This window comes from Priestia sp. P1_B12_1 (genome assembly GCF_056406695.1).
On record NZ_JBFTZR010000002.1, the window covers coordinates 57,672 to 173,014 of the forward strand.

Annotated in this window: 113 protein-coding genes, 1 tRNA gene and 1 other annotated feature (2 of these 115 cut by a window edge); of the genes, 80 read left to right on the plus strand and 34 right to left on the minus strand. The window is 38.0% G+C overall.

The window, feature by feature from the left end; genetic code table 11:
* The 7 genes from AC1D0Y_RS05920 to AC1D0Y_RS05950 form a co-directional block, all read left to right on the plus strand.
* Positions 1-69 carry the 3' end of a carbamoyl phosphate synthase small subunit gene (locus AC1D0Y_RS05920; RefSeq protein ID WP_028407453.1) on the plus strand. The gene continues 1,005 nt to the left of window position 1, outside the view, so the window shows 69 of its 1,074 coding nt (coding positions 1,006-1,074); the start codon falls outside the window, past its left edge; the stop codon is at positions 67-69.
* The gene (locus tag AC1D0Y_RS05925) at positions 62-3,172 is read left to right on the plus strand and encodes a carbamoyl phosphate synthase large subunit (protein WP_477707376.1); all 3,111 of its coding nucleotides are present in this window, start codon (positions 62-64) and stop codon (positions 3,170-3,172) included. Before AC1D0Y_RS05920 ends, AC1D0Y_RS05925 begins: the two co-directional genes overlap by 8 nt.
* Positions 3,169-4,119, plus strand: coding sequence for an ornithine carbamoyltransferase (gene argF / locus AC1D0Y_RS05930; RefSeq protein ID WP_098332505.1), 951 nt, complete (start codon positions 3,169-3,171; stop codon positions 4,117-4,119). The genes AC1D0Y_RS05925 and argF overlap by 4 nt, the downstream gene beginning before the upstream one ends.
* A gap of 104 nt (positions 4,120-4,223) precedes the next feature.
* Entirely contained in the window at positions 4,224-4,868 is a 645-nt protein-coding gene (locus AC1D0Y_RS05935; RefSeq protein WP_477707377.1) for an SDR family oxidoreductase, read from the plus strand.
* A gap of 129 nt (positions 4,869-4,997) precedes the next feature.
* On the plus strand, positions 4,998-5,177 hold the full coding sequence (locus AC1D0Y_RS05940) for a YjzC family protein (RefSeq protein ID WP_013055394.1): 180 nt from the start codon (positions 4,998-5,000) through the stop codon (positions 5,175-5,177).
* A gap of 114 nt (positions 5,178-5,291) precedes the next feature.
* Complete coding sequence (gene clpB / locus AC1D0Y_RS05945; protein WP_028407457.1) at positions 5,292-7,895, plus strand: ATP-dependent chaperone ClpB; 2,604 nt, start codon at positions 5,292-5,294, stop codon at positions 7,893-7,895.
* A 189-nt stretch (positions 7,896-8,084) separates the two neighbouring features.
* Positions 8,085-8,336, plus strand: a complete 252-nt coding sequence (locus tag AC1D0Y_RS05950; RefSeq protein ID WP_014461601.1) for a hypothetical protein — start codon at positions 8,085-8,087, stop codon at positions 8,334-8,336.
* A 28-nt stretch (positions 8,337-8,364) separates the two neighbouring features.
* On the opposite strand, the gene AC1D0Y_RS05955 is transcribed toward AC1D0Y_RS05950, so the two are convergent.
* Complete coding sequence (locus tag AC1D0Y_RS05955; protein WP_028407458.1) at positions 8,365-9,258, minus strand: helix-turn-helix domain-containing protein; 894 nt, start codon at positions 9,256-9,258, stop codon at positions 8,365-8,367.
* A gap of 338 nt (positions 9,259-9,596) precedes the next feature.
* Between AC1D0Y_RS05955 and AC1D0Y_RS05960 the strand changes: the two genes are divergently transcribed.
* Complete coding sequence (locus tag AC1D0Y_RS05960) at positions 9,597-10,775, plus strand: galactokinase (protein ID WP_028407459.1); 1,179 nt, start codon at positions 9,597-9,599, stop codon at positions 10,773-10,775.
* A 30-nt stretch (positions 10,776-10,805) separates the two neighbouring features.
* Positions 10,806-12,329, plus strand: coding sequence for a UDP-glucose--hexose-1-phosphate uridylyltransferase (galT, locus tag AC1D0Y_RS05965; RefSeq protein WP_060746428.1), 1,524 nt, complete (start codon positions 10,806-10,808; stop codon positions 12,327-12,329).
* A 42-nt stretch (positions 12,330-12,371) separates the two neighbouring features.
* Here the strand turns inward: galT and AC1D0Y_RS05970 are convergent, their stop codons facing one another.
* Positions 12,372-13,256, minus strand: coding sequence for an NAD(P)-dependent oxidoreductase (locus AC1D0Y_RS05970; RefSeq protein WP_217598981.1), 885 nt, complete (start codon positions 13,254-13,256; stop codon positions 12,372-12,374).
* Positions 13,257-13,458: 202 nt separating this feature from the next.
* Positions 13,459-13,647 carry a YjzD family protein gene (locus AC1D0Y_RS05975; RefSeq protein WP_013055400.1) on the minus strand — a complete coding sequence of 63 codons (189 nt, stop codon included), beginning with the start codon at positions 13,645-13,647 and terminating at the stop codon, positions 13,459-13,461.
* Positions 13,648-13,856: 209 nt separating this feature from the next.
* Between AC1D0Y_RS05975 and AC1D0Y_RS05980 the strand changes: the two genes are divergently transcribed.
* The 3 genes from AC1D0Y_RS05980 (at position 13,857) to AC1D0Y_RS05990 (ending at position 15,935) form a co-directional block, all read left to right on the plus strand.
* Positions 13,857-14,597 carry a hypothetical protein gene (locus tag AC1D0Y_RS05980; RefSeq protein WP_043980490.1) on the plus strand — a complete coding sequence of 247 codons (741 nt, stop codon included), beginning with the start codon at positions 13,857-13,859 and terminating at the stop codon, positions 14,595-14,597.
* Between the two features lie 181 nt (positions 14,598-14,778).
* Complete coding sequence (locus AC1D0Y_RS05985; protein WP_060746426.1) at positions 14,779-15,663, plus strand: NAD-dependent epimerase/dehydratase family protein; 885 nt, start codon at positions 14,779-14,781, stop codon at positions 15,661-15,663.
* A gap of 77 nt (positions 15,664-15,740) precedes the next feature.
* On the plus strand, positions 15,741-15,935 hold the full coding sequence (locus AC1D0Y_RS05990) for a ComZ family protein (protein WP_013081746.1): 195 nt from the start codon (positions 15,741-15,743) through the stop codon (positions 15,933-15,935).
* 28 nt (positions 15,936-15,963) lie between these two features.
* Here the strand turns inward: AC1D0Y_RS05990 and AC1D0Y_RS05995 are convergent, their stop codons facing one another.
* Entirely contained in the window at positions 15,964-16,164 is a 201-nt protein-coding gene (locus AC1D0Y_RS05995; protein WP_016763038.1) for a hypothetical protein, read from the minus strand.
* Between the two features lie 256 nt (positions 16,165-16,420).
* Between AC1D0Y_RS05995 and AC1D0Y_RS06000 the strand changes: the two genes are divergently transcribed.
* The 9 genes from AC1D0Y_RS06000 (at position 16,421) to AC1D0Y_RS06040 (ending at position 26,504) form a co-directional block, all read left to right on the plus strand.
* Positions 16,421-17,359 carry a beta-ketoacyl-ACP synthase III gene (locus tag AC1D0Y_RS06000; protein WP_013081747.1) on the plus strand — a complete coding sequence of 313 codons (939 nt, stop codon included), beginning with the start codon at positions 16,421-16,423 and terminating at the stop codon, positions 17,357-17,359.
* Positions 17,360-17,398: 39 nt separating this feature from the next.
* Positions 17,399-18,640, plus strand: coding sequence for a beta-ketoacyl-ACP synthase II (gene fabF / locus AC1D0Y_RS06005; protein ID WP_013055405.1), 1,242 nt, complete (start codon positions 17,399-17,401; stop codon positions 18,638-18,640).
* Between the two features lie 105 nt (positions 18,641-18,745).
* Positions 18,746-19,519: a DUF2268 domain-containing putative Zn-dependent protease gene (locus AC1D0Y_RS06010; RefSeq protein WP_060746425.1), complete on the plus strand. Its 774-nt coding sequence runs from the start codon at positions 18,746-18,748 to the stop codon at positions 19,517-19,519.
* Positions 19,520-19,745: 226 nt separating this feature from the next.
* Positions 19,746-20,768: an ABC transporter ATP-binding protein gene (locus AC1D0Y_RS06015; RefSeq protein ID WP_028407466.1), complete on the plus strand. Its 1,023-nt coding sequence runs from the start codon at positions 19,746-19,748 to the stop codon at positions 20,766-20,768.
* Positions 20,768-21,751: an ABC transporter ATP-binding protein gene (locus AC1D0Y_RS06020; protein ID WP_016763042.1), complete on the plus strand. Its 984-nt coding sequence runs from the start codon at positions 20,768-20,770 to the stop codon at positions 21,749-21,751. The genes AC1D0Y_RS06015 and AC1D0Y_RS06020 overlap by 1 nt, the downstream gene beginning before the upstream one ends.
* Before the next feature lie 43 nt (positions 21,752-21,794).
* Positions 21,795-23,534: an oligopeptide ABC transporter substrate-binding protein gene (opp4A, locus tag AC1D0Y_RS06025; RefSeq protein ID WP_477707378.1), complete on the plus strand. Its 1,740-nt coding sequence runs from the start codon at positions 21,795-21,797 to the stop codon at positions 23,532-23,534.
* A gap of 28 nt (positions 23,535-23,562) precedes the next feature.
* Positions 23,563-24,528: an oligopeptide ABC transporter permease gene (gene opp4B, locus AC1D0Y_RS06030; protein ID WP_013055410.1), complete on the plus strand. Its 966-nt coding sequence runs from the start codon at positions 23,563-23,565 to the stop codon at positions 24,526-24,528.
* An 11-nt stretch (positions 24,529-24,539) separates the two neighbouring features.
* A complete protein-coding gene (gene opp4C / locus AC1D0Y_RS06035; protein WP_028407468.1) occupies positions 24,540-25,454 on the plus strand; it encodes an oligopeptide ABC transporter permease in 915 nt (304 codons plus the stop codon).
* A 300-nt stretch (positions 25,455-25,754) separates the two neighbouring features.
* Positions 25,755-26,504: a YjbA family protein gene (locus AC1D0Y_RS06040; RefSeq protein WP_014461589.1), complete on the plus strand. Its 750-nt coding sequence runs from the start codon at positions 25,755-25,757 to the stop codon at positions 26,502-26,504.
* 28 nt (positions 26,505-26,532) lie between these two features.
* Here AC1D0Y_RS06040 and trpS read toward each other — a convergent pair whose 3' ends face one another.
* Entirely contained in the window at positions 26,533-27,522 is a 990-nt protein-coding gene (gene trpS / locus AC1D0Y_RS06045) for a tryptophan--tRNA ligase (RefSeq protein ID WP_026106503.1), read from the minus strand.
* Between the two features lie 76 nt (positions 27,523-27,598).
* Positions 27,599-27,803, minus strand: a binding site (T-box leader).
* A gap of 666 nt (positions 27,804-28,469) precedes the next feature.
* Between trpS and AC1D0Y_RS06050 the strand changes: the two genes are divergently transcribed.
* From AC1D0Y_RS06050 to AC1D0Y_RS06070, 5 genes are all read left to right on the plus strand, one after another.
* Positions 28,470-30,116, plus strand: coding sequence for a peptide ABC transporter substrate-binding protein (locus AC1D0Y_RS06050; protein ID WP_013055414.1), 1,647 nt, complete (start codon positions 28,470-28,472; stop codon positions 30,114-30,116).
* A gap of 97 nt (positions 30,117-30,213) precedes the next feature.
* On the plus strand, positions 30,214-31,149 hold the full coding sequence (locus AC1D0Y_RS06055; protein WP_013055415.1) for an ABC transporter permease: 936 nt from the start codon (positions 30,214-30,216) through the stop codon (positions 31,147-31,149).
* A gap of 2 nt (positions 31,150-31,151) precedes the next feature.
* Positions 31,152-32,078, plus strand: a complete 927-nt coding sequence (locus AC1D0Y_RS06060) for an ABC transporter permease (RefSeq protein ID WP_013055416.1) — start codon at positions 31,152-31,154, stop codon at positions 32,076-32,078.
* 14 nt (positions 32,079-32,092) lie between these two features.
* A complete protein-coding gene (locus tag AC1D0Y_RS06065; RefSeq protein ID WP_477707379.1) occupies positions 32,093-33,163 on the plus strand; it encodes an ABC transporter ATP-binding protein in 1,071 nt (356 codons plus the stop codon).
* Position 33,164: 1 nt separating this feature from the next.
* Complete coding sequence (locus AC1D0Y_RS06070; protein ID WP_028407471.1) at positions 33,165-34,082, plus strand: ABC transporter ATP-binding protein; 918 nt, start codon at positions 33,165-33,167, stop codon at positions 34,080-34,082.
* A gap of 282 nt (positions 34,083-34,364) precedes the next feature.
* Here the strand turns inward: AC1D0Y_RS06070 and AC1D0Y_RS06075 are convergent, their stop codons facing one another.
* Positions 34,365-34,940 (minus strand): GNAT family N-acetyltransferase, encoded by a 576-nt coding sequence (locus AC1D0Y_RS06075; RefSeq protein ID WP_028407472.1) that lies wholly within the window; start codon positions 34,938-34,940, stop codon positions 34,365-34,367.
* Between the two features lie 451 nt (positions 34,941-35,391).
* Here AC1D0Y_RS06075 and AC1D0Y_RS06080 point away from each other — a divergent pair, with 451 nt between their 5' ends.
* The 6 genes from AC1D0Y_RS06080 to madM all read left to right on the plus strand — a co-directional run bounded on the left by AC1D0Y_RS06080 (position 35,392) and on the right by madM (position 41,969).
* Positions 35,392-36,756 (plus strand): amino acid permease, encoded by a 1,365-nt coding sequence (locus tag AC1D0Y_RS06080; protein ID WP_028407473.1) that lies wholly within the window; start codon positions 35,392-35,394, stop codon positions 36,754-36,756.
* Between the two features lie 523 nt (positions 36,757-37,279).
* Positions 37,280-38,686: an amino acid permease gene (locus tag AC1D0Y_RS06085; protein ID WP_028407474.1), complete on the plus strand. Its 1,407-nt coding sequence runs from the start codon at positions 37,280-37,282 to the stop codon at positions 38,684-38,686.
* A 418-nt stretch (positions 38,687-39,104) separates the two neighbouring features.
* On the plus strand, positions 39,105-39,503 hold the full coding sequence (spxA, locus tag AC1D0Y_RS06090) for a transcriptional regulator SpxA (protein WP_013055422.1): 399 nt from the start codon (positions 39,105-39,107) through the stop codon (positions 39,501-39,503).
* Positions 39,504-39,705: 202 nt separating this feature from the next.
* Entirely contained in the window at positions 39,706-40,602 is an 897-nt protein-coding gene (locus AC1D0Y_RS06095) for a LysR family transcriptional regulator (RefSeq protein ID WP_028407475.1), read from the plus strand.
* Between the two features lie 195 nt (positions 40,603-40,797).
* Positions 40,798-41,211, plus strand: a complete 414-nt coding sequence (madL, locus tag AC1D0Y_RS06100; RefSeq protein ID WP_028407476.1) for a malonate transporter subunit MadL — start codon at positions 40,798-40,800, stop codon at positions 41,209-41,211.
* A complete protein-coding gene (madM, locus tag AC1D0Y_RS06105; RefSeq protein WP_028407477.1) occupies positions 41,208-41,969 on the plus strand; it encodes a malonate transporter subunit MadM in 762 nt (253 codons plus the stop codon). Before madL ends, madM begins: the two co-directional genes overlap by 4 nt.
* A gap of 96 nt (positions 41,970-42,065) precedes the next feature.
* Here madM and AC1D0Y_RS06110 read toward each other — a convergent pair whose 3' ends face one another.
* Positions 42,066-42,731, minus strand: coding sequence for a TerC family protein (locus tag AC1D0Y_RS06110; RefSeq protein WP_060746421.1), 666 nt, complete (start codon positions 42,729-42,731; stop codon positions 42,066-42,068).
* A 360-nt stretch (positions 42,732-43,091) separates the two neighbouring features.
* On the opposite strand from AC1D0Y_RS06110, the gene mecA reads away from it, so the two are divergent.
* The 4 genes from mecA to pepF all read left to right on the plus strand — a co-directional run bounded on the left by mecA (position 43,092) and on the right by pepF (position 48,788).
* The gene (mecA, locus tag AC1D0Y_RS06115) at positions 43,092-43,772 is read left to right on the plus strand and encodes an adaptor protein MecA (RefSeq protein ID WP_013055427.1); all 681 of its coding nucleotides are present in this window, start codon (positions 43,092-43,094) and stop codon (positions 43,770-43,772) included.
* A 216-nt stretch (positions 43,773-43,988) separates the two neighbouring features.
* On the plus strand, positions 43,989-45,506 hold the full coding sequence (gene cls, locus AC1D0Y_RS06120) for a cardiolipin synthase (protein ID WP_060746420.1): 1,518 nt from the start codon (positions 43,989-43,991) through the stop codon (positions 45,504-45,506).
* Between the two features lie 119 nt (positions 45,507-45,625).
* Positions 45,626-46,807 carry a competence protein CoiA gene (locus AC1D0Y_RS06125; protein ID WP_060746419.1) on the plus strand — a complete coding sequence of 394 codons (1,182 nt, stop codon included), beginning with the start codon at positions 45,626-45,628 and terminating at the stop codon, positions 46,805-46,807.
* A gap of 163 nt (positions 46,808-46,970) precedes the next feature.
* Entirely contained in the window at positions 46,971-48,788 is a 1,818-nt protein-coding gene (gene pepF, locus AC1D0Y_RS06130; RefSeq protein WP_060746418.1) for an oligoendopeptidase F, read from the plus strand.
* A gap of 505 nt (positions 48,789-49,293) precedes the next feature.
* Here the strand turns inward: pepF and AC1D0Y_RS06135 are convergent.
* The 4 genes from AC1D0Y_RS06135 to AC1D0Y_RS06150 all read right to left on the minus strand — a co-directional run bounded on the left by AC1D0Y_RS06135 (position 49,294) and on the right by AC1D0Y_RS06150 (position 52,153).
* On the minus strand, positions 49,294-50,145 hold the full coding sequence (locus AC1D0Y_RS06135; protein WP_013055432.1) for a ClpXP adapter SpxH family protein: 852 nt from the start codon (positions 50,143-50,145) through the stop codon (positions 49,294-49,296).
* A 26-nt stretch (positions 50,146-50,171) separates the two neighbouring features.
* On the minus strand, positions 50,172-50,582 hold the full coding sequence (locus AC1D0Y_RS06140) for a globin domain-containing protein (RefSeq protein WP_013055433.1): 411 nt from the start codon (positions 50,580-50,582) through the stop codon (positions 50,172-50,174).
* 286 nt (positions 50,583-50,868) lie between these two features.
* Positions 50,869-51,558, minus strand: a complete 690-nt coding sequence (locus AC1D0Y_RS06145; protein WP_060746417.1) for a lytic transglycosylase domain-containing protein — start codon at positions 51,556-51,558, stop codon at positions 50,869-50,871.
* Positions 51,559-51,562: 4 nt separating this feature from the next.
* Positions 51,563-52,153 carry a CYTH domain-containing protein gene (locus AC1D0Y_RS06150; RefSeq protein WP_043980463.1) on the minus strand — a complete coding sequence of 197 codons (591 nt, stop codon included), beginning with the start codon at positions 52,151-52,153 and terminating at the stop codon, positions 51,563-51,565.
* Between the two features lie 216 nt (positions 52,154-52,369).
* Between AC1D0Y_RS06150 and AC1D0Y_RS06155 the strand changes: the two genes are divergently transcribed.
* From AC1D0Y_RS06155 to AC1D0Y_RS06170, 4 genes are all read left to right on the plus strand, one after another.
* Positions 52,370-52,756 (plus strand): UPF0738 family protein, encoded by a 387-nt coding sequence (locus AC1D0Y_RS06155; protein WP_028407485.1) that lies wholly within the window; start codon positions 52,370-52,372, stop codon positions 52,754-52,756.
* Positions 52,757-52,783: 27 nt separating this feature from the next.
* A complete protein-coding gene (gene yjbM / locus AC1D0Y_RS06160) occupies positions 52,784-53,419 on the plus strand; it encodes a GTP diphosphokinase (RefSeq protein ID WP_028407486.1) in 636 nt (211 codons plus the stop codon).
* Positions 53,420-53,480: 61 nt separating this feature from the next.
* Positions 53,481-54,278, plus strand: coding sequence for an NAD kinase (locus tag AC1D0Y_RS06165; protein ID WP_025749877.1), 798 nt, complete (start codon positions 53,481-53,483; stop codon positions 54,276-54,278).
* 14 nt (positions 54,279-54,292) lie between these two features.
* Positions 54,293-55,201: an RluA family pseudouridine synthase gene (locus AC1D0Y_RS06170; RefSeq protein WP_013081773.1), complete on the plus strand. Its 909-nt coding sequence runs from the start codon at positions 54,293-54,295 to the stop codon at positions 55,199-55,201.
* Positions 55,202-55,219: 18 nt separating this feature from the next.
* Here AC1D0Y_RS06170 and prpE read toward each other — a convergent pair whose 3' ends face one another.
* A complete protein-coding gene (gene prpE, locus AC1D0Y_RS06175; protein ID WP_025749875.1) occupies positions 55,220-55,960 on the minus strand; it encodes a bis(5'-nucleosyl)-tetraphosphatase PrpE in 741 nt (246 codons plus the stop codon).
* A 177-nt stretch (positions 55,961-56,137) separates the two neighbouring features.
* Between prpE and mgtE the strand changes: the two genes are divergently transcribed.
* The 5 genes from mgtE (at position 56,138) to AC1D0Y_RS06200 (ending at position 60,981) form a co-directional block, all read left to right on the plus strand.
* Complete coding sequence (gene mgtE / locus AC1D0Y_RS06180; RefSeq protein ID WP_477707380.1) at positions 56,138-57,514, plus strand: magnesium transporter; 1,377 nt, start codon at positions 56,138-56,140, stop codon at positions 57,512-57,514.
* Positions 57,515-57,672: 158 nt separating this feature from the next.
* Positions 57,673-59,532 (plus strand): monovalent cation:proton antiporter family protein, encoded by a 1,860-nt coding sequence (locus tag AC1D0Y_RS06185; RefSeq protein ID WP_028407487.1) that lies wholly within the window; start codon positions 57,673-57,675, stop codon positions 59,530-59,532.
* A gap of 171 nt (positions 59,533-59,703) precedes the next feature.
* On the plus strand, positions 59,704-59,838 hold the full coding sequence (locus AC1D0Y_RS06190; protein WP_268798642.1) for a hypothetical protein: 135 nt from the start codon (positions 59,704-59,706) through the stop codon (positions 59,836-59,838).
* A 217-nt stretch (positions 59,839-60,055) separates the two neighbouring features.
* Positions 60,056-60,568: a CotO family spore coat protein gene (locus AC1D0Y_RS06195; protein ID WP_060746416.1), complete on the plus strand. Its 513-nt coding sequence runs from the start codon at positions 60,056-60,058 to the stop codon at positions 60,566-60,568.
* A gap of 77 nt (positions 60,569-60,645) precedes the next feature.
* Positions 60,646-60,981, plus strand: a complete 336-nt coding sequence (locus AC1D0Y_RS06200; RefSeq protein ID WP_034267630.1) for a DUF1360 domain-containing protein — start codon at positions 60,646-60,648, stop codon at positions 60,979-60,981.
* 47 nt (positions 60,982-61,028) lie between these two features.
* Here AC1D0Y_RS06200 and AC1D0Y_RS06205 read toward each other — a convergent pair whose 3' ends face one another.
* Both AC1D0Y_RS06205 and AC1D0Y_RS06210 read right to left on the minus strand, forming a co-directional pair.
* Positions 61,029-61,862, minus strand: coding sequence for a hypothetical protein (locus tag AC1D0Y_RS06205; RefSeq protein WP_033578058.1), 834 nt, complete (start codon positions 61,860-61,862; stop codon positions 61,029-61,031).
* 139 nt (positions 61,863-62,001) lie between these two features.
* Positions 62,002-62,739, minus strand: coding sequence for a BMQ_0737 family morphogenetic spore coat protein (locus tag AC1D0Y_RS06210; protein WP_060746415.1), 738 nt, complete (start codon positions 62,737-62,739; stop codon positions 62,002-62,004).
* A 261-nt stretch (positions 62,740-63,000) separates the two neighbouring features.
* Between AC1D0Y_RS06210 and AC1D0Y_RS06215 the strand changes: the two genes are divergently transcribed.
* The 5 genes from AC1D0Y_RS06215 (at position 63,001) to spoVIF (ending at position 64,456) form a co-directional block, all read left to right on the plus strand.
* The gene (locus AC1D0Y_RS06215; RefSeq protein WP_477707381.1) at positions 63,001-63,387 is read left to right on the plus strand and encodes a hypothetical protein; all 387 of its coding nucleotides are present in this window, start codon (positions 63,001-63,003) and stop codon (positions 63,385-63,387) included.
* A 68-nt stretch (positions 63,388-63,455) separates the two neighbouring features.
* Positions 63,456-63,626, plus strand: a complete 171-nt coding sequence (locus tag AC1D0Y_RS06220; RefSeq protein ID WP_176524038.1) for a hypothetical protein — start codon at positions 63,456-63,458, stop codon at positions 63,624-63,626.
* 61 nt (positions 63,627-63,687) lie between these two features.
* On the plus strand, positions 63,688-63,867 hold the full coding sequence (locus AC1D0Y_RS06225) for a hypothetical protein (protein ID WP_041816498.1): 180 nt from the start codon (positions 63,688-63,690) through the stop codon (positions 63,865-63,867).
* 87 nt (positions 63,868-63,954) lie between these two features.
* The gene (locus AC1D0Y_RS06230) at positions 63,955-64,065 is read left to right on the plus strand and encodes a YjcZ family sporulation protein (RefSeq protein ID WP_462074061.1); all 111 of its coding nucleotides are present in this window, start codon (positions 63,955-63,957) and stop codon (positions 64,063-64,065) included.
* A 133-nt stretch (positions 64,066-64,198) separates the two neighbouring features.
* Positions 64,199-64,456 carry a sporulation-specific transcription regulator SpoVIF gene (gene spoVIF, locus AC1D0Y_RS06235; protein ID WP_013055449.1) on the plus strand — a complete coding sequence of 86 codons (258 nt, stop codon included), beginning with the start codon at positions 64,199-64,201 and terminating at the stop codon, positions 64,454-64,456.
* Between the two features lie 46 nt (positions 64,457-64,502).
* On the opposite strand, the gene AC1D0Y_RS06240 is transcribed toward spoVIF, so the two are convergent.
* Both AC1D0Y_RS06240 and AC1D0Y_RS06245 read right to left on the minus strand, forming a co-directional pair.
* On the minus strand, positions 64,503-65,291 hold the full coding sequence (locus AC1D0Y_RS06240; RefSeq protein ID WP_235593596.1) for a M48 family metallopeptidase: 789 nt from the start codon (positions 65,289-65,291) through the stop codon (positions 64,503-64,505).
* 398 nt (positions 65,292-65,689) lie between these two features.
* Positions 65,690-68,008 carry an ATP-dependent helicase gene (locus tag AC1D0Y_RS06245; protein ID WP_098332494.1) on the minus strand — a complete coding sequence of 773 codons (2,319 nt, stop codon included), beginning with the start codon at positions 68,006-68,008 and terminating at the stop codon, positions 65,690-65,692.
* A 378-nt stretch (positions 68,009-68,386) separates the two neighbouring features.
* Here AC1D0Y_RS06245 and AC1D0Y_RS06250 point away from each other — a divergent pair, with 378 nt between their 5' ends.
* Positions 68,387-68,638 carry a hypothetical protein gene (locus tag AC1D0Y_RS06250; protein WP_028407494.1) on the plus strand — a complete coding sequence of 84 codons (252 nt, stop codon included), beginning with the start codon at positions 68,387-68,389 and terminating at the stop codon, positions 68,636-68,638.
* A gap of 76 nt (positions 68,639-68,714) precedes the next feature.
* On the opposite strand, the gene AC1D0Y_RS06255 is transcribed toward AC1D0Y_RS06250, so the two are convergent.
* The 5 genes from AC1D0Y_RS06255 to AC1D0Y_RS06275 all read right to left on the minus strand — a co-directional run bounded on the left by AC1D0Y_RS06255 (position 68,715) and on the right by AC1D0Y_RS06275 (position 71,791).
* Positions 68,715-69,392: a DUF421 domain-containing protein gene (locus AC1D0Y_RS06255; protein ID WP_013081784.1), complete on the minus strand. Its 678-nt coding sequence runs from the start codon at positions 69,390-69,392 to the stop codon at positions 68,715-68,717.
* 89 nt (positions 69,393-69,481) lie between these two features.
* On the minus strand, positions 69,482-69,916 hold the full coding sequence (locus AC1D0Y_RS06260; protein WP_028407495.1) for a GNAT family N-acetyltransferase: 435 nt from the start codon (positions 69,914-69,916) through the stop codon (positions 69,482-69,484).
* A gap of 5 nt (positions 69,917-69,921) precedes the next feature.
* On the minus strand, positions 69,922-70,434 hold the full coding sequence (locus AC1D0Y_RS06265; protein WP_013055455.1) for a YjcG family protein: 513 nt from the start codon (positions 70,432-70,434) through the stop codon (positions 69,922-69,924).
* Between the two features lie 82 nt (positions 70,435-70,516).
* Positions 70,517-71,242, minus strand: coding sequence for an alpha/beta hydrolase (locus tag AC1D0Y_RS06270; RefSeq protein WP_028407496.1), 726 nt, complete (start codon positions 71,240-71,242; stop codon positions 70,517-70,519).
* Between the two features lie 162 nt (positions 71,243-71,404).
* Complete coding sequence (locus AC1D0Y_RS06275; RefSeq protein ID WP_477707382.1) at positions 71,405-71,791, minus strand: hypothetical protein; 387 nt, start codon at positions 71,789-71,791, stop codon at positions 71,405-71,407.
* 173 nt (positions 71,792-71,964) lie between these two features.
* Between AC1D0Y_RS06275 and AC1D0Y_RS06280 the strand changes: the two genes are divergently transcribed.
* Complete coding sequence (locus tag AC1D0Y_RS06280; RefSeq protein WP_013055458.1) at positions 71,965-72,501, plus strand: phosphatidylglycerophosphatase A family protein; 537 nt, start codon at positions 71,965-71,967, stop codon at positions 72,499-72,501.
* Positions 72,502-72,626: 125 nt separating this feature from the next.
* Here AC1D0Y_RS06280 and AC1D0Y_RS06285 read toward each other — a convergent pair whose 3' ends face one another.
* Positions 72,627-73,106, minus strand: coding sequence for a GNAT family N-acetyltransferase (locus tag AC1D0Y_RS06285; protein WP_025749861.1), 480 nt, complete (start codon positions 73,104-73,106; stop codon positions 72,627-72,629).
* A gap of 169 nt (positions 73,107-73,275) precedes the next feature.
* A complete protein-coding gene (locus AC1D0Y_RS06290; protein ID WP_013055460.1) occupies positions 73,276-74,121 on the minus strand; it encodes a MurR/RpiR family transcriptional regulator in 846 nt (281 codons plus the stop codon).
* A gap of 150 nt (positions 74,122-74,271) precedes the next feature.
* On the opposite strand from AC1D0Y_RS06290, the gene gnd reads away from it, so the two are divergent.
* The 5 genes from gnd to AC1D0Y_RS06315 all read left to right on the plus strand — a co-directional run bounded on the left by gnd (position 74,272) and on the right by AC1D0Y_RS06315 (position 80,907).
* Positions 74,272-75,171: a phosphogluconate dehydrogenase (NAD(+)-dependent, decarboxylating) gene (gene gnd, locus AC1D0Y_RS06295; protein WP_028407498.1), complete on the plus strand. Its 900-nt coding sequence runs from the start codon at positions 74,272-74,274 to the stop codon at positions 75,169-75,171.
* Between the two features lie 25 nt (positions 75,172-75,196).
* Positions 75,197-76,738, plus strand: a complete 1,542-nt coding sequence (gntK, locus tag AC1D0Y_RS06300) for a gluconokinase (protein WP_060746410.1) — start codon at positions 75,197-75,199, stop codon at positions 76,736-76,738.
* A 278-nt stretch (positions 76,739-77,016) separates the two neighbouring features.
* Positions 77,017-78,543, plus strand: a complete 1,527-nt coding sequence (locus tag AC1D0Y_RS06305; protein WP_028407500.1) for an NCS1 family nucleobase:cation symporter-1 — start codon at positions 77,017-77,019, stop codon at positions 78,541-78,543.
* A gap of 269 nt (positions 78,544-78,812) precedes the next feature.
* Positions 78,813-80,141 carry a GntT/GntP/DsdX family permease gene (locus AC1D0Y_RS06310; protein ID WP_028407501.1) on the plus strand — a complete coding sequence of 443 codons (1,329 nt, stop codon included), beginning with the start codon at positions 78,813-78,815 and terminating at the stop codon, positions 80,139-80,141.
* 154 nt (positions 80,142-80,295) lie between these two features.
* Positions 80,296-80,907 (plus strand): DUF1349 domain-containing protein, encoded by a 612-nt coding sequence (locus tag AC1D0Y_RS06315; protein ID WP_028407502.1) that lies wholly within the window; start codon positions 80,296-80,298, stop codon positions 80,905-80,907.
* Positions 80,908-80,945: 38 nt separating this feature from the next.
* Here the strand turns inward: AC1D0Y_RS06315 and AC1D0Y_RS06320 are convergent, their stop codons facing one another.
* Entirely contained in the window at positions 80,946-81,566 is a 621-nt protein-coding gene (locus tag AC1D0Y_RS06320; RefSeq protein WP_028407503.1) for a YitT family protein, read from the minus strand.
* Positions 81,567-81,738: 172 nt separating this feature from the next.
* On the opposite strand from AC1D0Y_RS06320, the gene AC1D0Y_RS06325 reads away from it, so the two are divergent.
* On the plus strand, positions 81,739-82,188 hold the full coding sequence (locus tag AC1D0Y_RS06325) for an Lrp/AsnC family transcriptional regulator (protein ID WP_013055467.1): 450 nt from the start codon (positions 81,739-81,741) through the stop codon (positions 82,186-82,188).
* A gap of 27 nt (positions 82,189-82,215) precedes the next feature.
* On the opposite strand, the gene AC1D0Y_RS06330 is transcribed toward AC1D0Y_RS06325, so the two are convergent.
* Positions 82,216-82,971 carry an arylamine N-acetyltransferase family protein gene (locus tag AC1D0Y_RS06330; protein ID WP_060744836.1) on the minus strand — a complete coding sequence of 252 codons (756 nt, stop codon included), beginning with the start codon at positions 82,969-82,971 and terminating at the stop codon, positions 82,216-82,218.
* A gap of 264 nt (positions 82,972-83,235) precedes the next feature.
* Between AC1D0Y_RS06330 and AC1D0Y_RS06335 the strand changes: the two genes are divergently transcribed.
* The 3 genes from AC1D0Y_RS06335 (at position 83,236) to AC1D0Y_RS06345 (ending at position 85,615) form a co-directional block, all read left to right on the plus strand.
* A tRNA-Val gene (locus AC1D0Y_RS06335) sits at positions 83,236-83,307 on the plus strand.
* Between the two features lie 168 nt (positions 83,308-83,475).
* Entirely contained in the window at positions 83,476-84,921 is a 1,446-nt protein-coding gene (locus AC1D0Y_RS06340) for a DEAD/DEAH box helicase (protein ID WP_060744837.1), read from the plus strand.
* A gap of 64 nt (positions 84,922-84,985) precedes the next feature.
* On the plus strand, positions 84,986-85,615 hold the full coding sequence (locus tag AC1D0Y_RS06345; RefSeq protein WP_060744838.1) for a copper homeostasis protein CutC: 630 nt from the start codon (positions 84,986-84,988) through the stop codon (positions 85,613-85,615).
* Positions 85,616-85,903: 288 nt separating this feature from the next.
* Here the strand turns inward: AC1D0Y_RS06345 and AC1D0Y_RS06350 are convergent, their stop codons facing one another.
* The gene (locus tag AC1D0Y_RS06350) at positions 85,904-87,295 is read right to left on the minus strand and encodes an amino acid permease (RefSeq protein WP_028407507.1); all 1,392 of its coding nucleotides are present in this window, start codon (positions 87,293-87,295) and stop codon (positions 85,904-85,906) included.
* 445 nt (positions 87,296-87,740) lie between these two features.
* On the opposite strand from AC1D0Y_RS06350, the gene AC1D0Y_RS06355 reads away from it, so the two are divergent.
* The 12 genes from AC1D0Y_RS06355 (at position 87,741) to lrgB (ending at position 99,293) form a co-directional block, all read left to right on the plus strand.
* Positions 87,741-88,079 (plus strand): YflT domain-containing protein, encoded by a 339-nt coding sequence (locus AC1D0Y_RS06355; protein WP_060744839.1) that lies wholly within the window; start codon positions 87,741-87,743, stop codon positions 88,077-88,079.
* 265 nt (positions 88,080-88,344) lie between these two features.
* Positions 88,345-89,067, plus strand: coding sequence for an MBL fold metallo-hydrolase (locus tag AC1D0Y_RS06360; RefSeq protein ID WP_060744840.1), 723 nt, complete (start codon positions 88,345-88,347; stop codon positions 89,065-89,067).
* A 4-nt stretch (positions 89,068-89,071) separates the two neighbouring features.
* Positions 89,072-89,650 (plus strand): TetR/AcrR family transcriptional regulator, encoded by a 579-nt coding sequence (locus AC1D0Y_RS06365; protein ID WP_060744841.1) that lies wholly within the window; start codon positions 89,072-89,074, stop codon positions 89,648-89,650.
* A gap of 260 nt (positions 89,651-89,910) precedes the next feature.
* Positions 89,911-91,860, plus strand: coding sequence for a BglG family transcription antiterminator (locus AC1D0Y_RS06370; RefSeq protein WP_477707383.1), 1,950 nt, complete (start codon positions 89,911-89,913; stop codon positions 91,858-91,860).
* 161 nt (positions 91,861-92,021) lie between these two features.
* Positions 92,022-92,327, plus strand: coding sequence for a PTS sugar transporter subunit IIB (locus AC1D0Y_RS06375; protein WP_013055477.1), 306 nt, complete (start codon positions 92,022-92,024; stop codon positions 92,325-92,327).
* Between the two features lie 13 nt (positions 92,328-92,340).
* Entirely contained in the window at positions 92,341-93,699 is a 1,359-nt protein-coding gene (gene celB / locus AC1D0Y_RS06380) for a PTS cellobiose transporter subunit IIC (RefSeq protein ID WP_028407511.1), read from the plus strand.
* Positions 93,700-93,712: 13 nt separating this feature from the next.
* Positions 93,713-94,042: a PTS lactose/cellobiose transporter subunit IIA gene (locus AC1D0Y_RS06385; RefSeq protein WP_477707384.1), complete on the plus strand. Its 330-nt coding sequence runs from the start codon at positions 93,713-93,715 to the stop codon at positions 94,040-94,042.
* Positions 94,039-95,367 (plus strand): 6-phospho-beta-glucosidase, encoded by a 1,329-nt coding sequence (locus AC1D0Y_RS06390; protein WP_028407513.1) that lies wholly within the window; start codon positions 94,039-94,041, stop codon positions 95,365-95,367. The genes AC1D0Y_RS06385 and AC1D0Y_RS06390 overlap by 4 nt, the downstream gene beginning before the upstream one ends.
* 121 nt (positions 95,368-95,488) lie before the next feature.
* A complete protein-coding gene (locus tag AC1D0Y_RS06395; RefSeq protein WP_028407514.1) occupies positions 95,489-97,240 on the plus strand; it encodes a sensor histidine kinase in 1,752 nt (583 codons plus the stop codon).
* Between the two features lies 1 nt (position 97,241).
* A complete protein-coding gene (locus tag AC1D0Y_RS06400) occupies positions 97,242-97,982 on the plus strand; it encodes a LytR/AlgR family response regulator transcription factor (protein ID WP_028407515.1) in 741 nt (246 codons plus the stop codon).
* A 162-nt stretch (positions 97,983-98,144) separates the two neighbouring features.
* On the plus strand, positions 98,145-98,579 hold the full coding sequence (lrgA, locus tag AC1D0Y_RS06405) for an antiholin-like murein hydrolase modulator LrgA (protein WP_028407516.1): 435 nt from the start codon (positions 98,145-98,147) through the stop codon (positions 98,577-98,579).
* Between the two features lie 33 nt (positions 98,580-98,612).
* Complete coding sequence (gene lrgB, locus AC1D0Y_RS06410) at positions 98,613-99,293, plus strand: antiholin-like protein LrgB (RefSeq protein WP_050689329.1); 681 nt, start codon at positions 98,613-98,615, stop codon at positions 99,291-99,293.
* A gap of 55 nt (positions 99,294-99,348) precedes the next feature.
* On the opposite strand, the gene AC1D0Y_RS06415 is transcribed toward lrgB, so the two are convergent.
* A complete protein-coding gene (locus AC1D0Y_RS06415; protein ID WP_060744843.1) occupies positions 99,349-99,783 on the minus strand; it encodes a hypothetical protein in 435 nt (144 codons plus the stop codon).
* A gap of 337 nt (positions 99,784-100,120) precedes the next feature.
* Between AC1D0Y_RS06415 and nirB the strand changes: the two genes are divergently transcribed.
* Positions 100,121-102,466 carry a nitrite reductase large subunit NirB gene (gene nirB, locus AC1D0Y_RS06420; RefSeq protein WP_477707385.1) on the plus strand — a complete coding sequence of 782 codons (2,346 nt, stop codon included), beginning with the start codon at positions 100,121-100,123 and terminating at the stop codon, positions 102,464-102,466.
* A 19-nt stretch (positions 102,467-102,485) separates the two neighbouring features.
* The gene (nasC, locus tag AC1D0Y_RS06425) at positions 102,486-104,636 is read left to right on the plus strand and encodes an assimilatory nitrate reductase catalytic subunit NasC (RefSeq protein ID WP_060744845.1); all 2,151 of its coding nucleotides are present in this window, start codon (positions 102,486-102,488) and stop codon (positions 104,634-104,636) included.
* Positions 104,637-104,685: 49 nt separating this feature from the next.
* Here nasC and AC1D0Y_RS06430 read toward each other — a convergent pair whose 3' ends face one another.
* The 7 genes from AC1D0Y_RS06430 to AC1D0Y_RS06460 form a co-directional block, all read right to left on the minus strand.
* Positions 104,686-105,867, minus strand: coding sequence for an MFS transporter (locus tag AC1D0Y_RS06430; RefSeq protein ID WP_060744846.1), 1,182 nt, complete (start codon positions 105,865-105,867; stop codon positions 104,686-104,688).
* Positions 105,868-106,103: 236 nt separating this feature from the next.
* A complete protein-coding gene (gene budA, locus AC1D0Y_RS06435; protein ID WP_477707386.1) occupies positions 106,104-106,817 on the minus strand; it encodes an acetolactate decarboxylase in 714 nt (237 codons plus the stop codon).
* A 16-nt stretch (positions 106,818-106,833) separates the two neighbouring features.
* Positions 106,834-108,513, minus strand: coding sequence for an acetolactate synthase AlsS (gene alsS / locus AC1D0Y_RS06440; protein WP_081085185.1), 1,680 nt, complete (start codon positions 108,511-108,513; stop codon positions 106,834-106,836).
* 226 nt (positions 108,514-108,739) lie between these two features.
* Entirely contained in the window at positions 108,740-108,904 is a 165-nt protein-coding gene (locus tag AC1D0Y_RS06445; protein ID WP_081085186.1) for an aspartyl-phosphate phosphatase Spo0E family protein, read from the minus strand.
* An 869-nt stretch (positions 108,905-109,773) separates the two neighbouring features.
* A complete protein-coding gene (locus AC1D0Y_RS06450) occupies positions 109,774-109,971 on the minus strand; it encodes a YwbE family protein (RefSeq protein ID WP_028407531.1) in 198 nt (65 codons plus the stop codon).
* Positions 109,971-110,150: a hypothetical protein gene (locus AC1D0Y_RS06455; RefSeq protein ID WP_060744848.1), complete on the minus strand. Its 180-nt coding sequence runs from the start codon at positions 110,148-110,150 to the stop codon at positions 109,971-109,973. Before AC1D0Y_RS06455 ends, AC1D0Y_RS06450 begins: the two co-directional genes overlap by 1 nt.
* An 82-nt stretch (positions 110,151-110,232) precedes the next feature.
* Positions 110,233-110,601, minus strand: a complete 369-nt coding sequence (locus AC1D0Y_RS06460) for a winged helix-turn-helix transcriptional regulator (RefSeq protein ID WP_013055500.1) — start codon at positions 110,599-110,601, stop codon at positions 110,233-110,235.
* A 329-nt stretch (positions 110,602-110,930) separates the two neighbouring features.
* Here AC1D0Y_RS06460 and AC1D0Y_RS06465 point away from each other — a divergent pair, with 329 nt between their 5' ends.
* The 5 genes from AC1D0Y_RS06465 to mdcA form a co-directional block, all read left to right on the plus strand.
* Positions 110,931-112,130, plus strand: coding sequence for an MFS transporter (locus tag AC1D0Y_RS06465; RefSeq protein WP_060744849.1), 1,200 nt, complete (start codon positions 110,931-110,933; stop codon positions 112,128-112,130).
* A gap of 57 nt (positions 112,131-112,187) precedes the next feature.
* Positions 112,188-113,144 (plus strand): LLM class oxidoreductase, encoded by a 957-nt coding sequence (locus AC1D0Y_RS06470; RefSeq protein WP_060744850.1) that lies wholly within the window; start codon positions 112,188-112,190, stop codon positions 113,142-113,144.
* Positions 113,145-113,264: 120 nt separating this feature from the next.
* Complete coding sequence (locus AC1D0Y_RS06475; RefSeq protein WP_217599003.1) at positions 113,265-113,498, plus strand: hypothetical protein; 234 nt, start codon at positions 113,265-113,267, stop codon at positions 113,496-113,498.
* A gap of 101 nt (positions 113,499-113,599) precedes the next feature.
* Entirely contained in the window at positions 113,600-114,526 is a 927-nt protein-coding gene (gene mdcH, locus AC1D0Y_RS06480; RefSeq protein WP_060744851.1) for a malonate decarboxylase subunit epsilon, read from the plus strand.
* Between the two features lie 37 nt (positions 114,527-114,563).
* On the plus strand, positions 114,564-115,343 hold the beginning of the coding sequence (gene mdcA / locus AC1D0Y_RS06485; RefSeq protein ID WP_050689313.1) for a malonate decarboxylase subunit alpha. It continues 873 nt past the right edge of the window; 780 of the gene's 1,653 nt are visible here — the first part of the coding sequence; it begins with the start codon at positions 114,564-114,566; its stop codon lies off the right edge, out of view.

Genomic DNA, 115,343 nt, shown 5'->3' on the forward strand with positions numbered 1-115,343 from the left:
AGCACGTATATCTTTGATGAATTTATGACGAAAGTACAGCAAGTAGGGAGCGGAAAAGTATATGCCTAAAGACCAAACGTTAAAAAAGATTTTAGTAATCGGATCAGGACCAATCGTAATTGGGCAAGCAGCAGAATTTGATTATTCAGGAACTCAGGCGTGCTTGTCATTAAAAGAAGAAGGTTATGAAGTTATCTTAATCAATAATAATCCAGCTACAATTATGACGGACACTCACGTAGCAGATCGAATCTATTTTGAACCATTAACAGTAGACTGCGTAGAGAAAATTATTGCAAAAGAAAAGCCCGATGGTTTGTTAGCCACATTAGGCGGACAGACGGGTTTAAACTTAGCCCTTGAGCTTCATGAACAAAACATTTTGCCAAAATACGATGTGAAACTTTTAGGAACACCGATTGAATCAATCAAAAAAGGTGAAAGCCGTGAAGAGTTCCGTGCATTGATGAATGAACTGAATGAACCGGTGCCGGAAAGTGAAGTTGTCACAAAAGTAGAAGAAGCGTTAGCTTTTGCCAAGAAAATTGGTTTTCCTGTTATTGTACGTCCTGCTTATACGTTAGGCGGAACGGGCGGAGGAATTGCTCATTCTATGGAAGAGCTTGAAAAGCTTTCAGCGTCAGGTTTGCGTGAAAGTGCTATTACTCAGTGCTTAATTGAAAAAAGCATTGCTGGATTTAAAGAAGTTGAGTATGAGGTTATGCGTGACGTAAACAATACGTGCATCACAATTTGTAATATGGAGAACATCGATCCCGTAGGCGTCCATACTGGAGATTCGGTGGTCGTTGCTCCTTCTCAGACACTAACAGACGTGGAATATCAAATGCTTCGCTCTGCTTCAGTTAAAATTATTTCATCGCTTGGCATTATTGGGGGGTGCAACATTCAGTTTGCGCTTGATCCAAAAAGCAAGCAGTACTATTTAATTGAAGTAAATCCGCGTGTGAGCCGTTCGTCTGCTCTTGCATCAAAAGCAACTGGCTATCCGATTGCTAAAATTGCTGCAAAGCTATCGGTAGGCTACACGCTTCATGAGTTATTAAATCCTGTGACAGGAGACACATATGCAAGCTTTGAACCTGCTCTTGACTATGTAGTAGTGAAATTTCCAAGGTGGCCGTTTGACAAGTTTTTCTACGCTGAAAGAACGCTTGGCACCCAAATGAAAGCAACTGGAGAAGTAATGGCTATTGACCGTAACTTTACACGTAGCTTCCAAAAGGCATTATCTTCTTTAGAAATTGACTTACAAGGATTAGAAGTAGAAGAACTGCAAGAACTTTCAACAGATGAATTAAAAAGCAAGCTGGGCGAACAAAGCGATGAGCGTATTTTTGTTATCCTTGAGCTTTTACGCCGCGGCACAACGCCTCAGTATATCCATGAAGTAACACAAATTGATTATTTCTATTTAACACACTTTGCACAGCTGATTAAAATGGAAGCCTCTTTAAAAGAAGTACGTTTTGATTCGATTACAGCTGAACACTTTAAACAAGTGAAGGAGCATGGTTTTACAGATGCGTATCTAGCAAACGTATGGAATGTGCCAGAACTTGACGTAAGAGCGAAACGTAAAGCACTACATATTACGCCAAGCTATAAAATGGTGGATACATGTGCAGCGGAATTTGAATCTTCAACGGCTTATTTCTACTCTAGTTACTACGGGGAAAGTGAGATTGAACCATCAACGAATAAAAAAGTTGCGATTATCGGTTCTGGACCTATTCGTATCGGGCAAGGAGTAGAGTTCGACTATAGCTCTGTACACGGTGTGCTAGCTCTTGAAAAAGAAGGATACGAAACGATTTTAATTAACAATAATCCAGAAACGGTAAGTACGGATTTTGAAGTAGCAGATCGCTTATATTTCGAACCTGTAACAGTAGAAGACGTATCAAATGTTCTTGATGCTGAAAATGTGACGGATGTAATTGTTCAATACGGAGGTCAAACGGCTATTTCGCTCGTTAAAGGTCTAGAAGAAGCTGGCGTTAATTTATTAGGTATTACAAATGATGTCATTGATGCACTTGAAGATCGTGACCTGTTTTATAAGCTCTTAGACGACTGCGATATTCCTCATATTCCAGGTGAAATGGCGAAAGACGCGAAAGAACTTGTACAAAAAGCAAAAGATATGGGATTCCCATTACTCATTCGTCCTTCTTACGTGATTGGCGGAAAAGGAATGCTGACAATTCAAAACGAAACGGAGCTTCAGGCTTGTTTACCGGCTATTAAAGCGTCTCATTTCCCAATGCTTATTGATGCTTACTTCCCTGGAAAAGAAACAGAAGTTGATGTGGTAGCAGACGGAAAAGATGTGTTGATTCCGACAATCGTTGAACATATTGAAAAAGCTGGCGTTCATTCAGGAGACAGCTATGCGCTTTTACCAGCAAAAACAGTAGAAGCAGCACATAAAGAAAAAATGGTAAGCTACGCTCAAAAAATTGTAAACAAACTTCAATATAAAGGGATTATGAATATCCAATATGTTATTTACAACGGTGAAGTCTACATGCTGGAAGTTAATCCGCGTGCCAGCCGTACAGTTCCTGTAGTAAGCAAAGTGTGCAACACGCCGCTTGTTTCGCTATCAACTCAAATATTGCTTGGGAAATCATTGTCGGAAATTAGTGAAAAGCTAGGTTTATTGCCGGATCCGGCTTATACAACTATCAAGTTTCCAGTGTTTTCGACAAGTAAATTATCAGGAGTTGATCCACTTGTTGGACCGGAAATGAAGTCAACTGGTGAAGGAATTGCGATTTCTTCAACGATTGAAGAAGCAGCAAAGAAAGTATTCCATCAGTATGTGTTAAGTAAAAAAGGTGCTGCAGAAGTGTATATCAACGGAGAAGCGCAGGGCCTTGAAGAACTTGCGCAAAGCGCGGGATTAACTCTTGTTAAAGATAAAGAAGTTAGTGAATGGGTGAAAACGAAAGAAGCTTTATTATATGTAAGTTTACAGCCCGAAGATAAAGAAAGCCGTATGTCAGCATTAAAACACGGTTTAATGGTTATGACGGAGGCAGAAACGGCTTCGCTATTTTTCCAATCGTTCCAAGTCGATGAATATCACGTTTCATCACTGCAAGAATGGTTTCAAAAAACTAAAAAGGAAGTGACAGTATCATGAGTACAGTATCGGTAAATACGAATTTAAAAGGAAAAGATTTGCTTACACTTAAAGATTTATCATCAGACGATATTATGTCACTTTTGGAAAGCGCCATTGAGCTGAAAGAAAAGCATAAAAATGGTGAAATCGTAACATCGTTAAAAGGAAAAACGCTGGGGCTCATTTTTGAAAAATCTTCAACAAGAACAAGAGTCTCATTTGAAGCGGGAATGATGCAGCTTGGAGGAAACGCCCTCTTTTTAAGCAGCCAGGATTTACAGATTGGACGCGGAGAAACGATTGCTGATACAGCACGCGTACTATCTGAATTCATCGATGCTATAATGATTCGTACGTTTGAACACAGCAAGATCGAAGAGCTTGCAGATTACGCATCCATTCCCGTTATTAATGGTTTGACAGATGATTATCATCCTTGTCAGGCTCTAGCTGATTTATTAACGATTTACGAGCACAAGAAATCATTTGAAGGGCTAAAAGTAGCTTATGTTGGAGACGGAAATAATGTAGCGCATTCGTTAATGATTGCCTGTGCAAAAATGGGAATAGATATTTCAATTGGATGCCCTGATGGATATGAGCCAAAAGACTTTGTCACAGCTTATGTTCATGAAATAGCTGCTACAACGGGCGCTAAAGTTACGATTACAAAAGATCCTGTAGAAGCTGTGAAAAATGCCGATGCTATTTATGCAGACGTATGGACAAGTATGGGACAGGAAGAAGAAGCACAGCAGCGTTTGAAAATATTTGCTCCTTATCAAGTAAATGCAGAACTAGCTGCCTATGCTAAGTCAGACTATTTATTTCTGCACTGTTTGCCTGCGCATCGTGAAGAAGAAGTAACAGCAAGCATTATTGACGGACCAAATTCTGTTGTCTTTCAGCAGGCTGGAAATCGTATGCATGTACAAAAAGCTTTGCTGCAAGCCATTTTATCTTAAGAGAAAAACCCTTTCTGAGAATATCAGAAGGGGTTTTTTTGTTTAAAGGGAATTAATTGAGGGAACACCAATTGTATACTAAACAGAACGAAAGGTGATTTATGATGAAAGTATTAGTTGTTGGAGCAAACGGAACAACGGGAAAACAAGTGGTAGAAAAAGTTGCAAACAGCAAGCAGCACGAAGCTTATGCGATGATTCGCGACGAAAAACAAGCAGACGCGTTAAAGAAGCTGGGTGCCAACGTTGTGCTTGGTGACTTGGAGCAAGATGTTTCAGATGCTTTAAGAGGTATGGACGCTGTCATATTTGCAGCAGGTTCTGGAGGAAATACGGGAGACGAAAAAACAATCGCTGTGGATCAAAACGGTGCTAAAAATATCATTGATGAAGCAAAAAATCAAGGTGTAAAGCGCTTTGTTATGTTAAGTTCAATGGGAACAGACGCACCTGAACAAGGACCAGAAGGCTTACAGCTTTACCTTCGTGCGAAGGCGATAGCGGATGAATACTTAAAGCAGTCTAATCTACAGTATACAATTGTACGACCAGGAACTTTATCGAATGATCAAGCTACTGGGAAAATTGACATCAATAATGATATTGAAGATAAATCTCAGACGATTCCCCGAGCAGATGTAGCAACCGTGCTTTTAGAATGTCTAAACGAAGAAGCTACGATAGGAAAAACGTTTGAAATGCTAGCTGGAGAAACTGAAATCGAACAAGCTATCAAATTTACTCATTAATACAAAAGGGCGGATCTGAAGGTCTGCTCTTTTTCTCTTCCTAATATGAAAACATCTCCATTATGAAACAGAAATCTTAAGGGAATAGTATAGGAGAACATTTCATTTCAGGAATGAGGAGGCAGGACAATGGGACAAAATCGTCATTTCACACCGGGTCAAAAAGCTCCTAATAACGGAGTTTATATTGAAATTGGTGAAACAGGAAGCAACGTAAATAATCCTCAAAAGGTTAAATTAAAAGCAGGAGAGCGTTTTCCAGAGACGGCCAACGATGATCGCCACTGGACGTACATGCGCAAGCCTTAAATAGTAAAAAATAAAGAAGCCATTCTAAATTGAATGGCTTTACTTGTTTTCCTATTGCTGGGTATAATGAAATAAAGGTCAATAAAGGTCAAATGTATCGAAGGAGGATGTTCAATGGATATAAATAAAATGACTCAAAAATTGCAAGAAGGCGTGATGGAAGCGCAGTCCGAAGCTATTAAACGAAATCAGCAGGAAGTGGATATTGCTCATTTGCTTTATACGCTCATCCATCAGCAAGATGGTATTGCTCCTCGCATATTAGATCATTTACATATCGATCATCAATCTTTTCAGCAGCAGGTAAATCAATTGCTTGCGAAAAAACCAGCCGTTACAGGAAGCGGTGCTGAAGCAGGGAAGGTTTATATTACAAATAAACTTCAGCAGCTGTTTGTTAAAGCTCAAGAAGAAGCATCTCGTCTGCAAGATGATTATGTTTCAGTTGAGCACATCTTTTTAGCGTTAGCACAGGAACCGTCTTCTAGTGAATATGGAAAGTTATTTTCAAGTCACGGTATAACAAAAAAAGCTCTGCAAGATGTGCTTACCAGCCTTCGAGGAAATCAGCGAATTACAAGTCAAAATCCGGAAGTCACATATGAAGCGTTAGCTAAATATGGAAGAGACTTAGTAGCAGAAGTACGAGCAGGGAACATTGATCCAGTCATTGGACGAGACGGAGAAATTCGCCGCGTTATCCGCATTTTATCGCGAAAAACAAAAAACAATCCAGTTTTGATAGGAGAACCTGGCGTTGGTAAAACAGCGATTGTTGAAGGTCTAGCACAGCGTATTGTTCGCCGAGATGTGCCTGAAGGATTAAAAGATAAAACCATCTTTTCATTAGATATGGGAGCTTTAGTAGCAGGAGCGAAATTCAGGGGAGAATTTGAAGAGCGTTTAAAAGCTGTTCTTCAAGAAGTTAAGAAAAGCAACGGTCAAATTCTTTTATTCATTGACGAGCTTCATACAATCGTTGGAGCAGGCCGTACGGATGGAGCGATGGATGCAGGGAATATTTTAAAACCAATGCTTGCTAGAGGAGAACTTCACTGTATAGGAGCTACAACTCTTGATGAGTACCGTCAGTATATTGAAAAAGATCCAGCGCTTGAAAGACGCTTTCAACAGGTGCTGGTTGAAGAACCTTCAGTAGAAGATACAATCTCTATTTTGCGTGGTTTAAAAGAACGATTTGAAATTCATCACGGTGTAAACATTCATGACCGAGCGATTGTTTCAGCAGCGGTTATGTCTGATCGTTATATCTCAGACCGCTTTTTACCTGATAAAGCAATTGATTTAATTGATGAAGCATGCGCAACCATTCGAACAGAAATTGATTCGATGCCCTCAGAATTAGATGAAGTAACACGACGTGTCATGCAGCTTGAAATTGAAGAAGCGGCATTAAGTAAAGAAACAGATCAAGCAAGCATCACAAGGTTAGAGGCAATTCGAAAAGAAGTCTCTGATTTAAAAGAGCGTGCAGATACAATGAAGCTGCAGTGGGAAAAAGAAAAGCAGTCGATTCAAACGGTGCAAGATGTCCGGGAGCAGCTTGAAAAAGCGAAGCGAGACCTAGAAGAAGCTGAAGGGAAATATGATTTAAATAAAGCAGCTGAACTTCGCCACGGACGCATTCCAGCTCTTGAAAAAGAACTAAAACAGCTGGAAGAAACAGCAGCTGAAAAAGCACAAGAAAACCGTTTGTTAAGAGAAGAAGTAACAGAAGAAGAAATTGCTGAAATTGTAGGAAGATGGACGGGAATTCCGGTATCAAAACTAGTTGAAGGAGAAAGAGAAAAGCTGTTGAAGCTTGAGTCAATTTTACAGCAGCGTGTGATTGGACAAGACGAAGCCGTATCCTTAGTGACGGATGCTGTGATTCGCGCACGGGCAGGCATTAAAGACCCGAACCGTCCGATTGGATCATTTATTTTCCTAGGACCTACCGGAGTAGGGAAAACGGAGCTAGCCAAAACGTTGGCACATTCTTTATTTGACAGTGAAGAACAAATGGTTCGTATTGATATGTCTGAGTACATGGAAAAGCATGCGGTCTCTAGGCTTATAGGAGCGCCTCCTGGCTACGTAGGATACGAAGAAGGCGGGCAGCTAACGGAAGCGGTAAGACGCAAGCCTTACTCAGTCGTTCTGTTAGATGAAATTGAAAAAGCCCATCCCGAAGTATTTAATGTGCTCCTTCAAATACTAGATGATGGAAGAGCAACAGATTCAAAAGGAAAAGTCATTGATTTTAAAAATACAGTTATTATTATGACGTCGAATATCGGTTCTCAATTTTTATTAGACGGTTTAACAAGTGAAGGCGAGATTACTGAAAAAGCCAGAGAGCAAGTGATGGCTCAATTAAGACAGCATTTTCGTCCAGAATTCTTAAATCGAGTAGACGACACGATTTTATTCAAACCGCTAACTGTTCATGAAGTAAAAGGGATTATTGATAAGCTATTGCTTCAGCTTGAAAAGCGTTTATCCGATCGTCATATTTCGTTAACGTTAACAGAGGAAGCAAAAAATTATATTGCAGCCTCCGGGTTTGATCCGGTATACGGAGCTCGCCCTTTAAAAAGGTTTATTCAAAAATATATTGAAACAAAAATTGCCCGAGAATTAATTGCAGGGCAAATTGAAGATTATAGTCAGGTGACAGTTGATGTAAAAGATGATGAGTTTGTTGTCAGCGTATAAGTTTTCTAAAAAGACCATTCATGATAAATTGAATGGTCTTTTTTTGCTATCAAAAGCAGTTCTCCTTTTAAAATAAATAAAAGAAAATACGTGAGAGCTAAGCGTAAAAACTTATTCAGTTTTAGGTTGTAGAATATATCTAATTCATTTATGATAATACAAAATGGGCAAAGGAGCATGAATGAGCACATGAAGGACCGTATAGAGCTTATATATGACGAAGCATACGATTTTATAGATCAGGCATTAACTAAAATAAGAGCGCTGGATAAAAATGATCTTCAAGCTGAAAATGAAGAAGTGCAGGAAAAGGCAGAACGGACAGAGTTTGCACTTCAAGCTGCACGAGATATTTTAGAAAATATGATTATCCCCGGTAAAAAATTGACTTTTATTTACGAAAAAGGTTCTGTGGTAGTAGAAATTCCCGATAAAAAATAAAAACGACTTCCTTTTATGGAAGTCGTTTTTATTTTGGCAATGCAAAGTGCTCATCAATGGATGCATCACTTTTTCGATACTGCCCGGGTGTCATATTGGTCGTTTTGCGAAATACTTTTGTTAAATAATTGGCATTTGCATAGCCGACGTTTTCAGCAATTTCTTCGATTGAGTACTTGGTTTGATGCAATAGCTCGGCCGCTTTTTGAATGCGAAGCTTCGTTAAATATTGAATCGGCGTAATCCCAGTCGTTTGTTTGAATAACCTGCTAAAATGATAGCGAGATAAATGAGCTGCATCTGCCATTTCATCCGGACCGATTTCTTCATGATAATGATTACGGGCAAATAAAATAGAGCTAATGATACTTTCAGGCCAATCTTCTGTAAAACTGTCCATGCTTTTAATATATTGGTACAGCTCCATTACAAAGCGGTAAGATAAGCTTGAGGCATGAAATGGGTCTGCTATATGTTTTTCACTTGCCCGTTTATATATTTGAGCAAGCAGCTGAACAGGTGCTGATTCAGGATGAAATCTAATTACAGGGGAGTGGTTTGACTGAATATAATCCCAGCATTTTTGTACTTCATCTCCGTATAATGTAAGAAAAATAAACTCCCAGTTTTCACTTTCCTTTGGTAAGTAATAGCGATAATTTCCAGGTATATTGACGATGAATGCTTTCCCAGCATCCACTTTATATTCTTGTCCATCTATTTCAATCATCCCGTACCCAGAAACCGTATATTGAAAAATATATTTCCCTACGTCTTTTCGCTGATTTCCGCTCCAGTTATAAAGGGGAGAGAAAACTTCATCCCACCCAACAGACCATAGCTGCGCAACTTCATTTGTGCGGGATTCTAAAAACCTGTATGCGTACGTTGAATATTCTTGAGCTTGGAAATGTGAGAGCAAATTTTCACCTTCTTTTTGAAATAAAGTAGTACTTAATTCTTACTTTAACGTAATCGCTTTCATTTTTCTATAATTTTTTGAAAATATCGTGATTATTTTTAGGGAATGTCTCTAAATCTATTATTTTCTTATAATTTGCAAGTCAAGGCTCACATAAAGATAACCCCTTTTTGGCGCAAGAGTAGTTCATCGTCAATTCAAAAGAATCATTTTTAAAGGGATAAGCAAAAAAGTACCGATTATCGATAGTAATTTTACCATTGAGGCAAGGAAAATTGGACTTTACAATGTACATATGAATCCGTTTCCAAAAAACTACTTAAAATAGGTGATAATAAATGCTGGGAAAATTAATCGAAGAGTTCAAACAAATATTTCATTCGTCAGAAGCTATTCGCTGCTTTTTTGCGCCAGGACGTGTCAATTTAATTGGAGAACATACTGATTATAATGGAGGGCATGTTTTTCCTTGTTCATTGAGTATAGGAACGTATGCGGTAGTACAAAAACGTCACGATCGAAAAATACGTATGTACTCTAAAAACTTCTCTGAAGCAGGCGTTATTGAATCCTCTTTAGAGCAATTAACGTACAAAATCGAAGATGATTGGGCTAATTATCCAAAAGGAGTAATGGATACCTTTAAAAAGCACGGATATGACCTTCCTTTTGGTTTTGATATCTTGTTTTTCGGCAACATTCCTAATGGAGCAGGGCTTTCATCATCGGCATCAATTGAGTTAGTCACATGCGTACTTTTAAATAAAATTCTTGAATTGAATATCGATATGATGGACCTTGTAAAAATGGCGCAGCAAGCTGAAAATGAATTTATCGGCGTAAGCTGCGGGATTATGGATCAGTTTGCAATTGGAATGGGAAAAGAAAATCAAGCCGTATTGTTAAACTGTCAAACTCTTGAATACCAGTATAGCCCGCTGCAGTTAACAGATGCTGTGCTCGTTATTTCTAACACAAATAAGCGAAGAGGGCTGGCAGATTCAAAATATAATGAGCGCCGTATGGAGTGTGAAAGAGCGCTGTCAGATTTACAAACGTCACTTTCCATTAATTCGCTTGGTGATTTAACCAAAGAACAATTTGAAAAGCATAAATCTTTGATACAAAACGAAGTAGATTGTAAGCGCGCTAAACATGCGGTATATGAAAATGAACGCACAAAAGAAGCGGTTGCTAAATTGCAAAACGGTGATTTAAAAGGGTTTGGTCAATTGATGAATGAGTCGCACCGTTCGCTGAGAGATGACTATGAAGTAAGCGGGAAAGAACTAGATGCTCTTGTAGAAGCAGCTTGGTTGCAAGAAGGCGTGATTGGATCACGCATGACAGGTGCAGGCTTTGGGGGCTGTACAATCAGCATCGTAAAAAAAGCACAGGTTGATAGGTTTATTGAGGAAGTAAAAGAAGCCTACTATAAGAAAACAAGTTTAGAAGCTGAATTTTACGTGGTTACCGTTGGAGAAGGAGCGCGCGAACTCACATTAGAAGCAGTATAAGAAAAAACAGATAGAGAAAGGAACGAGTGTATGTCAGTCAACATTCATGAAGAAATCACCCGACTTATTCAATATGGTCTGCAAAAGAATCTATTAACAAAATGGGATATAGATGTGGTGAGAAATAAACTGCTGGAAGTGTTAAAGCTCGATGAATACATCATGGTAGAAGTCAAACAAGAACGTCTGGAACATCCAGCTGCTATTTTAGACAACATGCTTGATTGGGCTGCTAAAAACAATCGAATTGCCGAGAATTCTATCACGTATAGAGATTTATTCGATACCAAAATAATGGGATGCTTTGCAAGCATGCCGTCAGAGGTTAATCGACTATTTTATGATTATTATCAACAAAGTCCTCAAAAAGCCACAAGCTACTATTATAAGCTGTCAAAAGACATTCACTACATTCGCCAAGATCGAATTGCTAAAAACGAAAGATGGGTAACAAACACTGATTTTGGAGAGCTTGAAATTACGATTAATTTGTCTAAGCCGGAAAAAGATCCAAAAGCAATAGCAGCAAGCAAATCATTGAAGGAAAGCAACTATCCACTGTGTCTTCTCTGTAAAGAAAATGCTGGTTATGCAGGTCGTATTAACCACCCAGCTCGTCAAAATCATCGGATTATTCCTGTGGAATTGCAAGAAGAGCTGTGGTACATGCAGTTTTCACCTTATGTTTATTATAATGAACATGCCATTATTTTTGCGAGTGAACATACACCCATGCATATTTCAAAGCAAACGTTTAAGCGGCTGCTTGCCTTCGTTGAACAATTTCCACATTATTTTTTAGGATCAAATGCAGATCTACCCATCGTAGGAGGATCTATTTTAACTCATGACCACTTTCAAGGCGGCTATCATGAGTTCCCTATGGCTAAAGCAAAAATGAATAAATTGTTCTCTCTCAAATCGCATGAAGAAGTGAAAGCCGGAATTGTTCATTGGCCGATGTCGGTCGTTCGTCTTCAAAGTCCGCACCTTGTACCATTAGTGGAAGCAGCAGATTTTATTTTGAAGAAATGGAAATCATATAGTGATCAAAGCGCTGGTATTCTAGCTTTTACAGATCAAACTCCTCACAATACAGTCACACCTATTGCTAGGAAAAGAGGAGATTTGTACGAATTAGATTTAGTACTGCGAAACAATCGAACAAACAGCAAACATCCAGATGGCATTTATCATCCGCATGCAGAAGTTCATCATATAAAAAAAGAAAATATAGGTTTAATTGAAGTAATGGGGCTTGCAGTTTTACCTGGTCGTTTAAAAGACGAAATGAGTCTAGTTGCCAAAGGGTTAGTTCAGAATAACCTGAGCGAGTTAGCCAGCAGGCATGACCACTTAAAAAAACACGTGGAGTGGGCTGAGCACATCAAGAAAAAGTATCCGCATATTGAAGAGAAAAATGTTCACGGGATTCTCCAACAAGAGCTTGGTTTAGTATTTGCGACTATTTTAGAACATGCAGGTGTGTTTAAACAAACTGCTGAAGGACAGCTTGCATTCAGTCGCTTTATGAATTCGTTAAATGAAGAGTAAATTATTAATAAAAACAGGCAGCTCATTATGAGCTGCCTGTTTTTATACAGTTAGGGCATGCTGTTTTAACAGGGTATATAGAGCCTGCGTTCCTTTATTGTCATCGCCTTGTTTTTCAAGCTGTTCATAAAGCGATTTTGCTAATTTTAATCCTGGTGTATACAGCTCCATTTCTTGGGCTGATTCAATGGCAATCTTCATATCTTTAATAAAGTGTTTAATATAAAAGCCCGGTTCGAAGTCTCCTTTAATCATGCGAGGGGCTAAATTGCTTAACGACCAGCTTCCCGCTGCACCTGTTTCAATACTTTTTAAAACGGTGTTCGGATCTAATCCTGCTTTTTCAGCATAAAGTATCGCTTCGCATACACCCATCATATTGGAGGCAATAGCAATTTGATTGCACATTTTTGTGTGTTGACCAGCTCCAGCGCTGCCTTGAAGAACGATATTTGTTCCCATTTTTTCAAGAATAGGCGTAACGGCAGAGAACGCTTCAGCATCGCCTCCTACCATAATCGCTAATGTTGCGTTTTGAGCTCCAATATCGCCTCCTGAAACAGGAGCGTCAAGCGCATGAATGTGCTTCTCTTTTGCTGCTTGATAAATCTCACGAGCAAGTATAGGGCTTGATGTCGTCATATCAATTGTATAGCAGCCTTTCTTTGCATTATGTATAATGCCTTCTTTACCTAAATAAATCTCTTTTACATCGTGAGGATAGCCTACCATGGTGATAATAACATCAGATTGTTCGGCCACTTCTTGAACGGTTTCTTTCCAGTTGGCCCCTTTTTCAAGTAGTGCTTGAGCACGAGTTTTTGTTCGCGTATAAACAAGGACTTCATATCCTGCGTCAATTAAATGCCCGGCCATGCTTTGACCCATAACGCCTGTTCCGATAAAACCAATTTTTTCTTTAGTCACAGCAGTATTCACTCCTAAAATTAATAGTTTGATTATTCTAAAATTATATAGTTAAAGGATGGGATAATCAATGATTATGAATGTATATAAATGTAAAAAACAGCTTCAGTCATTTGTTTTGAATACGAGTTAACGAAAGAAATTGCTGAGAAGAGCTTATGTCAAAAGATAAAAAAAGCGCTGGCTTTACAGCCAACACTTTTTAGTGATGATTATTTGCTGGTTTATTCGGTACACCCAGTTCTCCAATCAAAATTACAACTAGCGTGAAAACTACTCCAAGGATGGAAGCGGTTGCGAAACTGTAAGTACCGCCCGTCATTGCAGAGATTACGTACACTGCCATATTCATTAGTAAAAAGCCCCAAACAAAAGCCATTACGACACGCATTCTATTCACCTCGTTTACAGTACAGTTTGATTTCATTTTAGCATATAGCAGTCAAATAAGAAATTGAATTTTTTATGAATAAATAAGGGGCGTGTTCCCATGCAGAAACAAAAGAGCAATAAGTCAGAAATAGGCATTATTCTAGTGCGCTTTTTGATGGTTCTATCATACACTGTATGGAACAACTAGTAAGTTACGGAGGAAGAGCTATGATACATCGACGCTTTTTTAGCTTAGATACGCAATGGAATGTCGTACATGTCCCTGAACGACCGAATGGTTTCGGTGTGTTAGTATTGGGTGATAAAGATCATTTTGTTGAAAGTTCAACTAGCTTATGGATTCAGCATGGCGGAAGGTCACAGCTGTTGCAATGTTTACAAGATGAAGGATACACAGTATTTTATTCCAATTTATATGGGCGGCATTGGGGGTCTCCTGAAGCATATCACCTTGCAAAACAACTTTATCATTTAGTAATGAAACAAGAAATTTTAAATAAACGAATTCATATTTTAGCTGAAGGAATGGGGGCTCTGTTAGCGCTGCAGCTAATGGAAAATGACGGGAATACGTTCGTTCGATCAGCTGGTTTACTAAATCCATGTATTGATCTTCATACGCATGCAGAACATGAAAAAAACAATAAATTCTTTTATAAACAATTCACGAAGGACTTGACTCAAGCTTATAAAGTGGAGCGGAAGCAAGTATCAAAGTTAATTAAGGAGTACCCTTCTGTTACAGAATTAAAATCAGCGCTGCCCGTGAAGATATGGACGGCGCCTAATGCCTCTACTCATTATCCAATTGCACACAGTAAAAAATATGAACTACATCGTGAAGAACTTCACTCTCCGATTATGCTTTCACTTTATTTACCAGAAAAAAACTATTTGTTTGAACGGTCCCTTCTCCAATTTTATAAACAGCATGAAAAAGTGTTATAAGCAAAGCTTCTATGATTATACATATCATAGGGGCTTTTTGTATAAGAGATAAAATGAAAAAAGAGTTCATGATGCTTTTACAGATGAACCTCTTTGAAATAAGGAATGAGTGCCCTCTATAACTATAGGGATTTAAGCTTTTTGTTGAATAAATGATGAATGAAGAATTGGAGGAAGCGATATGGGAAATGTAGTAGTAATAGGGGCAAACCGCTTTATTGGTTTTCATTTATGTATGGCTTTTTTAGACGAAGGTACAGAAGTAAAAGGGTATACGCATTCTGCTCATAAAGAAGAAGATGATTTGCAGGAAGAGATGAAATTTTTCTTAGGGCGAAACGCTAATTATGCATCGACTGAAGTTGGAGAGTCATTAGATATGATTACCTCAGAAACGGATGTTGTCTACTTTACGTATTTCGATGGAGGAGATTTTTATCATCCTGATTTTTTAAGACAAGAAATGCAAAAAGCACAGCAAGTGCTCATTCAAGCGCTTAACAAATGCCGTCAATTCAACATTCGGTTTGTGTTTGTTTCTACCATGCGCGTATTTGGAGACCAGCAGCGAAAAATTGAAGAAACAACGATTCCAGAACCGGACAGTAGTGAAGGAAGGCTATACGTTCATTTTGAGCGAATGATAGAGAAATATAAAGATGATGGATGGCCCATTATAATTGTCAGAACGCCGACTCTTTACGGACCTTGGCAGCCTTTGTCAATGTGCTATTCCAAAAATATTGCCGGGTACGAAGAGGCTTTTGACATTATGGAAGGCACGGATTTTATTATTTATATTGAAGATGCCGTCAGTGCACTTAGACGCTGTAAAACTGCTGTATATTCATATGAAGTCGTTCATTTAGTTGAAGAAAAGTTACAGCCTTGGAGCGCAGGAGCAAACATTACTCATATGGAGGTGAAGGAAGAAGCGGCTCAAGAAAAATATGAAATCAGCAGGAAAGCGAAAGAACTGCTGCATTTTTCTTCAAAAGTAACGGCTAAAGAAGGCATTTATCTGCAAAAAAAACATATGAGAACATTCTTTTTACCTCTTCATTAAAAGGAGAAAGTTGTACTTATAGAATAGATTCGCTAATATAAGGAGGAATAAATGTTTTTAATAAAGGAGATTTCACTATGGAAGAGCAAAATATGCAATTCATGCAAATTGCAATGAAGTACTTGCCAGAAGCAAAACAGATCTTAGATGAAACAGGCGTTGAGTTATCAATGGAACACGTACAGCCGGTATTGACATTACTAACAAAAGTAATGAACGATGCCTATGAGCTTGGCAAGCAAGATGCATTAGCTGAAAATGAAAACAACTAAAGAAAACAGCTCGGTAGAATCCGAGCTGTTATTTTTGTTTGGAAAATAAATCGACTAAAGGGGCAAACTGTTTAAGAAGAGGAGCTAGTTCTTCGACGGCGAGTACAATTTCATCGATTTGTTTAAATAATCGTTCCCACTCCTCTCGCTCTCTTTCTTCTTTTGATTTTCTGCGCCCAGCTCCAAACATAAAATCAGAAAAACCTTCATTTCTTTGTCTTCTTGCCATGATACTCATTCCTTTCACTATTTTAATGGTGGGTAAGTTCTTACCTAATGTCCCATACTAGAGTAAGAGGGTCCCGTATCATTACTATATGTAGCATGATAGATACCTGAGTAGGACGAACACCTATATAGACAAAAAATAAAAAATGAAGTAAAATTAGTACCAACTCATAATAATTGATTATATAATCGATAAATGAAATGACGGATATAGGTTTTATAGGAATATAAGCCTTTTATTTAAAGGAGAGGTTGATATGAACGCTGGTGTTCTAGGAATTGGACGTTATGTACCAGAGAAAGTTGTAACAAATTTAGATCTTGAAAAAGTAATGGATACATCAGATGAGTGGATTCGTACGCGCACAGGTATTCAAGAGCGCCGAATTGCAGCCGATAACGAGGACACATCTGATTTAGCTTATAAAGCAGCAGTTGAAGCTTTACATAAAGCTAACGTCGAGGCAGAAGATATTGACATGATCATTGTTGCTACGGTAACGCCAGATCAACCGTTTCCTACAGTATCATGTATGCTACAAGAAAAATTGGGAGCAAAAAAAGCAGCTTCTTACGATGTGAGTGCCGCATGTGCAGGGTTTATGTACGGCATGATTACAGCTAAGCAATTTATTGAAACCAATGCTTACAAGCATATATTAGTGGTCGGTGTAGAAAAGCTTTCTAAGATTACAGATTGGGACGACCGTAACACGGCTGTTTTATTCGGAGATGGAGCAGGTGCAGTTGTAATGGGACCTGTATCAGAAGGACGAGGTATTTTATCCTTTGAACTAGGGTCCGACGGTACGGGAGGCAAGCACTTGTACCAAAACGAGCTTGATCATATTGTCATGAACGGACGTGAAGTATTTAAGTTTGCTGTTCGACAAATGGGGGAATCTGCTGTTAATGTAATTGAAAAAGCAGGTTTAACAAAAGAGGATGTTGATTTTCTCGTACCTCATCAAGCGAATATTCGTATTATGGAAGCTGCAAGACAGCGATTAGACTTGCCTGAAGAAAAAATGTCTAAAACAATCCAGTACTACGGCAATACATCAGCAGCATCGATTCCAATTTCAATTGTTCATGAGCTTGAAGCAGGGAAAATTCAAGATGATGATTTAATTGTAATGGTTGGCTTCGGAGGCGGCTTAACATGGGGAGCTATTGCTATTAGATGGGGAAAATAACACTACATTTTTAAAGCAACTGAAGGAGATGAATGTACGATGAATAAAAAACGTGTAGTTGTAACAGGACTTGGTGGGCTTACACCAATTGGAAATGACGTAGAAACAGCTTGGAAAAACGCAGTAGCAGGCGTGTCTGGCGTTGGTCCTTTAACAAGACTAGATGCAGATGAGTTCCCGGCTAAAGTAGCGGCTGAAGTAAAAGATTTTAACGTGGAAGATTTTATTGACCGCAAAGAGGCTCGTAAGATGGATCGCTTTACTCAATATGCAATGGTAGCTGCATTGGCGGCTGTTAAAGATGCGGATTTGACTATTACAGAAGAAATTGCTCCAAACGTCGGCGTTTGGATTGGTTCTGGAATTGGCGGTATGGAAACGTTTGAAAACCAATATTCAACGTTATTAGAAAAAGGTGCCCGCCGCGTAAGTCCATTCTTCATTCCGATGATGATTCCTGATATGGCAACAGGACAAGTTTCTATTGCTTTAGGGGCCAAAGGCGTGAACTCTTGTACGGTAACGGCATGTGCAACAGGTACAAACTCTATTGGTGATGCGTTTAAAGTCATTCAACGCGGAGATGCAGACGTGATGGTGACGGGCGGTACGGAAGCGCCAATCACGCGTTTATCTATTGCTGGTTTCTGTGCGAATAAAGCACTTTCTACAAATCCAGATCCTGCAACAGCATCTCGTCCGTTTGATAAAGACCGCGACGGCTTCGTTATGGGAGAAGGTGCGGGTGTTATTGTGCTTGAAGAGCTTGAACATGCACTAGCGCGCGGTGCACGTATTTATGCTGAAATTGTGGGTTATGGTTCAACAGGAGATGCTCACCATATCACAGCGCCAGCTCCAGGAGGAGAAGGCGGCGTTCGTGCAATGCGTCATGCCATTGAAGATGCAGGCCTACAGCCAAGTGATATTGATTACATCAATGCTCACGGTACAAGTACAGGATACAATGATAAATTTGAAACAATGGCCATTAAAGAAGTATTTGGCGACCACGCTCAAAAAGTAGCAATTAGTTCAACAAAGTCAATGACTGGACACTTGTTAGGAGCTGCTGGCGGAGTAGAAGCTATTTTTAGTGTGAAGGCAATTCAAGACGGTATTCTTCCTCCAACAATTAACTATCAAACACCTGATGAAGAGTGTGATTTAGACTACATTCCAAACAAAGCGCGTAAGCAAGAAGTAAAAGCGGTGCTAAGCAACTCACTTGGATTTGGCGGTCACAATGCAACAATCATCTTTAAAAAATACGAAGCATAATGAAAAATTCTAGGCTGATGCCTAGAGTTTTTTTATTTTTAATAACCAAAAGAGTAGCTGTGAACATATCATGAAACAAAAGGAAGAAGAAAGTGAGGGGAAAACATGCCGATTGTTTCAACTTCTACTTGGACGGAGCCGAAAGAAATAAGCCGTTATCTTGCGCGCTATTTTAAGAAATTAAAAGAAAAAGAATATATGGAATTACTTTTTAACTATGGAATGTGTCCGCCTTCTTTAATGTTTATAAAAGAATTAGAAGAAATGAAGAAAAGACAGGTTTGGAAGAAAGTTAAAGCACATTATGAGAAGCTTAAAAAAGCATGGAATGGGCCCGATGTAGCGGTGCTAGTGCTTCCAAGCAATCCTAGAAATCGAAAAATGCAGCGTGAATTTAATGGAAGAGCAGGTGTCGCTTTTACCGATAAATTATTTGTGTTTATGACAAGTCATACATCCGATGAAGAAATGTTAGCGGTGCTTACCCATGAATACCATCACGTTTGCAGGCTAAAAGCCATTAATAAATCTGATGAAACGATTACTTTGTTAGACGCTATGATGATGGAAGGGTTAGCTGAAAGAGCTGTAGAGGAGTATTGTGGTAAAAAATATTTAGCTCCGTGGACAAATTATTATACCATTGAAGAAGCTAAAAAAATGTGGGAAAAGCATGTTAAACCTTATTACAATCTCCGCGCCGACGAAAAGAAATATGATCAACTGTTATTCGGCCAAAATTGGTATCCAGAAATGATGGGCTACAATATTGGTTATCACCTTGTTACTTCATGTATGAAGCCTCACACTTTAACTACTACCGAGCTGCTTCCTCTTAGCACCAATACTATCTTAAAAAAATCTGCGTTCCAACTGTAAAAAAACAAGTTCTATATACCTAAAGTTAAAAATAGTAAATTTTATCCTATTTTCAACAAAAAATTAGGAGGTTTATGCGTTAAAGTGCCGAAGAGATATTCAGAAATCATTATTTTAAAAATAAAAAATATAATTAATTTTCAAAATATATTGATTTTGTAATGAAATTGTAATAATATCTTATTCAAATATAACAATTTTTAGAAAAATGAGGTGTGCATTATAAATGGATAAAAAGCCCGTCGAATCAACACCTTTACTAGAAGTGAAAAATTTACAAACTGCTTTTTCTATTAATGATTCCTGGCATAATGCTGTGGACGACGTGTCGTTTCAAGTCGGACGAAAGCGAATTATAGGGGTTGTAGGAGAATCTGGCTGTGGAAAAAGCGTATTGTCTTTATCCGTTATTGGGCTATTACCTAAAGTAAATAGTCAAATTAGAAGCGGAAGCGTTTTATTTAACGGAAAGAATCTTACGCACTTATCAGAAGATGAGATGAATGATGTTCGGGGGAAAGACATCTCAATGATTTTCCAAGAACCGATGACATCCCTTAATCCTGTGTTAACCATTGGGTATCAGCTGCAGGAAGTATTGTTTAACCATATGAATATATCGAAAGCGGAAGCGCGTGAAAAAAGCATTGCGCTTTTAAAAAGCGTTGGTATTTCGAGATCCGAAAAGCTCATCGATGAATATCCGCATCAGCTGTCAGGAGGAATGAGGCAGCGTGTCATGATTGCCATGGCGGTAGCTTGTCAGCCTAAACTTTTAATTGCTGATGAGCCGACAACGGCACTAGATGTTACGGTTCAAGCTCAAATTTTAGAATTGCTAAAAGAAATTCAAGAAAGCAATGATATGTCTATTATTATGATTACACATGATTTAGGAGTAGTTGCTGAGATGTGTGATGAAGTGATTGTCATGTATGGCGGGAAAATTGTGGAGCATACAGATGTTGATACGTTATTTTATGCGCCAAAACATCCGTACACGAAAGCGCTTCTTCACTCAATTCCACGCATGGAAGATGATGTAGAAGTATTAAATACGATCAAAGGAATTGTGCCTTCTCTTGTAAACATGCCGCGGACAGGCTGTCGTTTCGTTAACCGATGTCCTCATGCAATGGAAGACTGCAGTTCCGTTACGCCTGTTCTTCGCCAGGATTCACAGGGGCATGATGTCGCATGTCTGCTGTATAAAAATAGCTATCCGTCAAAAGGAGTGAAGACAAGCTAATGACTAAAGCAGTGAAAGATGTATTGCTAGAAGTTCAGCATTTAAAAACCTACTATCCTATTCACGGCGGATTTTTCCGAAAGAAAATTGGTGATGTAAAAGCAGTTGACGGTATTTCTTTTGCTATTCGAAAAGGAGAAACGCTCGGTCTAGTAGGAGAATCTGGCTGTGGAAAATCCACGGCAGGAAGAACAATTCTAAGACTGTTGGAACCAACTAGCGGAAAAATTATTTTCGATGGTAAAGATATCACAGAAGCAAAAGGAACTTCTCTCCGTAAAATTAGACAAGATTTTCAAATGGTTTTTCAAGATCCCTATGCTTCCCTCAATCCAATGCAAATGGTTGGAGATGTTATTTCTGAACCAATTCGGAATTTTACAGGAAAATCAACCAATCAATTAAAATCAGAAGTTATGAATCTACTTACAAAAGTAGGGTTACCGGAAGATGCATACTATAAATATCCTCACGAATTTTCCGGTGGACAGCGTCAGCGGATTGGAATTGCACGTGCACTTGCACTTCGTCCAAAACTTATTATTGCTGATGAACCGGTATCGGCACTCGACGTTTCTGTCCAATCACAAGTTTTAAACCTTCTAAAAGAACTTCAACAAGAATTCGACCTAACCTTTTTATTTATTGCCCATGATTTGAGTGTTGTTAAACATATGAGTGACCGTATCGGTGTTATGTACCTAGGCGGTTTAGTGGAAATTGCTGATAAGAAAAGTCTGTACGCAGAGCCATTGCACCCTTATACGCAAGCGCTTGTATCGGCTATACCTGAACCAGATCCGCGAAAGAAAAAACAGCGTATTATTTTACAGGGAGATGTGCCAAGTCCAATTGATCCGCCAAAAGGCTGTGCGTTTCATCCTCGCTGTATACATGCAATGGCGGAGTGCAGCCAAACGAAACCTGCCTTAAAGGAGGTGAGACCTGGCCATCAAGTAGCTTGCCATTTATATAACTCGTAAAAGCTACATACGAACAGATTATTAGTTAAATAGGGGGAACGTCATGATGAAAAAGAAATCGTTTTTATCACTTGTTTCCATTTTGCTTGTGCTATCGCTTTTTCTAGCGGCATGCAGCGGTGGAAGCAGTTCTTCATCTTCTAGTAATAAAGAAGGCGGAGAAACAAAAACTGAAGGTGCAAAAACAGACAAGCCAAAAGATGGCGGGACGATTACGTATGGGATTGACGGAGCGCCGGAAGGGCTTTTTGAGTACGCATTGTATGGTAGTGCATATGATAGCCAAATCTTAGAATTTATCAATGAAGGTCTCTTTACTTATGATAAGAAATTAAAGATTAAATCTGACTTAGCTACTTGGGATGTGAGTGGTGATAAACTAACTTACACGTTTAAATTAAAAAAGGGGATTAAGTGGCATAATGGAGATCCATTAACTGCAGATGATTTTAAATATACGTATGAAACGATTGCCGATAAAGACTATACAGGTCCACGCTATGTAAACGTTGAGCACATTAAAGGCGCTCAAGAATATCACGACGGCAAAGCGGATTCTATTTCCGGAGTTGAAGTAGTAGATCCACAAACATTTAAAGTAACGTTTAAAGAAGTTCGTGTAAATAACTTAGACAATCTGTGGCCATATCCAATGCCGAAAAAGTACTATGAAGGAATTGCTGTAAAAGATCTTGCAGAGTCCAAACAAGTTCGTAAAGAGCCTATTGGTGTTGGACCGTTTAAAGTGAAAAAAGTAGTAGCAAGTGAATATGTCCAAATGGAGCGCAATGATGATTATTGGAAAGGTAAACCCCATCTTGATGGTGTTGTTGTAAAAGTACTGGATCCATCTGTTTCCGCCGGAGCATTGAAAAAAGGCGATGTCGACATTATGGATGTTCGTCCAGCTGATTTAGGGCAAGTTGAAAAAGCGGAAAACTTAGACTTTTTGGAAGGGAAATCAACTAGTTATTCGTATATTGGTCTACGATTTGGACATCGTGATCAAAATGCTGGTAAAAACGTAGATGATTACGAAAAGTTCAAAGATCTAAAACTTCGTCAAGCATTGCTTTATGCAATAGATAGAAAAGCAATGGTAAAAGCATTTATGAACGACAAAGCGGTTGTTTCTAACACAGTTATTCCGTCTGTATTCTGGATTGCTGCTGACCAAAAAGATTTAACAAAGTACAAGTATAGTCCAGAAAAAGCTAAAAAATTATTAGCTGAAGCTGGTTATAAAGATAAGAATAATGACGGTTTTGTAGAAGATCCAAACGGAAAACCATTTACGATCTCATTCGGTCACTATGCTGGTCCAGCCAACTTCGAGGGTCGTGCGAAGGCTATTATGCAAGCATGGAATGATATTGGTATTAAAACAAAATTAGCAACGGGTTCACTTGTTGAATTTAACTTGTACAATGAAATGAAAGATAACGATGATAAGGCGTTAGAAGCGTTCTTTGGTTCTTGGGACACTGGTTCAGATCCAGATCCTACAGGATTATGGAGCTCTGATGCTGAATGGAACTATGGGCGTTGGGTAAATAAGGAATCTGATGAAATGCTTAAAGACGGTTTGAGCGAAAAATCATTTGATGATAAATACCGTAAAGATGTATATGTAAAATGGCAAAAATTCTTTAATGAGCAGTTGCCAGCACTTCCTTTATGGGAAAATATCAATATTTATGCTGTGAATAAGCGTGTGAAAAACGTAACTCCAGATCCATCAACGGTAGTTGTAGATCCGGAGAAATGGTCTGTAACGGAATAAGTATTTTACATGTAAAGGAGAGTCAACGATGCTGCAATACTCACTAAGACGTATTTTAGGGATGATTCCAATGTTGATTCTGATCTCCTTTGTTGTGTTTTCCCTGGCAAAAATGATGCCAGGGGACCCTTTTGGGGGAGAAATCAACCCTAGTAATACAGATCCAAAATACATTGAGGAAATGCGTGATAAGCTAGGATATAACGATCCTATCTACGTTCAATATTGGAACTGGGTAAAAGGAGTGGCACAAGGAGATTTAGGAAAGTCAACAACTCATAAGTTACCGACATTAGATATTATTTTAGAGCGTATGCCTAATACTATCTTTTTAGCTTTGACTTCGCTTTTGATTACGTATGTGTTTGCATTTATTTTAGGTATGTATGCAGGAAGAAAACCGTATACCTTAGCAGATAACTTTATTGCAGGATATAATTACTTTGCATTAGCGGTTCCATCGTTTATCGCAGGGATCGTAGGCATTTATTTATTTTCCTTTCAGTTAGGTTGGTTTCCATTTAGCGGTTCTGTTGAAGTAGGATTGAAAGAGGGATCATGGGAATTTATTCAAAGTAGAATTCATCACGTTATATTACCCGCGCTGATTCTTGGCTTGATGTCGACCGCTCAGTATACCCAGTTTTTGCGCAATGATATTATTGAAAACAGTCGCAAAGATTTTGTGCGCACTGCTAGAGCAAAAGGGACAAAAGAATCTAAAATTTATAATGTTCATATCTTACGCAACTCAATGATTCCGCTTATTACGTTTTTAGGGTTTGATCTTGTAACAATCATTAGCGGTTCTATCATTACAGAGACGATCTTTACGTATCCAGGAATCGGAAAATTGTTCGTTGACTCTGTAGCAACTCGTGACTACTCAGTTATGATGTCGCTTACAATGTTGTTTTCAATTTTAACACTGGTTGGGAATCTGGTTGCTGATTTGTTATACGGCGTAGCAGATCCGCGTATTCGTTTGGATTAGGAGGAGAAAGTATGGAAATTGTAACGAAAAAAGATGTACAGCCAGAAGTGAATATGAAAGCTCCTAAAAACCTTTCTCCATGGGCGATTGCGCGAAAGAAGTTTGTTAAAAATAAACTGGCCATGATAAGTTTAGCTTTTATGATTGTGATTACGCTTCTTGCCATTTTTGCACCGCTGCTTACAAAAGCAGATATTACACGTATCGACTATATGGCGATGAATGCAGCGCCTTCTAGTGAGCATTGGTTTGGAACGGATACAAATGGGCGAGACGTATTTGCACGTACATTGTATGGAGGAAGAACTTCGTTACTGATTGGAGTTGCTTGTACAACGCTCGTTATTTTAATCGGAACTTTTATTGGTTCGATTGCGGGTTATTACGGGGGCAAGGTGGATCAATTCTTAATGCGTTTTACAGACTTTGTATTAAACTTTCCGCTAATTGTTTTCGTTGTAGTGTTAAATACAATCCTAATTGGAAAGATCTCAGGCGTTTGGACGCTCATCCTAGTTGTTAGTTTCCTAAGCTGGGGAAGTACGGCCCGGCTGGTTCGAAGCAAAGTCTTGGCTGAAAAAGAAAATGAATATGTGCTTTCAGCTGTTTCCATTGGGTGCAGCCCGTTTAAAATCATCTTTAAACATTTGCTGCCAAATGTGTTTTCAACGATTGTGGTTCAAGCCAGTTTGCAGATGGCGATCCTTATTGTGTTTGAGTCAGCGATTAGCTTTATCGGTTTTGGCGTGCCGGCTGATACGCCAAGCTGGGGGAATATGCTGACAGAAGCAAGGGAATCAGATGTGCTGCAGAATAAGCCTTGGATGTGGGTTCCGCCAGGTTTAGCTATTACATTTACAATCCTAGCTATCAACTTCATTGGTGAAGGATTAAAAGATGCTTTGAATCCCAAATCTCTTCGTTAAAAATCTATCACAAAAGTGTGATAGATTTTTTTAGGTTTGTCAGACCTCCTGACAAACCTATTATTATAGAAGAAACTCGGATTTTTTTCTGCTTATAGGGGTCGATATAGCTCATGAAGCCTTTAGCAATCATTAGCACTGGCGTTATATCTGTGCTTCGAAATAAGTGCATTTGAACAATAGCCAACAACGAAGGTATTTTACAATTAATTTTTAGAAAAATAACATCATTTGGAATAAAAATTCCTTTCTCTGCCTATACTGATGGATAACAAACAGATAGTAAGTGAGGGGTAAATTATGCTATATCTTCATGATGTATGGGTTAATTGGTTTGAAGGCGAAGAAAACGGTTATAATGTGTGTCATTTCCATGAGTGGAGAAAAGACGATTGTGTAGAACTGCTCGATCAAGCACCGTTATTAAAAGTAAATCCGCTTTTATTTCATTACATTGAAAATGATCTTTCCGAGCTACCTCAACAACTACTACAAGATGTCTATCAGAAAGCATACATTCGGAAAAATCATGAACGCACGCAGGTTGAATATTGTTTTATCGTTACAGATGGAACGAATATTTTAGCAATTGATACGATGGGATATCATATTCCAATTCGAAAAAGCCGCTTAATTCCAAGACAGGAACAGTTAGTCTATGAGATGATTGCGGATCAAGAAGAGCTAGAATATAAGTTCAGTGAAGACGAGCTGAATAAAAAAGAGCATCATATTCTTTCACCGTCTCCTGAAACGATGAGAGGACTAACACGTAAAGAACGTCAGCTAAAACAGCTGTTATTTATGGCACTTGATCAGCTACATACAACAAAAAATACAGCTCAAATCCGCTACTGGTACACGGAGTGGAATCCAACGAAGTACGAAGACATTCAAGAGATGCCGTTTCAAGACGTGTGGAATCAGCTATACGATGAAACGAAGTCAGGGTGGTCACCGAAGCATAAATTATTATGCGAGCGCTTAGTAAAAGGACAACCTTTCTTTGAAAAACTTTGGGAAATTGAACAAGAGCCAAAAGTTAATTAAAAAAAACGACTGCATAGCAGTCGTTTTTTTAACGTTTACGGCCAATTCCCATTGCGTTTCGCATTTTGCGAAGCATTTTATTAGCCGTTGCATTTGCTTTATCGGCACCTTGATCTAAAATATCATCTAGCTCGCTAGAATCAACTAATTCATAATATCTTTTTTGAATTGGAGCAAGTGCTTCAGCTACCACTTTGGCTGTGTCAGCTTTAAAGTCACCATAACCTTTGCCTTCGTACATCGCTTCAATGTCTTCGATCGATTTATTGGCTAGGATTGAATAAATACTTAATAAGTTTGAAATACCTGGCTTATTTTCTTTATCGTAGCGAACAATACCTTCTGAATCCGTTACGGCACTTTTGATTTTCTTTTCAATTGTTTTAGCGTCATCCAAAAGCGTAATGAAAGCTTTTTGGTTTGGATCGGACTTGCTCATTTTTTTCGTAGGATCTTGAAGAGACATGACGCGTGCGCCCACTTTTGGAATACGTACTTCAGGAATAGTGAAGATATCATTGTATTTTTTGTTAAAGCGCTCAGCTAGGTCACGCGTTAATTCTAAATGCTGTTTTTGATCTTCACCAACTGGAACCAAATCGGTGTTGTATAAAAGAATATCAGCTGCCATTAATGGAGGATAAGTTAGTAATCCTGCTGATACTGCTTCTTTTCCAGCAGATTTATCTTTAAACTGAGTCATGCGTTCAAGTTCACCGATATACGCTACGCACTGTAACATCCATCCCGCTTCTGTGTGGGCAGGCACTTCGGATTGAATAAATAAAGTCGATTTTGCTGGATCAATTCCTACCGCTACATACAGAGCAGCAAGGCTGCGAATGTTTTTACGAAGTGCTAAACGATCTTGAGGCGTTGTAATTGCATGCTGATCTACAATACAAAAATGACAGTTATAGTCATGTTGAAGTTCAACAAATTGCTTCATCGCTCCAATGTAGTTACCTAAAGTGATTGTACCGCTTGGTTGAATACCTGAAAAAATTGTTTTCATCAAATCTTCCTTTCATCTGCACATATATGATGCTAATTTACGGATACAACATAAAAAGGCCCATCCGCTCCTAGCATAAGCTAGGGGCGAATGGACCGCGTTGCCACCCTAATTAGCACACATAATTGTGAACTATCTTTATTCATGTAACGTTGAGGTCAACGTTCAAGCTTTGCACTTGAAAGCTCCAAAGTCCATTCTGCAGGTTTCAATGTTTGTTCTCACCAGCCACAAACTCTCTAAAAATGAAAATTCTGCATACTACTCTTTTTCACAGCTTTAATTATATAGTTATTCGTTATTATAACGCGAAAAAGCAGGAATTTAAACATCTTATCGCTAAAAAGTTTTATAAGACAATTTACTGGAATTTTTCAGCGGCAAAAAAAGACAAGAACCTTTTAATTAAAGCATTTCTTGATGAAAATTTGGTGGAGGATTTGGTAAAAATCTTTTATTTAGTATTTCTAATAGCTTTGTAATACTATCGTAATACCTATACTACAAAAAAGATTTTAGAAGTCTGACAAGTAGGCACAATCCTTATAAGATAAGGTTTTTTCCCTCATGACAAAAAAATACCATTAAATAATAGTATTGCAATAAATTTTTAAAATATTTATAATAGGCGTAACAAACATATTTTTTACAAAGGTATTACAATTTCTTAATTTTTCAGAAAACACAAAATAGACAATGTTTTGTTTCAATTAGCGAATTTTGTAATGAATGAGTCTTCTACATATTAAGCGCATACATTGGATTTACAGCATGTAAACAATTGATGACAGTTTCATAGAGTAGAAGAATAATTTTGCAGTGAGGTCTTTAATGCTCTACTACGTGAAAAAATAACTGATTATTTTGTATTGAAAGAGGATTAAGAAATTAGTGCATATCAAAAAAATATGGTTGCCACACAAACAAAATTTAATAGGGGGTAACACGCAATGAAGAAAAGGTTGTCGATTCTTTTCAGTTTGCTGCTTGTAATGAGCTTGTTTTTAGCTGCATGTGGATTTAACAAAGAATCTGGTGGCAGTGAAAATGCTAGCAGTGATGGCGGCGACAAGAAAAAAGAGCAAGAGCTTCGCGTAAACATTAAAACTGAGCCTTTTTCACTAAACCCAGGCTTAGCTAATGATTCAACGTCATCAAACGTATTATTACAAACATTTGAAGGTTTAACTCGTATCGGTAAAGATGGAAAACCTGAAAATGCAATGGCGAAAGATGTGAAGGTCAGCGATGATCAAACTAAATATACGTTTACGATTCGCGACGATGCAAAATGGTCAAATGGTGACCCTGTCACAGCAAAAGATTTCGAATATGCATGGAAATGGGCGTTAGATCCTAAAAACGAATCTCAATATGCATATCAATTATACTATGTTAAAAATGCACAAGCTGCTAATGAAGGAAAAGGTTCATTAGATGATGTTGCGGTTAAAGCAACAGATGATAAAACGCTTGAAGTAACATTAGAAAATCCAACGCCATATTTCTTGGAATTAACAGCTTTCTATACGTACTTCCCAGTGAATACGAAAATTGCTGAATCAAATGAAAAATGGTACACAAATGCAGGCGAAAACTATACGTCAAACGGTCCTTTCAAGCTTAAAACTTGGAAACATAATGACAAAATCGAGTTAGTTCCTAATGAAAACTATTGGGATAAAGATGCTGTAAAACTTAAAAAAGTTGAAATGTACATGATCAATGATAACAACACTGAACTTTCAATGTTCAAAAACGGTGAATTAGACTGGGCGGGTATGCCTACTGGTCAATTACCAGCTGATGCACTTCCTGAATTAAAGAAAGACGGTTCATTAAACATTCAAGAGATTGCAGGTACTTACTGGTACAAGTTTAATACAGAACAAAAACCTTTAGATAACGTGAACATTCGTAAAGCATTAGCTTATGCAATTGATCGTAAAGGTATTACAGAACAAATTACAAAAGACGGTTCAGTTCCAGCGATGGCGGCTGTACCACCAACAATGTTTGAAGACAACAAAAAAGGTTACTTCAAAGACAATGATGTGAAAAAAGCAAAAGAATATTTAGAAAAAGGCTTGAAAGAAATGGGCCTTAAAGACGCTTCAGAACTACCAGCAATTAAGGTTTCATACAACACGGATGAAAAACATGCAAAAATTGCACAAGCTGTTCAAGATATGTGGAAGAAAAACCTTGGTATTAAAGTACAGTTAGACAACTCTGAGTGGGCTGTTTACATTGAAAAATTACACCAAGGAGATTATCAAGTTGGACGTATGGGCTGGTTAGGAGATTTTAACGATCCAATCAACTTCTTAGAATTGTTCCGTGATAAAAAAGGCGGAAACAATGATACAAACTGGGAAAACCCAGAATATAAAAAGTTATTAATTGACTCTCAAAAAGAAACAGATCCTAAAAAACGTCTGGAAATGTTGAAAAAAGCAGAAGGTATCTTCATGGATGAAATGCCAGTGGCACCAATCTACTTCTATACAAACGCTTGGGTACAAGATAAGCAGCTGAAAGATGTTGTGATGTCTGGACTTGGAGACATTCAGATTAAATGGGCTCATTTTGAGTAAGTAACATCAATTATGACAAAGGGTATATGGGGCCTGGTGCTCCATATACTTTTCTTTCTTGTGCGCGAATTTTGTAAAAATATGGAGGTGTGTCAGGGTGTTCAAATATATAGGAAAACGACTTATTTATATGTTTCTATCATTATGGCTGATCGTAACAGCGACCTTTTTCTTAATGCGTGCTGTTCCAGGAGGTCCATTCACATCAGAAAAGCAGCTTCCCCCTGAAATTCAAAAAAATCTAAATCAGTATTACGGTCTAGACCAGCCTTGGTACCATCAGTACTTTGATTATTTAACATCAATTTTAAAGTGGGATTTTGGTCCATCTTTCAAATATAAAGGCCAAACGGTAAATGATTTGATTAACGGCGGATTCCCTGTTTCATTCATGCTAGGGATGGAAGCTATTTTAATAGCGATTGCTATTGGTGTAGTACTTGGTGTTATTGCTGCTTTAAAACATAATAAGTGGCAAGATTACACGGCGATGGTTATTGCAGTTCTAGGAATCTCAGTTCCGAGTTTTATCATGGCAGCGGTATTACAATACGTTTTGGCTATGAAACTACAAATTTTTCCGGTTGCACGCTGGGAATCTTGGGCACACACGGTGTTACCAGCTCTTGCACTTGCTTCAACCCCTATGGCGTTTATCGCACGATTAACTCGTTCGAGTATGCTTGAAGTATTAAGCAATGATTATATTCGTACAGCGAAAGCAAAAGGTTTAAGCAGAGGCGTTATTACAGTTAAACACGCCATGAGAAATGCGATGCTTCCAGTTGTATCCTATATGGGACCTTTAGTAGCAGGGATTTTAACGGGTAGCTTTGTTATTGAAAAGATATTTGGTATCCCGGGATTAGGTTCACACTTTGTACTCAGTATCTCAAACCGAGATTATACAACGATTATGGGCGTAACGGTATTCTACAGTATTTTACTACTTTTTTGTATCTTGCTTGTAGATATTGCATACGGCTTCATTGACCCTCGAATTAAACTTACAGGTGCTAAGAAAGGAGAGTAACTATGCAGCAACTTCCGAAAATTCCTAAAGAAATGTTTGAAACAGCAGGGATTGACCGCGCTCAGGCAGAAAAGATTGAAAAACCGAGTCTTTCATTCTGGCAAGATGTTTTTATTCGTTTTCGCAAAAATAAGCTTGCTATGTTTGGTGTAGTACTAATGGTTCTCCTTGTTTTTATGGCTATATTTGGTCCATTGATGGTGAAATATGATTATGCAACCAATGATTTACTGAATGCTAATCAGGCTCCATCTTCTGAGCACTGGTTCGGTACAGATGAATTAGGGCGTGATGTTTTTGCTCGTACGTGGGAAGGCGCTCGTATTTCATTATTTATCGGATTAGCAGCAGCTTTAATTGATTTATTCATCGGCGTAGTTTGGGGGAGCATCTCTGGATACCGCGGCGGCCGTACGGATGAAACAATGATGCGTGTTGCGGATATCTTATATGGTGTTCCTTACCTTTTACTGGTTATTATTTTAATGGTTATGCTTGGCCAAGGGTTAGGCACGATGATTTTGGCGATGACTATTACCGGCTGGATTAACATGGCCCGTATTGTACGTGGACAAGTATTGCAGTTGAAAAATCAAGAGTACGTAATGGCTTCACAAACATTAGGAGCAACAACAAAACGTATTTTATTTAAACATCTTATTCCTAACGCAACAGGTCCAATTTTAGTAACAATGACACTAACGATTCCTTCAGCAATCTTTACAGAAGCATTTTTAAGCTACTTGGGACTAGGCGTTCCGGCACCGCTTGCAAGCTGGGGAACAATGGCTTCAGAAGGCTTACCTGCTTTGGAATACTATCCTTGGCGCTTATTTTTCCCAGGTTTGTTTATCTGTTTAACAATCTTAGCGTTCAACGTAATTGGTGATGGATTACGAGATGCGTTAGATCCAAAACTACGTAAGTAAGGAAGTGGACTCATATGTCACGTTTATTAGAAGTAAAAAATTTAGCTGTATCATTTAAAACATATGGCGGAGAAGTTCAAGCTGTTCGCGGCGTTAACTTCCACTTAAATAAAGGTGAAACTTTAGCAATTGTTGGTGAGTCAGGATCTGGTAAAAGTGTAACTTCACAAACGATCATGCGCCTTATTCCGATGCCTCCTGGCCGAATCAAAAGCGGTGAAATGCTGTTTGACGGTATTGATTTAGCTAAGAAAACGGATAAAGAAATGGAAGCTATTCGCGGTAAAGATATCGGTATGATCTTCCAAGATCCGATGACTTCCTTGAATCCAACGATGAAAGTTGGGGCTCAAATTGGTGAAGTCGTAATCAAGCATTCCAAAGTATCTAAAGCAGAAGCAAAAAAACGGGCAGTCGAGTTATTAATGCTTGTAGGAATTCCTTTTCCAGAACAGCGTGTGAATCAATATCCGCATGAATTCAGCGGCGGGATGAGACAGCGTGTTGTTATTGCAATGGCTCTTGCTTCTAATCCGAAACTCTTGATCGCTGATGAACCAACAACAGCGCTTGATGTAACAATTCAAGCTCAAATTTTAGAGTTGATGAAAGACATTCAGAAAAAAACGGATACATCTATTATCTTTATTACCCATGATCTTGGTGTAGTAGCAAATGTAGCAGATCGAGTAGCCGTTATGTACGCTGGTCAAATTGTTGAAACCGGCACAGTGGATGAAGTGTTTTACGATCCAAAACATCCGTATACGTGGGGACTGCTAGCTTCTATGCCAAGCTTAGATAACGAGGCAGAAGAAGAGCTTGCTGCTATTCCTGGAACGCCGCCAGATTTAACGAATCCTCCAAAGGGAGATGCATTTGCAGCGCGAAATCCATACGCAATGAAAATTGACTTTGAGCAAGAACCTCCAATGTTCAAAATATCTGATACGCACTATGCGAAAACATGGCTGTTGCATCCCGATGCACCAAAAGTAGAGCCGCCTGCTTCAGTTCAGCGCCGCATGCGTAAAGTTGATAATGTATACAGCACCCCTGTACTCGTAGCGAAGGATGGTGAATAATATGACAGATAAATTATTAGAGATTAAAGGCTTAAAGCAACATTTTTTCACAAGTAAAGGAACAATTAAAGCAGTTGATGGTCTGACGTTTGACATCTTCCGCGGAGAAACATTAGGACTTGTAGGTGAATCCGGTTGCGGAAAGTCAACGACAGGCAGAACGATTATTCGTTTATACGACGCTACTAGCGGTGAGGTGCTATTTAATGGCGAAAATGTACATGGTCGCAAATCCCGCTCAGAGCTTAAAAAATTCAATCGTAAAATGCAAATGATTTTCCAAGATCCATATGCGTCGCTTAACCCTCGTATGACCGTAGCAGATATCATAGCAGAAGGCATTGACATTCACGGTTTAGCTAAGACTAAAAAAGAGCGTATGGCAAAGGTTCACGAGCTTCTTGAAACAGTCGGGCTTAACAAAGAACATGCCAATCGCTATCCACATGAGTTTAGTGGCGGTCAGCGTCAGCGTATCGGTATCGCAAGAGCACTGGCAGTAGAACCAGATTTTATCATCGCAGATGAACCAATCTCAGCTTTGGACGTATCTATACAAGCTCAAGTTGTTAACTTAATGAAAAAGTTACAGCGTGAACGTGGACTAACATATTTATTTATCGCCCATGATTTGTCAATGGTAAAATACATCAGTGACCGCATCGGCGTTATGTACAGAGGTAAGATTGTAGAGCTTGCACCAAGTGATGAACTTTATCGAAACCCTGTTCATCCATATACAAAAGCGTTGCTTTCAGCTATTCCGCTTCCCGATCCTGACAGTGAAAAAACACGTCAGCGCAAAATTTATGATCCAAGTATCCATGACTATAACGGTGAAGAACCGGAGCTTAGAGAAGTATCTCCAGGTCACTATGTGTCTTGTTCTCAAGCAGAGTTTGCCACATATACAACATAACAAAAACGATCTCACAACGAGGTCGTTTTTTATTTAGTTATCAAAGAACACTAAGCTTCAAGTTGCAAAAAACATGTAAGAACAAGTAACATTAGCGCTTTACAGGTATTATACAGTAAAGGATTGAGAAATACTATTAAAAATTTTCAGAATTTTATATTTAAGACAAAATATCTACGTATAAACCTTATAACTAAAGGAATATAAGTGGTTAATAATGTTCTTTGTTGAATAATAATTCAAAAAGTACAAAAAGAAGGTAGACGCATGTCTACCTTCTTTTTATAAATCTGCTAAGATATCGCCGTCTTTACGATTCTTATCAATTTTTAGCACTTGATCTGCTGGCTGATAGGACGCACCGTATATTTCTTTGTCTTTGTACGTATGAATTAACTCGTACGTTTTTTTCATTTTATTTAAAATGCTTTCCTCTGTTTCAGAGGTAGGAGACCAATATAGAATTTCCATTTGGTTAATTTCATTTGTAGCTAATGACCGACGGTTATAGCCAATTGTTTGAGCATGCTTAAAGTCTGCACGTTTATAAAAGTGCAGTCGTTTTGCTGAGTCTGAATCTTTATAGTCTACAGGCTCTACTTCTAAGATAATTGGTTTGTTGTGCTGTTTTAACTCATCAATTAATTTACCGCCAAGCCCTTGACCTCGAGCGTCTTTTGAAACAAAGAGGTAATCGATAAAGATAAATTGGTTTGTTTCCACGTACATTAATACGTGATGAGGTCCTTCATTTTTATGATAAATATCGCTGCGTTCTTGTAAAAGCGTTTCGATATGCTTCTTTGATTTCATTTCTTCAATGGGAAAATATTGACTTAATTTTTCATACCAATTCATAGCACCCTCCTACTGATCTTTTCACGATGATGTTCATAATAGTGTTTAAACAGTTATCTTATCTTTACCCTTTTTAGGGAAAAGTAAGCATCTATAATTGAAAATATAGAAGAATAATCGATTGATTATTCTTAATAATTAGATAATTATAGTAGAATAAGAACATATAATGGAAAAAATGGTTTTTATTATATTTATATCGTAAGTTTATTTGTGAAAATCACAAAAAACTATCGCATTTTTTGTGATTTTTGATAAAATGAACAAAGTGAAGTTTTTTTAATATTGTATTTTATAGATGTGATAGCGATAAAAGTGCAGGTGTGAAACTTGTAATATTAGATTTTTAATACATACACCGTCTGAAATTATTTAGCTGAAAAATAAGTTAATACTATACACGTAGTCGCTATCGCTATTAAATGAAATGGATATGTTAGGAGAGAGAATTATGCAAGGGAACACGCAAGAAAAAGAATTAAGCCGTGGACTTGAGGAAAGACATATTAGCTTAATGTCTTTAGGTGCAGCTATCGGAGTTGGATTGTTTTTAGGTTCTGCATCCGCTATTCGGTTAGCGGGTCCTGGTATTCTTATCATGTATGGAATCAGTGGTCTTGTTATGTTTTTTATTATGAGAGCGCTAGGTGAAATGGCAGTGCAAAATCCAGTAGCCGGTTCTTTTAGTAAGTATGCTAACGATTATTTAGGGCCACTTGCTGGTTATTTAACAGGCTGGAACTACTGGTTTATGTGGATTATTACATGTATGGCTGAAATTACAGCTGTTGGAGTATATATGGAGTTTTGGTTCCCGGGTGTACCTCAGTGGATATGGGCACTTGCAGCACTCGTGATCATGACAGGGGTTAACTTTTTAGCTGTAAAAGCATATGGCGAACTAGAGTTTTGGTTTTCTCTTATTAAAGTAGTAACGATTATCCTTATGATCGTGCTTGGACTAGGCATGATTATCTTTGGAATTGGAAATGGCGGTATTGCAACAGGAATCAGTAATTTATGGAGTCACGGGGGCTTTTTCCCGAATGGTATGAAAGGTGTTCTTTTATCACTTCAAATGGTTATGTTTGCTTACCTTGGTATTGAAATGATTGGGGTAACAGCAGGAGAGGTCAAAAATCCGGAAAAGACATTAACAAAAGCAATTGATAATGTACTATGGAGAATTTTGATTTTTTACATCGGAGCTTTGTTTGTCATTATGTCTATTTATCCTTGGCCAGAGATCGGAACGCAAGGAAGTCCGTTTGTTTTAACATTTGATAAAGCTGGAATTCCCGCTGCAGCAGGGATTATAAACTTTGTAGTGTTAACAGCGGCTTTATCTTCTTGTAACAGTGGAATTTTTAGTACAGGCCGTATGTTATTTAATTTAGCTCAGCATGGGGAAGCTCCAAAACGCTATGCCAACTTAACAAAAGGCGGCGTGCCTGGTGCAGCAGTTATTGCTTCAGCTGTTGTACTGCTAATCGGAGTTGGCTTAAACTATGTTGTTCCTGATAAGGTGTTCACCTGGGTGACGAGTATTGCAACTATTGGAGCAATTTGGACATGGGGAATTATTTTACTTTCTCAAATTCGCTTCCGCAAGGGATTAAGCGATCACCAAGTAAGTGATTTAAAATATAAGCTTCCGTTTTTCCCGTATACGTCATATCTCTCTCTTGCTTTCTTAGCGGGAGTAGTAGTGGTGATGGGTTTTTCCTCTGATACAAGAATAGCCCTTATTGTAGGTCCGGTATGGTTTGTTTTATTGGTTGTTGTCTACTATTCAAAAGGTTTTCATAAAAGATAAAAAATAAAGCGCGGACAAAAGTAATTTCGTTGAAGGAAGATCCGAACGAGTTGAATTCTTGATTAAGAATCCAACTCGTTCGGATTTTTTTATGGTGATGGTGAACGTAGGTTTACTGTATGTAGGGCTTCAAGCTGTTAATTGGAGGGCAAGGTGAAGACTCCTCCCAGGAAAAGCGAGACCCTGCAGGAGCGGAAGCAACGATGAGGCTCGCCGGCCGCTCGCGGAAAGCGAAGTCTTGTACGGAAATCCACAGCGGTGTAACAAGCGTGATTCATACGAACTCATATATCCCATTTGTTCATCTTTAGATTGATGTAGTTGTGTTCCAGCCGCATTTTTTTCCAAAAGAAAATGAAGGATTTATTATTTCACTTTTTGCTTTAGTGTGCTAATATATTATATTGTTAAACAAATGAAGAGATGAATGAAGAAACAAATAATTATTACGTGTTAATAGATTAGCATCGAGCTTTCTATCTCAAAAGTTTAAGCTTTTAGAAAGCAAAAGGAGACACAGCAAATGAAAGATAAAAAATGGGGACTTTGGTTTTTAACAGCCTTTGTAGTTGGTAATATGGTAGGCGGCGGAGTATTTATGCTTCCTTCTAATTTAGCAAACGTATCAAGTCCAGTTGGTTCAACACTTGCTTGGATTGCAACAGGTCTTGGCGTATTCATGATTGCTCTTGTATTCGGGAACTTAGTCATGAGAAAGCCCGAATTAAAAGGAGGGCCTCAAAGTTATGCAGCGAATCTTTTTTCGTCGCCTAAAGCAGGTAAAGTAGCAGGGTATAGCATGGCTTGGGGCTACTGGGCAGCCAACTGGGCTGCAACAGCATCTGTCATCATATCGTTTGCGGGATATTTAACAACGTTCTTTCCAGTAATGGAGAGTAAGGATATTTTATTTTCAGTTGGAGATTTTCAATTAGAAGCTGGAAAATTCATTACGTTTTTAGTATGTTCTATTGTCCTATGGGGAATTCAAGCTATTTTGCAGCGAGATATCAATAGCGCCGGTAATATTAACTTTATCACAACGGCAGCTAAAATTATTGGATTCGGTTTATTTATTGTCGTGGCGCTATCGCTATTTAGCGCATCCAACCTGGTCAGTACAGAATTTGTTAATTCAAAGGGTATAAATGTAGGATTGGGAAGTCAGGTCAATGGGGCAGCCATTGCTACGCTGTGGGCGTTTATCGGAATTGAATCGGCTGTACTGTTATCTAACCGTGCAAAATCACAAAAAGTAGTGAAGAAAGCAACACTGCTTGGATTATTGATCTCAATGGTTATCTATGTGGGGATTACGCTTCTAGCTATGGGGATTCTTTCAACAGCTCAGCTTCAGCAGTCTCAAAAACCTTTGGTAGATACGTTAGAAATGGTGATTGGACATAAAGGTGCTTACGTAATGGCCATTTTAGCACTTATTTCTTTATTAGGTTCTACGGTTGGATGGATTGTTGTTAGTGCAGAAGTTCCTTATCAAGCAGCAAAATCAGGGTTGTTTCCACAGTGGTTTGCTAAAACAAATCAGAACAATAGTCCAGCCCGCTCACTAACATTAACAAATGGCTTAACACAGTTGTTTTTGTTTGCGACTATTTCAGGTACAGTTTCGCAAGCCTATAATTTCGCTATTGTTGTAGCTACTCTCGCTTATTTAGTTCCTTATTTCGTGACGACAGTTTATCAATTAAAGCTTATTGTGACGGGTGAGACGTACGACACGATTAAAGGATCGCGAGTAAAAGACGGAATCATTGCCTCGTTAGCACTTATTTATTCACTTTGGGTGATTAAGACAGGTACAGCTGATTTAAAAACATTTTTCTTAGGTATTGGCTTATTTGTAATCGGGCTGTTACTGTATCCTATCTTAATGAGACGAGGAAAAAGAAGCACATCAGCTATTAAATAAATAAGAGGTTATCTCAAAAGCTTTGCAGAAAAGTCAGTTCTTCTGCAAGGCTTTTTTAGTGACTGAAAAATTTGAGGAATTTGTAAAAGAAAAAAATAATAAAAAAATGAAACTAATCTACAGGTTTATTCGTAATAGTAGTGTGGTAAATAAATAATGAAGAAAATCGGCAATGAAAATAATGACAGTGAAGGAACGAACTAATGCACTAGTCCACTTCAAAAAGTATATCATTCCGATGAAGTTTATAGTATAATGCAAATAGATATTATTTTTTAAAAGTAATTATAAAGTAGTATCGATTTTCATTATCAGTCATTAAATATTTACACTCGTTGAAGTTTGTATAAAACAACATGATTTACAGTTCATGTTTTAAATGTTATGACCGATTATGATAGAAGGAGTGAAGGAGTAAATGGTTACATTATATACATCACCAAGTTGTACATCTTGTCGTAAAGCGAAAGCTTGGTTAGAGGAAAATGATATTGGATATACAGAGCGTAATATCTTTTCAGAGCCGTTATCAATCGACGAGATTAAAGAAATTTTACGTATGACAGAAGATGGAACAGATGAAATCATTTCAACACGTTCGAAAACTTTCCAAAAACTAGACGTTCAGGTAGACGCTATGCCTTTGCAAGATTTGTATGAATTAATTCAGCAAAATCCTGGCTTATTGCGCCGTCCGATTATCATTGATGAAAAACGTCTACAAGTTGGTTACAATGAAGACGAGATCCGTCGTTTCTTACCACGTAAAGTGCGTACTTTCCAACTTCGCGAAGCTCAAAGACTTGTGAATGGTTAATTTTTATATTTGTCTGTTTAAGATTTAAATAAGAAACCAACCAAGTAACGTTTGCTTGAAGTTGGTATATAAAAAAATAAGCAGCAGGGAGCCACTGGCTCCCTGCTGCTTATTTTTTGTCGAAATAGCAGGGAAAATGAAGTATGTATGTAATTAGTAAAGAAAGAGAGTAACTAAACACATAAAAGTGGTGGTGAACGGATTGGAGCTTTTACAGCTAAAATATTTCCAAGTAGTTGCTAGACTAGAACATATCAGTAAAGCGGCCGAAGAGCTATACGTATCTCAGCCTGCGCTCAGCAAAACGATTTCACAGTTAGAAAAAGAGCTAGGCATTCGTTTGTTTGATCGAAACGGTAAATACATTAAATTAAATCGGTATGGTAAAGCATTCTGTGCCAAAGTAGAACTTGCTTTAAAAACATTAGAAGACGCAAAGCACGAGCTAAAGGATATGTCGAACGATCCATGTGAAGAAATTCGCCTTGTTGTATTAGCTAGTTCACATTTACTTCCAGAGCTATTAAGCAGATTTCGTGAGCAATATCCTCAGGTGCGTTTTCGACTGATGCAGCATTTGACTAATTCTAATTCACAGCCTGATTTTGATTTATGTATTTCAGCTTTTCCATTAACAACCCGTCAGATCGAACATACTCCTTTGCTCCGTGAATCGATTTTGCTTGCAGTGCCTCTTGATCATCCTTTAGCCAAGCAATCACGCGTAAAGTTAAATGAACTTAAAAATGAGAAATTCATTGTGCTAAAGAAAGGAAAAGAGCTAAGGAAAATAACGGATGTAATTTGTAAGGAACAGAATTTTGTACCTCAAATTACGTTTGAAAGCGATGACCCAGCAACAGTGAGAGGTTTGATTAGAGCGAAGCAAGGAATAGGTTTTATTCCTGAAGTAACTTGGGGAGGTTCTACAGGGAAAGATGTAAAACTGCTGAAAATTGAAGAGGAAATATTTGAACGTACAATCTTTTTAGCTTGGAACAACGGAGGCTACGTGACGGATTTACAACAAATCTTTAGGCAGTTTGTGATTGATTATTTTAAACATTTACCCTCCGGTATACCTCATGAATACATATAAGAATCATGACTAAATGTCATGATTTTTATTTCTTTTTCGAATAAATCTAAAGTGAACAGTAGAGAAAAACTGTATTATGTCATTTTTGATATAAGTATATAACTAAAAATGCATAGGTTATTCAACTTTTTTCCTTTACACTATTTTTAAACCGTAAAGTAAACGCTTTCAATAATGGGTTGGGGAGGAAGTAATATGATAATCTTCGGTGTAGCGCTGCTGTCTATTTGCATGTTGATAGGGGTAATTGTAGGGGACGCATTAGGAGGGCTGATGGGAGTAGAAGCCAACGTTGGAGGAGTAGGGGTATCCATGCTTCTTCTTGTACTAGCGGTGGATTATTTAAAGAAGAAAAATAAGCTCCAAGTAAAATCCGAAGAAGGCATTGCTTTTTGGGGAGGTATTTATATTCCTATCGTGGTAGCAATGTCTGCACAGCAAAATGTTGTAGCTGCTCTTGATGGAGGAGGCATGGCGCTTCTTGCAGGGGTGGTAGTAGTCGTAGTAGGCTTTTTATCCATACCATTTATCAGCAGAATAGGAGAGAAAGCGAAGGTGAAAGAACAAGAAATAGAGCTTTCTATTTTACCTAAGGAGCAGGTCAAATGATGAATATGATCAAAGAAGGATTAGAAAATAACGGGCTGATTACGGCATTTGCTATTATTGGGATTGTCATGTATATTGCTTATTTTTTATCAGATAAATTAACAAAAGGAAGAGTTCACGGATCTGCTATTGCTATTATGTTTGGATTGATCCTTGCTTATATCGGTGGAGTGAATACAGGAGGAGAGAAAGGGATTTCTGATATACAGTTATTTTCAGGAATTGGTTTAATGGGCGGAGGGATGCTGCGAGATTTTGCCATTATTGCTACTGCATTCGGCGCTAATTTTAGCGAAGTCAAAAAAACGGGAATCAGCGGGATTACGGCCTTGTTTTTTGGGGTTTTCTATTCCTTTGTAATAGGTGTAATTATTGCTCTTTGTTTTGGATATAGAGATCCCGTTGCTTTGACCACAATCGGAGGAGGAGCCGTGACCTATATTGTGGGGCCGGTTTCTGGAACTGCGATTGGAGCCTCTTCTGATATTATCGCGTTAAGTATAGCTGTAGGATTAATTAAATCCATTTCAGTTATGATTTTAACACCGGTATTTGCTAAGAAAATCAAATTAAACAACCCTCGTACAGCAATGATCTATGGAGGAGTTATGGGGACGACGAGCGGTGTAGCAGCTGGTTTAGCCGCGACAGATGTAAAACTTGTACCTTACGGAGCCATGACAGCTACATTTTATACAGGTCTTGGTTGCTTACTCGTACCATCTATTCTTTTTTTACTGACAGAGATTATTTTTTAAGTGTACAAAGTGTTTTATGAATAAAAGACTGCTGTGCTCATTAAACTAAAGAAAAGGCCATACTAAATAAAAATGTTTAGTATGGCCTTTTCTTTATCATTTAGTTGAACGAAAGCTATTAACAACCATGCCGCTTATCAGCACGACAGCAATTGTTATAAACGGAATAAATGTTCCTAGAGATGTATGCTCTGCAAAGAATGAATGTAAGTTCTTTTCATGCCCAATCATATTTCCAGCAGTATAAGCTAAAATAGCTGCCCCACCATAAACGAGCAGGGGAAATCGCTCCATCAAATACAAAATGAGCTTGCTTCCCCAAACAATAATGGGGACGGATACGAGTAATCCGGTAACAACCAACATAATATTTCCATGAGCTGCGCCTGCTACAGCTATTACATTATCTAGTCCCATTACAATATCAGCAAATACAATCGTTCTTACAGCGGCGCCTAATGTCACACCTGCACGGATTGAAGATGCATCATCACCTTCTGATACAAGAAGCTTAAAGGCAATAATCACTAATAAAAAACCGCCGATGAGCTGCAAGTAAGGAATAGTTAGTAAATAAACAGCTAAAATAGTAAGTACAATGCGAACGATCACAGCTAAGCCAGTCCCTAAAAAAATAGCTTTATTTCGCTGATATTCAGGTAAGTTGCGGCTTGCTAAGGCAATAACAATAGCGTTGTCTCCACCTAATACAATATCGATACCGATAATAAGAAGAATGGAGGTTATTAATTCTAAATCCAATAGTCTTCCCTCCCAATATGTAAGGATAAGTAGCTCATATTGCTTTATCTGTGTTCATTTTTAACAAAAAGCGTTCATAGGGTAAAGAGATTATGTATATAACAAAGTAAGGTGTAAGGTGGCTATGAGTTGTCAGAGTATTTTTTATTTCCTTTCTTTCGCGTTTTGTCATAAAATAGATATACAAGGTTCACTCAAATAGTGTATGCTTGTATATCCCAAGTTAGAATGCTTTACAAAGTGAGAAAGTACATGTAATATTGCTTTAACACGGGGGTAAAATAGTCCCTTCATCGTTTAGGGGTAATGTTCGAAATGGCCGGATTACCTTCACTGATTTTTCCGAAGGGAGAGATGATAATGGAAATCGAACGCATTAATGAAAACACAGTAAAATTCTTTGTCACTTACGTAGATATTGAAGAACGTGGATTTGATCGCAATGAAATTTGGTTTAGCCGAGAGCGCAGTGAAGAGCTATTCTGGGAGATGATGGACGAAATTCATCAAGAAGAAGAGTTTGTAGCAGAAGGTCCTCTTTGGATTCAAGTACATGCGCTTGAGAAGGGGCTAGAGGTTATTGTAACAAGAGCACAAGTTTCAAAAGACGGTCAAAAGTTCGAAGTACCTGTTGGTGAAAATGATAAAATCGATATCCCTGTAGATGGAAAAATTGAAGCGTTGCTTGATCATCAAGCGAATCAAAATAAAAAAGCTGATTTTGAAGAAGAAATTATAGAAGACGAAGGGCTACAGTTCGTCGCACGCTTTCAAGACTTAGAACATTTAATTTCCTTAAGTCACCATTTAGAGTTAGATGATATCATCAACAGCATGTACGTGTTTGAAGGGAAATATTATTTATACGTTGAGTTTACAGATGATGAAGATTTTGTAGCTGAAATTGATAACATTTTAAGTATCATTTTAGAATATGCAAATGAATCAAATGTAACAGTTCATCGTTTAATGGAATATGGAAAAGAATTAATCAGTGAAAATGCACTTGAACAAGTAAAACAGTATTTTCCTTTACGATAATAGCAGCCGATTTCATGTATATGAAATCGGTCTTTGTTTTGTCTTCATTTTGGGAAAAGCTCTCTGCTTGTATGAAACGAACATAAGTGGAGAAAGAAGGAAACTCGTTTCTGAACGAGAAAAGTGTAGGGTTAAAATCCCTAGTTTGAGGATAATAACGGTACATGGATCCGGTGTTAATGACGAAAGATTGGTTTTAGGATAGGTGAAAACAAGTTGAAAAATAGATTACAGCTTTTAATTTTTGTTATTGGTATTATTGCTTTGCTTTATTTTACAAAAGGGTATTGGGACGGTAAATTTATTGGCGTGCTAAGTATCTTAATTACGATTAGTGTTGTTTTCATCGGTCTTGTTATTTCATTAGAAAACCGTCATCCAACTCAAACGCTAACGTGGCTCGTAGTATTAGGCGGTTTCCCGGTAATAGGGTTCTTTTTTTATTTGTTATTTGGACGCAATACGCGAAAACGGCGTTTATTTGCTAAAAAAGCAAAGCTGGATGAACAGGTGCTTTTAAAGATGGAAAGAGATTCCGATATATTAGAAAATCACTTTGAACAGTTGGGCACCAGTAGAAAGCAAATGCTGAAGCTAGCCGTCAGGCTTGGCAAGAGTCCAATTTCTTTTTCATCAGATACACGCGCATTGACGAATGGAAAAGAGACGTTTCACGAAATTATGGAATCATTAAAGCATGCAAGGCATCATATCCACTTAGAGTATTACATCGTACGACATGATCACTTAGGAGAACAAATTAAAGATATTTTAATTCAGAAAGTACAAGAAGGAGTTTATGTACGTTTCTTGTATGATGCCGTGGGCAGTTTTCAGCTTTCACCGCATTATATTCACGAGTTAAGAAACGCTGGCGTAGAAATGATTCCATTCTTGCCGGTGAGACTTCCATTTCTCAATAATAAAATCAACTTCCGTAATCATCGTAAAATTGTAGTCATTGATGGAACAATTGGATTTGTAGGAGGTTTGAACATTGGTGATGAATATCTCGGGAAAAGTCGGCATTTTGGCTTTTGGAGAGATACCCATTTGATGGTGAGGGGTGAGGCAGTCCGTTCATTGCAGCTTATTTTCTTGCAAGATTGGTATTATATGACAGGTCAGACGATGCTTACTCAAACGTATCTATCGCCGGATTTAATTGACATTGATATGGAAAAGTGCGGCGGTGTTCAAATGATTGCCGGCGGACCAGACCGTGAGTGGGAAATTATTAAACACTTATTTTTTTCGATGATTACGTCTGCGAAAGAGTCCATTTGGATTGCTTCTCCTTACTTCATACCTGATGAAGATATTTTTACTTCTCTCAAAGTAGCTGCTCTAAGCGGTATAGATGTAAGGCTTCTTGTACCTCAGAAGCCCGATAAAAAAATTGTTTTTCATGCATCACGCTCTTATTTTCCTGAGCTGCTAGAAGCAGGTGTGAAAATTTACGAGTATAAAAAAGGATTTATGCACAGCAAAATTGTGATTGTTGATAGAGAAATTGCCTCTATTGGAACAGCTAACATGGATATGAGAAGCTTTCATTTGAATTTTGAAGTAAATGCTTTTTTATATCGCACAGCTAGTACCCAAAAACTCGTATATGAATATATGCAAGATTTAGAAGAAACGAGTGAGCTTCACTTTAAAGACTTTGAAAAGCGGCCATTTATACAGCGGCTATTTGAATCAACGGCTCGTTTGCTTTCACCGCTATTATAATCGCTGTAAACCACATTGCGTATGTTGCAATGTGGTTTTTTTCTGAAAGAAAAGGGTTTAGTAGAAAGGTGTCGAATACAAGGATATAGCTCGCTGCTATAGGAAGGAGAAATGTACGATTGTTAGTTGCCCAAACAGAAGAAGGTCTCATTTCACTAGCTCAGCGCTTTTCGCTTGAACAGCTTAAGCTGTGGAAAAAAGAAAAGCAGTTCTACTGTCCCTCTTGTCAATCCCCTGTACAGTTAAAGGTAGGTACAAAAAAAATCCCTCATTTTGCTCACCTGAAAAAAACGTGCGTCGCTCAGCATGAAGGTGAAACAGATTATCATCTCGATGGAAAACGAAAGCTGTTTCACTGGTTTAGTTCTCATGTTGAAGTCGAGTTAGAAAGTTATCTTCCTGACATTATGCAGCGTCCAGATCTTCTTGTAAATACGCCCTCGCAAAAATATGCAATCGAATTTCAATGTGCTTCCTTATCTTCCTCAGTGCTAACCAAACGTTCTATTCATTATGAGAAAGGAAATTATATGCCCCTTTGGATTATGGGAGCAAAAAGAATGAAGCGCTTATCCACTTACATGTATAAACTTTCTTTTCAAGAGTGGCAGTTTCTTACTCTTTCCGATTATACGCCCACACTTCTTTATTTTTCACCTTCTACTAATCAACTGTTGAAACTTGAACATCTTATTCCTTTTTCATCTCAGATTTGTTATGCACAGCTTGTCGTGCTTTCTCCTCACGAGCATACCTTTCATGATCTTTTTTCTACACATACACAACCTCAATTTTTCTCTTCATGGATAAAGAAAAAGAAGGCATGGAGAACGCATTATATCCTCTATCCTAATCAGAAGCTTCAGCCTTTTTTACACGCTCTTTATGAAAAAAATATTCCTCCCTCCCATATTCCAGCAGAAGCAGGCATGCCGCTGCCTTCTTTATACATGGTTGAAACGTCTGCTACTATATGGCAAACGTGGCTGCTTCTTGATTTAATGCAGCAGAAGCAAGTAGGGGATTTAGTTACAGAACAAGAGTTATGTCGGCTATGGCTCTACAGAATTCATAAGCGGCACATTGTATTTCGGTCTTTAACCATGGCTCCTGTTGCTATGGAACAGCCCCTGTTTGAGTATATAGAGGTATTATGCCGGCTAGGAATGCTAACGTATATAACTTCTGGAGTATACAAAATCAGAAGGCCCTACACGATTCCAAAGCAAACATCTGATGCTTTTTTAGAAGATGGACAAATGATGAAAAGGTGGTTAAATCAAGCAAAAGAAGTGACATAATCACTGAAAATCAGTACGCTTAAGAAAGAATCCTTTTTTCAAAAGCGTACTGACTTTTGATTAATTCTTTTAAAACAACATACAATAACGAGAGAAATAAAAAGGATTCGCCTTAGAAAAAGCGAACAGTTATAGACAGGTAGAAAAAGATGGAGGGATGACCATGAGTGAACAATCAAAAGTAAAAAAGTTACCAAGTAGAAGCGAGATAAAAGTAGAAGATACGTGGAAACTAGAGGATATTTTTGCTTCAGATGACGCATGGGAAAAAGAATTTGAAGAAGTAAAAGCTCTTATTCCGCAAATGGAAAAATTCAAAGGAAAACTTGGAGAGTCCGCTCAAACTTTATATGACGCTCTTCAAGAGCAAGACGAGCTCACAATGCGCGTTAGTAAACTTTATACATATGCTCATATGCGCTACGATCAAGATACCACTAACTCTTTTTATCAAGGGTTAAATGATCGCATCAAAACACTTTATACCCAAATTGCAAGTGCACTATCGTATGTAACGCCAGAAATTTTGTCTATTGAAGAATCAAAAATTAAACAATACATGGCGGAACATAAAGAGCTAAAGTTATATGCTCATGCATTAGATGAAATTACTCGCGAGCGTCCGCATATTTTATCAGAAAGCGAAGAAGCGCTTCTTGCTCAGGCTTCTGAAGTGCTAGGATCTTCAAGCAACACGTTTGGAATGCTAAACAACGCAGATTTAGAATTTCCTTCCATTAAAGACGAAAATGGAGAAGAAGTAGAAATTACGCACGGACGCTATATTCGTTTTCTAGAAAGCAGCGATCGCCGCGTACGAGAAGAAGCGTTTAAAGCAGTGTACGAAACGTACGGTAAATTTAAAAATACGTTTGCAAGTACATTAAGCGGCACGGTGAAGAAAGATAATTTTAGCGCCCGCGTTCGTCACTATAATTCAGCTCGTCACTCAGCTCTTAGCACAAATAACATTCCAGAAGAAGTATACGATAACTTAGTTAAAACAGTGAACGATAATTTGCATTTATTGCATCGATATATTGATTTACGTAAGAAAGTATTGGGAATTGAAGAGCTTCATATGTATGATCTCTATACGCCTTTAGTAAAAGACGTAAAAATGGAAGTAACCTATGAAGAAGCAAAAGACTATATTTTAAAAGGTCTGAAACCACTAGGTGAAGACTACCGTAATGTGTTAAAAGAAGGATTTGAAAATCGTTGGGTAGACGTCCATGAGAACAAAGGCAAGCGAAGCGGTGCGTATTCTTCAGGAACGTACGGCACCAATCCTTATATCTTAATGAACTGGCAGGATAATGTAAATAACTTGTTTACACTAGCTCATGAATTTGGCCATTCTGTACACAGTTATTACACAAGAAAGACGCAGCCATATCCTTACGGAGATTATTCAATCTTCGTGGCAGAAGTAGCTTCAACGTGTAATGAAGCGCTTCTAAATGATTATTTACTAAAAACAATTGATGATGAAAAGCAGCGCTTGTACTTGCTTAACCATTATTTAGAAGGGTTCCGCGGTACGGTATTCCGTCAAACGATGTTTGCTGAATTTGAGCACGATGTGCATGTACGTGCTCAAAACGGAGAGCCGCTTACACCTGAATTGTTAACAAAATTGTATTATGACTTAAATAAAAAGTATTTTGGAGACAACTTAGTAATTGACGAAGAGATTGGATTAGAATGGGCTCGTATCCCTCATTTTTATTACAATTACTACGTTTATCAATATGCTACAGGATTCAGTGCAGCAGCAGCATTAAGCAAGCAAATCCTTGAAGAAGGAGATGCAGCTGTTGAGCGCTATGTAGGTTTCTTAAAGTCAGGAAGCTCTGATTATCCAATTGAAGTGTTGAAAAAGGCAGGAGTGGACATGACAACATCTCAGCCAATTGAAGAAGCGCTAGCCGTATTTGAAGAGAAATTAACGGAAATGGAACGTTTATTAAATCAATAAAATTAAAATGAAGCAGGAGCTGTATCCTGCTTCATTTTTTAAATCCTCGAAACTTGTTATGATTGTTAAGCAATGTAAAAATAATAAGAATAGCTAAAAATAAGAGAGGGCCTGCGATAAGGAGAGGAACAAGCTGCATAAGAGATAAAATATAGAATAAAAAAGAAAACAAAAGAATAACAACCCCTAGAGTAATTCCAGCAATTTTCATAGTTAACACCTCTATTAAAAGCATAATTGGTTGTACTATATGAGTGAATCTGGCTGTTTATGAAGTTTTTTTATAAAAAAGTGAATAAAATTGAAAAAAGGGGTTGCCAAAAGTCGACATAATTTGCTATAGTATTAATCGTGAAGTTTATCACAAAACAAACATATACCCCTTTGTTTGACCGTGAAAAATTTCTCCCATCCCCTTGTTGTCTTAAGACAAACGAAAAGACTTGGCGAAAGCCAAGTCTTTTTTGTTTAGTTGATGCTTAGGATAAGCATCAACATGTAATGATTAACAGCTCTTTTCAGTACTTCTCCAAAAGGTTCCGTATTTAACAGGAACTCTCTCAACAACTTGCTGAAGCTGAAGTTTTTTCAATTCTTTTTCAGCCTCTTCTAATGATAAACCATACACAACTGCAACTTCTTTTGAAGCAACAAATTGAAAGTAGCTTAAAAATGAACGAAGAGGCGGAAGACAAGCTGGATCTGGGTCAATTTCTAACATCTCTTTGATGATGTGTACATATGTTTCGTACGAATAGTATCCTGATATCTTAATGCCTTCTTCTTCAACTTTTTCGTTGAAGAACACAAGAGTTGGAATCTCATCGACATCCATTTCCGACGTGATTTTTAAATCACATTGAAAGGCTTTCGCAGCGTAATCTGAATGCAAATCTTTTACAAATTCATTAACATCTAGCCCCACATGTTTTGCACATTGTATTAAGACAGATTCTTCTGTAACATTTTGTTTTTCTAAAAATACTACTTCTTGAAGTCTTCTCAAAAAGCGAATGCCCTGTTTCTTTCCTTGCAGACCGGCCGCTTTAATCGCAATTGATGCAGCGTAAGGAGTATCGATTGGGTTTTCAAGCCACAGATTGCCGTCACATGACATACCGGAACGGCTTCCAGTTTTCTCCCACGATTTTGCAATATGTTCAAATTTCTGCTGTGCTCCAATATTTAATTGCTGTAAGTTTCCTCCAAGCACATGCTTGAGGGATAACAGCTGACCATATTCTATTTGTAACTTCTTTAGAATAGGCTCGAGTGCCCAGCATTCCGGGCAAAGAGGGTCAACAAATACATAGATTTCAAGCGGTTTTTTATTTGAACCTTGACAAAGCTGATGCAAGGATGGGTATTGGCTATTTAGCTTACTCAATGTGAAAATCCTTTCTCATCTGTCTGTTCCGGTGAATTAATCATGTGTTGGGCAGTTAAAATAAGACGATGATAAAGTTCATCTCTCTCAGGGCCTTCTAAATTAATTTCGTCCATTGCTTCATGCATACACGTCAGCCAAGCTTTGGCTCTTGACGGTGTAATTTCAAAAGGAAGATGCCTAGCTCTCAGCATAGGGTGACCGTGCTCTTCAGTGTATAACGAAGGCCCTCCTAAATATTGTGTCAGAAATTGCTTTTGCTTTCGTGCTGTTTCTGTTAAATCATCAGGAAAAATTGGCGCGAGCTCAGGATGTTGTCCAACGCGTGTATAAAAAGCATCAACAAGTTTTGAAATCGTATGTTCACCGCCTAATAATTCGTAAGGGGAGTGGATTTTTTCTCTCATGTTGATAACTCCTTTGTTATAAGAAATATACGTCTTAACTCTTTGGTGTTTTTTACTTTCCTTAATTTTAGCAGTGTCATTTGGTTAACTCAAACTATCCGCTTACTTCTTCTACTGGAAAAGAAATAAAGTGGAATTTTACATAAGAAAAGTCTATAATGCTGTGGCGAATCACTAATTATGAGAAACAAAGGAATACTTTCACAAACGTTTCCTTCTATTTATATAGTGTAACCTCGGCAAACTATAGCCATTCCATGTTCAAGTGGCGAATGATTTGGCTCTTTTACACAAGATAAGAAGACATAATTTTATTTACATATTTTTGCGTTTCTTGAAAAGGAGGTACTCCGCCGTATTTATCGACATTACCTGGTCCAGCATTATAGGCCGCCAATGCTAATTTCACGTTTCCATTGTATTTATCTAACATTTGTCGAAGATATTTGGCTCCTCCAAATACATTTTGCTTGGAGTCGTACGGATCTTCTACACCAAGAGCTTTAGCGGTTGCTGGCATTAGCTGCATAAGCCCAGCCGCTCCTACAGAACTTTTGGCAGATGGATTAAAGTTTGATTCTTGTTTAATAACAGAACGAATAAGTTTAGGATCCAGCTGGTAGCGTGCAGCTGCTTCTGTAATGATCGTTTGTACATCCTGAGAACTGGCCTTTGCCGCTTCGTTTTTTTGTGCCGGTAAGGCAGCATTTGAAGCCGCTGCCTCACCTGAAGAAAAAACAGATGGCTCGGACTGCATTTGAACTGGCGTAGATGGAAACAACTGCGCTGCTTTCAAGTAAAGATTGGTACTCATTTGAGGCTCTTGATTGACGTAGTCTTGAAAAAGCTGAGCAAATACAGAGAGTAAAGTTGTACCAAGCATCACGTTAGCTGTTGGCAGCTGGTTGTTAACTGAAAATGGCTGCGTTCCAGGAAATTGAACGGAAGACATGTAATTGTTAATATTCATGCTCATAAATTTATTCTCCATCCATTAACGTATACTTTCGCTTGTAAAACCGTCGAATTTTGTTTTCCGTTGGTTTCTTTTTAATATCAAGCTCCGTAAGCAATTGCTCAAAATGTTTTGCTCCTTCATTGGCATCGGTTACTTCGTATTCAAGTTCATAATCCTCGGCACCTAGATAAAAGCTATGATCGAGTACAAGTAACCCATTTTTATATGGAATTTCTGCTCGACTTGTACGCAAAGTGCCAAAATAAGTTAGCGCATGGCTATCAACTTGTAAATCAGTAATAAGCTGTTGAATTGTTGACGGAATCTTGGCACTGCCATCTAGCAATTCTTTAGCTTGTTCATTTGTTAATGCTTCATGTGTTTCTAAAAGACCCTCTTGATGAGGCTGTTTGAGCGTGAGAACGAACTTACCTTTTTTGCTTCGAATTCGCAGGGCAGCCCCGCAGTCTTTTAATGAGAAAGCAGGTGTATCAAAATAGTGGTTTTCTTGAGAAACAAACTGATCTTCAGTTAATTGAAAGTGTGAGCGGAGACGATCAAACTCTTCTTTCGTTACTATATTTTTAAATTCAATTTCAATTTCTTGTTTCAATGAAATCATCCTTTTAATTTAGGTCTTTTAGTAAGGCACTTTACATCTTAATTTATCACACTTTTTGAGACAGTAAAACTACATTTCCTAACAGGAATATCCAGATGGGGAACTTGGAAAATGAAGAAATACGGATTGTTTAGGTTTTACCTTTATTAAACGTTCCTGGAATGTGTTAAAATAGTAACGAATTGTATAGTTGGAAGGAGTTTATTTATGCACAATCGAATTGACATCACTACCTGTGTGATGAAATCAAATGAATTACATTTAAAAGCAGACCCTATTGAGACGAAAATTGAACAATTGGAAGATACAAAACAAATGCTTGTTGACTCAGATAACATGTCATTTGTATATGTTGTAGATATTAATGATCAATTTATGTATGTTGGCCTTAGTGACAATATTTGGGCGAATTTAAAGCACGTCTTACATAAAGATATGAAAGTATTTTTAGAAATTAACAAGGAAGTAATTGAGCTATCAGCCGTTAAAGAAGAGCTGTCTTATCTCATCAGTAACATCGAAGGAAATGTGAATTATGGAGACGAGATGGTAGCAAGAGTAGAGGAAGTTTTTTTAGATAAAGAAAATAAGTAATAGAGAGAAAAGAGGGGGGTGTTATTAATGATCAGGCATTGGGATTTATTTTTAGCACCGTATAAACAAGCCGTTGAAGAACTTAAGGTGAAGTTAAAAGGAATTCGTTCACAGTATGATATGAAGTCTACGCATTCACCTATTGAGTTCGTGACGGGACGAGTAAAGCCTGTCGCCAGTATTTTGGATAAAGCGACTCGAAAAGGAATTTCTCTCGATCGCTTAGAGGAAGAGATGCAGGACATTGCGGGACTCCGTATGATGTGTCAATTTACGGACGATATTAAAGCGGTCGTAGAGCTCCTGCGTCAGCGAACAGACTTTGAATTGATTGAAGAAAGAGATTATATTCTTCATAAAAAAGAAAGCGGCTATCGTTCATATCATGTGGTCGTATGTTATCCTGTTCAAACAATTAAAGGTGAAAAGAAAATTTTAGTGGAAATTCAAATTCGTACACTGGCTATGAATTTTTGGGCTACAATTGAGCATTCTTTAAATTATAAGTACAGCGGGAAATTTCCTGAGAATATCAAAAAGCGACTTCAGCGTGCTTCTGAAGCGGCTACTCAGCTCGATGAAGAAATGTCTCAAATACGAGGTGAGATTCAAGAAGCTCAGGCTATTTTCTCACGAAAAAAAGAATCGGCGGAAGAATCTTAGTTATGACTCAGCAACAGCTTTGTACATTGGATGGATAGGGGGAGAGAATTAGGTGGAGAAAATAAAATTTGCTATTACATCAAAAGGCAACCAAATATCAAATACGCTTATGCAAAAAATGAAAACGTATTTATTAGATTTTCATTTAGAATATGATGAAAACCAGCCTGATATTGTAGTGTCAGTAGGAGGGGATGGAACGCTTCTCTATGCGTTTCACCGCTATCGAAACCGACTTGACAAGACGGCTTTTATTGGGGTTCATACCGGCCATTTAGGTTTTTACGCAGATTGGACACCTGATGAGATTGAGAAGCTGGTGATTGCTATTGCAAAGACACCCTATCAGACTGTAGAGTATCCACTGCTCGAAGTGATTATTCGCTACACAAACGGTGGACGCGAAGCTCGATACTTAGCGCTGAATGAATGTACGGTAAAAAGTGTAGAAGGTTCTTTAGTAATGGATGTGGAAATTAAAGGGCAGAGATTTGAGACATTCCGAGGAGACGGCCTTTGCGTATCCACTCCCTCGGGAAGTACAGCTTACAACAAATCCCTGGGAGGCGCGATTTTACATCCTTCGCTTCAAGCTATTCAAATTGCTGAAATGGCTTCTATTAACAATCGAGTGTTCCGTACGATAGGTTCTCCATTGGTTCTTCCTGGACATCATACAGCGCTGTTAAAGCCTGTCAACGACGCAGACTTCCAAATTACCATTGATCATTTAACTCTTTTACATAAAGATGTAAAGTCGATTCAATTTCGGGTAGCAAGCGAAAAAATTCGATTTGCTCGCTTTCGTGCGTTTCCTTTCTGGCAGCGTGTCAGAGACTCTTTTGTATGTGATGATTAAAGGCAGGGAAGAGAATGAAACAAGTTTTTACGTTGAGTTGGACCGTAGATCATTCTTTCGAGGGTGTAGCGGTTCGTGAATTTTTAAAAGAACATGATATTTCCAAAGCTTCTCTGACGGACATTAAGTTCAGAGGAGGAGCAATTGAAGTAAATGGAAAGCATGCAACGGTTCGATATATTCTGCAAAAAGGTGACGAAATCAAGGTGGCGTTTCCACCAGAAAAAGCAAGTGAAAGTCTTCTTCCTAAAGCTATACCTTTGGATATTGTATACGAAGATGAGTATATATTAGTTTTGAATAAGCAGCCAAACATGCCAAGTATACCTTCTCGAGAACATCTAACGTGGTCACTAAGTAATGCTGTGCTCTATTATTATGAGAAAAATAACATTAACTCGACTGTTCATCTTGTAAATAGGTTGGACCGAGACACATCTGGGCTGCTTATTGTTGCTAAACATAGGCATGTTCATTACTTATTCTCTAAAGCACAAAAAGAACATGAAATTAAACGCGTGTACCGAGCTTTTGTTCATGGTAAGCTTGTTGGCAAAGAAACGATAGAGGCACCGATTGGCCGAAAAGAGTCAAGTATCATCGAACGGGAAGTAAGAGAAGATGGGCAATTTGCTATTACACACTATACGGCGCTTCGTCAGTATTCTTCTTTTACAGAAGTTGCTCTTTCGCTTGAGACGGGGAGAACTCACCAAATTCGTGTTCATATGGCTTATAAAGGATATCCACTGCTTGGAGATACCTTATATGGCGGAACGAATCATCTTATTTCTCGTCAAGCTCTTCACAGCTATGAACTCACTTTTTTTCATCCTTTTTTACAAAAAACTTTGTCTTTTACAGCACCTTTGCCGCCAGATATGCAGAAACTTCAAATCGTAAAAGAAAGTCGCTTTTTTTAATGAAAAGCGACTTTCTTTTTACACGAAGTGATTAAATTTTTCCTCTACATAAGGCATAGATGAAGGCACTGATATAATATTCCTTTCAGGATACTGAAACGCCGTTAAAGCCCCTCCAAAAACTGCGCCTGTATCAATATTAATGGTATTATGAATTTTTCTAGCTTTTACTACGGGTGTATGCCCATACACGATAAACGGTTTTCCGTTATAATGTTGGGCCCAATCCCGTCGGACAGGCATGCCGTTTAGATGCTTTTCACCCGTAATGTCTCCGTATAGCACAAAGGTTTTTACTTTTTTATCCGTTCTGCCGATGTATTCAGCTTTAAGACCGGCGTGAGCAATAATTAATTGGTTTTGATCAAGCTGCACATATAGAGGTGATTGTTCATAAAGCTCAATGAACTTTTTCTTAATGAATTTCTGTTCTCTTGAAGGTAAAGCTTCGTACTCAGCAACGGTCGTTTCTAACCCATGAGTAATTTGCACTTTGTTACCGCAAAAGAAGCGATATAGCTTATTGCAGTGATTGCCTGGACAGTAGTAAGCTTGCTGATGCTTTATTACGAGGGACCATACGAGCTCAATCACTTTTAGTGAATGAGGTCCTCGGTCTGTTAAATCACCTACGAATCCAAGGCGCCGTCCGTCAGAATGGACAGGAATCCCGTCTTGCCACTCATACCCAAGTTTTTCTGTTAACGCTTTTAATTCATCATAGCACCCATGGATATCCCCTATTATATCTACTTTCATCTTTTATCCACATCCTTAAAAGGTTTTTCCTTTGACGATATAAAATTACCCTTATATGGAGCAAACTATGTGTAGAACTTATATATTATTGGGAAAAGAGTAAAGAGCTGTGAGTTGAAAAAAAACAAAATTCATCATAAAGTTAAATGAGTTTTTTACGACAGGGAGGTTGAAGACATGACAGATTCAATTGAAAAAGAAGAAAAGGCATGGTTCGCCGAACATTTATTATCACTTTTAGAAAAAAATGAAATCGATGCATTTCGTGAAGAATTTTTACATATGCATACGTATGACCAAGCTCAATTTTTTGAAGAATTAGATGAGCCTTCTAGATTTGCGCTGTACGAGATGTTATCTCCGGAAGAAATGGCGGATATCTTTGAAAATGTAGAGATACGAGAAGAAGATTATCAAGCAATTCTCTCAGAGATGCATCCCAATTTTGCAGCAGACATGCTGTCAGAAATGTCGGCCGATGATGCCGTTGACGTATTAAATGAATTGGATAAAGAACAAGTGGCGAGCTATTTAACGATTATGGATGAAGAAGCAGCCGATGAAATTAAAGAGTTGCTTCATTACGAGGAATATACCGCTGGAAGTATTATGACGACTGAATTTGTGGCCATTCGTGAAAATCAAACCGTACATTCAGCCATGCACATTCTACGCAGGGAAGCTCCGGAAGCGGAAACGATTTATTATGTATTTGTTATTGATGAACAAAAGCATCTAGCAGGTGTTATTTCTCTTCGTGATTTAATTATAGCAGATGAAGATACGATGATAAGCGAAGTGATGAATGAACGAGTCGTATCCGTGTCAGTAGCAGAAGACCAAGAAGAAGTTGCCCGTATTATGCGCGATTACAACTTTCTTGCGCTTCCAGTTGTTGATTTTCAGCAGCATCTTCTCGGGATTATTACGGTTGATGATGTGATGGATGTTCTTGATGAAGAGGCATCGGATGACTATTCTAAATTAGCCGGTATTAGCGATGTAGATGATACGATCGACCACAATCCTTTAGTAGCGGCCAAAAAGAGGCTGCCTTGGCTTATCATTTTGCTGTTTTTAGGAATGATGACAGCGAGTTTAATTGGACGTTTTGAAGATACGTTGAATCAAGTAGCTATTTTAGCTGTATTTATACCTTTGATTGGCGGTATGGCCGGTAATACAGGAACACAGGCACTAGCCGTTGCGGTTCGCGGACTGGCGACGGGAGAAATCGAAGAAGAAAGCAAATTTAAGCTGTTAATCCGAGAAGCAGCTACGGGAATGATTACGGGCGCATCATGTGGACTTTTAGTTGTATTAATTGTTTATATTTGGCAAGGTGATCTTATTTTAGGCGCTTTGGTAGGCGTCTCTGTATTTTCAACATTGATTGTGGCTACACTAGCAGGAGCGTTTATCCCGCTTCTCATGCACAGGTTCAAAATTGACCCTGCAGTCGCATCAGGACCATTTATTACAACGATCAATGATCTTATCAGTATTTTAATTTACTTCGGTCTAGCGACAACATTTATGAGTTATTTAAAATAATGAAGAGACTTTAGAATTCGACATGAGTAATCATGTCGGATTTTCATTATCAGTTCATATAGTTGACAGAGAACCTTCAAGCTTTTATGATTAACCTTTAATTTTGAATACTAACGTCTTCGTTTTATAAATAACGAAGGTAAAAGGAGGGGAATCTAATGGAACAGCACGCGTCCTTTACATCACTTGTTATCGTCATTAGTTTGGCCTTTTTAACGCCTATACTGTTGCATCGGTTTAAACTCAACATTATACCTGTAGTCGTAGCTGAAATTATTATGGGATTAATTATAGGGAAAAGTGGTTTTGACCTTGTGGAGCAGGATATGTGGCTTGAAACACTTTCCACTCTAGGCTTTATCTTTTTGATGTTTTTAAGTGGTTTAGAAATTGATTTTTCTGCTTTTGCTGGAGGAAATTCAAAAGACAAAAAGGCATCAGGAGCTAAGGTGCCAAATGCTTTTTCCATTTCTATACTAGTGTTTGCAGCTATCTTTGCGGTTTCACTATTTTTGTCCTATGTTTTTGTATGGACCGGTTTTATCGATAATGCCTTTTTGATGACGCTTATTATTTCTACCATTTCACTAGGAGTAGTAGTGCCGACCTTAAAAGATGCACAGATTATGAAAAAGCCGATTGGACAGACCATTTTATTGATTGCGGTTATTGCGGACTTAGTCACGATGATTTTACTAGCCGTATTTGCTTCCGTCTATGATAAATCAGGAAATAGCAATACATGGTTGATTTTAATTTTATTTGGAGTAGGAGTGATTTTATACTTCATAGGGAAGCAGTTTAAAAACCGATCGTTTCTTGAGACAATGTCTAAAGGTACAATTCAAATCGACACGCGTGCGGTATTTGCACTCATTATCATTCTAGTGGGCCTTTCGGAGTCAATTGGTGTTGAAAACATTTTAGGCGCTTTTTTAGCGGGATCACTCGTTTCTCTTCTTGCGCCTAACAAAAATTTAGTTCATAAATTAGATTCGTTTGGCTACGGATTTTTAATTCCTATCTTTTTTGTGATGGTAGGAGTGAAGCTTGACGTTTGGTCATTGTTCAGTGATAAAAAAGTGCTGATTTTAATGCCTTTATTATTCATTGCATTGTTGATATCCAAGCTAGTCCCAGCGTTAATCTTAAGAAAATGGTATGATATGAAAACCGTTTTGGCATCGGGTTTTCTTTTAACATCGACTTTATCACTCGTTATTGCAGCAGCAACGGTTGGTGAAAATATTGGTGTTATTGATTCACAAATGTCCGGTGCGCTGATTTTGGTGGCGATTATTACATGTATTATTACACCTATTATCTTTAGAAAGCTGTTTCCAAAGCCAGAAATCAGTGACAGAAAGCTGAAGATTAATATGCTCGGTGCAAATCAATTTACACTCCCGGTTATTCGAGAAATGGATCTTGATTTATATGATGTTACCATTTATCATCCTACGCAGGACAAAATTGAAAACCGTACGTCGGATTCCATTTTTAATATCGTCGACATCGATGGATATAGTAAGGAAACTTTAATGCGTATGGGGATTTTAGATGCGGATGTATTAGTTGTAACAACCGGGGAAGAAGAGAGAAATAGCGACATTGCTCTATTTGCAAAACAATATGGTACAGAACGGGTTATTGCCCGTGTAGAAAGTCCTGTATTAGATGAAAAGATGAAAGAAAATAACATTGAAGTTTTTTCTGTGCTGTTATCTACGACTGCATTGCTAAAAGCTTTAATTGAATCGCCAAATATTTTAAATATCTTAACGAATCAAGAAACAGCACTTTATCAAATTAATATGCGTAACCCCAAATACGAGGGGGTAGAGCTTCGCAAGTTCCCATTTACAGGAGATGTGATCTTTGTTCGAATCTTTAGAGGCAAAGATTCCATTGTACCTCATGGCGATACAGAGCTTGAATTTGATGATCGTTTGATTGTAACGGGGTCTCGTTCGTATGTGAATGAATTGCGTATGCTTCTTGAGTATAAAATTAGATAAAGGTATCTAGGTAGGTTTAGTTTGCTACCTTATTGAATGAGAGAAAGAGGCTGGGACAAAATTATTTTAGCTGAAGTGATAAACGAACCATTGATCAAAATGTTTGATTAGTGGTTCGTTTTTTTTTGTTGTTTTGAAAATAAGTTTCATCTGTTTAGCTCTTTCTAGCAGTTGATTCGAGGACAAGACGAAGACTCCTGCAGGAAAAGCGGAACAGATGAGACCCCGCAGGAGCGCAAGCGACGAGGAGGCTCATCGGCCGCCCGCGAAAAGCGAAGTCTTGCACGGAAATCAACTGCGGTGTGACAAGCGGTTCAGCTCATGTGGCCCATTTGTGCGTCTTTAGATTGAATTAATTTCGTTATGTCTCAACCTTTTTTATTGTGTTTTCTCACATGCTGGAAATAAAAGTACAGCCCTGCTTTTGGTGTTAAAAAGGCTACCGCAAAAAAATAAACAAGTTTTTCCGTGTTCAAGCATACATTTTTAAAAGAACGATAACAAGCAATTGGAGGTATGCTTCATGACTAACTCAAAATCTAAGTCAGAAGAAAACGAGCCGCTAATGTACATTGTCCAGCCAAACGCTACGCAAAATCAGCGTTCTATGCAATATTATTTTAGTTCAAAACAGCAAGACAATAAAGGAATAGAGAAAGAGCACGTGTTAAAAGAAGAGCCCAGCTTTTCTTCCATTCAAGAAGTCAAAGAGCCTGACGTAGAAAAAGTGGAAGAGATTAAGCAAGAAAAAGAGGAAGAGCGTTCAATTGTTCCCGTGGATATACCGCAATCAGAGACTAAAAAGCCAAATAAAATGTTTCAGTCTATGACGATTAAAGAAAAAGTTGAATTTCTATGCAGCTTCCCGCCTCATATGTCTCAGCCAATTTGTGAAATTACGTGTCAAAACCAAAAATATATAGGAACAATCTTAGAATTAAAAGAAGGAAGTTTATACGTGAGCGTTCCCCCTAATAAAGAGAAAACAGTATTGACTTTTCATGATATTCAGACCATATCTATCATTAAAATTTAAGCAACTCTAAAAGCTAACAGTGAAGAAGCACGTTAGCTTTTATTTTCATAAGTTTGTGAATGCACGGAGGAATGAAGATGACATGGATTTATCTAACATTATTTGTCTTTGCGACGTTTCGACTTACTCGTCTAATTGTTTTTGATAAAATTACAGCGTTTATTCGTAAACCGTTTCATAAAATCGTAGAAGATCAAGATGAACAAGGAAATACGGTAACTTATTTAGAGATAAAAGGGAAGGGACTGCAAAAGTGGATTGGAGAGCTGCTCAGCTGCTATTGGTGTACAGGCATATGGTGTGCGGTAGGAATTTATTTTAGTTATGTAGCGGTCCCGCACATTGCTATTCCTATTATTACGATCTTAGCTATTGCAGGGTGTGCAGGAATTATAGAATCTTTTATGAAATAAATGGACGAGTTAAAAGACATATTGATCGTCAATATGTCTTTTAATGATTAAGGGAAATTTAGCACAACTTTATTTAAAAAAGGAATACCTTCCTGCCACTCTTCACTATAGAAAAAGCCTTCTAGAATAAACGAAGTCGTATCAGTGGAGAGAGGAATGACTACTTGAAAAGAGTCAAATAGTAATTTGCCTTTGGGCTTTAATACTGTTTGCTTAATGGGTTTAATCCAATATTCACCGTCATTTTGAATTTTTTCGTTCCATTTCGGATGAGCGTAGCGCCATTCTAAAGAAGAAGAGGGGACACTAGAAGCTTCAATATCTTTTTCATCAATGATCTTCCCGCTTAACATAGCAGAAGCAGTAGGCTTCATTTTTAAGCAAAGTGTTGGAGAGTATAAGGTACTGCTCGTTTGATTTTGAATAATTACGTTGCCGAACATCATCAGCTCGCTTTCATCTTGTTCTGGCAGCAGTATGGAATGTTGGAAGAAACAGAGGATATCGCTTTTTTCGAACCTTTCTATGGGTTTTTCTACAATCTTTTCAATTACTTTCTCCACGATTTTTTCTTCAATAACGGGCTGTTTCCTTGAAGCCTTTTCTCGAAACGCTTCGGCAATAATTTTTTGTTCGGAAAGCTCGTTTCTCAGTAGATCCAGTTCTTTTTCTAATTCTTCAATTTCTACTTCTTTTTCAGATGTAGAAAGCGTCTCAGCGTGTTTCTTTTTCCAAAACGATGTATTTTCTTTTTCTCGCTCTAAAGCTCGTTCATAGCTTTTTAGTTGGTTTTGCACGTTTCGAATTTCTGATTTATAGTGTATGAGCTTTTGTTTTAATTGAGTTAGATCATCTTTAGGGGAAGGGGAGTTACGACTCATCTAGTAGTCTCCTTTCCTGCTGAGCTATAAATTAATCTGGTCGTTAGAGCTGCCCATAGCAGTTTTATTTATATGTATGCAGAAAGCGCGTAAAGGATGAAAAAAGAGGAGAAATATTCTCCTCTGGCTTTTTATCTTGTTAATCAAAGTCGTGATGGTCGAAGCCTGACTCTACATCGTCTCCATCAAAATCATCGTGATGTGGTCTTCCAGGGAAAATAGCATCACATTGAGGTGGATATTCAATAGGTGAGCAGCTGCTTGTAGAAATGATTTCAGGGCGAGGGTAGCAGAAGCTTCCTTCTACTTCAACTTTAACATCTTTTTCAATTTGAACACTTAGGCATAACATAAGATCAAAGCTTAATTGCTGTAAGTGACAATCTGATAATCTGAGAGAACCGTCAGTTCCTTCAAAAGATTCAAGGTGGACAACAGGTTCTGTTCCTTCCGGGGCGCATAAATAGAATGTTTGATGTATTTTCCAAGGAATAATGCTAGATTCAACTTCGTCATGTCTGTGGTGCCCACTCAATTCAATTAACTTAACTCGGTAAAAGCCGCTAATTGATAATTTTACTTCATGAAGAACAACAACTTCTCCATCTGGTAACACGATTTTTTTAGGTCTACGACCACCGTGGGGCACAAGCTCAATCACGTTATCAAGTGCGTCTTCATCTGAAGGATCTACAGGGTGACCTTCACTATCTGTTAAAACAATTTCCACTTCTACGTCATGGCCTAAATCTTTAAGATCTTCTTCATCAAACAATGAAGTATCGTTAGTAAAGATTTGTGGTAAAACAACTTGACGTCTAACCCAGTCGTACACTTTAGGTACGCGGATACATAATGATTCAAAAAGTTCTGCCATTTTTAAACCTCCTAATTGTAATTGTCCTTCCTTTACGCTTTTCGTTACTAGGTATCGGACTACTATAGTGTATGAATGACCTGCTTTTATGTTCCTTAGTAAAAGCGGAATTTATCGGAATAAATCCTAGTTGGAGCGAGCATAAAAAATGAAGGAAATAATAAACTCAATTACAGCATATTCATGTTAATAAAAAGTGTTATTCATCTTTAACTGATTTTTTAGAAGCTGTGGGTTATTTATAATGGAGGAGTGAAGGGCATGAGCGAGGAAAAAACGAAAAAATACATTGCTTCATTGAAGTCGGAGTTGGCTTTTTATAAAGAAGAATATCAAAAATTCAAGCACCAAGAATTTGAATATGAAGATATTAAGGAAGAGCTAGCGGAATTACAGCAAAAGCATGAAGAAGAAAAAAAGAAGCTAGAGGAAAAAATAGATTGGCTGAAAGCATGCGTTAATGAACAAAAATCAAAAACCGAACAGCCCATTGTACAGTACAATCATCAAGCTCAAGGAACCATTCAAGAACTGCAAAATCGGCTGCGTGAAGTGACAGAGCAAAAGGGAGGAGAAAGACCGAGAGTGAGGAAACCAAAAAACAGCACGGATTTATTTTTGTCCCTGCAGCGCAAAATGGACAAATAAGATAGAACGTCTTTCTTTAGTCCTGAATATAATGTTATAGATAGGATGCTGTGAAAAGGAGGGAAAACATGATGTATTATCATTATAATCCTAATCAATACCCTCAGCCCCTGCCTTATCATCCACAACCAATGACAAAACAATCGGTAAAGAAAGGGCAGTCTATTCCTAAGCCAGTCCAGTACCCTTCTCCAAAACAAGGTGGTTGCGGCTGTGGTTCAAAGTTACCAAAGCGATAAGCAATAGAAGCATTGTCACTTGGACAGTGCTTTTTTACATAGAGTGGAGAGAGGTGTAAAGATGCCGGATTTTTTCGATGAATTTGAACGTTTTTTTGAACAGCATATGATGGGAGAACATCGAAAGAGAATGAACGAAGTAGAAAAAGCAGAAAAGCAGATGGAACAGCAGGAGAGGAAACTGCAGCAAAATGTAAAAAGACTTGATGAGCAAGATGCTGAAGATCCGTTTGGACAATGAAATTTAATGTACACAGTTGAAAAGCCCATACGAAATCATTTGAGTGAACATACAGTATAGAGAGTAAAACAGAGGGGGTGTAATATTATGGGCTGCGGATTTGGCTACGGTGGTTGTGGTTACGGTGGTGGTTTTGCGTTAATCGTTGTATTATTCATTCTATTAATTATTGTTGGTTGTGTTTGTTTTTACAATTAATCCCTTCTATGAATAAGGCACCGAAAAGTGCGGGTGAAGTTTCACTCGCACTTTATTTTTTTATTAAATGTAAAGGGCACCTTCTAGGCACATGGTGCATACGATGAAGTATAAATAAAGGAGGTCATGCAAAATGGATAATAATATGTTTAAAAATATAGAAAAGAAAACAGGCGTTAATATGAAGGATATCTTTGAACTTGCGAATTCTGTACAAAATGCTAATTTTAAAGATGAGCAAACGGTGCGTAATATTGTGAAGCGAGTAGCACAAATTGCGAATAAGCCAATTTCAAAACAAAAAGAAGAACAAATTGTTAAGGCGATTGCAAACAATAATCAATCCATTGATTTTGCGACCATCGCTAAAATGCTAAATGAGAAAAAATAATTTAATGTTTTATATAAAGCCCTGACACGTCAGGGCTTTTTTCCATTTATGCAATTTCATTTGTTTGAAATGCGTTAGAATCAAGATCAAACAGTTCCGGATGCTGTGCTAAGTAATTAATTTCTTTAATACGATGGGCGATAGGGGGGTGAGTTGAAGTAGCTTGATTCAACCACATAAAAAAACCTTTTTCCTGTGAGTGCGTATGAACAAATTCCTCCTGATTTACTTTTTTATTTAGACAATGACCAACCGCAAGTATAGTGAGTGCTTGAGTGGCAGCTTTTGCATCACCAATCGCAACGGAAGCTATGCGATCACACGTATATTCACAGGCCCTAGAGTAAGCTTTTCCTAAAAAAGGAACCCAAAGAGCAGGTAGAATAAGTGAGTGGTAGAGTGTATGCTTACGTTTGATATGAACTAATTCGTGGGCAATAATAAAAGAAAGTTCTTTTTCTTGATTATCTTCAATCATTTCAACAATGTCGGAGTATAAAACGACAAAGTGACGTCCAAAAAAACGTGTAGCAAACGCGTTTAACAAGCCGCCTGATTGAACAATATAAATATCGGGCAGCTCTAAATCCAGCTCTAAAGATAACTGTTTTGCCTGATGATAAGTGTGCGGGAACTGCTTCTCTGTCAATCTAACCCCATTATTGCGAATTTGAGCAATGGAGAAACCGTGGAGTATAAATGTAATTAAAAAACCGATTACAAGGTAGATAATACCAATGAGTGAAATAATTAAAAAGAAATAAATTAATAAGCTGATAACCATACACAAAATGAAAAAAATATTTTCATTTTCATGAATAAGCTTTGTGTTCAATAATGGAGCCCCCTAAAATATAGTAGTACAGTACATAACGTAGTGTAACGTATCCACGTATGAATATCTACCTCTTAGTGGAATATTTGGTTAATAATAGATGATGAGAATATTAGTTATGGACGCTAGCTTGAAGTAAGATAAAGAGGTTGAAACATAACTACAGGAATCCAATTTAAAGACGAACAATCTGGATACATGATCCGGCTTGCTCGACCGCTGTTGCTTTCTGCGGGGTCTCATCTGTCCCCGCAGGAGTCTTCGCCTTGCCCTTCAACCAACCGCTAGAAGCACCTGCGTTCACCATGATTATAAAAAAACGAACTATTTATCCGTTTTTGATAGATAGTTCGTTTTTCATTTTAATGAAACTACTTTTGTCCCAGCCTGTTTTTCTTTTACACTTTTTTTATAAACGACTTCAGGAATCTTGAAGGATAAGCGGTTTTACCCCTTCTAGTTTGCGGAACAGATAAATAAAGTGAATTCTGTGCACGCGTCATTGCTACATATAAAAGACGGCGTTCTTCTTGAAGCGGCACATCATCTCCGCCTCGATAAGCTTCGAGTGCATAATCATGAGGCAAACCGCCATCTACGCTGCTCAGTACGTATACATGCTTATATTCAAGACCCTTTGCTCGGTGAATTGTGGTTAGCTGAATACTTTCATTAAATTGCTTGCTTAAAGCTTTCATCTCTGTGTTCATGGCAATCATATGATCCACATGCTCTAAGAGTTCAGGTACGGTTTTGAATTTACGTGCTACAACTTTTAAATCCCGCACGTCATCCGAACCTTTTTCCATCATATTTCCTTCATTTCCGCGTTTTTTGACAAAATCATCGAATCCCATATCTTTAGAAATCGTCTCAAGTGCCAAAGAAGGAGACATTGATTTTAGCGACTTGAATAAAGGAATTACTTTCTTGAGTTTTTTTTGCTGAAAAGGTTTTAAATCTTGAAGATATTCAAGTGCATCAATAAATGTACCATCATGAAGAATACTTGCTGCTTTTAAGTCATTGACTGCTGTTTTCTTTAAAAAGAGTGCGTTTACTAAATCTTGTAGCGAACTTGCGTCATTTGGATTCACGCTCAAGCGTAGAAATGAAAGTAAACTTCGAACCATGCGTCTTTTATAAAACGAATCCGCATCTTGTTCGATTGAAAATGGCAGGTTTGACTGTGATAAACGTTCAAAGATGGCGCGTGAAGAAGCGTGAGTTCGGTACAAGACCGCAAATTCAGTTGGAGAAGCCCCTTGCTTAATCTTTTCTTTCATATCCGTTACAATCATTGTTGCTTCTTCTTCTTCGTCGTATGGAAAGAAGAATGTAGGTCGCAACTCATTATCAAACTGGGCAGCCATTTCTTTTTGTCGGCGCGCTGTATTTCGTGCAATGACTTTATTAGCAGAAGAAACGATGGCGTGAGCTGAACGATAATTTTGGTTTAACGTAATAACAGTTGTATTAGAAAAATCTTTTTCAAAGTTTAAAATGAACGAAGGATCGCTTCCGCGGAAAGCGTAAATTGATTGATCATCATCTCCTACGACACACAAGTTTTTAGAGTCTTCACTTAGCATTTTCATAATTTTATATTGAACTTTATTAATATCTTGAAATTCGTCAATTAAAAAATAGCGAAACCTTTTTTGGTAACGAGTGAGTAAATCGGGATTTTGTTTTAGCATTTCATAACATCCATACAGCATGTCATCAAAATCGAATAGCTGTTTTTGCTTTTTGACTTCTTCATAGCGACGATATAAAAAGTGCACATCTTGTTCCCATTTGTCCTTTGGCCGCACATCTTGCACGCCAACAAGCGTGTTTTTCCAATAGCCGATTTGCTGAAGTGCCTGATCAAACGGAAAATCTTTTTCATCCACGTGGAGCTCTCTTGCTGCTTCTTTCACGATCTGTTCTTTTTGCCAATCCCATTTTAGCAGGCGGTCCATTTGCCACGCTTGAGGATTATGATGAACAATCATACGTAAGAAAATGCTGTGAAAAGTTCCAACTAGCATTTGACGAAGATGTAAGCCGGACATCTTTGGATATGTAGCCAATCGTTCTTTCATTTCTTTAGCAGATTTAGCCGTGAAAGTCACCAGCATAATGGATTTCGGATCAATTTTTTTTTCTTGTATCATATATGCGGTGCGAGCTGTTAATACACGCGTTTTTCCGCTTCCCGCACCAGCTAGAATAAGGAGCGGTCCTTCTGAATGTGTAACAGCTTTCCACTGGTTCGAATCTAATTCAATACCGCTCTCTTTAAATTCATTTAAATAAGGAGAGTCAGAGTGTTTAGGAACAGCTGGTTTTAAGCGAAAAGCAGGAACACTTGAAAAAGGTGCGGAAGACCTCCATGTTGCTTTCTCTTTTACAGTTGAACTTTTCTCGCCAATAGCTCGTCCTTTAGGAATACGAAATCCATTGGTTTCTCTGTATTCAGGCGGATTTTCTTTTATTTGTTGCACCGCTGTTGTTTCTGATAGTGTGTCTAAACACTCTTCTCTTTCATGGGGAACTTGAGCATGATAAAAGTAAGGAGAATGCTCAATCCCCAGATATAATTTAACTGGTTCTCCGCAGTGAGCACACGTTATTTCTCCGCGGAGACTAGCTTCATATAAATATTGAAATCGGTCTCTAGCCGTTATAGCAAGATTAAGTATTTGATTTTGATAAAGTGCACGTTGCAAAAAACATGGCCTCCTTTTTAAAACATGAATAATCAATAGTAAATAAGAGGGAGTTAAAGCAAGAAGCCGCTCTCGTTCTACATCGATATAGATGTGTGTATACGCACAGTCTTTGTTTTATAGTCAAAGTCTATCATATCAAAATCATCTTTTTTTAAAAAGAGCACGGATATTTTTGGAGGGATAGGATGTAAAAAAGGGTATATATTGAATAAGACATCACATATGTTCAAAACAGGCGGTATAGATACAAGGTGTCATCTGTTTTGAACAAGTCTAAAGTAGAGGATTTAAGTAAGCGGTTTCAATGTCGATACTTCTTGAGAAAAATACTGAGTTCTGCGAGTAAAAGGTATCTTGAAAAAGAGGAGGGTTCATATGGGATATATACTGCCCGTCACGCCTTATCAATCTATTCAATATGCAAATCGTCTTCAAAAAAATAATGCTTCTTTTTCAAATCGTATTTGGCCTATTGAGAAAAAAAGCTTTGACGAAGAGTTTGAATCGCGTTCTCACTCACTGGAATTGACGCCAAGTTCAGTACAAAAGCGAAAAAAACTTCAAGCAGCAGAGCGTGTATACAGCAAGCTAACAAATAAGGGCCTAGTGATTAATACACGTGTCTAATAGAAAAAATCGTGAACGCCGCAGAATGAATGCGCTCACGATTTTTTAACAAAGTAATGAACAAGTAAAAAACATCTTAGTAAGATTCAATAAAAAGAGTACTGCCCTGCTGCCATTCAGCATAAAGCACCTGTTTATAATCGGTAAATCCTTGTTTTTTTAACTGTGTCTTTAGCCAGTCTTCATCAAAGCCTGACTGAATCAAGTTTTTCAAAAGCAAACGTCCATCACTGACGAAGGCGATAGATAAAACGGGTTCAGAAGGAGGCAGCTGTAGATCGCTTCTTGTTGGCTTAGCATAATCAGATTTTGGCAATACGCTTAGTGATCCATCTGTTTCTAAAATCGCATATTCAACTTCACGAATGGAAAATATGTCTTTTGAACGAAGCATATGAAGAAGCTGATCGATATCCAATCGATTTTTGCTAAGTTCTTTGTAGGAAATTTTCCCTTTTCGAATAATAATAGATGGCCGTCCTTCTAAAAACAAACGCAGGCGAATATTTTTTTGAGTAATAACTTCGGTGACATAAATAAGCGCTCCCCAAAAGATAACAGCAAATAAAATTTTGCCTATTCCTACTTCTGAGTCATATAGCGCATTTCCTACTAACTCTCCTAATACAAGAGCAGAGATAAAATCAAAAGTGGTAAGCTGAGTGATCGTCGCTCTGCCTAAAAATTTAGTTAAAATAAACAAGCAGATAAATCCGATAAAGAGTTCTAATGCAATTCCGATAAGTTCATCCATATTTTCACCTAATTCACATGATTAGGTATTAGTATAAGCAAAGCAAAGGTTCTTATCCTTTAAAAAAGCAAAAACACCAGGTTCAATTCCTAGTGTTTTTTACTTAGTTTCTTTACCATCTCTACATGTGGAATTCCAGCATCCATAAATTCACCTGAAACCGTTACGTAGCCTAGCTTTTTATAAAATTCTTCCGCATGCGTTTGAGCATGCAGCTTAATTTTTTCAATCTCGTGCTCTGCTGCGAGCTCTTCTAACTTATCCATCAAAAGCTTTCCTACACCGTCTTTTCGATAAGAAGAAAGAACGCAGATTCGTTCGGCTTTTCCATAGTCCTCTACCATACGGAAGCGTCCTGCCCCAATTGGTGCAGTTCCTTTGTATACAACTAAATGCAGGGCTTCGGAATCGTATTCATCGATTTCTTGCTCTACATCAACCTGCTGTTCTTCTACAAATACTTTTTGACGTACGAAGTAAGCATCAGAATGATCTTGTTTGTTCGTTAGTACTTTGATGTTCACGTATCTTATCCCTTTCCAAGACGAAATGTTTCAAACACAGTCCATGTTTCATTTTCAAGCTGGTACATTAAATGAAAGCGATCCACTGTTTCTTCATGAGCGACATCTACAAGCTTCAACTGGCTATACACATCTAAGTGCTCATCATCTGAAAGACGTTGACCAATTGTAATATGTGGAATAAATGAATACTCAGTTGGCTGTTCGAGATTGCCTTCATGAAGTTTATTGTAAAGTGACGTCAGTTCTGGTTTTTGTTCCACTTTTAAGTAAATGACGTTATTGGCTGGTGAAAATGAGCTTACTTTCGTTACATTTAATGTAAATGGATTTGTTTCTTCGGCAATTTTACGCAAGTTAGCCGCAATTTCATCAATTTGGTCTTCTGTAGCTTCAAAGACTTCTTTTAATGTAAGATGAGGCGGAATTAATGAATAGTGAGAATCATAGCGCTTTCGATAAGAATTCGCTACATCTTGCAATTTTTTAGATGGAAAAAGTACAACGCCAAATTTCATAAAAAATCCCTCCAAAGTAAGATCATAAAATATGTATAAAGCGAGCTTATTATAACAAATTTTCAAAAAATATGATATCTTTCTACTTCAACATATATTGAAGCGACCGCTTTACGTCTTTTTGCCAGTATTTCCACGTATGATTTCCATTAAATTCTTCGTAGAAAACAGAATATCCACGCTGCTTCATTTGTTCGTGCAACAGGCGGTTAGGCTCAATAAAATTCAATATACCGTCTTGTGTTGTTTTGACATCTGTTTCTTCAGTTCCAATAACATGATACAAATCCAGCAGTGAAGGAGAAGCAAATGAGTTGACCGTTTGTAATACAGCATCGTTCACGAAAGGAGAATGCATAATTACTTTCCCGAACGTGTGAGGATACGCAATGGCCGTCAGCAGTGAAACTGTAGCAGCAAGCGAATCACCAATTAGAACACGTGATTTTCCCATTTGATATGTAGGATATGTTTTATCCAAAAATGGCACAAGTTCATGTGCTAAAAAGCGAATGTAGGCATCTACTTGATTTCCTTCTGGATGATACTTATCGCGTCTGTCTTCTACGCTTTTATATGGAATTCCAACAAAAATAGTACGATCGATTTCCGACTCGTTCATTAAATCATCAATTAAACGAGGTGTTCGTCCGTACATAACATAATCTTTTCCGTCTTGGGCAATAAGTAAGGAATACTTATAGAGCGTAGAATAGTTTGACGGCAAATAGACTAGTAACGTGACATCTTCTTGCAGTGCGTCACTATAAAAAGAAATTTCTTCTAACTTCCGCTTACTTTCTGACATGAATAATCGACTCCTATGCATTTGAATGAAAGCGTTACCTTTATTGTAACACATTTTCTAATAACCGTTCTTTATTTTATTGTAACGAATTTTTAAGCGAATGACGAGAAAGAGGCATGCGTCATTAAAAAAGCGCTTCAGAATCGACTGAAGCGCTTTTGGTTACTCTAATTTTTTCATTTTTTTCAACATAGCTTTTTCTGCTTGGCTGGCTTTTTCTAGAGGCTTCTTCGTATATTCTTCTTCTTTTTCATCAATCGAAACCAATTCTGTGTCATTTTTTACATAACTTCGGATATTGCGAGCACCGAAATAGCCGTTTACATCTTCTAAAATAGGCTTGTTTTCTTTTTGATCATAAAGAGTATATGAATTCTCTTCCTTAACGATAGCGTAGTGATTCCCTGCTAAAAGAGCCACGGCTTCTTTTTCGCTTTTTCCAAACGTAGACATGAGAAACAGAACGATTAAGACGATAAAGAAAAGGGCTGTTGCGCCAATGAAAAATAATAATAAGCCTCTGCTAAATTTACTTTGTTTTTCTTCCACAGTAGACAAACCTCCTGATTAGATAATTTCATTATAGCAAGTAAATGTAATGAGCGCCTAAAGAGATATGTGACGAGTTTATGAATTCAGGTAGATGAAACAAAAAAGGTTTTTAGCGCCTCTCATCGAATTTAATATAAAGAGAGACAACAACTTGAAAAGGAGAGAGAGACATGACAGCGAAAAAAATCCCAACGAGCAAAGAAGTAGCAAAGGCAACATTTGATTTGCTAGAAGAGCGTGGCGTAACAGTTTTGGATATTGCTGAAATTGTGTATGATTTACAGCTTCCTTATCATCCAGCTCTAACCATTCAGGAATGTGCTGAGAGCGTAGAAAGAGTACTGCAAAAGAGAGAAATTCAGCATGCGCTTCTAGTTGGAATCGAACTTGATAAGTTAGCTGAGCAAAATAAATTATCAGAACCTCTTCAAAGTATTGTAGAACAAGACGAAGGGTTGTTTGGTGTTGATGAAACGATTGCTTTAGGTGCCGTTTTAACCTATGGCAGTATCGCTGTTACGACCTTTGGCTATTTAGATAAAGTAAAAGTAGGCATTATTGAAAAGCTGGACTGTAAAAAAGAAAAAGGAGTTAATACCTTTTTAGATGATTTAGTAGCGAGCGTAGCTTCTAGTGCGGCAAGTCGTTTAGCTCACCGTCAGCGTGATGAACAAGAACAGCTGCAAGAAGGCAATCCGGCTACGTAATACACTTCTTTTAGTATGTATATAAGCTGTGTAAATTAACACGTCGAAATGATTTAGTCTTTTATTTGAATAACGGAGACTAGGCACGTATCACCTACGTGTCTAGTCTCCGTTATTGGAACGATTTATGGCTGTAGTGAAGTAGTCATAAGGTAGCTTAAGTTTTTCAGCCCAAGACTTTCATAGAAAGCACGTGCTTTCTCGTTAAATGCCCATACGGTAAGCTGGAGGTCATTTGCTCCTTTTTGTACAGCCCACTGTTTCGTAGCAGAAAAAAGACTTTTTCCTACGCCATAATTTTGAAAGCCTTTCTTAACGCCAAAATATTGGATGTACGCTGTGTAGGAAAGAGGAGCTAATGTAGTGGGAGGGTTATATTTTAATTCAACAACAGACGCCCCAATAATTTGATTTCGATATTGAGCTACAAGAATATCAATGGTTGCATAATAAAGAGTAGCTTGATATTGTTCGGGAGATAAAACAGCCATTTGATTATCAAACATAGAAGGAAGCGCATTTGCGTGGAGTTCTAGTGATTCCCCTAATATTTTATTTACTTCTGTATAATCATCGAGTTTTGCAGTGCGATAGATAATCTCCATACACACTTCACCTACTTTTTAAAAGTTGTGCTTTATCATATGTAGCAACTTAGAAAATGTTAAATGAGAATTAAAACTCGAAAATTTTAAGCGAAGAACTGCACTAAACAGAGCATATATTCTATGCTCTGTTTGATGTTATAGTTGAAGAATATATAAGAGCGAAACGTTAAATTCTAGTTTCAGCAATGGCATCGCGTACTTTTTCAAGCGAGTGTTTAGAGGCATCTTTATTCGCAATCATTACATTAACGTACAAAGCATCAATGAGGCTTAGCTGTCCAATTCTCGAGGCAAGAGCTTCAGATCGATATTCTGTTTCTTCTGAACTCGTATAAAGAGAAACATCGACATTTTGGCTTAATGGAGATTTTGGAAAACCCGTAATACCGATCGTTTTGGCACCGTTCGCTTTTGCTGTATTTAAAATGTTCATCGTGTCTTTATTTGTTCCAGAATGAGAAATCACGACCGCTACATCCTGTTTTGTTAATTGAGAAGCGGACATAAGCTGGAAATGGGAATCAATAAATGCAAACGTTTTAATTCCTGTTCGAACAAATTTATGAAAAGCATCCATAGCCACTACTGAAGAACCACCCGTGCCATAAAACTGAACTTTATCCGCCTTCATAAGAAGTTTGACGGCTTTTTCAATAGCGTTGCTTTCTAGTATTTGTAATGTATTTTCAAGCGTTCGCACATTGGAGCGAAAGATTTTTTCAGCAATCGTTTTTTCATTATCCGTTTCAGCAATTTCCTCGTGAATCTGCTGAATAGGCGTCATAATTTCAGCAGCCAGCGCTATTTTCATCGCTTGATAGCCCTTGAAGCCAATTCGTTTACAAAAGCGAAAGACTGTTGCATCAGCTACATTTAAATCGTCTGCCACTTCGTTAATGGTACTGTGAATAATTTGTTCCGGCTGTTCTAAAATATAATTTGCTATTTTTTTCTCTTTTTCACTGAATCTAGCATAGTGAGAACGAATTTTTCCTAAGCAATTTTGCGTCATAACTGATGTTCCTTTCCACGAATTTAGTAGTAAAAAGAGTATAGCACAAAAATATGAGTGAAAAAAATTTTCTTGTAAACGATTGCAAAATGAAAAATAATTCGTATAATGGAGGTAATGTGAAATTTTTTTTCAAAGGGAGTTTGTAAAATGAAAATTGGATTAATCGGTTTAGGAAAAATGGGATATAATTTATCATTAAATTTAATGGACAACCATCATGAAGTAGTAGCTTATGATGTAAATAAAGAAGCGGTAGAAAAACTTGCAAATGAAGGAGCAACTGGCGCCTTTACTGTTGAAGAGTTAGTTAATGAACTTGCTCCTTCACCTAAAGTTGTATGGATTATGGTTCCGGCTGGAGAAGTAACGGAAAATGTTATTACAGAACTAAAAGAACTTCTGTCAGAAGGAGATATTATAATAGATGGAGGAAACTCTAATTATAAAGAATCTGTTCGACGTGCTCAGGATCTTCAGGAAAAAGGTATTTACTTCTTTGATGTAGGGACAAGCGGCGGAATGGAAGGCGCAAGAAACGGAGCGTGTACAATGATCGGTGGAGATGCGGAAGTATTCCGTACAATTGAACCGGTTTTTAATGATATTTGCGTAGAAAATGGATTTATGTACGCAGGTAAAAGCGGAAGCGGTCACTTTTTAAAAATGGTTCACAATGGTGTAGAATATGGAATGATGCAATCCATTGCTGAAGGATTTGAAGTTCTGGAAAAAAGTCAGTTTGATTTCGACTATGAAGCCGTAGCACGCGTTTGGAATAACGGATCTGTTGTTCGTTCTTGGTTAATGGAACTAACGGAAAATGCGTTTTCAAAAGATCCTAAACTAGACAGTATTAAAGGAGTTATGCAGTCTTCTGGCGAAGGGAAATGGACCGTAGAGACTGCTCTTGATCTTCAAACGGCAACTCCTGTTATTGCTTTATCGTTAATGATGCGCTATCGTTCATTAGAGGAAGATACATTTACAGGAAAAGTTGTAGCAGCACTTCGAAATGAATTCGGCGGCCACGGTGTTGTAAATAAGTAAAGTAGTAAAGTAGGGGGACAGCAGCATGAGCAAAAAATATGCAATAGGTGTAGATATCGGAACAACGAGTACAAAGTCTGTATTGTTTTCAGTAGACGGTACAGTCATTGCAAATCATGGGATTGAGTATCCACTATACTCGCCGACGCCCGCGATGGCTGAGCAAGATCCTGAAGAAATTTTTCAAGCAGTTGTACGTACAATTCAAACGGTTGTAAAAACGAGCGATGTAGAACCTGATGATATTTTATGCGTTTCATTCAGCTCAGCTATGCACAGTGTTATTGCCGTTGATCAGCAGGGAAAACCGCTGACAAAATGTATCACGTGGGCGGATAATCGAAGTGCAGAATGGACGGAAAAAATTAAAAATGAATACAATGGTCATGAGATTTATTTGCGTACCGGTACGCCTATTCATCCGATGTCGCCGCTTTCTAAGCTAACATGGCTTTCTAATGAACAGCCTGAATTAGTGAAGGGAACACATAAGTTTATTTCGATTAAAGAATATGTATTCTTTAAGTTGTTTAACGAATATGTTATCGACTATTCGATTGCATCAGCAACGGGTTTGTTTAATCTGAAAAATCTTGCGTGGGATGAAGAAGCACTTAAAGTAGCAGGTGTTACAACCGATCAGTTATCCACTCCTGTTTCAACAATGCATCAGTTAAAAGGGTTAAACCCAGCGCTTGCAGTTGACATGCATTTACTTCCAGATACGCCCTTTATTGTAGGTGCAAGTGACGGTGTATTATCAAATTTAGGCGTAAATGCAATTGAACCAGGCGTTGTTGCTGTGACGATCGGGACAAGCGGAGCTATTCGAGCAGTGACTGACAAGCCAGTAGTTGATCCCAAAGGTCGTATTTTCTGTTATGCGTTAACAGAAGACCACTGGGTAATTGGCGGCCCTGTAAATAACGGAGGCATGATTTTTAGATGGGCTCGCGATCAGTTTGGAGCATCCGAAGTAGAAACAGCTAAACGCCTTGGAAAAGATCCGTATGAAGTATTAACGGATATTGCAGCTTTAGTGAAACCGGGAGCAGACGGCTTATTGTTTCACCCATACCTTTCAGGAGAGCGTGCGCCGCTTTGGGATGCAAATGCCAAAGGTTCATTCTTTGGCCTAGGTTTACATCATAAAAAAGAACATATGATTCGTGCTGTATTAGAGGGCGTTATTTTTAACTTGTATACGGTGTTATTGGCACTTGAAGAGTTAATTGGAGAGCCTACAAAAATTCAGGCAACAGGCGGATTTGCACGTTCCGCACTTTGGCGTCAAATGATGGCAGATATTTTTAACCAAGAAGTATCCGTGCCGGAAAGTTTTGAAAGTTCATGTCTAGGAGCAGTTATTCTTGGCTTATATAGCCTTGGCGAAGTTGACTCATTAAACGTTGTTTCTGATATGGTTGGAGCGACTAATCATCATTATCCAATCAAAGAAAACAGTGAAGTATATAAAGAGTTAACGGCTATCTATATTCGTTTGGCTCGCTTATTTAAAGAAGAATACGAAAGCATTACGGCTTTTCAAAAAAAATATGTACATTAAGTTCAAAAATCATCGCTTGAAGCTTTCAAGCGATGATTTTTTGTGTGTTAGGTTATCTAACAATCAAAAGAGTTGACACTACACAATATATAAAAGTTTCCTCAAATAATGTTACAATTTGTCCAGTGTATCCCCGTTTCGCATTAAATATAATAAGGGATAACGTTAGTATTTATCACATACTAGAAGGAATCGTCACAAACGCCTTTATATTTCAGAAAATTCAAACAAAGTTTGTTTTTTGAAATGAACTTATTTTATGAAAAGGGGTTTTATGGATGAAAACACAAATTGAGCAAGATGGAATTGTGACGCTCACAGATGAGACGCACAATCAGCTGAGCGGCAGTGACCTTTGGAATGAGGATTTACGTCCGACTACGATGAAAGAGCATTCTTGGAAAGGAGTTAACTTTGCCACGCTTTGGATTGGGATGTGTCTGTGTATTCCAGCTTACACAATGGCGAGCGGAATGATGACGCTTGGAATGAACTGGTGGCAAGCAATTGGTACAATCTTTTTAGGAAATGTTATTGTTCTTATTCCTATCTTGCTTAATTCTCACGCTGGAACCAAGTTTGGCATTCCTTATCCAGTATTTGCCCGCCTGTGGTTTGGAGATAAAGGAGCACATATCCCAGCACTGGCTAGGGCCATTGTGGCTGCTGGGTGGTTTGGAATTAATACATGGATTGGAACGGAAGCAATTGATACACTTCTAAGCGCTTCGTTTTCGTCTTGGAATGGTTTAGCTGGTCATACAGCCATTGTATTTGCTCTTTTTTGGCTTTTAAATGTAGGAGTAGCATATAAAGGACCGCAAGCGATTAAAGTATTAGGAGCGATTGCTGCTCCGGTTATTGGTATTTCAGCTATTATTCTTTTTATATGGGCTTATACCAACTCGGGAGGGTGGGGGCCTATTTTATCTGCGCCTTCTAAATTTACATCAACCAGAGAATTTCTAGCCATATTTTTCCCTGCTTTAACCGGAGTCATTGCATTTTGGGCGACGCTCGCTTTGAACATTCCTGATTTTTGTCGATATGCTAGAAGTCAGAAATCTCAAATGGTTGCGCAAACCTTTTCCTTGCCGTTGACGATGAGTATTTTTTCATTTATTGGAATTGCTGTTACCTCAGCAACAATCGTTATATTTGGAGAAGCTATTTGGGATCCAGTGGCGTTAGTAGCTAAATTCCCTCCATTTATCATTTTCTTAGGAACAATCGTTATCGTGCTTTCTTCTTTAACGATTAATGTGGGAGCAAATATTGTCGCGCCAGCCCGTGCAATTGAGAATCTGAATCCAAAGAAAATCACGTTTGCGATGGGGGCGCTAGTGACCGGTATTTTTGCTATTTTACTTCAGCCATGGTACATCATGTCTAATTTCGGGAACTATATTTTCGGCTGGCTTGGAACATACGGAGCACTGCTTGGCCCTATAGACGGCATCGCCATTGCTGACTACTGGCTTGTAAGAAGGAGACAGATGGCATTAAAGGATCTATATGAGGTAAACGGTCGCTACAGTTATTCAACAGGTTTTAATAAAAACGGTATTTATGCATTAGTAATTGGCGTGGCCATACCCGTTTTAGGCTTACTAATTCCTGGACTGCGTTTTTTATGGGATAATGCCTGGACATTTGGTCTATTCATTTCTATCATTGTTTACACGTATCTCATGAGAGGAGATAAAAGTGTATTAGCGCCGGGGGAATATGAAGAAATAACGTTAAAAACAAGCGAAAAACCGATTATCGACAGTCAAACGGCTGATCCAACCATCACCAAATAAATAAGGTGAATCCAATCATTAACATGATTGGATTTTTTTATGTGTTAAAACCGTATGGAATAAAATTGATAAAATTTTTTTGAGTTTTTTTATTGATTTAAGAATTTTTTTTTCATATAATTTAAGTAATAAAAAAATGAAATCGTTTTCTAAATTAATTAATGTAAACGATTTCGATAATTGGAACTTATTTTTAAAAAATTCACAGGGTGTAGAGCTTTTTTGCTACATAGAGAAAGCGTTTACTTAAAGGGAAGGTGGAAAGCAAGATGGATGCATACTTATTAGCTATTACAGTTGCCGCAATTGTTATTGTTATTGTAGGTGTTTCAGTTTTTAAATGGCATGCGTTTATTAGTTTAACGGTTGCGAGTTTGTTTTTGGCAATTGCTTCTGGGTTATCAATGGATAAAATTGTTGGCGCTTACGAAACGGGAGTGGGCGGTGTTTTAGGGCACTTAGTAGGAATTTTAGCGCTGGGAACGATTTTAGGTAAGCTGATGGCCGATTCAGGTGCCGGCATGCAGGTAGCGGATTATTTCGTAAGAATATTCGGTGTGAAAAGACTGCCATGGGCGATGCTAGTAGCAGGTTTCATTATTGGTATTCCTGTTTTCTTCGAAGTAGGAATTTTAATTCTACTGCCTTTAGTTATTTCTATTCATAAAACAACAAAACAAAATATATTATTGATTGCTCTGCCGGTTATTGCAGGATTATCAATTGTTCACGGTCTCGTTCCTCCTCATCCAGGAGCGATGGCAGCTATTAGTATTTACGGAGCAAATACGGGAAAAGTGCTTTTATACGCATTAATCATTTCAATTCCAGCTGCAGTTATCGCTGGACCAGTTTTTGCAAAATGGGTTCACAAACGAGTGATTCCAGAAGGAGAACCTGATCTAATTCGTATTACGACAACATCAAAAGATCTTCCTGGTACAGGCGTTTCATTTTTTGTCATTTTACTGCCCGTTCTATTAATGATCTTAGCAGCGATAGCACCTGTTATTAACGGATTGCCAAGCGGCGTAGTGAAGTTTGTAGAATTAATAGGAAGTCCATTAATTGCACTTTTAATTGCTTGTTTTGCAGCGTTTTACCTGCTTGGAAAACGTCAAGGTATGACAAAAGATGTGATTAAAAAACTAACGGAAGAATGTTTGCTTCCTGTAGGATCTATTGTCTTAATTATTGGTGCAGGGGGTGGCTTCAAACAAGTATTAATCGATAGCGGAGTAGGTACAACGATTGGTCAAATGTCTGAACATCTATCTCTATCACCACTTGTACTTGCATTTTTAATTGCTGGATTAATCCGTATTGCTACAGGTTCAGCAACAGTTGCATTAACAACAGCTGCTGGTATTGTCTCACCAATCATTGAGCATATGTCCGGTGTTAACTTAGAACTGCTTGTTATCGTTACGGGTGCGGGTTCACTAATGTTCTCTCATGTTAATGATGCTGGCTTCTGGATGGTGAAGGAGTATTTAGGATTAACAGTGAAAGAAACGTTCAAAACATGGACCGTTCTGGAAACGCTTCTATCCTTTATTGCTTTTGCAGGAGCACTTATTCTAAATGCATTAATTTAAAAATAAGACTCTTTTACTCTATGTAAAAGAGTCTTGTTTTTTTATGAAAGAAAAGAATTTGCAAGAAAAATAATCAAAATATTTTATTTATTCGTTAAATTATGGCAAAATAGAAATAGAAGAATAATAGCTTCTAAGAAGGGAATGACAGAGAGTGAGTAATCAACTAGTATTTTTCACAAACTTTTCAGAAGGAAAATTAGATTCAGACGTTTCTTGGTATTGTCCACCAGCTCAATTTCAAATTGATACAGAAACGAATCGATTAGTGATTAAAACAGACGCTAAAACGGATTTTTGGCAGCGTACTCATTATGGCTTTGAAGCGGACAATGGACACTTTCTTTACCGTGAAGTAGAAGGCGACTTTGAAATCATGACAAAGGTGCATACATATCCAGTTAATCGCTACGATCAAGCAGGTCTCATGATTCGTGTATCAAAAGATACGTGGATCAAAACGTCAGTTGAATACAATCCCGATGGTCCTAACCAATTAGGAGCAGTCGTAACCAACCAGGGCTTCTCAGATTGGTCCAGTCAAAATTTTACTCAAAACAAATCAGCGCTTTATTTTAAAATTCAGCGCAAAAACGATGATTACACCGTTTGTTATTCAAGTGATGGAGATTCTTGGACTCAGCTCCGACTCGCTCACTTATTGAACTCAACCAAAGAACCTGTTCAAGTTGGTATTTATGCTTGTAGTCCTCAAGGAGAAGGGTATGAAGCCCAATTTGATTTTATAAAAGTAGAAAAAATGTAAATAAAAACCACGATTTAGCCACAGCTAAATCGTGGTTTTTATTTAGAAAGCGCATTATCTAAAGGCTGTGTGGAAGAAGCGGATGTCGGTTGATTGTGTAAAGCAATCTTTTGTTTGAAGTAGCTGATGACAAAACCTGTAATCGCAATGGATATAACAGAGAAAATTCCTTTTGAAAGTCCAATTGAATACATGCTCGACAGCACGACAAGGAAATCAAATGAAAAATTCACTTTTCCAGGATCCCAACCGAATTTTCGCTGCGCGAATAACGCTAGAATATTAGCACCGCCGAGAGAAGCTCCGTTCATAAATAAAATGGATAAGCCAAGGCCGGCAATTAGTCCGCCCGTAACAGCACCCATCAGGCTGGGAAGTGTAAAAGAAGGAAGCAAGTGATCGAGTGAAGTGAGAAGCGATAGCAAAGACACTGATCCTATAGTTGTGGCGGTAAATTTCCATCCCATTTGAAAGAAGGAAAAGAGGTAAAAAGGAATATTAATGAGAAAAAAGATCACGGCAAACGATAAGGGAAGGGCATATGACAAGCTAAGAGACAGACCAGCTGTTCCCCCGGTCACTACGTGAGAGTGCCGCAAGATAAGAACACCAATACTTGCAATCGTACATCCAAGAATAATCCATAAAACTTTTTTCATAAATAAACCCCTTTGTTTGTTTTTTCGGAATTTTCATTTTCAATTATCTACTTTAATGATAGGATATTAAATAAAGAAAACACATGTATAAATGAAGGAAATAATACTTGTTCTGTTATCAACTTGAATAAAGATTTTATTTATTATATTCATTTTGAAAGGAAAGGTTTGGATGGATCAAATCGATGCACAACTATTGTCTATTTTGCAAAGGGACGGACGTATGACGATTAGTGATTTATCAAAAAAGCTGGCTCTTAGCCGTCCAAGCGTATCAGAAAGACTTCAGCGTCTTCAGGAACGAGGGGTGATCCAGCGTTTCAGCGCTACGGTGTCTCCGAAAGCTTTAGGAAGAGATACACAGCTGTTTATTCAAGTAAGTGAATTAAAAAGAAAACCGGAGGAATTTGAAGACTTTATTGAGCAAAATGAAGACGTGCTTGAATGTCATCGCGTAACGGGGCCGGTTTCTTACTTTATTAAAGCAGCCGTGTCTGGAATGGATGGACTTAGAATGCTAGTGGATGAACTGATTCCTTATGGAAATGTGAATACCTCAATTATTTTAAAGTCGCCTGTAGAAAACAGGATGATTACTCCTGTACAAAAACCGGCCCCATAAGAGGCCGGTTTTTCGTGTAAGGACATATTAATAAAATCCTTTAATAATATAAAAATGATTTTGTAAAATATCAGGTATTTCTTCTTCTGAAAGGTTCCTTTTCGTCTTTTTTTCGCCATCTGTTACAGTCAGCGTTTCACCGGAAAGGGTAATGCGCCCTGTAGGGGTTGCGATTGTAACAAGACGTTTGTGTACAAACGGAGAATCGGCTGACGTTTGATTGAACTCACACATGGGAGTAAAGTCAGTCAGTTTCTTAGGAAGCGTAGACACACGGTACAGCGTTTTCCATACATCATCTTCCCATCGCTGCAAATCGTACATATGCTCAGCAACGTTTGTCATACGATAAGAGCCGCTTACATCTCTTACTACTTCGCCATTTAAAGGCATTGGCTTGCGCACAGAATCTCCAAACCCAACGTCTACGATGTAAGGCTGATTTTTAATCGTCACAAGATTTGTAGCGTGACTTCCTTCAATGGTCCACGTGCCGTCGGGTTTTTTGACGGTAGCTGAAACGTAAGAGACTTCATATCCGCTTTCTTTTAACAGCCAGCCAAATAGACCGTTTAATTCGTAGCAAAATCCTCCCCGCAAATTTACAATTACTTTTTGGAAAATTCGTTCTAACTCAATTATAATAGGGGTTTGAGACAGAACATCTAAGTTCTCAAAAGGAACATGAAGCATGTGTTTGTTCTGTAAAGCAGCTAAGCTTTCATACGTTGGGCTATCCGGTTTCTTAGCTAAAAACCGACTAAAATAATAATTAATATTCATCAAATACACCTCTTAGTAAATCATTTCTCTCTGTCTTTAGCAGAACGTTCATGTAACAGCGCTTTTTCGATTGTCTCTTTGGAAGCGAATCCTTGAAGTACACGGCTGTCAATTTTTAAAGTTGGTACTTTCATCCCGTCACGCTCCTTTATGGCATGTTTTTATTTTATCAAAAGTAAAGACGATCCTTCCAACTTGGGAACTGCGGAAAAATAGTTGACAAAATTGGATAACTCTTTCTATAATATAGTCAATACATATCACGAGCGATTAGTTCAGTGGGAGAATACATCCTTGACAGGGATGGGGTCGGGGGTTCGAATCCCTCATCGCTCATACCAAAGCCGTTTTCTTATTAATAAGAGAGCGGCTTTTCTCTTTTGTTTGACAAATCAATGCTACATTAAATCTTGAGCGCGTATAGAAGAATTAAAGTATAATGAAACATAGTGCATCAGGTCATGATAAAGATAATCACTAATTTAAAATAAATGAGGGTACAAAATGAATCAAAGAAGTTTTAGTCAATATGGTCTTAGCGATAAGGTAGCTAAGGCGCTTTCTAGCCTGCAATACAATCATCCCACGGAAGTACAAAGCAAGGTGCTTCCCATCGCGCTAGAAAAAAGAGATGTTGTCGTGAAGTCTCAAACAGGAAGTGGAAAAACGGCTTCCTTTGGCATTCCACTGTGTGAATTAGTTAACTGGGAAGAAAATAAGCCTCAGGCCTTAGTGTTAACACCTACACGAGAGCTGGCCGCGCAGGTAAAAGAAGATATTACAAATATCGGCCGTTTTAAGCGAATTAAAGCAGCAGCTGTCTACGGAAAATCACCGTTTGCTAAGCAAAAAGTAGAATTAAAGCAAAAAACACATATTGTTGTAGGTACGCCTGGACGAGTGCTTGATCATATAGAAAAAGAAACGCTTGCATTAGAGAAAATTCGTTATTTGGTTATTGATGAAGCAGATGAAATGCTAAATATGGGTTTTATTGACCAAGTAGAAGCAATCATTCAACATCTTCCTAGTGAGCGTGTAACGATGCTTTTCTCTGCTACGCTTCCTGAAGATATTGAAGAGCTTTCTCGTAAGTATATGAAAAAGCCGGTTGATGTTGAAATTAAAGCAAATGGATTAACGACAAGTACGATTGACCATTCTGTTATATCAGTAGAAAACGAACGTAAATTTGAACTGCTGAAAGACGTAACCACAGTAGAAAACCCAGACAGCTGCATCATTTTTTGCCGCACACAAGAGCAGGTAAATACGCTGTTAGATGATTTAGATGATCTTGGGTATCCTTGTGATAAAATTCACGGGGCAATGGTACAAGAAGACCGTTTTGAGGTTATGAATGATTTCAAAAAAGGTAAATTCCGCTATTTAGTGGCGACAGATGTAGCTGCGAGAGGAATTGATATTGATAATATCACACACGTTATTAACTACGACCTTCCGTTAGAAAAAGAAAGCTACGTTCACCGTACAGGAAGAACGGGACGTGCCGGTAAAAAAGGAAAGGCTATCACATTTGTAACGCCTTATGAAGAGAGAATGCTATCGGAAATTGAAGAATATATCGGTTTTTCAATTCCAACATCTACTCCTCCTTCTAAAGAAGAAGTACAGCAGGCAGCATCCGCTTTTACTGAAAAAATCAATGAGCGTCCAGAAGTTAAAAAGGATAAAAGCGAGTCATTAAATAAAGACATTATGAAGCTGTATTTTAACGGAGGAAAGAAAAAGAAAATTAGAGCGGTTGATTTTGTGGGAACAATTGCGAAGTTAGACGGAGTAACCGCGGACGATATTGGAATTATTACGATCCAAGAAAATGTCTCTTATGTAGAGATTTTGAATGGAAAAGGTCCAAAAGTGTTACAAGCAATGAAAAACAAAACGATTAAAGGAAAGAAATTAAAAGTTCATAAGGCAATTAAATAGCAGAAGGAAGTCCATCTTTTTAAAGATGGGCTTTATTTATAGAGACAATAAAGGAGTTGGGAGTATGAAGTACATAAAAGAAGCGTGTGTAGAAGGGTATGAGCAGGCAAAAAAAGCAGAAAAGCTACGAGCAGACCGCATTGAATTATGTGACAATCTCAGTCAAGGAGGCACTACGCCAAGTTACGGCACCATTCAATATGTAAGCGAACATCTTGATACAGATATCAACGTAATTATTCGCCCAAGAAGCGGTGATTTTATATATTCCGAAGCAGAATTTCAAATCATGAAAAAAGACGTTAAAACATGTAAAGACCTTGGAGTAAACGGAGTAGTATTTGGCATTTTAACAGAAGAAGCTGAAATCGATTATGGACGCACTAAAGAGTTAATAGCAGAAGCTCATCCTTTAAGCGTTACGTTTCATATGGCATTTGATGAGATTAAAGATAAATACAAAGCTATTGATATACTTAGTGAATTGGGAGCAGACCGTATTTTGACCAAAGGAGGGAAAGGATCTGCTTTGGAAAATCTTCATATGATCCGGGAATTGATCACATATGCTAACGAACGTATTATTATTTTGCCTGGCGGAGGAATTCATGAAGGCAACGCAGAGGCGGTTATAAAAGAAACAAAAGCAGCTGAATTACACGGAACAAAAATTGTAGGAGATTTATCTCGTTAAATAAAAAGAGGCTGCTACAAAAGTATTTTAATCCAAGTGAAAAACGAACCATTAATCAATATGTTTGATTCGTGGTTCGTTTTTTTTGATGGTGAATATAGTTTCATCTGTTTCGTTCCTTTTAGCAGGTGATTGGAGGGCAAGGCGAAGACTCCTGTGGGAACAGCGGCAGCCCGCGGAAAGCGAAGCCTTGCACGGAAATCAACTGCGGTGTAATAAGCAGTCCAGCTCATCTATCTCATTTGTTCGTCTTAAGATTGAATTCATTTAGTTATGTCTCAACCTCTTTTATTTTGATGTATTTTCTTTTGATGCTAAGCCGCTCGTCATTTTGGTACGCTGAAAGAAAAAAGAACCTACGACGAGTACAGCAATTAAAAGAGTTAAGAAGAACTGCGAACGTAATGAATCAATAAATGCCATGGCAATAAAAATACTAGTGATGGCAAGGATTGTAGCGTAAGTTAAGTAAGGAAATAACCACATTTTAATTTTTAATGCTTCGGGATTTTCTTTTTCATATTTTTTTCTCATTTTAATCTGTGAAAATGCAATAACAAGATACACAAGAAGCGCTACGCCGCCTGACGCATTCACTAAAAACAAAAAGATTTTGTCCGGTGAAATATAGTTAAAGATAACGCTAATGTACGAGATAACTGTACATGCTAATATCGCGCTAACCGGCACGCCTTTTTTATTTAATTTTGAAAAACTTTTTGGCGCATCGCCGTTTTGAGACATGGAAAACAGCATGCGAGAACTTGTATATAGACCAGAATTCAGACAGGAAAGAACGGCTGTTAAAATAATAAAGTTCATAATTTGAGCTGCGGCCGGTACATTCACTAATTCAAGAATAGATACAAATGGGCTTTTCATTAGGCTTGACGAATTCCACGGAAGAACCGTTACTAAAATAAAAATAGAGCCTAAATAGAAAAATAAGATACGATAAATAACGGTATTGGTCGCGATGGTAATGGCTTTTTCAGGCTGAGACGATTCACCTGCTGCGGTTGCGACAATTTCTGTTCCCATAAAAGAGAACATGACAAGGGCAATTCCTAAAAATACAGAGCTAATTCCATTCGGTAAAAAGCCGCCTTTGTGCAAAAGGTTGGAAGTGCCGGGAGAATCAATTCCTGGAATGAATCCACAAATAATAGCTATACCTAAAAGTAAAAAAAGAACGATACTGACGACTTTAATGAGGGAAAACCAATATTCAAATTCTCCGAAAGATTTAACAGAGTACAGATTGGTCATCGTTAATAAAAAAGTAAGAGTCAGGCTTACTCCCCAAGACGGAAAAGACGGGAACCAGTATTGAATAATATTTGCACCTGCAATGGCTTCAACAGCAATAACGATAACCCAGAAAAACCAATAGAGCCAGCCAATCGTGTAGCCGGCCCAAGGGCCTAATGCTTCTTTTGCATAAGTAGAAAAAGAACCGCTGGAAGGATTGGCAGTAGACATTTCGCCAAGCATTCGCATGACTAAAATAACGAGCAAACCAGCAAATGCGTACGAAAAAATAGATCCCGGTCCAGCGGTGTTAATAAGTGATCCGCTTCCGATAAACAATCCTGCCCCGATAATTCCTCCAAGAGAAATCATGGTAATATGCCGGATCTTTAACTCTTTTTTTAACTGTGGCTGTGGATGGCTGTTCATTTGTAACCTCCTATATAACCTGAATTTTTAGTTAATATGGAGAATTATAGTATGTTGTAAGACGTATGGACAGGATGTTGTTAGAGGTTCTTTCATACAAAAAGCGGATATGAATGGTTGCATTCATATCCGGCTTACTCTGACACAGACATTCATTATGCGTATAAAGTACCTGATTAGCGTCTTTTTCCTTTTTTATAATAAGCAATGTAGATGAATTTCTTATGAATGGTAGCTGAAAATAAGCTGAATGATTGTTTCAAATAAGTTAAGCAAAAGAGGTATACATTCTATTAAAGGATAATGTGGAATGATATTCAAACTCTCTGCAAAGCTCTAAATGCGGGTTTTCCTTTCTGAAAACGGGTATATATAGTAGTAAGAAGTTTATTCTTTTGCTAAGTATAAAAGAAAGTTGTGCGATAGAAACAGGAGGTTATAAATAATGAAACATGTTGAAGTAGTAGAAAAAGGAGCAAACATTAACGAAGCAGTTAATCAATTTGCAGACCAAGGTTTTGAGAAAGATGAAGTATACGTGTTTACGTATGACAAGGAAAATTCTAAAAATTTAACAGAAGTAACGGACACAAATATTATTCGACTGTCTGAAGAAGGTCCTTTACATTCAGCAGCGAGTTTATTTTTAACCAGAGAAGATGAGCTTCGAACAAAAATGGCTTCACTAGGCTTATCAAAAGACGAAACAAAAAAATATGAAGAAGAGTTAAAGAAAGGCAGTGCGATTGTAGTGGCTGCTACAGGAGAAAGAAAAGACGTTTAATTTCAATAGAGACTATGGAAGAAGATCCGAACGCGTTTGATTCTTCATCAAGAATCAAACGCGTTCGGATTTTTTTGTGGGGACGGTGTAACAGGTGATCTATACGAGCTTCTTTATCTCATTTGTTCGTCTTTAGATTTAATTGATTTCGTTATGTCTCACACTTTTTTTGTTTTTTCCAATATATGATTGATAAAACTAATGGTATTAGTTAAAATAAAAACTAATACCATTAGTTTTTATTTTGATAATAGGGGATGAGGAAATGAGAATAGTTCGTGAGAAAATGTTGTATCAACTGACGTTTTTGCCTCGCTTTTTTCCAGTGAATTGTTATTTAGTCGAAGAGAAAGACAGTCTTACATTAATTGATGCAGCTCTTCCTTACAGCGCGTCAGGTATTTTGAAAGCTGCAGATCAAATTGGAAAACCGATTACTCGAATTGTTTTTACACATACTCATGAAGATCACATCGGAGCGATTGATAATTTGAAAAAAAGGTTGCCGAATGCTTCTGTTTATATGTCGCAAAGAGATTATCGATTATTTTCAGGAGATTTCACACTCGATTCTGAAGAACCTCAAAACCCAATCCGTGGAGGAATACCAAAACTAGGAAAGATTTCAACTAAAATTGATCATTTCATCGAAGAAGATTCTTATATAGGCTCACTTGCTCCTATTTTTACACCTGGACATACACCTGGATCTATGTCTTTTTTAGACCAGAGAACGAACGCATTAATTGCCGGAGATTCGTTCCAAGTGCGAGGAGGAATTGCAGTATCAGGTCAGTTAAAACCGCTGTTTCCGTTTCCTGCCTTTGGAACGTGGAGCAAAGAGCTAGCGCTTAAAAGTGCAGAAAAGCTACATGAACTAAACCCGTCACTTCTTGCTGTTGGACACGGAAGAATTCTTTCTCAGCCGCTAAAATTGATGGAAAAAGCAATACAACAAGCAAAAGTAAAAATAGAAAAAAGGAGATGAAGGGATGTCGCCACGACAAGGATTAGATTTCAAAAAGGTGATTCAAACAGGTGAAAATTTGGCAAATCGGGAAGGGTTTTATGCTGTTACAATTGCTTCATTAGCCAAAGAATTAAATGTTCGTCCACCGTCTTTATATAACCATATAAAAGGATTAGAAGAGCTGCGCAAAGAACTGGCTTTAAGTGGACTGCAGCAGCTATATCATCTTTTAAAAAGTGCTGTTGAACATGCTTCTAGAGAAGACGCTGTTTATCGGCTAAGTCAAGCATACGTTTCATTTGTAAGAAAGTCTCCGGGAATATACGAAGCAACGGCAACGGTAGCACCAAGGATACAGGATGAAGAAGTACAAAAAGCATCTGATAACATTGTGTTTTTAGTACTGGAGGTGTTGAAACCGTATCAGCTTCCGGAAAATGAAGCCCTTCATGCTGTTAGAAGTCTTCGCAGTATTTTACATGGGTTTTCTTCTTTGGAGCAGAAAGGGGGATTTGGAATGTCATTAAGCACTGATGAGACTCTAGACTTTTTAATCCGTACGTTTGCATTGGGGCTACACCGGTATAAGCAGACCACATAAATTTTATTAATGCCACTAAGCCTAATGCTTTAGTTGAAATTGAAAAAAAAGAGAAAGAATGATAGATTACAAATAAAGACATTTATTCCTATTGTTTTAGGGTTGTTACTGATGAAGCAGGCAAAACCTAAGCTGCAAGGACAGAAAAAGGTAGTTTCTGTTTGTTGCTGTTTAGGTATTTTTTGTTTTTGTTTAAAATAACCAGCCCTTTTCATTTGTTTTATAAGGGAGAAATCTTCTGAGAATGGAGAGAAGCAAACATGCTTAATTCAAGAATGATCGTCATATTAAGAGAACTAATGTCCGTACAGTCTACATTATCAACCGTTACGAGTGAATATTTAGCAACAGTAAATCAAGTATCTTCTCGAACTATTCGAACGGATATAAAACAGCTAGATGACATTTTGTCTCAGTACGGAGCTAAAATTAAATCAGCTCGTGGGACAGGATATGAACTTAGCGTGTTAGATGAAAAACAGTTCCATCACCTATTAAAAGAACTTTCGGCTAATCAATTATTTGATGCAACTTCTATTCCAACCGTTCCTGATGACCGCGTGCATTATTTAATCAAAAGGTTGCTGCTAGCAGACGAATATTTGAAGCTCGAAGATTTAGCAGACGAGTTGTATATTAGCAAGTCAACGGTTCAAAACGATTTAAGAGATGTTAAAAAACAGCTTTGTAAATATGATATTCTTTTAGAAAAACGTCCTAACTATGGCTTGAAAGCTAAAGGGGACGAAATGAAAATGAGATTCTGTATGTCTGAGTACATATTCAACCGAAAAGATAAAGAAATAGATATGGTATACAATAAAATATCTATCCTGCCCCAAGAATCAATCTTAACGATTAAAGCCCACATTTTAAATCAAATAAAACGATACAATATTATGGTTTCAGACATTGGATTAAACAATTTAATCATTCATTTAGCGATAGCTTGTAAGCGAATACAAGAAGAAAATTTTATCTCTTTGTATTCAGAAGATCTGCTTGAGATTATGGCGCATAAAGAATATGAAGTGGCAGCTGAAATTGTGCGAGAGATTGAAAATGCATTCAAGATTCGTTTTCCGAAGTCAGAAACGGCATATATCGCCATTCATTTGTTAGGTACAAAAATGCTCAACAATAGCAATCATGAAGAAAAAGAAGTGAAGCAGTTTATCGACACAAATATCTATGAATTAACTGCAGCTATATTAGAAGCAATTGAAAAAGAGCTTCATTTAGGAATTAGTGAAGATTCAGAGCTAATCCTTGGCATGAGCTTGCATTTGAAACCGGCTATCAATCGCTATAAATATGGAATGAATCTGCGAAACCCGATGCTTGAAGGAATTAAGAGTCATTATCCTCTAGCTTTTGAAGCTGGGATTATAGCTGGGAAGGTTTTGAAAAACCGCCTTGAAATCGACATGCATGAAACGGAAATTGGCTATTTAGCTTTACATATTGGAGGGGCCATTGAACGTCGGAAAATTATCAATCAGCCTAAGCGCTGTTTGATTGTATGCGCATCAGGAGTAGGGAGTGCCAAGCTATTATCATATAAGCTGCAGGCTACTTTTGGATTAAATCTGACTATTTTAGGAACAACGCAATATTATAAGCTTCACCAAATGTCGCTGCACTCTATAGATTTTATTGTTAGTACCATTCCAATTCCAGATCATCTTCCTGTTCCTGTAGTACAAGTAAGTACGATCCTAGGAAACAGTGATTTTAAAAAAATTGATTGTTTAATGAAGAACAAACAGCAGCCTTCCTTAGAATACACCAAAAAAGAATTAGTATATTTACAGCAAGAATTTCAAACGAGAGAAGAAGTACTTCATTTTTTAGGAGAGAAATTAACTCATCTAGGACTAGTTCCTTCTCAATTTATAGAATCTGTTTTTGAAAGAGAAGCTGCATCACCAACAAGTTTTGGCAATCTCGTTGCGATTCCTCATCCTATGGTTCCTCAGACGGATACGACGTTTTGGGCCATTTGCACGTTGAAAAAACCGATTATGTGGGAAGGAAACCTCGTACAATTTATTTGTCTTTTAAGTGTAAAAGCGAATAATCAAGGTGATTTGCAGAAGATGTACAGTTTGTTAGTCCGGGTTGTGGATGATAAGCAGGTCGTGCAGCGCTTAATAAAGTGTAAGGATTATGAGGAATTTATCGAGGTGTTTATGAAAAATATTAGATAAAAAAAGAAGTCTGAGAGAAGGGCTTCTTTTTTATCTGAATGTTCAAACATAATTTTTCCGTTAGTAGCGGAAAAAGGTTGTGTATAAATGTAAGCGCTTTTATTTTAAGATAAAACTATCAACAAAACAGATAGCAAAATAAAAAAACGGGGGAATGACAAATGAATATTCTATTATGTTGTGCAGCGGGAATGTCTACAAGTTTACTAGTAACAAAAATGGAAAAGAGCGCTCAGGAGCAAAGCACGGAGTATAAAATTTGGGCGGTTCCTGGTGACTCTGTTCGCAACCATATTGATCAAGCGGATGTACTTTTATTAGGACCTCAAGTGCGCTACTTATTGCCGCAGCTTAAGAAGCTAGGTGAAGAAAAAGGAGTGCCAGTTGACGTTATAAATCCTGTTCACTACGGAACGTGTAATGGAGAACAAGTGTTAAAATTTGCAGTTCAACTAGTTTCAAAATAGGAGTGTGGACTACATGAGCAAATTTAATAGTATGCTTGAAAGCAAAGTAATGCCTATCGCGGGGAAAATGGCGGGTCAACGCCATTTACAAGCACTTCGAGACGGTATTGTTCTGACAATGCCGCTCATTATTATCGGTTCAGTATTTTTAATACTGTCGAATTTACCGATACCAGGTTACAACGACTTTATGGCAGGGATTTTCGGAAAAGAATGGGCAACGAAAATGGCCTACCCAGTTGGAGCTACATTCGATATTATGGCGCTGCTTGCTTGTTTCGGAATAGCCTATCGGTTAGCTGAAAAATACGGAGTAGATGCTTTGTCCGCAGGGGCTATTTCACTTGCTGCTTTTTTACTTGCTACTCCGTATAAAGTGTCCTTTCTCCCAAGTGGAGCCAAAGAAGCTATTTTAGTAGACGGCGGAATTCCAACCGCTTTAATGGGAAGTAAAGGACTCTTTGTAGCAATGATTGTCGCGATTCTCTCTACGGAAATTTACAGGTGGTTTATTCAAAAAGACTTTGTCATCAAGATGCCTGATGGAGTTCCTCCCGCTGTTGGAAAATCGTTTGCTGCTCTTATTCCTGGCTTTACGGTAATAGCGTTTATTTGGATTTTACGTTTGTTAGTAGAACAAACTCATTTTGGAAGTCTGCATAATATCGTTGGAGAATTGCTTGGAAAGCCTTTAGGTGTGTTAGGCGGCAGTTTAGGGGGTACGCTAGTTGCCGAGCTTGTTATTATGCTCATGTGGTCTTGTGGACTTCATGGAGCAAATATTGTCGGTGGAATTATGGCTCCCATTTGGTATGGAGCTATGGATGAAAATCGAATTGCATTTGCTAATCATGAAGCATTACCAAATATTTTTACACAGCAGTTCTTTGATATTTGGATCAATATCGGAGGCAGCGGAGCAACGTTAGCTCTAGTTGTAGCTATGATTTTAAAAGCACGCAGTCAACAAATGAAGCAGCTTGGTAAGTTAGGGATAGGACCAGCTCTTTTTAATATCAATGAGCCGATCATCTTTGGACTTCCGATGGTGATGAATCCAATGATGCTTATTCCGTTTATTATTACCCCTCTTGTAACGGTAGTAGCAACCTATATTGCGATGTCGACAGGACTGGTAGCAAAACCAGCAGGTATTGCGGTTCCTTGGACTATGCCTCCAATTATTTCTGGCTATTTGGCAACAGGAGGGAAATTATCGGGTGCAGTTATGCAAGCTATTAATATCGGAATCTCTGTTTGCATCTACTATCCTTTCTTTAGAATGTGGGATAAACAAAAATTCACTGAAGAAAATGGTATACAGCCTGCAGCTGAAGAGGTACCAAGTGATACAAAGAAAGATATTGTGTGAGGAGGGATAAAGGATGGAAAGCATTCAAGAATATATTTTTAAATTAATCTTACACGGTGGAAACGGCAGAAGTTCAGCAATGGAAGCGATAGCGGCTGCTAAAAGAGGAGATTTTTTAGAAGCACGTGAAAAGCTTACACAAGCTGCAGAAGAATTAAATGCCGCTCATCATATCCAAACGGCGTTAATTCAAGGTGAAATTAGAGGAGAAAGCACAGAAATTTCTCTGCTCATGATTCATGCTCAAGATCATTTAATGAATGCGATGACGGTAAAAGAAATGGCTACTGAATTTGTAGATTTATATGAAGCAATCAAAATTTCCGGGGGGATTACACTATGACAAAAGGTATTAAGATTGTAACGATTGGCGGCGGTTCAAGCTATACGCCTGAACTAATAGAAGGATTTATTAAACGATACGATGAACTTCCAGTTCGAGAACTGTGGCTAGTAGACGTCGAAGAAGGAAAAGAAAAGCTAGAGATTGTTGGGAATTTAGCGAAGCGAATGGTGAAAAAATCAGGTTTGCCAATTAGTGTTCATTTAACGTTAGATCGAAGAGAAGCATTAAAAGATGCGGATTTCGTAACGACTCAATTTCGCGTTGGCTTGTTAGACGCCCGAGCAAAAGATGAAAGAATACCGCTTAAATACGGGGTGCTTGGTCAAGAGACAAACGGACCGGGCGGGTTATTTAAAGGACTTCGTACAATTCCGGTTATTTTAGATATCTGCCGTGACATTGAAGAGTTATGTCCAGAAGCTTGGCTGATTAACTTCACAAATCCTGCAGGTATGGTAACAGAAGCTGTGCTCCGCTATAGTAACATTAAAAAGATTGTAGGACTTTGTAATGTACCAATTGGAATGGAAATGGGCATTGCTAAGCTACTTGATGTAGATCACTCTCGCATTCGAATTGATTTTGCTGGTTTAAATCACATGGTCTACGGATTAGATGTGTATGTAGATGGCGTAAGCGTCAAAGATCAAGTTATTGATTTACTAAGTGATCCAACTAACAGCAGCTTTGTGAAAAATGTAGCGGGACTTGGATGGGAGCCAGAATTTACAAAAGCCCTAAATGCGTTAACTTGTCCATATCACATGTACTATTATAAAACGCGTGAAATGGTAGAAAAAGAGCTCGTTAATTATGAAAAAGGTGAAACCAGAGCAGAAGTCGTAAAACAGTTAGAAAAAGAGCTGTTCGAACTGTATAAAGATCCTAATCTAGACATTAAACCGCCTCAATTAGAACAGCGCGGCGGAGCCTATTATAGTGATGCAGCCGTTCGATTGATTACATCCATTTACACGGATAAAGGCGATATTCAGCCTGTAAACACTATTAATAATGGTGCCATAGCAAGCATTCCTGCTGATTCTGCCGTAGAAGTAAGCTGTATCATTACAAAAGATGGACCGAAGCCAATTTCAGTCGGCGACCTTCCTGTACCTGTCAGAGGTCTTGTTCAAACAATTAAGTCATTTGAACGGATTGCAGCTGAAGCAGCAGTGACCGGAGATTATGATAAAGCTATTTTAGCATTAACCATTAATCCGCTTGTGGCTTCTGATAAACTAGCTAAGCAAATTGTAGATGAGATGCTAGAAGCCCATAAAGATTACTTGCCTCAATTTTTTAAACCTGTTCAAGCATAAATTCAAGCTGTGTGAATACAGTACGTATTCGCACAGCTTTTTTTCTATTTGTAAAGCTAGATTTCTAGCAGCATCAGTGTAACAATATAAGATAGAAACAGACAGCAAAGGGTGGCTAGAAATGATTCATTTATTAATTATGATGGTAGAACGAGTCGGAGTTATTGTCATCTTAGGTTTTTTGCTGGCACATACAAAAGTTTTTCGGCAATTTCTCCGCAAACAGCAAGGGTATAAAGGAAAAGCAGTACTTATTTTTATTTTTTCTCTTTTTAGCATTATTAGTAACTACACGGGAATTGAAATTCAAGGAACAATTATTCGCAATGAAGACTTATTATTAAAAGTAGATCCATCAAGCTCGATTGCAAATACACGAATTATGGGTGTGGAAATGGGCGGTCTGCTTGGCGGTCCTTTTGTTGGTTTAGGAGTAGGACTACTTGCTGGCGTTCATCGCTTTATGTTAGGAGGGAGTACGGCGTTTAGCTGTGCAGTTTCATCCGTTTTAGCAGGGGTGTTAACTGGATATATCGGCTATGCCTACCGGAAAAAACATCGAACGATTACACCGCGCTTTGCTGCACTTGTAGGCATAGCGATGGAAACGCTTCAGATGCTGATTATTTTATTATTTGCTAAACCGTTTGATTCGGCATGGACGCTAGTGAGTATTATTGCTATTCCAATGATTATTGTAAATGGCACAGGAAGCTATATTTTCTTATCTATTATTCAGTCCATTTTACGGCAAGAGGAACAAATGAGAGCGCTTCAGACACACAAAGTATTATTAATCGCGGATCAAACTCTTCCACATTTTCGTCAGGGTCTTACTAGTGAATCATGTGAAAATGTTGCAAATATTATTCATCGCTTCACAGGTACGGATGCTGTTTCCCTAACTGATACGCACAAAATTTTAGCTCATGTAGGGGAAGGAATTGATCATCACGTTCCTTCGCATAGTTTGATTACCGGGCTGTCTCACGAAGTGCTGAAGACAGGAAAAATTATGAAAGCAAAATCGAGAGAACAAATTGATTGTCAGCATAAAGACTGTCCGCTTCATGCCGCCATTGTGATGCCGCTTACTTCTCACGGTACTACCATTGGAACACTAAAAATGTACTTTAAAGATGCGAGCGGGTTAAGCCGAGTGGAGGAAGAGCTGGCAGAAGGATTAGCTAAACTTTTTTCAACTCAGCTAGAGCTCGGCGAAGCAGAGCTTCGAAGTAAATTGCTAAAAGATGCGGAGATTAAAGCTTTACAGGCTCAGGTGAATCCTCATTTTTTATTTAATGCCATTAATACGATATCGGCGCTGTGCAGACAGGACGTAGAAAAAGCCAGAAAGCTGCTTTTGCAGCTAAGCATTTATTTTCGTTCCAATTTGCAAGGTGCAAGGCAGCTGTTGATTCCGTTATCAAAAGAGCTTGATCATGTTCACGCGTACTTATCGCTGGAACAAGCCAGGTTCCCTAATAAATACGAAATTGACATGTATATTGAAGAAGGGCTAGATGATGTCTTGCTTCCGCCATTTATTCTTCAAGTGCTTGTGGAAAATGCCATTCGGCACGCCTTTCCGCGTAAACAAAAGCACTGTCGCGTAGAAGTTCATATTAAGACAAAAGATAAATATGTATACGTAAAGGTAAAAGATAATGGACAAGGTATAGACACACAAAGATTACAAAAGCTTGGCAATCAGCCCGTTTTTTCAGAAAAAGGAACGGGGACGGCTCTTTACAATATTAAACAACGTTTGCACGGATTATTTGGAAAAGAAACAACGCTGGAGTTTGACGTAACAGAAGGAACAGCGGTTTCGTTTGTTATACCAATGGAATTAAAAAGCGAGGGTATGTAATATGCTGCGAGTACTAATAGTAGATGATGAAATGTTAGCACGAGATGAATTAAAATATTTATTACATCGAACGAAAGAAGTAGACTTCATTGAAGAAGCTGAAAGTATCGAAGAGGCGTTGGATAAAATGATGGATGAAAAGCCGGATTTATTATTTTTAGATATACAACTGTCAGATGACAGCGGTTTTGATATTGCTAAAAGGCTTAAAAAAATGAAAAATCCGCCAGCTATTATATTTGCAACTGCGTACGATCAGTACGCTTTACAAGCCTTTGAAGTAGATGCAATTGATTACATTTTGAAGCCTTTTGATGAAGAAAGAGTGGTGCAGGCCATTCATAAATATAAAAAAATGCGTGTTCCTCATCCCGCTTTGAAAGAAGAAGAATTGATAGGAGAGTCTTCTTCTCAAACTGGAAAGTTAGCGATTTCTGTAGACGATTCGATTGTGTTAGTAAATATAGAGGACATCTTGTTTGTAGGGTTAATAGAAGGAGAAGTCACCATTCAGACTATAACCGAATCCTATCATACTGCTGATACGCTGGCTATGCTAGAAAAAAAGCTCCCTTCTCAGTCGTTTAGTCGTGTGCACCGCGGTTATATCGTCAACGTACATCATATTTCCGAGGTACAGCCATGGTTTAATTCTACGTATAATTTAGTGATGAAAAACGATGAGCGAGTTCCTGTCAGCCGTACATATGCTAAAGAATTGAAGAAGCGTTTAGGAATTTAAGGAGAAAGCAGCTTGCGTATGCATTTTAGCAGGCTGTTTTTTGCATTTCAAGGCTCGATTTTTGTAAGTGAGCACAAATATTCGACTCTTTGATTTGAAAACGCTTTCTAATGTGTTTTCATTTTATATAATGAAGTCAACAAACAGAGAGAGGTGAAAGAAATGAGTGCTAAAAAAGTGTATGGCTTTTTAACACAAGCATTTATTTTTTCCGTAATTATGTTGATTTCAGATTTTATTGCAGAGCATTTGCCTTTTCCAATGCCTGCTTCAGTCATTGGACTTGTGCTGTTATTTCTTGCACTATGCTTGAAGATTATTAAACTAGAGCAAGTTGAATCACTGGGAACGGCTTTAACTTCTTTGATCGGATTTTTATTTGTACCAGCAGGTATTTCTGTTATGAATTCATTAGGTGTTATGCAGCAGTACGGCATTCAAATTTGTTTAGTTATCATCGTGGCAACGATTATTTTGTTAGGCGTTACAGGCTTATTTTCACAGCTTATACTTGGCATGACAAAAGATAATAAAGCAAAAGAAGAAATAAAAGATGTAGCTATGAGTGAAAAAACAAAAAAACAGGGCATTGCTTAATATCAATTATAAAGAGACAAGGTGGTTGGAAAGATGAATCCGTATTTTGGAATCGTGGTTTCTTTAGCTGCGTACGGTATTGGAACGTATTTATTTAAAAAGTCAAAAGGGTTTTTCTTATTTACTCCTTTATTTGTGGCAATGGTACTCGGGATTGCTTTTTTGAAAATTGGTCACTTTTCTTATGAGGAGTACAGTAGCGGCGGAAAAATTATCAGCTTCTTTTTAGAACCAGCAACGATTGCTTTTGCCATCCCTTTATATAAACAAGCTGATAAATTAAAAAAGTACTGGTGGCAAATCCTTTCTTCTATTGCGGTAGGATCAATTTGTTCGGTAGCGATTATTTTTGCGATTGCGAAAGGTATTCATATGGATGAAGTCGTGATGAAATCAATGCTTCCACAAGCAGCTACAACAGCGATTGCGCTGCCATTGTCTCAAGATATTGGAGGTATTCCTGCTATTACTTCCTTTGCTGTTATTTTTAATGCAGTCATCGTATATGCGCTGGGCGCTTTATTTTTAAAAGTATTCAAGGTGAAGAATCCAATTTCGAAAGGATTAGCTCTTGGCACTTCTGGACATGCGCTAGGAGTAGCCGTAGGGATTGAAATGGGAGAAGTAGAGGCAGCCATGGCAAGTATTGCAGTTGTTATTGTAGGCGTCGTCACAGTTGCCGTTATTCCACTTTTTGTTCAGCTAGTCATGTAACAAAAGCCTGAAGGAGTCAGAGATTTTCTGACTCCTTCAGGCTTTTGTTTGTTAATTAATACACCACTCCAAAATGTCGTGATGCGCAGTTTTGACAGGTTGTATGGTCAAAAAGACTCTCAGGAATGATAAATTCAAAACAAAATTGACATTGTTTGAATTGACTTTGTCTATAAAACATTGTCTCTAAGAAAATAGCTGTAATATGTTCGGTTATGTGCTTAGGGGAACGTTGTTCTAAAGTGGACCATGGAATAGACTGATGCTCTATGTAAATCGGAAAGGAAGTATAGGGTGTATCCCATTGTATGGCTTGATATCCAAACGTAAGGCCATGATGAGCTGCAGATGTAAATATGATCAGGTTTTGATGGAATTCTGGCAGAGGTAATTCTAGTTTTTGATCTTTAAGCGATCTCGTTTTGGAATGAAGGTTATACAATTTAATTTGAAAATGAATCCACTGAGTGGCGTGAACGGTTATTGACATGTTTTAAACCTCCAATTCAGACTCTTTCTTTTATCATAATTGATTTCAAAATAAATAAATAGTAGGCAAAAAGAAGATAACAAAATTTTATATAGATTACTTACAAGGCGTAGGGAAAGGTGATATAAGCATAGCATCCTTTTTTCTACCCCTTTTTAAAGCATATTAATCTTCTATATAAAAGCTTGCTTTCAACGAATGGTATCGGCGTATTCATACGCTTTAAACAGATTTTAATGTTAGAAGTTATAACAAGGTTCATTTCTTTTAGAGAAGTTTATGGAATAATAAAAACTGTATATTTTACGGTCTGAATCTATGTGTTGGAGGTTTTTATATGACGAAACAAAAGCTGATATTAATCGGAAATGGAATGGCAGGAATGCGCTGTATTGAAGAAATTCTTATTCATTCTCCAGATGGTTTTGATATTACTGTTTTTGGAAGTGAGCCTCACGTTAACTATAATCGAATTTTATTATCAACCGTTTTACAAGGCAGTACAAAGCTTGAAGATATCAATATTCATTCTTTCGCATGGTATAAGGAAAATAATATCACTTTATTTAAAGGAGAAAGCGTTACGCACATAGACACTAAGAGAAAAATAATAAAAACAGATAAAAACAGAGAGACGATGTACGACAAGCTTATTCTTGCTACTGGCTCGAGCCCGTATATGCTCCCCGTTAAAGGGTCTGATAAAGAAGGTGTCCTCGGTTTTCGTACCATCGAAGACTGTCAGGAAATGATTAAAATTTCTAAACAATATAAAAAAGCAGCGGTTATTGGAGGAGGCCTGCTAGGACTGGAAGCTGCTAGAGGGCTATTGAATTTAGGAATGGATGTTCAAGTTATTCATCATTCGGGTTTCTTAATGGAACGACAGTTAGACAAAGCAGCATCTAATATGTTAAGAGAAGAATTGGAACAGCAAGGCATGAGTTTTCTATTAAATAAACATACGGATGAGATTATAGGGGAAAATCGAGCAGAAGGCGTCCGATTTAACGATAGCAGCAAAATTGCAGCTGATTTAGTTGTAATGGCTACAGGAGTGAGGCCAAATGTTAATCTAGCTAAAAAAAGCGGAATAGAAACAAATAGAGCAATCATCGTAAATGATTATTTAGAAACGAGCATCCCGGATATCTATGCAGTAGGTGAATGCGCGGAACATCGAGGGATGACATACGGCCTTGTTGCTCCTCTCTACGAACAAGGAAAAGTCTTAGCGCGACATCTTTGCCAAATAAAAAACGATGGTTATCGCGGGTCCGTTCTTTCCACTCAATTAAAAATATCAGGAATAGACGTTTACTCAGTCGGAGAGTTCAAGGAAAATCAAGGTGCAAAAGCCATTACGATTTTGAATATGTTAGATGGTATATACAAAAAAGTCGTTTTTCGCGAGGGGAAAATAGTGGGAGCTGTTCTTTTTGGAGATACCAGTGAGGCTATAAAGCTATCACAAATGATTAATGAAAAAAAGGATTTGTCGCAAGCGGAAAAAGTACAATTATTTCCTTCTCAACATGCAAAAGAAAATGCAGTAGCTTCTATGCCACTTACAGATATGGTATGCAACTGTAATGGTGTAACAAAGGGAGCCATTATTGAAGTAGTACAGAAAAATGATTTAACGACAGTAGATGAAATAAAAAGTTGCACGAAAGCTTCTGGTTCATGCGGAGGATGCAAACCCCTTGTAACAGATCTTTTAACATATATTCAAAGCGATGAGTTTGATGAAATTATTGAACAAAAAACCTTTTGTACATGTACACATTTATCAGAAGATGAGCTGGTAAGAGAAATGCAGCAATATCAATTTGAGACGGTTCAGCAAGTAAGAGAAATATTAAAGTTTAAAGACATGAAAGGCTGTTCGTTATGTGAAGGCGGTCTTCATTACTATTTAGATATGATGCATCCTCATTATGAAAACAATCGACATTCTTTATTTACTACGGAGAATGAACAGGCCGTTTTGCTTCACAATGGGACTTATGCAGTGGTACCGCAAATTCACGGTGGTCTGACAAATGTACAGGAATTAAGGAACATAGCAAATGCAGCTGAAAAGTACAACATCTCTACTATTCGTTTAACAAATGATCAGCGCATTCAACTCATTGGAGTGAAAAAAGAATATCTTCCGTTGATAAGTGAGGAAATAGATAGAGGACTTCAGCAGCTATATGAACGTACAGTTAAAAATGTATCTGTTTATATAGGAAAAGGAACGTGTATTTGTGAGCATGAACCTGCTCTTGCTTTATCAAATGAATTAGATAAACAGCTTGAATATGTAAAGACCCCATGTGATATCAAAATCAGTATTGCTTCGTGTTCTCACATTGCAGAGAATGTAACAACAAGTGATATAGGATTAAGAAGAATAGACAGAGGATGGGAAATATATGTCGGCGGAAGCAGCGCAGAAGCCAGAAGCGGGGAGCTGTTTTATGTGGCCGAAACGAACGAAGAAGCAGTAGAAATCAGCTGTTCTTTGATTCAATATTACCGTGAAACGGGAAACTATTTAGAAACTGTCGGGAGCTGGATCGAACGAGTAGGAATTGTTCATGTCAGAGAAGTTTTGTTTGAGATAGACAATCGAGAGTATTTAATGAAGCAGCTCAGTTCAGAGCGCTCTCGTGCAATCACATATTTATTATAGGAAAGAAGGGTGACCTACGATGACTGAGATGCTATTGAAATATTTTCGTGAGCAGCAAAAGCAAGTTGAAACCGAGCGTATCTATAATACTCAGTGTCCTTACTGCAGCATGCAGTGCAAAATGCAGTTAGTTGAACAAACACATGTAAAAAGGAAAACGTACAAAACAATTGGAGCAGATAACCCTACTTCTCAAGGAAGGTTATGTATCAAAGGAATGAATGCGCATCAGCATCCTTTGCATAAAGATCGGATTCAATATCCTTTATTAAAAGTAAACGGAGAGTTTGTAAAGATTTCTTGGAAAGAAGCTCTTCACTATATTAAAGAAAACGTTACAGAGATTCAAGAGAAGAATGGAGCAGATGCGCTAGGTGTTTATGGAAGTGCCTCTATTACAAATGAAGAAGCTTATTTATTAGGGAAATTCGCTCGAGTTGCGTTAAAGACAAAGTATATTGATTACAATGGACGCTTATGTATGTCGGCTGCTGCTTCTGCTGCTAGTAAAACATTTGGCATGGACCGAGGATTTACGAATAGCTTGCAAGAGATTCCGTTTACTGAATGTATTATGTTAGCTGGAACAAATATTGCGGAATGTCAGCCAACGATTATGCCTTATTTTGAGAAAGCAAAAGAAAACGGAGCTTTTATTATTGCAATTGATCCAAGAGAAACCGCTACAACTAAAATAGCTGATTTACACTTGAAACTTAAACCGGGGAGCGACGCGGCATTAGCCAATGGGATCTTGAAGGTCCTTATCGAAGAAGATTATCTAGATGAACGATTTCTACAAGAACGTGTCAATGGATTTGAAGAAGTAATTCAATATGTGGCGTCTTTAGAATTTAATATCATTGAAGAAATAACGGGAGTGCCACGTGAAGAGATGTATCAAGCTGCCCGTATGTTTGGTCAAAGAAAAACGGGAATGATTTTTACTGCTAGAGGGGTAGAGCAGCAAACAGACGGAAGTGCTGCGGTGCAAAATTTTTTGAATATTCTACTTTCTGTTGGGAAAATCGGTAAACCTCGCTGCGGATATGGGGCCATTACCGGTCAAGGAAATGGGCAGGGAGCCCGAGAGCATGGTCAAAAAGCGGATCAGCTTCCAGGCTACCGTTCAATCGAAAATCATGAGCACCGGATGTATATAGCAGATGTGTGGAACATAGAGGAGAAAGATCTTCCTAGAAAAGGTGTTTCTGCATATGAGATGATTGAAAAAATTCATGACGGTGAAATTAAAGGGCTGTTTTTGATGTGTTCAAATCCAACAGTTTCAAATCCAAACGCTAATTTTGTTAAGAAGGCTTTTGAAAAGCTTGAATTTCTAGTGGTAGCAGATATGTTTGAATCAGAAACGGCAAAATTAGCAAACTTGATCTTACCAGCATCTTCCTACTTGGAAGATGAAGGAACCATGACAAATGTAGAGGGAAGAGTTACATTACGCGAAGCTAGCTTTCCATGCCGCGGCGAAATCAAACACGACTGGGAAATACTATGTGAAATTGCTAAAGTTTTAGGGAAAGAGGAATATTTTTCGTTTTCATCAGCTGAAGAAATATTTAATGAACTGCGAATGGCAAGTAAAGGAGGGATCGCTGATTACTCCGGTATTACGTACGAACGATTACGAGAGGAAAAAGGAATTTTATGGCCATGCAGAAGCTTAACAGATAAAGGAACCGAGCGCCTGTTTGAAACGCGTTTTGCTCATAGTGATGGAAAAGCGATGATGGTCCCTGTCTCGAATCAAGCTATTGTACCTAAAGCAAAAATAACGGAAAAATATCCTCTCTATTTAACAACGGGAAGAGTGATGTCGCACTATTTAACGGGTGTACAAACGCGAAAAAGTGCGTCTTTATCTGCTAGAAATTTCGAATCTTTTATGGAAATCCACCCTTCAACAGCGAAAAAATATGAAATTTCGAATCAAGAATTAGTACAAATTGAATCTTCATATGGAAGGATTGTGGTAAGAAGCAAATTTTCAGAGGGCATTCGGCCAGATACCGTATTTGTTCCTTTTCACTGGGCGGATTCTCAAAATGTTAATAATCTTGTTTCTGAAAAATTAGATCCCGCCTGTAAGATGCCAGGGTTTAAAGTAAGTGCTGTGAAGATTAGCCCTTCTGTAAAAAGAAGCAGCTATTAAAAATGCTGATTCAAAAAGCCTCTTGAAAAAAGAGGCTTTTTGAATGGAATCAGGCAAGGTGCTTTTGGTTAATACGTACATCTTGTTTTTTGAATCCAGAATAATTTAGTAAGAGACAGAATAGGGCAAAAAGCGCTAGTAAAGAAAAACCGACAACGTAATCTCCGCTTGTATCTTTTATAAAGCCTAGCACAATAGGAGGGAAAAAGCCGCCTATTCCTCCGAATGCTCCTACGATCCCGGTAACAGCTCCAATATTTCCTGTTGAAACAGATGGAACCATTTTAAAAACAGCTCCATTTCCGATACCAAGAGTAATGGCTGCAAGTAAGCAACCTACGCTAAATAGGGAGAAGGCAGTGATGGTAAATGCAATAAATAACCCTATTAGTAGCATTCCGGTAAAGACGAAGGTAAGTACTTTTTTTGCTCCGAATACATCCGATAAATATCCTCCAAGAGGCCGTACAAACGTTGCTAGTACGACAAATACAGCTGTTTTCAGCCCACTGTCTACAGTTGAAGCATTAAATTGATCATGCAAAATGGTAGGAAGATAGATGCTGAACGTTACAAACCCACCAAATGTTAAAAAATAGAAAACGGATAAAAACCACGTTTCTTTAAATTTTAATACCGATAAAGATTCCTGCAGCGTTTTGGGGGAAGCAGCAGAAGGGTGGTCTGAAGTTCCTACCCATAATAAAAGAGCCATTAAGGCTACCGCAATTGCTAAACTCCAAAATACCCAAGGCAAGCCAAAAGAAGAAAAGATAAGTGGAATACTAAAGCTTGCTACCGCCGATCCTAAGTTGCCCATCCCGGCAATTCCTAAAATAAAACCTTGCTTTTGAGGTGAATACCATTTAGAGACATATGTAATGGAAATAGCAAAGGTTGTTCCGCCCATGCCAATAAAAAATGCCCAAAAGAGCAGCATGGTATAAGAATGAGTAAAGCCTGCACAAACGGTAGGGAGTAGAAGAGCCAGCATCGTCAAAGAATACACTTTTCTTCCTCCGAAGCGATCTGTTAAAATCCCCATCGGAATTCGCATAAGAGAACCTAATAAGACGGGAGTGGCAATTAAGATACTTTTTTCAGCATTGGTTAATGAATACATCACTTGAATATCTGCAGCGATAGGTGCGAAGACAGACCATACTGAAAAAGCAATAATCATAGATAAAGTCGAGATAAGAAGTACAGATAAAGGCCGTTTAGAAAACATTACTTAAAAACCTCCTTTTTTATATGCAGCGTAAAGCTGTTGCAATATGGTAATTATGATACTACGCTTTCTTTTTTATGTATCATTCTGTGTTAGGTTTTCTTCCGTGGTTTTATGGGAGACCTATATTACTAATAGAAATGGGAGGAAACTTAAAGATACACGAAGTGTTCATAAAAAAACTCTCATCGTCATGCGTAACGATGAGAGTTTTTTTACAGTAAAAGCATCGTTGTTTATTCAGCGGTCGCAATTTCTTCTTCTACATCATGGTCTTCTAAGTTAGCATTTAAAAATTCACTTGTTTCCGATAAATTAAGATTTAATTTCGTTTTTTTGCAGATTTGAATTGTAACATCCTGAACGGAGACATCTAAAACATGTCCCCCTTCTTTTTTATATTCATCAATAAAGTGCAGGTGGTAGCCGGGAACACCGATGCCTGAAGAATATTCTGGCGTGTAAAAACCTGCTAGTGTTCCATTTACATCTGAAGATGTAAATGTAGGCTGATCAGCAGCCGCATCTACCATAGAAGGATAGGGCTTCTCTTGCTTTGCAACCGTGCGCGTTTTTACTTCTTTAAACTTCCCGTCAATGCGAACTGCATAGAATAAATTCGGGCTAGGAATAAGCTCGTTCATTAAGCTTTCTAGTTGTTCACGATTCATTTCCTTTTCTACACGATAAGAGATATCTTCATAAAAGGTTGTCATAATGGCAAAAGGTGTTTTTGCATCTTTACTAATAGGTGCGGCTTTTCCATCAGCAATATGATAAAATTCTCCGTCAAAGGCAATCATTTCACCATCCAATTGATTAAACGTACCGATGCCGAAATCACCTTTCTTAGCTAAATGCTTGTATGTGACAACACCGTCAAATACTCCGTCTAATAAAGCGATCATAGTGGAAGTTTGGTGAATTGTTAATTTTTCTTTATTGCTCATTCTTTACTCAGTCCTTTCAGTTAATTTGATCTGGCAGTAGCTGTGTATTTAGTTTTTCATTATCTTTATAATCTACAGGAACATCAATGATAACGGGGCCTTGTTCACGAAAAGCGCTTGCTAGAGTGTCCAGAAATTCTTCTGGTGAGTTAACTCTAAATCCTTTGGCACCAAAACTTTCAGCAAGCGTAACAAAGTCTACGCTGCCAAACTCTACTGCAGATTTTCGGCCATATTTAATCTGCTGTTGAAAGCCAACCATATCGTAGGTTTGATCGTTCCAGATAATGTGAACAATTGGTAAGTTTAACCGAACGGCTGTCTCGAGCTCCATAGCTGAAAATAAAAACCCGCCGTCTCCAGACATGGACAGAACTTTTTTATGGGGGCGAACGAGTGCAGCTGAAATGGCCCAAGGCAAAGCAACACCTAGTGTCTGCATACCGTTGCTGAATAGTAAATGCTGAGGTTCATAGGAACGAAAATAACGAGCCATCCATATGTAATGCGAACCAACGTCACATGTGATGGTAGTATCATCTTCAACAAAGTTCTGCAGAGCTTCAATTAATTGTAGGGGATGAAGGTGAGTGTCATTAGAAAACTCGTACTGATCGTCAGGTTGTTCAAGTTTGCTTTTTAGTGTTTTTAAAAAAGAAGCACTTTCTTTTGAACGTATTAAATGTGGGAGTTTATCCGCTAATATGTCAATTGTGCTTGGAATATCTCCTACTAACTCAATTTCCGGCTGATAATGGTGGTCAGCTTGTGCTTGTAAATCATCTAAATGAATAATGGTTCTTTGACTTTCTGAGTTCCAAAGAGAAGGAGGGTATTCAACTGGGTCATATCCGATTGTTAAGACGACGTCAGCATGCTTCAATAAGACGTCTCCAGGCTGATTGCGAAAAAGACCTACTCGCCCAAAAAAGTGAGTTTCAAGCTCTCGTGAAACAGCTCCCGCACCTTGGAACGTTTCCACCACAGGAAGGTCATGTTCTGCTATAAGCTGACGGATTGATTCCACTGCTTTAGATTTACTTGCTCTCATACCTAAAAGCAAGACAGGTAGTTTTGCTGTGCGAATAGTGTGTATAGCTTGGGCAACAGCGTCTAAATTAGCAGCCCCAATCGTAGGAGCTTTTAAAACGGATAGAGTGGAAGCTGATGTTTCGCTATCCATTACATCCTGCGGCAAGCTGACAAAAGATGCTCCTGAAGGAGAAGAAACAGCTTCGCGAAAGGCGTCTGTTATCACTTCTGGAACGTTTGCAGCGTCTTCTACCTCAACGCTGAATTTGGCGATAGATTTAAATAATCCTTCATTATCCATTGATTGATGCGTCTTTTTTAATCGATCTGCTCTTGGAACGGCTCCTGCTAGGGCTACCACTGGATCACCTTCAGAAGTAGCAGTGACAAGGCCAGTGGCTAAGTTAGCGGCACCTGGACCTGATGTGACAAGGCAAACGCCCGGCGTACCTGTCAGTCTTCCTATAGCAGCTGCCATAAACGCAGCATTTTGTTCATGGCGGCAAACAATTACTTCCGGCCCTTTTTCTTTCAAAACATCAAATACGCCATCAATTTTGGCTCCTGGAATGCCAAAAATATAAGGCACATTCTGACTTGCCAAACTTTCTACTAGTAAGTCAGCTCCTTTTTTTGTTTCGGTAGTATCAGCATTACTCATCATGCATTCTCTCCTTTATATTTCTTATATAGGTTTTAAGGCCTACTGATTGAATACCCAATTTGTATGACAACTAATCAAAGGAAAGGAGAAGGTTTTAATTTTCTAAATAAAAAACTTCCCTATTAATTAGGGAAGCAGAGATGTACCTATTGCGAATAAAACATATCTGTTTTATTTGTAGGTTTATGGTACCTGAGGGATAGCAAGTGAAAGTCCTACGCGGCTCTTATTTGTTATGGTTAAAAAGCTTTTGGTAACTAACAATTTTTTGATCTAGCTTTTGACTTAATTTTAAAATCTCACCCTGAGAATAGCTGCTTGTTTTCTTAGCTAATTGGTAAATATCTGATTGTAAGGCTCGAATTTCTTTTTCTAACTGAGGTTGCTTCATTGAAATCCTCTCCAAGTCAGAATACTTCTATCTTCTATGTTTTATCTTTTATCTAATAGTATGAAATTCCTTCATATTTGTAAAATGTTTTTTGTTTTGAAAAATATGACATAGGTGAAGAGCTGCTGACAAGCTTTGTCGAACACTTTTTTTACCTGTTTTCAACAAGTATGATATACTGAGGCTAGGAAAAATGACAATCTGGAGCGCACGTTCAGTTATTCTTAACAAGCGAATGAATTCTTAGCTTTGACAAGTTTAGCTTGTAAGGTGAAGAAATTCATCACATAATCTTATTAGATCTGAACCTTGTTAGCCCGGATGAGGATTTGTCGAAAACGATTCACTAGAAAAAACCTTCGAGACCGCCAACTCGGAGGTTTTTTTATTTTTGTGTATGGGAAGGGAAAAAAAGACATAGACTAATAAAGAAAAAGGTCCCGCACCCATAATCGGCCGTAGTTGATTACACCTTGTCCATTTCTGCAAGGAAGCTGTCTTTTTACTATAGGGAAGTGCCGCCAAACACCATTCCCTAAAGACAATCAGCACACGAGCCTTATGGATGAAGAACCTTTTAGACGATACTTATCGGTGATTACTTATTTTGCTACTGGAAAAATAGCAAAATAAGAGCGACTATGGCTCCTAAAAGCTCGACGTAAGCCGTTAGGAGCTGAACATTCTCAGCATCTAGGAAAAATGACTTGAGGATTTGTCTCAGACTATCCACCACCTTTTTTTCCTTGCGTGAATTCCCAAGGGAAAGAAAGGGGACGACAGTGCTTCTTTATTTTAACAAAAGTAGGAAATGATAAGTAGATTTATTTGAAGGATAAATTAAAAAAGCATGTAGAATACATGCTTTTTTAATTTGGGTAAATTTCTTTTATACGTCCGACTTGTCCATCTGTTAAACGAACTTTAATGCCGTGAGGGTGAAAGCTTGAATTGGTCAGAATGTCTTTGACCGTTCCATGTGTCAGTTTTCCAGAGCGCTGATCTGCTTTTAAAACAATGTCGACTTTAATTCCAGGAGCTACGTCTTTTCTATTTTGTCCGTTCATTATACACCTGTTCTCTTTCGCTGATTATTCGTTTTTTTTGTTTGTTGACTTGTCAGCTTTTTGGTTGCTTGATTAGTACTGCTGTTCTTAGCTTTATTTGAAGATTGGTTTTTCTTATTAGCAAGCTGCTGTTTAATAGCATCTTGAAGACTAATTTTCTTTTTTGATTGTTCTGTCATATGGGCTCCTCCTGAATACGTACATCGTCTGAAAAACAAAGAAAGTAAGGCAATGAAAAAGCTGACTATCTAGTCAGCTTTTTTAATTAGAAACAGTGACTTCTTCTACAGGCTGCATAAGTACAGCTTCTTTATCAGGATACGTTTTTTCAATATGATGTTCTCCCCAAGAGCATAATGAATCAAGAATGCTTTTTAAAGACCATCCGTAATCTGTTAAAGAATATTCTACTCGAGGCGGCATTTCATTGTACATTTTTCTAACAATGATGCCGTCTGCTTCAAGTTCACGAAGCTGCTGCGTTAATACTTTTTGTGTAACGCGCGGCATAATTCTTTTTAATTCTCCAGGGCGCTTTGTCCCTTTAATTAAGTGGCAAAGAATAACGACTTTCCACTTGCCTCCAATGACTTCTAGTGCCGCTTCCACTGGAATATTATATTTTTTCACGTTAACAACTCTCCTTGTTCTAGAGATAACGGTTAAATGCATGGTTTCGCATTTTTTCTGATGTTTATCATACCACTATAGAGCAGAATTTTCTAGGTGTAAGCATTTTTTTAGAATACCCAATAGCTCATGACTTTAGTATTTACGCTTATTGTAACCTCCAGGTACCTATATCACTTGAAAGTGGGTACTTTTTCTTTGGTTTTACATCGCTCATAATAACAATTGTTGATGGCGAGTTAGCGAATATATGAAAGGTACCTAAGCTAATCAGCCATAAAAGAAACTATTATAAAGAAGTTATTATAACGAACAGGAGGCGTTAAAAAGTGAATACACTTTCACAAACACAACAAAGTAAAAAAAGCGGTGCTTTGCCGCTATTAGCGCTAGCTATTAGCGCCTTTGGGATTGGAACTACAGAGTTCGTTCCAGTAGGTTTATTATCATCGCTTGCAGATGATTTAAATATTTCCATTACACTAGCAGGGTTATTAATTTCAGGATACGCAATGGGAGTGGCATTTGGAGCTCCCGTATTAACAGCTTTAACAAGTAAAATGAGCAGAAAATCACTGTTGATGCTATTAATGGTTATTTTTATCGTAGGAAACTCAGTAGCAGCTTTATCAACAAGCTTTGGACTGCTGCTTATAGCACGAATTATTACTGCATTTTCACACGGAATTTTCTTTTCTATCGGTGCGACTATCGCTGCTGATTTGGTACCGGAAGATAAGCGGGCAAGTGCCATTGCTTTAATGTTTACAGGTTTAACAGTTGCAACGGTTACAGGTGTTCCGCTTGGTACATTTATCGGACAAGCTTTCGGCTGGAGAGCAACATTTTGGGGAGTAGCGTTACTTGGGGTTATTGCCATTATTGCAAGTGCTCTTTTAGTGCCTAAAAACTTAAAAGAAGCGCCGCCGGCAAAGTTTAGTGATCAATTGAAAATTTTGAAAAACGGGCCGCTTTTACTATCGTTTGCTATTACTGCCTTAGGATATGGCGGAACGTTTGTAGCCTATACGTATTTAGCACCTATTCTTGAAAAACTAACAGGATATGCACCAAGCGCGGTTAGTATCTTACTGCTGGTATACGGTGTAGCGGTAGCCATCGGAAATACAATCGGAGGAAAAGCTGCGAATAAAGACCCGTTAAAAGCATTATTTTGGATGTTTCTAATTCAAGGCGTTATCTTAGTTATTTTATCGTTTACTGCATCATTTAAAGTAGCGGGAACGATTACGATTTTTGCCATGGGCTTATTGGCATTTATGAACGTACCTGGACTGCAAGTGCTGGTCGTGAACTTAGCTGAAAAGTATGTTCCTTCAGCAGTGAATGTAGCGTCTGCGCTTAATATTGCTGCATTTAACGTTGGAATTGCTATTGGCTCCTTTGTAGGCGGCCTGATTGTTGATTCGATTGGTCTTGTTCATACTCCTTGGATTGGAGGAGTTATGGTTTTAGGAGCGGTCTTATTAACAGCATGGAGCCGCTCAATAGAAGCAAAAGCAAAATAAAACAAGAGAGCATCGCCTTTTGCGATGATCTCTTATCTATAAAAGGAGAGGAAGCAAATGACTGCATTTCAACATCATAAGGCGTATCGTCGTATGTATAAGGAGAATGAGTTAACGTTAGGTTTGCATATGCCGCTTGAAAATTATCAGTATGCCACGCCTACGATGGAAAAACAAGTAGAGCTCACGCAGCTTGCAGAACAATATGGATTTACAAGCTTATGGTTCCGTGATGTCCTTCTTCAAGATCCATCATTTGGCGATCCAGCAACGGGTCAAATTTATGATATGCTTATTTATTTGACTTACCTTGCCAGTCAAACAAAAGAAATTGCTCTTAGTACATCTGCTATTGTGCTGCCTTTGCGTCATCCGCTTCGTGTAGCTAAAGAAATGGCAACCATTGATCAGCTTTTTCCTGAGCGGTTGATTATGGGCGTATCTTCTGGAGACCGTCAAGCAGATTTTCGAGGACTAGGTATTCCTCATGAAGAAAGAGGAAAGCGATTTACAGAGGCTTTTCATTATTTAGAAGCAGCGTTAAATCAAGATTTTCCATCTATCCAGTCTACTTTGGGTTCTGTTCAAGGAGCAAATGTGGTTCCTAAGCCAACGAAACGTATTCCAACGATGATCACGGGATACAGTCAGCAAAATATAGAGTGGTTTGCCCAGTATGGAGACGGCTGGATGTATTATCCTCGTCATCCTCATTTTCAAGCAGAAGCTATTACACAATGGAGGAAACTGGTTGACATCTATCATCCAGGCGTTTTTAAACCTTTTACGCAACCTATGCATCTAGATTTGGCAGAAGATCCAAATGAAATGCCAACGCCAATTCGTTTAGGATTTCGAGCAGGTCGTAATGCATTAATTGAGCTTCTTTCTATTTATAAAGAAATAGGAGTTAATCATCTCTTTTTTGCTCTTTTTGATAGTAAGCGTCCCGCTGAAGAAGTTATACATGAGCTTGGCGAAGAAGTGCTTCCGCATTTTCCGGCTCATCTGTAGCTAAAAGTACTTTAGTTGAAGATCCGAACGAGTTAGATTCTTAATGGAGAATCTAACTCGTTCGGTTTTTTTTATTGATAGGACGAACGTAGATTTTATGTATGGAGTTGCTTCTAGCGGTTGATTGGAGGACAAGACGAAGACTCCTGCGGGAAAAGCGGAATAGGTGAGACCGGCAGAAGTTTAGCGACGAGGAGGCTCAGCGGACGCACGCGGAAAGCGAAGTCTTGCACGGAAATCAACCGTGATGAAACAAGCGAGCCATATGAGCTCATGTATCCCATTTTTTCGTCTTTAGATTGGATTCATTTAGTTATATCCCAACCTCTTTTTTATATAGATTTCAAGTTATAGGATATATAAGAAATATGTATTAGAGTTATTGATCCTATGTTCTTTATAATAAAATTATCCATTATCTCCTTGGATGATATAAAGTCGAAAGGAGAAACACGATGAGTGTTGCATTTCTATTTCCAGGACAAGGTGCACAATATGCTGGTATGCTTCATGATATAAAAAATAAATGGGGATTAGCGACTACGTTTGAAGAAGCAAGTGAGGCATTAAATCAAGACGTATTATCGTTAGATTCGTCAGAAAAATTGAAATATAATAAAAATGTTCAGATATGTCTTTTTATTGCAGGAGTAGCTACGGCTAGGTCGTTTAAAAACAAAGGATACTCGCCAGACGTAGTAGGGGGGCATTCAATAGGGGCGTTTGGAGCAGCAGTTGCATCTGAAGTGTTATCTTTTAAAGAAGCTCTTCTTCTTGTGAAAAAAAGAGGGGAACTGATGGAAAATGCTTATCCTGATGGTTATGGTATGGGGGTTGTAATGGGACTTCGCGAGCATCAGCTTCTCTCTATTGTACATGAACTAGCAACTGATGCAGCTCCTGTGTACGTAGCGAATCTAAATGCTCCTGATCAAATGACGATTTCTGGCACTTTAAAAGCAATCGAGAAAGTTCTTGAAAAAGCATCTAAAAAAGGGGCTAGAAAAACTAAAATGCTTCATGTAACGGTGCCTTCTCACTGTCCTCTTATGGAAGGAGTTTCGAGTGAACTACGAAAAACAATAACTGAAGTAAAAGGAAAAGACCCGATCGTTCCTTTTATAGGTAATTGTAAAGCTCGGAAATTATGGAAAGCTGCTGATGTTAAGGAAGACTTGGCTGCGAGTGTTGCCCTGCCCGTTCGTTGGCATGATACGACGGAAGTTATGTATGAAATGGGCACAAGATTATATATTGAAATGGCTCCAGGAAGAGTGCTGACGGATTTGGCTGCTAAGAGCTTCCCTGAAGCAAGGGCTATTTCGGCAGCCGAATCTACGATGAAAACTTTGCTGATTTTAATGGAAAAAGAAAAAATGTAAGCGTATTAATTTGGAAATGTCAGAAAGGAGCTAGAACATGAGTGGCATAAAAAAAACTTCAAAATCATGGACAACTCGCCGAGATCAAAAAGCAGCTCGCCTTGCACAAATAGACCATCTTCTTAAAGGAAAGTTATTGGGTAATGAACACATTATTGAAGCGTTAGAATTGCTTATATCACCCGGAGATAAAGTAGTGCTTGAAGGAGATAATCAAAAGCAAGCATCTTTTTTATCAAAAGCGCTGAATGAAGTAAGCGCTGATAAAGTAAACGGCCTTCATATGATTATGTCTAGTATTTCACGTCCCGAACATCTCGACATATTTGAAAAAGGAATTGCTGAAAAAATTGATTTTTCGTACGCCGGTGCTCAAAGCCTTCGCGTGTCTCAAATGATTGAAGATGAGACGTTGAAAATGGGAGAAATTCATACATATCTAGAGCTTTACGGACGCCTTTTCATTGATTTAATTCCGAACATTGCCTTAGTGGCTGCTGACAAAGCGGACGCACAAGGTAATTTATATACAGGAGCAAATACGGAAGAAACACCAACCATTATCGAGGCAACGGCGTTTAAGGATGGAATTGTTATTGTGCAGGTAAATGAACTTGTTGAAGAACTTCCGCGAGTGGATATTCCGGCTTCTTGGATTGATTGTATCGTCGTGGCGGATCAGCCTTATCAATTGGAAGCTTTATTTACGCGAGATCCTCGTCATATTACAGAGCTCCAAATTTTAATGGGTATGATGACAATTAGGGGGATCTATGAACGCCACAGCGTACAATCATTAAATCATGGCATTGGCTTT

Coding starts and splice junctions, on each gene's coding strand:
- AC1D0Y_RS05925 (WP_477707376.1), top strand. CDS start 62: ATGCCTAAAGACCAAACGTTAAAAAAGATTTTAGTAATCGGATCAGGA.
- argF (WP_098332505.1), top strand. CDS start 3,169: ATGAGTACAGTATCGGTAAATACGAATTTAAAAGGAAAAGATTTGCTT.
- AC1D0Y_RS05935 (WP_477707377.1), top strand. CDS start 4,224: ATGAAAGTATTAGTTGTTGGAGCAAACGGAACAACGGGAAAACAAGTG.
- AC1D0Y_RS05940 (WP_013055394.1), top strand. CDS start 4,998: ATGGGACAAAATCGTCATTTCACACCGGGTCAAAAAGCTCCTAATAAC.
- clpB (WP_028407457.1), top strand. CDS start 5,292: ATGGATATAAATAAAATGACTCAAAAATTGCAAGAAGGCGTGATGGAA.
- AC1D0Y_RS05950 (WP_014461601.1), top strand. CDS start 8,085: ATGAAGGACCGTATAGAGCTTATATATGACGAAGCATACGATTTTATA.
- AC1D0Y_RS05960 (WP_028407459.1), top strand. CDS start 9,597: ATGCTGGGAAAATTAATCGAAGAGTTCAAACAAATATTTCATTCGTCA.
- galT (WP_060746428.1), top strand. CDS start 10,806: ATGTCAGTCAACATTCATGAAGAAATCACCCGACTTATTCAATATGGT.
- AC1D0Y_RS05975 (WP_013055400.1), bottom strand. CDS start 13,647: ATGCGTGTCGTAATGGCTTTTGTTTGGGGCTTTTTACTAATGAATATG.
- AC1D0Y_RS05980 (WP_043980490.1), top strand. CDS start 13,857: ATGATACATCGACGCTTTTTTAGCTTAGATACGCAATGGAATGTCGTA.
- AC1D0Y_RS05985 (WP_060746426.1), top strand. CDS start 14,779: ATGGGAAATGTAGTAGTAATAGGGGCAAACCGCTTTATTGGTTTTCAT.
- AC1D0Y_RS05990 (WP_013081746.1), top strand. CDS start 15,741: ATGGAAGAGCAAAATATGCAATTCATGCAAATTGCAATGAAGTACTTG.
- AC1D0Y_RS05995 (WP_016763038.1), bottom strand. CDS start 16,164: ATGGCAAGAAGACAAAGAAATGAAGGTTTTTCTGATTTTATGTTTGGA.
- AC1D0Y_RS06000 (WP_013081747.1), top strand. CDS start 16,421: ATGAACGCTGGTGTTCTAGGAATTGGACGTTATGTACCAGAGAAAGTT.
- fabF (WP_013055405.1), top strand. CDS start 17,399: ATGAATAAAAAACGTGTAGTTGTAACAGGACTTGGTGGGCTTACACCA.
- AC1D0Y_RS06010 (WP_060746425.1), top strand. CDS start 18,746: ATGCCGATTGTTTCAACTTCTACTTGGACGGAGCCGAAAGAAATAAGC.
- AC1D0Y_RS06015 (WP_028407466.1), top strand. CDS start 19,746: ATGGATAAAAAGCCCGTCGAATCAACACCTTTACTAGAAGTGAAAAAT.
- AC1D0Y_RS06020 (WP_016763042.1), top strand. CDS start 20,768: ATGACTAAAGCAGTGAAAGATGTATTGCTAGAAGTTCAGCATTTAAAA.
- opp4A (WP_477707378.1), top strand. CDS start 21,795: ATGATGAAAAAGAAATCGTTTTTATCACTTGTTTCCATTTTGCTTGTG.
- opp4B (WP_013055410.1), top strand. CDS start 23,563: ATGCTGCAATACTCACTAAGACGTATTTTAGGGATGATTCCAATGTTG.
- opp4C (WP_028407468.1), top strand. CDS start 24,540: ATGGAAATTGTAACGAAAAAAGATGTACAGCCAGAAGTGAATATGAAA.
- AC1D0Y_RS06040 (WP_014461589.1), top strand. CDS start 25,755: ATGCTATATCTTCATGATGTATGGGTTAATTGGTTTGAAGGCGAAGAA.
- AC1D0Y_RS06050 (WP_013055414.1), top strand. CDS start 28,470: ATGAAGAAAAGGTTGTCGATTCTTTTCAGTTTGCTGCTTGTAATGAGC.
- AC1D0Y_RS06060 (WP_013055416.1), top strand. CDS start 31,152: ATGCAGCAACTTCCGAAAATTCCTAAAGAAATGTTTGAAACAGCAGGG.
- AC1D0Y_RS06065 (WP_477707379.1), top strand. CDS start 32,093: ATGTCACGTTTATTAGAAGTAAAAAATTTAGCTGTATCATTTAAAACA.
- AC1D0Y_RS06070 (WP_028407471.1), top strand. CDS start 33,165: ATGACAGATAAATTATTAGAGATTAAAGGCTTAAAGCAACATTTTTTC.
- AC1D0Y_RS06075 (WP_028407472.1), bottom strand. CDS start 34,940: ATGAATTGGTATGAAAAATTAAGTCAATATTTTCCCATTGAAGAAATG.
- AC1D0Y_RS06080 (WP_028407473.1), top strand. CDS start 35,392: ATGCAAGGGAACACGCAAGAAAAAGAATTAAGCCGTGGACTTGAGGAA.
- AC1D0Y_RS06085 (WP_028407474.1), top strand. CDS start 37,280: ATGAAAGATAAAAAATGGGGACTTTGGTTTTTAACAGCCTTTGTAGTT.
- spxA (WP_013055422.1), top strand. CDS start 39,105: ATGGTTACATTATATACATCACCAAGTTGTACATCTTGTCGTAAAGCG.
- madL (WP_028407476.1), top strand. CDS start 40,798: ATGATAATCTTCGGTGTAGCGCTGCTGTCTATTTGCATGTTGATAGGG.
- madM (WP_028407477.1), top strand. CDS start 41,208: ATGATGAATATGATCAAAGAAGGATTAGAAAATAACGGGCTGATTACG.
- mecA (WP_013055427.1), top strand. CDS start 43,092: ATGGAAATCGAACGCATTAATGAAAACACAGTAAAATTCTTTGTCACT.
- pepF (WP_060746418.1), top strand. CDS start 46,971: ATGAGTGAACAATCAAAAGTAAAAAAGTTACCAAGTAGAAGCGAGATA.
- AC1D0Y_RS06140 (WP_013055433.1), bottom strand. CDS start 50,582: ATGAGAGAAAAAATCCACTCCCCTTACGAATTATTAGGCGGTGAACAT.
- AC1D0Y_RS06145 (WP_060746417.1), bottom strand. CDS start 51,558: ATGAGCATGAATATTAACAATTACATGTCTTCCGTTCAATTTCCTGGA.
- AC1D0Y_RS06155 (WP_028407485.1), top strand. CDS start 52,370: ATGCACAATCGAATTGACATCACTACCTGTGTGATGAAATCAAATGAA.
- yjbM (WP_028407486.1), top strand. CDS start 52,784: ATGATCAGGCATTGGGATTTATTTTTAGCACCGTATAAACAAGCCGTT.
- AC1D0Y_RS06170 (WP_013081773.1), top strand. CDS start 54,293: ATGAAACAAGTTTTTACGTTGAGTTGGACCGTAGATCATTCTTTCGAG.
- prpE (WP_025749875.1), bottom strand. CDS start 55,960: ATGAAAGTAGATATAATAGGGGATATCCATGGGTGCTATGATGAATTA.
- mgtE (WP_477707380.1), top strand. CDS start 56,138: ATGACAGATTCAATTGAAAAAGAAGAAAAGGCATGGTTCGCCGAACAT.
- AC1D0Y_RS06185 (WP_028407487.1), top strand. CDS start 57,673: ATGGAACAGCACGCGTCCTTTACATCACTTGTTATCGTCATTAGTTTG.
- AC1D0Y_RS06195 (WP_060746416.1), top strand. CDS start 60,056: ATGACTAACTCAAAATCTAAGTCAGAAGAAAACGAGCCGCTAATGTAC.
- AC1D0Y_RS06200 (WP_034267630.1), top strand. CDS start 60,646: ATGACATGGATTTATCTAACATTATTTGTCTTTGCGACGTTTCGACTT.
- AC1D0Y_RS06205 (WP_033578058.1), bottom strand. CDS start 61,862: ATGAGTCGTAACTCCCCTTCCCCTAAAGATGATCTAACTCAATTAAAA.
- AC1D0Y_RS06210 (WP_060746415.1), bottom strand. CDS start 62,739: ATGGCAGAACTTTTTGAATCATTATGTATCCGCGTACCTAAAGTGTAC.
- AC1D0Y_RS06215 (WP_477707381.1), top strand. CDS start 63,001: ATGAGCGAGGAAAAAACGAAAAAATACATTGCTTCATTGAAGTCGGAG.
- AC1D0Y_RS06220 (WP_176524038.1), top strand. CDS start 63,456: ATGATGTATTATCATTATAATCCTAATCAATACCCTCAGCCCCTGCCT.
- AC1D0Y_RS06225 (WP_041816498.1), top strand. CDS start 63,688: ATGCCGGATTTTTTCGATGAATTTGAACGTTTTTTTGAACAGCATATG.
- AC1D0Y_RS06230 (WP_462074061.1), top strand. CDS start 63,955: ATGGGCTGCGGATTTGGCTACGGTGGTTGTGGTTACGGTGGTGGTTTT.
- spoVIF (WP_013055449.1), top strand. CDS start 64,199: ATGGATAATAATATGTTTAAAAATATAGAAAAGAAAACAGGCGTTAAT.
- AC1D0Y_RS06250 (WP_028407494.1), top strand. CDS start 68,387: ATGGGATATATACTGCCCGTCACGCCTTATCAATCTATTCAATATGCA.
- AC1D0Y_RS06255 (WP_013081784.1), bottom strand. CDS start 69,392: ATGGATGAACTTATCGGAATTGCATTAGAACTCTTTATCGGATTTATC.
- AC1D0Y_RS06265 (WP_013055455.1), bottom strand. CDS start 70,434: ATGAAATTTGGCGTTGTACTTTTTCCATCTAAAAAATTGCAAGATGTA.
- AC1D0Y_RS06270 (WP_028407496.1), bottom strand. CDS start 71,242: ATGTCAGAAAGTAAGCGGAAGTTAGAAGAAATTTCTTTTTATAGTGAC.
- AC1D0Y_RS06280 (WP_013055458.1), top strand. CDS start 71,965: ATGACAGCGAAAAAAATCCCAACGAGCAAAGAAGTAGCAAAGGCAACA.
- AC1D0Y_RS06285 (WP_025749861.1), bottom strand. CDS start 73,106: ATGGAGATTATCTATCGCACTGCAAAACTCGATGATTATACAGAAGTA.
- AC1D0Y_RS06290 (WP_013055460.1), bottom strand. CDS start 74,121: ATGACGCAAAATTGCTTAGGAAAAATTCGTTCTCACTATGCTAGATTC.
- gnd (WP_028407498.1), top strand. CDS start 74,272: ATGAAAATTGGATTAATCGGTTTAGGAAAAATGGGATATAATTTATCA.
- gntK (WP_060746410.1), top strand. CDS start 75,197: ATGAGCAAAAAATATGCAATAGGTGTAGATATCGGAACAACGAGTACA.
- AC1D0Y_RS06305 (WP_028407500.1), top strand. CDS start 77,017: ATGAAAACACAAATTGAGCAAGATGGAATTGTGACGCTCACAGATGAG.
- AC1D0Y_RS06310 (WP_028407501.1), top strand. CDS start 78,813: ATGGATGCATACTTATTAGCTATTACAGTTGCCGCAATTGTTATTGTT.
- AC1D0Y_RS06320 (WP_028407503.1), bottom strand. CDS start 81,566: ATGAAAAAAGTTTTATGGATTATTCTTGGATGTACGATTGCAAGTATT.
- AC1D0Y_RS06325 (WP_013055467.1), top strand. CDS start 81,739: ATGGATCAAATCGATGCACAACTATTGTCTATTTTGCAAAGGGACGGA.
- AC1D0Y_RS06330 (WP_060744836.1), bottom strand. CDS start 82,971: ATGAATATTAATTATTATTTTAGTCGGTTTTTAGCTAAGAAACCGGAT.
- AC1D0Y_RS06340 (WP_060744837.1), top strand. CDS start 83,476: ATGAATCAAAGAAGTTTTAGTCAATATGGTCTTAGCGATAAGGTAGCT.
- AC1D0Y_RS06345 (WP_060744838.1), top strand. CDS start 84,986: ATGAAGTACATAAAAGAAGCGTGTGTAGAAGGGTATGAGCAGGCAAAA.
- AC1D0Y_RS06350 (WP_028407507.1), bottom strand. CDS start 87,295: ATGAACAGCCATCCACAGCCACAGTTAAAAAAAGAGTTAAAGATCCGG.
- AC1D0Y_RS06355 (WP_060744839.1), top strand. CDS start 87,741: ATGAAACATGTTGAAGTAGTAGAAAAAGGAGCAAACATTAACGAAGCA.
- AC1D0Y_RS06360 (WP_060744840.1), top strand. CDS start 88,345: ATGAGAATAGTTCGTGAGAAAATGTTGTATCAACTGACGTTTTTGCCT.
- AC1D0Y_RS06365 (WP_060744841.1), top strand. CDS start 89,072: ATGTCGCCACGACAAGGATTAGATTTCAAAAAGGTGATTCAAACAGGT.
- AC1D0Y_RS06370 (WP_477707383.1), top strand. CDS start 89,911: ATGCTTAATTCAAGAATGATCGTCATATTAAGAGAACTAATGTCCGTA.
- AC1D0Y_RS06375 (WP_013055477.1), top strand. CDS start 92,022: ATGAATATTCTATTATGTTGTGCAGCGGGAATGTCTACAAGTTTACTA.
- celB (WP_028407511.1), top strand. CDS start 92,341: ATGAGCAAATTTAATAGTATGCTTGAAAGCAAAGTAATGCCTATCGCG.
- AC1D0Y_RS06385 (WP_477707384.1), top strand. CDS start 93,713: ATGGAAAGCATTCAAGAATATATTTTTAAATTAATCTTACACGGTGGA.
- AC1D0Y_RS06390 (WP_028407513.1), top strand. CDS start 94,039: ATGACAAAAGGTATTAAGATTGTAACGATTGGCGGCGGTTCAAGCTAT.
- AC1D0Y_RS06395 (WP_028407514.1), top strand. CDS start 95,489: ATGATTCATTTATTAATTATGATGGTAGAACGAGTCGGAGTTATTGTC.
- AC1D0Y_RS06400 (WP_028407515.1), top strand. CDS start 97,242: ATGCTGCGAGTACTAATAGTAGATGATGAAATGTTAGCACGAGATGAA.
- lrgA (WP_028407516.1), top strand. CDS start 98,145: ATGAGTGCTAAAAAAGTGTATGGCTTTTTAACACAAGCATTTATTTTT.
- lrgB (WP_050689329.1), top strand. CDS start 98,613: ATGAATCCGTATTTTGGAATCGTGGTTTCTTTAGCTGCGTACGGTATT.
- AC1D0Y_RS06415 (WP_060744843.1), bottom strand. CDS start 99,783: ATGTCAATAACCGTTCACGCCACTCAGTGGATTCATTTTCAAATTAAA.
- nirB (WP_477707385.1), top strand. CDS start 100,121: ATGACGAAACAAAAGCTGATATTAATCGGAAATGGAATGGCAGGAATG.
- nasC (WP_060744845.1), top strand. CDS start 102,486: ATGACTGAGATGCTATTGAAATATTTTCGTGAGCAGCAAAAGCAAGTT.
- AC1D0Y_RS06430 (WP_060744846.1), bottom strand. CDS start 105,867: ATGTTTTCTAAACGGCCTTTATCTGTACTTCTTATCTCGACTTTATCT.
- budA (WP_477707386.1), bottom strand. CDS start 106,817: ATGAGCAATAAAGAAAAATTAACAATTCACCAAACTTCCACTATGATC.
- alsS (WP_081085185.1), bottom strand. CDS start 108,513: ATGATGAGTAATGCTGATACTACCGAAACAAAAAAAGGAGCTGACTTA.
- AC1D0Y_RS06445 (WP_081085186.1), bottom strand. CDS start 108,904: ATGAAGCAACCTCAGTTAGAAAAAGAAATTCGAGCCTTACAATCAGAT.
- AC1D0Y_RS06450 (WP_028407531.1), bottom strand. CDS start 109,971: ATGAACGGACAAAATAGAAAAGACGTAGCTCCTGGAATTAAAGTCGAC.
- AC1D0Y_RS06455 (WP_060744848.1), bottom strand. CDS start 110,150: ATGACAGAACAATCAAAAAAGAAAATTAGTCTTCAAGATGCTATTAAA.
- AC1D0Y_RS06470 (WP_060744850.1), top strand. CDS start 112,188: ATGACTGCATTTCAACATCATAAGGCGTATCGTCGTATGTATAAGGAG.
- mdcH (WP_060744851.1), top strand. CDS start 113,600: ATGAGTGTTGCATTTCTATTTCCAGGACAAGGTGCACAATATGCTGGT.